This is a genomic window from Phenylobacterium sp. NIBR 498073 (genome assembly GCF_027286305.1).
Taxonomy (GTDB): Bacteria; Pseudomonadota; Alphaproteobacteria; order Caulobacterales; family Caulobacteraceae; genus Phenylobacterium.
In genome coordinates, this window is record NZ_CP114599.1 from 3099026 (window position 1) to 3190000 (window position 90975).

General features: G+C 68.5%; 92 protein-coding genes, 1 tRNA gene, 2 rRNA genes, 1 pseudogene and 1 riboswitch (2 of these 97 only partly in view). Of the genes and pseudogenes, 43 read left to right on the forward strand and 53 right to left on the reverse strand.

From position 1 onward, the window contains the following. Positions 1-177 carry the 3' portion of a siderophore-interacting protein gene (locus tag O4N75_RS15530; protein WP_269626382.1) on the forward strand. 732 nt of this gene lie to the left of the window's left edge, so the window shows 177 of its 909 coding nt (coding positions 733-909); the start codon falls outside the window, past its left edge; the stop codon is at positions 175-177. A 29-nt stretch (positions 178-206) separates the two neighbouring features. Here the strand turns inward: O4N75_RS15530 and O4N75_RS15535 are convergent, their stop codons facing one another. Then, positions 207-1244, reverse strand: coding sequence for a low specificity L-threonine aldolase (locus O4N75_RS15535; protein ID WP_269626383.1), 1038 nt, complete (start codon positions 1242-1244; stop codon positions 207-209). 54 nt (positions 1245-1298) lie between these two features. Next, positions 1299-1407, reverse strand: a riboswitch (SAM-I-IV-variant riboswitch). Positions 1408-1662: 255 nt separating this feature from the next. Here O4N75_RS15535 and O4N75_RS15540 point away from each other — a divergent pair. Beyond that, complete coding sequence (locus O4N75_RS15540; RefSeq protein WP_269626384.1) at positions 1663-2454, forward strand: PEPxxWA-CTERM sorting domain-containing protein; 792 nt, start codon at positions 1663-1665, stop codon at positions 2452-2454. A 21-nt stretch (positions 2455-2475) separates the two neighbouring features. Here O4N75_RS15540 and O4N75_RS15545 read toward each other — a convergent pair whose 3' ends face one another. From O4N75_RS15545 to O4N75_RS15575, 7 genes are all read right to left on the reverse strand, one after another. Beyond that, positions 2476-2673 (reverse strand): hypothetical protein, encoded by a 198-nt coding sequence (locus O4N75_RS15545; protein ID WP_269626385.1) that lies wholly within the window; start codon positions 2671-2673, stop codon positions 2476-2478. A gap of 90 nt (positions 2674-2763) precedes the next feature. Continuing rightward, complete coding sequence (locus O4N75_RS15550; RefSeq protein ID WP_269626386.1) at positions 2764-4038, reverse strand: O-acetylhomoserine aminocarboxypropyltransferase; 1275 nt, start codon at positions 4036-4038, stop codon at positions 2764-2766. A gap of 100 nt (positions 4039-4138) precedes the next feature. After that, the gene (locus tag O4N75_RS15555; RefSeq protein ID WP_269626387.1) at positions 4139-4516 is read right to left on the reverse strand and encodes a Rieske (2Fe-2S) protein; all 378 of its coding nucleotides are present in this window, start codon (positions 4514-4516) and stop codon (positions 4139-4141) included. Next, complete coding sequence (fahA, locus tag O4N75_RS15560) at positions 4513-5808, reverse strand: fumarylacetoacetase (RefSeq protein ID WP_269626388.1); 1296 nt, start codon at positions 5806-5808, stop codon at positions 4513-4515. Before fahA ends, O4N75_RS15555 begins: the two co-directional genes overlap by 4 nt. Then, positions 5805-7100 carry a homogentisate 1,2-dioxygenase gene (gene hmgA / locus O4N75_RS15565; RefSeq protein WP_269626389.1) on the reverse strand — a complete coding sequence of 432 codons (1296 nt, stop codon included), beginning with the start codon at positions 7098-7100 and terminating at the stop codon, positions 5805-5807. The genes fahA and hmgA overlap by 4 nt, the downstream gene beginning before the upstream one ends. A 146-nt stretch (positions 7101-7246) precedes the next feature. Further along, positions 7247-8317, reverse strand: coding sequence for a 4-hydroxyphenylpyruvate dioxygenase (gene hppD / locus O4N75_RS15570; protein WP_269626390.1), 1071 nt, complete (start codon positions 8315-8317; stop codon positions 7247-7249). 1 nt (position 8318) lies between these two features. Next, on the reverse strand, positions 8319-9518 hold the full coding sequence (locus O4N75_RS15575; RefSeq protein WP_269626391.1) for an amino acid aminotransferase: 1200 nt from the start codon (positions 9516-9518) through the stop codon (positions 8319-8321). A gap of 115 nt (positions 9519-9633) precedes the next feature. Here O4N75_RS15575 and O4N75_RS15580 point away from each other — a divergent pair, with 115 nt between their 5' ends. The 7 genes and pseudogenes from O4N75_RS15580 to O4N75_RS15610 all read left to right on the forward strand — a co-directional run bounded on the left by O4N75_RS15580 (position 9634) and on the right by O4N75_RS15610 (position 13313). Beyond that, positions 9634-10104: an Lrp/AsnC family transcriptional regulator gene (locus tag O4N75_RS15580; RefSeq protein WP_269626392.1), complete on the forward strand. Its 471-nt coding sequence runs from the start codon at positions 9634-9636 to the stop codon at positions 10102-10104. A gap of 57 nt (positions 10105-10161) precedes the next feature. Further along, the gene (locus tag O4N75_RS15585) at positions 10162-11031 is read left to right on the forward strand and encodes an alpha/beta fold hydrolase (protein WP_269626393.1); all 870 of its coding nucleotides are present in this window, start codon (positions 10162-10164) and stop codon (positions 11029-11031) included. A gap of 77 nt (positions 11032-11108) precedes the next feature. Continuing rightward, a complete protein-coding gene (locus tag O4N75_RS15590) occupies positions 11109-11432 on the forward strand; it encodes a metalloregulator ArsR/SmtB family transcription factor (RefSeq protein ID WP_269626394.1) in 324 nt (107 codons plus the stop codon). Then, positions 11429-11839, forward strand: coding sequence for an SRPBCC domain-containing protein (locus tag O4N75_RS15595; protein WP_269626395.1), 411 nt, complete (start codon positions 11429-11431; stop codon positions 11837-11839). The genes O4N75_RS15590 and O4N75_RS15595 overlap by 4 nt, the downstream gene beginning before the upstream one ends. A 15-nt stretch (positions 11840-11854) precedes the next feature. Beyond that, positions 11855-12064, forward strand: a complete 210-nt coding sequence (locus O4N75_RS15600) for a hypothetical protein (RefSeq protein ID WP_269626396.1) — start codon at positions 11855-11857, stop codon at positions 12062-12064. A 9-nt stretch (positions 12065-12073) separates the two neighbouring features. Continuing rightward, positions 12074-12484, forward strand: a complete 411-nt coding sequence (locus O4N75_RS15605) for a DUF1801 domain-containing protein (protein ID WP_269626397.1) — start codon at positions 12074-12076, stop codon at positions 12482-12484. Between the two features lie 71 nt (positions 12485-12555). Next, positions 12556-13313 (forward strand): annotated as a pseudogene (locus O4N75_RS15610) (IS5 family transposase). Between the two features lie 14 nt (positions 13314-13327). Here the strand turns inward: O4N75_RS15610 and O4N75_RS15615 are convergent. Next, positions 13328-13687 carry a hypothetical protein gene (locus O4N75_RS15615; protein WP_269626398.1) on the reverse strand — a complete coding sequence of 120 codons (360 nt, stop codon included), beginning with the start codon at positions 13685-13687 and terminating at the stop codon, positions 13328-13330. 152 nt (positions 13688-13839) lie between these two features. Between O4N75_RS15615 and O4N75_RS15620 the strand changes: the two genes are divergently transcribed. Next, positions 13840-14862: a methyltransferase gene (locus O4N75_RS15620; RefSeq protein WP_269626399.1), complete on the forward strand. Its 1023-nt coding sequence runs from the start codon at positions 13840-13842 to the stop codon at positions 14860-14862. Positions 14863-14968: 106 nt separating this feature from the next. On the opposite strand, the gene O4N75_RS15625 is transcribed toward O4N75_RS15620, so the two are convergent. After that, on the reverse strand, positions 14969-15424 hold the full coding sequence (locus tag O4N75_RS15625) for a GFA family protein (protein WP_269626400.1): 456 nt from the start codon (positions 15422-15424) through the stop codon (positions 14969-14971). Positions 15425-15556: 132 nt separating this feature from the next. On the opposite strand from O4N75_RS15625, the gene O4N75_RS15630 reads away from it, so the two are divergent. Continuing rightward, positions 15557-16201 carry a heme-binding beta-barrel domain-containing protein gene (locus O4N75_RS15630; protein WP_269626401.1) on the forward strand — a complete coding sequence of 215 codons (645 nt, stop codon included), beginning with the start codon at positions 15557-15559 and terminating at the stop codon, positions 16199-16201. A 96-nt stretch (positions 16202-16297) separates the two neighbouring features. Next, positions 16298-17155: a hypothetical protein gene (locus O4N75_RS15635; RefSeq protein ID WP_269626402.1), complete on the forward strand. Its 858-nt coding sequence runs from the start codon at positions 16298-16300 to the stop codon at positions 17153-17155. Here the strand turns inward: O4N75_RS15635 and O4N75_RS15640 are convergent. The 3 genes from O4N75_RS15640 to O4N75_RS15650 are packed head-to-tail and all read right to left on the reverse strand — an operon-like array spanning position 17152 to position 20733. Then, on the reverse strand, positions 17152-18591 hold the full coding sequence (locus O4N75_RS15640) for a deoxyribodipyrimidine photo-lyase (RefSeq protein WP_269626403.1): 1440 nt from the start codon (positions 18589-18591) through the stop codon (positions 17152-17154). The genes O4N75_RS15635 and O4N75_RS15640 overlap by 4 nt on opposite strands. A gap of 37 nt (positions 18592-18628) precedes the next feature. Further along, positions 18629-19366: a histidine utilization repressor gene (hutC, locus tag O4N75_RS15645; RefSeq protein ID WP_269626404.1), complete on the reverse strand. Its 738-nt coding sequence runs from the start codon at positions 19364-19366 to the stop codon at positions 18629-18631. Beyond that, entirely contained in the window at positions 19363-20733 is a 1371-nt protein-coding gene (locus O4N75_RS15650; RefSeq protein WP_269626405.1) for a formimidoylglutamate deiminase, read from the reverse strand. The genes hutC and O4N75_RS15650 overlap by 4 nt, the downstream gene beginning before the upstream one ends. 65 nt (positions 20734-20798) lie before the next feature. Here O4N75_RS15650 and hutI point away from each other — a divergent pair, with 65 nt between their 5' ends. Genes hutI through O4N75_RS15675 form a run of 5 tightly spaced genes read left to right on the forward strand, consistent with a single transcriptional unit; the run spans position 20799 to position 26562 of the window. Beyond that, positions 20799-22004: an imidazolonepropionase gene (gene hutI / locus O4N75_RS15655; protein WP_269626406.1), complete on the forward strand. Its 1206-nt coding sequence runs from the start codon at positions 20799-20801 to the stop codon at positions 22002-22004. Beyond that, positions 21989-23533, forward strand: coding sequence for a histidine ammonia-lyase (hutH, locus tag O4N75_RS15660; protein ID WP_269626407.1), 1545 nt, complete (start codon positions 21989-21991; stop codon positions 23531-23533). Before hutI ends, hutH begins: the two co-directional genes overlap by 16 nt. Further along, complete coding sequence (gene hutG, locus O4N75_RS15665; protein ID WP_269626408.1) at positions 23530-24342, forward strand: N-formylglutamate deformylase; 813 nt, start codon at positions 23530-23532, stop codon at positions 24340-24342. Before hutH ends, hutG begins: the two co-directional genes overlap by 4 nt. 7 nt (positions 24343-24349) lie before the next feature. Beyond that, the gene (gene hutU, locus O4N75_RS15670; protein WP_269626409.1) at positions 24350-26017 is read left to right on the forward strand and encodes a urocanate hydratase; all 1668 of its coding nucleotides are present in this window, start codon (positions 24350-24352) and stop codon (positions 26015-26017) included. Next, positions 26017-26562, forward strand: a complete 546-nt coding sequence (locus O4N75_RS15675; RefSeq protein ID WP_269626410.1) for a HutD family protein — start codon at positions 26017-26019, stop codon at positions 26560-26562. The genes hutU and O4N75_RS15675 overlap by 1 nt, the downstream gene beginning before the upstream one ends. Here O4N75_RS15675 and O4N75_RS15680 read toward each other — a convergent pair. Together O4N75_RS15680 and O4N75_RS15685 are read right to left on the reverse strand one after the other, a co-directional pair. After that, positions 26559-27002, reverse strand: a complete 444-nt coding sequence (locus O4N75_RS15680; protein WP_269626411.1) for an FKBP-type peptidyl-prolyl cis-trans isomerase — start codon at positions 27000-27002, stop codon at positions 26559-26561. The two genes, O4N75_RS15675 and O4N75_RS15680, sit on opposite strands and share 4 nt — an antisense overlap. Positions 27003-27013: 11 nt before the next feature. After that, positions 27014-28891: a M1 family metallopeptidase gene (locus tag O4N75_RS15685; RefSeq protein WP_269626412.1), complete on the reverse strand. Its 1878-nt coding sequence runs from the start codon at positions 28889-28891 to the stop codon at positions 27014-27016. A gap of 174 nt (positions 28892-29065) precedes the next feature. On the opposite strand from O4N75_RS15685, the gene O4N75_RS15690 reads away from it, so the two are divergent. Continuing rightward, positions 29066-29626, forward strand: a complete 561-nt coding sequence (locus O4N75_RS15690; protein ID WP_269626413.1) for a DUF2239 family protein — start codon at positions 29066-29068, stop codon at positions 29624-29626. 22 nt (positions 29627-29648) lie between these two features. On the opposite strand, the gene O4N75_RS15695 is transcribed toward O4N75_RS15690, so the two are convergent. The 7 genes from O4N75_RS15695 to O4N75_RS15725 form a co-directional block, all read right to left on the reverse strand. Continuing rightward, positions 29649-30017 carry a hypothetical protein gene (locus tag O4N75_RS15695; protein ID WP_269626415.1) on the reverse strand — a complete coding sequence of 123 codons (369 nt, stop codon included), beginning with the start codon at positions 30015-30017 and terminating at the stop codon, positions 29649-29651. A 249-nt stretch (positions 30018-30266) separates the two neighbouring features. Beyond that, positions 30267-31196 (reverse strand): hypothetical protein, encoded by a 930-nt coding sequence (locus O4N75_RS15700; protein WP_269626416.1) that lies wholly within the window; start codon positions 31194-31196, stop codon positions 30267-30269. Between the two features lie 329 nt (positions 31197-31525). After that, a complete protein-coding gene (locus O4N75_RS15705) occupies positions 31526-34252 on the reverse strand; it encodes a hypothetical protein (RefSeq protein WP_269626417.1) in 2727 nt (908 codons plus the stop codon). Beyond that, positions 34252-34665: a hypothetical protein gene (locus tag O4N75_RS15710; protein WP_269626418.1), complete on the reverse strand. Its 414-nt coding sequence runs from the start codon at positions 34663-34665 to the stop codon at positions 34252-34254. Before O4N75_RS15710 ends, O4N75_RS15705 begins: the two co-directional genes overlap by 1 nt. 12 nt (positions 34666-34677) lie before the next feature. Continuing rightward, a complete protein-coding gene (locus O4N75_RS15715; RefSeq protein WP_269626419.1) occupies positions 34678-35322 on the reverse strand; it encodes a hypothetical protein in 645 nt (214 codons plus the stop codon). Beyond that, a complete protein-coding gene (locus O4N75_RS15720) occupies positions 35322-35561 on the reverse strand; it encodes a hypothetical protein (RefSeq protein ID WP_269626420.1) in 240 nt (79 codons plus the stop codon). The genes O4N75_RS15715 and O4N75_RS15720 overlap by 1 nt, the downstream gene beginning before the upstream one ends. Positions 35562-35564: 3 nt before the next feature. After that, on the reverse strand, positions 35565-37013 hold the full coding sequence (locus tag O4N75_RS15725) for a hypothetical protein (RefSeq protein WP_269626421.1): 1449 nt from the start codon (positions 37011-37013) through the stop codon (positions 35565-35567). A 118-nt stretch (positions 37014-37131) separates the two neighbouring features. Here O4N75_RS15725 and O4N75_RS15730 point away from each other — a divergent pair, with 118 nt between their 5' ends. Both O4N75_RS15730 and O4N75_RS15735 read left to right on the forward strand, forming a co-directional pair. Further along, positions 37132-37404, forward strand: a complete 273-nt coding sequence (locus O4N75_RS15730; protein ID WP_269626422.1) for a S24/S26 family peptidase — start codon at positions 37132-37134, stop codon at positions 37402-37404. Between the two features lie 16 nt (positions 37405-37420). Further along, positions 37421-37876, forward strand: a complete 456-nt coding sequence (locus O4N75_RS15735) for a hypothetical protein (RefSeq protein ID WP_269626423.1) — start codon at positions 37421-37423, stop codon at positions 37874-37876. Here O4N75_RS15735 and O4N75_RS15740 read toward each other — a convergent pair. Continuing rightward, the gene (locus O4N75_RS15740) at positions 37873-38061 is read right to left on the reverse strand and encodes a hypothetical protein (protein ID WP_269626424.1); all 189 of its coding nucleotides are present in this window, start codon (positions 38059-38061) and stop codon (positions 37873-37875) included. The two genes, O4N75_RS15735 and O4N75_RS15740, sit on opposite strands and share 4 nt — an antisense overlap. A gap of 109 nt (positions 38062-38170) precedes the next feature. On the opposite strand from O4N75_RS15740, the gene O4N75_RS15745 reads away from it, so the two are divergent. From O4N75_RS15745 to O4N75_RS15755, 3 genes are all read left to right on the forward strand, one after another. Then, entirely contained in the window at positions 38171-38608 is a 438-nt protein-coding gene (locus tag O4N75_RS15745) for a MarR family transcriptional regulator (RefSeq protein ID WP_269626425.1), read from the forward strand. After that, positions 38605-40032 carry an MFS transporter gene (locus tag O4N75_RS15750; protein ID WP_269626426.1) on the forward strand — a complete coding sequence of 476 codons (1428 nt, stop codon included), beginning with the start codon at positions 38605-38607 and terminating at the stop codon, positions 40030-40032. Before O4N75_RS15745 ends, O4N75_RS15750 begins: the two co-directional genes overlap by 4 nt. 62 nt (positions 40033-40094) lie before the next feature. After that, entirely contained in the window at positions 40095-40520 is a 426-nt protein-coding gene (locus O4N75_RS15755) for an OsmC family protein (protein WP_269626427.1), read from the forward strand. On the opposite strand, the gene O4N75_RS15760 is transcribed toward O4N75_RS15755, so the two are convergent. Both O4N75_RS15760 and O4N75_RS15765 read right to left on the reverse strand, forming a co-directional pair. Beyond that, positions 40517-41902 carry an HWE histidine kinase domain-containing protein gene (locus tag O4N75_RS15760; protein WP_269626428.1) on the reverse strand — a complete coding sequence of 462 codons (1386 nt, stop codon included), beginning with the start codon at positions 41900-41902 and terminating at the stop codon, positions 40517-40519. The genes O4N75_RS15755 and O4N75_RS15760 overlap by 4 nt on opposite strands. Positions 41903-41969: 67 nt before the next feature. Next, positions 41970-43322, reverse strand: a complete 1353-nt coding sequence (locus O4N75_RS15765) for a dicarboxylate/amino acid:cation symporter (RefSeq protein ID WP_269626429.1) — start codon at positions 43320-43322, stop codon at positions 41970-41972. 369 nt (positions 43323-43691) lie between these two features. Here O4N75_RS15765 and O4N75_RS15770 point away from each other — a divergent pair, with 369 nt between their 5' ends. Further along, on the forward strand, positions 43692-44525 hold the full coding sequence (locus tag O4N75_RS15770; protein WP_267233185.1) for a flagellin: 834 nt from the start codon (positions 43692-43694) through the stop codon (positions 44523-44525). A gap of 73 nt (positions 44526-44598) precedes the next feature. Here the strand turns inward: O4N75_RS15770 and O4N75_RS15775 are convergent, their stop codons facing one another. Next, entirely contained in the window at positions 44599-45606 is a 1008-nt protein-coding gene (locus O4N75_RS15775) for a nitronate monooxygenase family protein (RefSeq protein WP_269626430.1), read from the reverse strand. Positions 45607-45742: 136 nt separating this feature from the next. Between O4N75_RS15775 and O4N75_RS15780 the strand changes: the two genes are divergently transcribed. From O4N75_RS15780 to O4N75_RS15790, 3 genes are all read left to right on the forward strand, one after another. Continuing rightward, positions 45743-47173: a methylmalonyl-CoA mutase family protein gene (locus O4N75_RS15780; RefSeq protein WP_269626431.1), complete on the forward strand. Its 1431-nt coding sequence runs from the start codon at positions 45743-45745 to the stop codon at positions 47171-47173. Further along, the gene (gene scpA, locus O4N75_RS15785; protein WP_269626432.1) at positions 47170-49320 is read left to right on the forward strand and encodes a methylmalonyl-CoA mutase; all 2151 of its coding nucleotides are present in this window, start codon (positions 47170-47172) and stop codon (positions 49318-49320) included. The genes O4N75_RS15780 and scpA overlap by 4 nt, the downstream gene beginning before the upstream one ends. Before the next feature lie 69 nt (positions 49321-49389). Continuing rightward, positions 49390-49713, forward strand: coding sequence for an antibiotic biosynthesis monooxygenase (locus tag O4N75_RS15790; RefSeq protein ID WP_269626433.1), 324 nt, complete (start codon positions 49390-49392; stop codon positions 49711-49713). On the opposite strand, the gene O4N75_RS15795 is transcribed toward O4N75_RS15790, so the two are convergent. The 7 genes from O4N75_RS15795 to O4N75_RS15825 form a co-directional block, all read right to left on the reverse strand. Then, positions 49710-50078 carry a VOC family protein gene (locus O4N75_RS15795; protein WP_269626434.1) on the reverse strand — a complete coding sequence of 123 codons (369 nt, stop codon included), beginning with the start codon at positions 50076-50078 and terminating at the stop codon, positions 49710-49712. The genes O4N75_RS15790 and O4N75_RS15795 overlap by 4 nt on opposite strands. Before the next feature lie 17 nt (positions 50079-50095). After that, the gene (locus tag O4N75_RS15800) at positions 50096-50527 is read right to left on the reverse strand and encodes a DUF4112 domain-containing protein (protein ID WP_269626435.1); all 432 of its coding nucleotides are present in this window, start codon (positions 50525-50527) and stop codon (positions 50096-50098) included. Positions 50528-50566: 39 nt separating this feature from the next. Next, the gene (dgcA, locus tag O4N75_RS15805; RefSeq protein WP_269626436.1) at positions 50567-51550 is read right to left on the reverse strand and encodes an N-acetyl-D-Glu racemase DgcA; all 984 of its coding nucleotides are present in this window, start codon (positions 51548-51550) and stop codon (positions 50567-50569) included. Beyond that, positions 51547-54087: a polar localization protein TipN gene (locus O4N75_RS15810; RefSeq protein WP_269626437.1), complete on the reverse strand. Its 2541-nt coding sequence runs from the start codon at positions 54085-54087 to the stop codon at positions 51547-51549. The genes dgcA and O4N75_RS15810 overlap by 4 nt, the downstream gene beginning before the upstream one ends. Positions 54088-54225: 138 nt before the next feature. Beyond that, the gene (locus O4N75_RS15815; RefSeq protein WP_269626438.1) at positions 54226-54477 is read right to left on the reverse strand and encodes a hypothetical protein; all 252 of its coding nucleotides are present in this window, start codon (positions 54475-54477) and stop codon (positions 54226-54228) included. A 107-nt stretch (positions 54478-54584) separates the two neighbouring features. Beyond that, positions 54585-55112: a methylated-DNA--[protein]-cysteine S-methyltransferase gene (locus O4N75_RS15820; RefSeq protein ID WP_269626439.1), complete on the reverse strand. Its 528-nt coding sequence runs from the start codon at positions 55110-55112 to the stop codon at positions 54585-54587. After that, positions 55096-56592, reverse strand: a complete 1497-nt coding sequence (locus tag O4N75_RS15825) for an AlkA N-terminal domain-containing protein (protein ID WP_269626440.1) — start codon at positions 56590-56592, stop codon at positions 55096-55098. The genes O4N75_RS15820 and O4N75_RS15825 overlap by 17 nt, the downstream gene beginning before the upstream one ends. A 251-nt stretch (positions 56593-56843) precedes the next feature. On the opposite strand from O4N75_RS15825, the gene cysD reads away from it, so the two are divergent. From cysD to O4N75_RS15840, 3 genes are read left to right on the forward strand one after another with little or no spacing between them, the layout of a single operon-like run. Next, positions 56844-57773, forward strand: a complete 930-nt coding sequence (gene cysD, locus O4N75_RS15830) for a sulfate adenylyltransferase subunit CysD (protein WP_269629382.1) — start codon at positions 56844-56846, stop codon at positions 57771-57773. After that, on the forward strand, positions 57773-59677 hold the full coding sequence (cysN, locus tag O4N75_RS15835; protein WP_269626441.1) for a sulfate adenylyltransferase subunit CysN: 1905 nt from the start codon (positions 57773-57775) through the stop codon (positions 59675-59677). Before cysD ends, cysN begins: the two co-directional genes overlap by 1 nt. A gap of 59 nt (positions 59678-59736) precedes the next feature. Then, positions 59737-61296, forward strand: coding sequence for a DUF389 domain-containing protein (locus tag O4N75_RS15840; protein WP_269626442.1), 1560 nt, complete (start codon positions 59737-59739; stop codon positions 61294-61296). 8 nt (positions 61297-61304) lie between these two features. Here the strand turns inward: O4N75_RS15840 and gdhA are convergent, their stop codons facing one another. Next, positions 61305-62648: an NADP-specific glutamate dehydrogenase gene (gene gdhA, locus O4N75_RS15845; protein ID WP_269626443.1), complete on the reverse strand. Its 1344-nt coding sequence runs from the start codon at positions 62646-62648 to the stop codon at positions 61305-61307. Between the two features lie 179 nt (positions 62649-62827). Between gdhA and O4N75_RS15850 the strand changes: the two genes are divergently transcribed. Continuing rightward, positions 62828-63250, forward strand: a complete 423-nt coding sequence (locus O4N75_RS15850; protein WP_269626444.1) for a CBS domain-containing protein — start codon at positions 62828-62830, stop codon at positions 63248-63250. A gap of 39 nt (positions 63251-63289) precedes the next feature. Here O4N75_RS15850 and O4N75_RS15855 read toward each other — a convergent pair whose 3' ends face one another. The 4 genes from O4N75_RS15855 to O4N75_RS15870 form a co-directional block, all read right to left on the reverse strand. Further along, on the reverse strand, positions 63290-63928 hold the full coding sequence (locus tag O4N75_RS15855; protein ID WP_269626446.1) for a carboxymuconolactone decarboxylase family protein: 639 nt from the start codon (positions 63926-63928) through the stop codon (positions 63290-63292). 5 nt (positions 63929-63933) lie between these two features. Next, entirely contained in the window at positions 63934-64464 is a 531-nt protein-coding gene (locus O4N75_RS15860) for a VOC family protein (protein WP_269626448.1), read from the reverse strand. 14 nt (positions 64465-64478) lie between these two features. Further along, complete coding sequence (locus tag O4N75_RS15865) at positions 64479-65498, reverse strand: NAD(P)-dependent alcohol dehydrogenase (RefSeq protein ID WP_269626449.1); 1020 nt, start codon at positions 65496-65498, stop codon at positions 64479-64481. A gap of 142 nt (positions 65499-65640) precedes the next feature. Further along, positions 65641-66801: an MFS transporter gene (locus tag O4N75_RS15870; protein ID WP_269626450.1), complete on the reverse strand. Its 1161-nt coding sequence runs from the start codon at positions 66799-66801 to the stop codon at positions 65641-65643. Between the two features lie 111 nt (positions 66802-66912). On the opposite strand from O4N75_RS15870, the gene O4N75_RS15875 reads away from it, so the two are divergent. Continuing rightward, the gene (locus tag O4N75_RS15875) at positions 66913-67536 is read left to right on the forward strand and encodes an exopolysaccharide biosynthesis protein (RefSeq protein ID WP_267233165.1); all 624 of its coding nucleotides are present in this window, start codon (positions 66913-66915) and stop codon (positions 67534-67536) included. Here O4N75_RS15875 and O4N75_RS15880 read toward each other — a convergent pair whose 3' ends face one another. Beyond that, positions 67537-68544, reverse strand: a complete 1008-nt coding sequence (locus O4N75_RS15880) for a DUF1176 domain-containing protein (protein WP_269626451.1) — start codon at positions 68542-68544, stop codon at positions 67537-67539. A 76-nt stretch (positions 68545-68620) separates the two neighbouring features. Here O4N75_RS15880 and O4N75_RS15885 point away from each other — a divergent pair, with 76 nt between their 5' ends. Genes O4N75_RS15885 through O4N75_RS15895 form a run of 3 tightly spaced genes read left to right on the forward strand, consistent with a single transcriptional unit; the run spans position 68621 to position 71724 of the window. Beyond that, positions 68621-69892 (forward strand): aminotransferase class III-fold pyridoxal phosphate-dependent enzyme, encoded by a 1272-nt coding sequence (locus tag O4N75_RS15885; RefSeq protein ID WP_269626452.1) that lies wholly within the window; start codon positions 68621-68623, stop codon positions 69890-69892. 22 nt (positions 69893-69914) lie between these two features. Next, on the forward strand, positions 69915-71339 hold the full coding sequence (locus O4N75_RS15890) for an amidase (protein ID WP_269626453.1): 1425 nt from the start codon (positions 69915-69917) through the stop codon (positions 71337-71339). Between the two features lie 52 nt (positions 71340-71391). Further along, complete coding sequence (locus O4N75_RS15895; protein ID WP_183777139.1) at positions 71392-71724, forward strand: hypothetical protein; 333 nt, start codon at positions 71392-71394, stop codon at positions 71722-71724. A gap of 143 nt (positions 71725-71867) precedes the next feature. On the opposite strand, the gene O4N75_RS15900 is transcribed toward O4N75_RS15895, so the two are convergent. The 5 genes from O4N75_RS15900 to rlmJ form a co-directional block, all read right to left on the reverse strand. Next, positions 71868-72539, reverse strand: coding sequence for a cytochrome b/b6 domain-containing protein (locus O4N75_RS15900; protein WP_269626454.1), 672 nt, complete (start codon positions 72537-72539; stop codon positions 71868-71870). Between the two features lies 1 nt (position 72540). After that, a complete protein-coding gene (locus O4N75_RS15905) occupies positions 72541-73005 on the reverse strand; it encodes a cytochrome c (protein WP_269626455.1) in 465 nt (154 codons plus the stop codon). A 99-nt stretch (positions 73006-73104) separates the two neighbouring features. Next, a complete protein-coding gene (locus tag O4N75_RS15910) occupies positions 73105-73668 on the reverse strand; it encodes a sugar transferase (protein ID WP_269626456.1) in 564 nt (187 codons plus the stop codon). A 196-nt stretch (positions 73669-73864) separates the two neighbouring features. Next, entirely contained in the window at positions 73865-74278 is a 414-nt protein-coding gene (locus O4N75_RS15915) for a hypothetical protein (RefSeq protein WP_269626457.1), read from the reverse strand. Positions 74279-74358: 80 nt separating this feature from the next. Then, positions 74359-75180, reverse strand: coding sequence for a 23S rRNA (adenine(2030)-N(6))-methyltransferase RlmJ (gene rlmJ / locus O4N75_RS15920; protein ID WP_269626458.1), 822 nt, complete (start codon positions 75178-75180; stop codon positions 74359-74361). Positions 75181-75275: 95 nt separating this feature from the next. Between rlmJ and O4N75_RS15925 the strand changes: the two genes are divergently transcribed. The 4 genes from O4N75_RS15925 (at position 75276) to O4N75_RS15940 (ending at position 78699) form a co-directional block, all read left to right on the forward strand. Further along, positions 75276-76295 (forward strand): DNA topoisomerase IB, encoded by a 1020-nt coding sequence (locus tag O4N75_RS15925; RefSeq protein WP_269626459.1) that lies wholly within the window; start codon positions 75276-75278, stop codon positions 76293-76295. Positions 76296-76366: 71 nt separating this feature from the next. Continuing rightward, positions 76367-77584, forward strand: a complete 1218-nt coding sequence (locus O4N75_RS15930; RefSeq protein ID WP_269626460.1) for an LLM class flavin-dependent oxidoreductase — start codon at positions 76367-76369, stop codon at positions 77582-77584. 1 nt (position 77585) lies between these two features. After that, on the forward strand, positions 77586-78398 hold the full coding sequence (locus O4N75_RS15935) for an arylamine N-acetyltransferase (RefSeq protein ID WP_269626461.1): 813 nt from the start codon (positions 77586-77588) through the stop codon (positions 78396-78398). 91 nt (positions 78399-78489) lie between these two features. Continuing rightward, positions 78490-78699: a hypothetical protein gene (locus tag O4N75_RS15940; RefSeq protein WP_269626462.1), complete on the forward strand. Its 210-nt coding sequence runs from the start codon at positions 78490-78492 to the stop codon at positions 78697-78699. Here O4N75_RS15940 and O4N75_RS15945 read toward each other — a convergent pair. Together O4N75_RS15945 and O4N75_RS15950 are read right to left on the reverse strand one after the other, a co-directional pair. After that, positions 78696-79676 (reverse strand): aldo/keto reductase, encoded by a 981-nt coding sequence (locus O4N75_RS15945; protein ID WP_269626463.1) that lies wholly within the window; start codon positions 79674-79676, stop codon positions 78696-78698. The genes O4N75_RS15940 and O4N75_RS15945 overlap by 4 nt on opposite strands. 66 nt (positions 79677-79742) lie before the next feature. Then, positions 79743-80012, reverse strand: coding sequence for a hypothetical protein (locus O4N75_RS15950; RefSeq protein ID WP_269626464.1), 270 nt, complete (start codon positions 80010-80012; stop codon positions 79743-79745). 324 nt (positions 80013-80336) lie between these two features. On the opposite strand from O4N75_RS15950, the gene O4N75_RS15955 reads away from it, so the two are divergent. Next, positions 80337-80612, forward strand: coding sequence for a hypothetical protein (locus tag O4N75_RS15955; protein ID WP_267233152.1), 276 nt, complete (start codon positions 80337-80339; stop codon positions 80610-80612). A gap of 57 nt (positions 80613-80669) precedes the next feature. Here O4N75_RS15955 and O4N75_RS15960 read toward each other — a convergent pair whose 3' ends face one another. Next, positions 80670-80879 (reverse strand): YbdD/YjiX family protein, encoded by a 210-nt coding sequence (locus O4N75_RS15960; protein WP_269626465.1) that lies wholly within the window; start codon positions 80877-80879, stop codon positions 80670-80672. 5 nt (positions 80880-80884) lie between these two features. Continuing rightward, complete coding sequence (locus O4N75_RS15965; RefSeq protein ID WP_269626466.1) at positions 80885-82942, reverse strand: carbon starvation CstA family protein; 2058 nt, start codon at positions 82940-82942, stop codon at positions 80885-80887. A 91-nt stretch (positions 82943-83033) separates the two neighbouring features. On the opposite strand from O4N75_RS15965, the gene O4N75_RS15970 reads away from it, so the two are divergent. Further along, complete coding sequence (locus tag O4N75_RS15970) at positions 83034-83504, forward strand: hypothetical protein (RefSeq protein WP_269626467.1); 471 nt, start codon at positions 83034-83036, stop codon at positions 83502-83504. Here the strand turns inward: O4N75_RS15970 and O4N75_RS15975 are convergent. Next, positions 83501-84307 (reverse strand): acyl-CoA thioesterase domain-containing protein, encoded by an 807-nt coding sequence (locus tag O4N75_RS15975; RefSeq protein WP_269626468.1) that lies wholly within the window; start codon positions 84305-84307, stop codon positions 83501-83503. The genes O4N75_RS15970 and O4N75_RS15975 overlap by 4 nt on opposite strands. A gap of 47 nt (positions 84308-84354) precedes the next feature. Next, positions 84355-84825 (reverse strand): hypothetical protein, encoded by a 471-nt coding sequence (locus tag O4N75_RS15980; protein ID WP_267233148.1) that lies wholly within the window; start codon positions 84823-84825, stop codon positions 84355-84357. A 186-nt stretch (positions 84826-85011) separates the two neighbouring features. On the opposite strand from O4N75_RS15980, the gene O4N75_RS15985 reads away from it, so the two are divergent. Together O4N75_RS15985 and O4N75_RS15990 are read left to right on the forward strand one after the other, a co-directional pair. Next, a complete protein-coding gene (locus O4N75_RS15985; RefSeq protein WP_269626469.1) occupies positions 85012-88635 on the forward strand; it encodes a hypothetical protein in 3624 nt (1207 codons plus the stop codon). 257 nt (positions 88636-88892) lie between these two features. Continuing rightward, positions 88893-89354 carry a hypothetical protein gene (locus O4N75_RS15990; RefSeq protein ID WP_269626470.1) on the forward strand — a complete coding sequence of 154 codons (462 nt, stop codon included), beginning with the start codon at positions 88893-88895 and terminating at the stop codon, positions 89352-89354. 264 nt (positions 89355-89618) lie between these two features. Here O4N75_RS15990 and O4N75_RS15995 read toward each other — a convergent pair. From O4N75_RS15995 to O4N75_RS16005, 3 genes are all read right to left on the reverse strand, one after another. Then, positions 89619-89695: transfer RNA gene (locus O4N75_RS15995), tRNA-Met, on the reverse strand. A gap of 50 nt (positions 89696-89745) precedes the next feature. Continuing rightward, positions 89746-89860: ribosomal RNA gene (gene rrf / locus O4N75_RS16000) — 5S ribosomal RNA — on the reverse strand. A 69-nt stretch (positions 89861-89929) separates the two neighbouring features. Beyond that, a 23S ribosomal RNA gene (locus O4N75_RS16005) occupies positions 89930-90975 on the reverse strand; it runs 1741 nt beyond the window's last position.

Genomic DNA, 90975 nt, shown 5'->3' on the forward strand with positions numbered 1-90975 from the left:
GACGAAGCGATCCTCTGGGACGTCGCCGCCCCCAGCGACGCCGGCTTCTATGGCTGGGTCGCCGGCGAAGCCGCCGCTGTGCTCGCCATCCGCCGCCTGCTGATCGCCGAGCGCAAGGTCGACAAGGCAGCGCTGAACCTGATGGGCTACTGGCGCGAGGGCCGGGTGCTGGACTGACGGCTATTCGGCCAGGGTCTCGATGACGCTCAGAGGCGGCCGAACACTGTCTCCATGTCCGCGGCCAGGGCGTCGAGGCGGGCGGGGTCGGCGTCCCAGGAGAACATGAACCGGGCCCCGCCGCCGATGAAGGTGTAGAAGCGCCAGCCCCTGGCGCGCAGGGCTTCCAGGCGATCTTCCGGCGCAGCCACGAAGACGGCGTTGGCCTGGACCGGGAACATCAGCGACGCGCCGGGCAGGCCCTCGATGCGCTCGGCCAGCCGTCGCGCGCAGGTGTTGGCGTGGGCGGCGTTGGCGAGCCAGGCGCCGTTCTCCAGCATGCCCGTCCAGGGGGCCGCCAGGAACCGCATCTTCGAGGCCAGTTGCCCGGCCTGCTTGCAGCGATAGTCGAAATCCTCGGCCAGGGCGCGGTCGAAGAACAGGATCGCCTCGCCCACCGCCATGCCGTTCTTGGTGCCGCCGAAGCAGAGCACGTCGACCCCGGCCTTCCAGGTGATGTCGGCCGGATCGCAGCCCAGGTGCGCGCAGGCGTTGGCGAAGCGGGCGCCGTCCATGTGCAGCCGCAGGCCGAGCTCGCGGCAAACCGCGGATATCGCCCGGACCTCGGCCTCCGAATAGACCTGACCGGTCTCGGTCGGCTGGGTGATCGTGACCACGCGCGGCTTGGGATAGTGGATGTCGCTGCGCTTGCCGGCGATCTCGCGGATGGCGGCGGGGGTCAGCTTGCCGTCCGGGCTAGGCGCGACCAGCAGCTTGGAGCCGTTGGAGAAGAACTCCGGCGCGCCGCACTCGTCGGTCTCGACGTGGGCCGACTCCGCACAGATGACGCTGTGATAGGACTGGCAGAGCGCGGCCAGGGCCATGGAGTTGGCGGCCGTGCCGTTGAAGGCGAAGAACACCTCGCAATCGGTGGCGAACAGGGCGCGGAAGGCGTCGGCGGCGGCTTGCGTCCACGGGTCCTCGCCATAGGCCGGCGCATGGCCGCGGTTGGCGGCGTCCATGGCCGCCCAGGCCTGCGGGCAAATGCCGGCATAGTTGTCGCTAGCGAACTGTTGAATGTTGGACATGCGCCCCCTCGGGTCTGCGGCTTTGCGCATCACGAAGATGAATGACGCTGAGGCTTCGTCCCGTTTAGTTGCCGGACCGGCCACATCCCTCCTGGCGGAGGCGCCACCTTGCTCGGGGAGCAGGTTGGCGTTTGAGCGTCAGCTCAAACTCTTGATGCAATTGGGCGCTCGATAGCGAGGATCGATCCGATCGGCAAGCGCCCGCTCCCTAGGGTCACGCAGCGCAACAACTTTTCGGTGCGCGTCACACGCCTTGCGAGTGGCCAGCCACTGATATACCGTCAGCACAAATTAAGGGGTCGCTAACTTTTTGAACACGGCCCGGGCTGGGTGACGTCCCGGCTCAAGAGCGCGCAGCAACGTCAGCAACATGACAAGAACGGCCGCACCGCCCGGCCGACATCCAGGGAGAACCGATATGAAAGCGCCTGTTCGTCAGTTCCTATCGGCCGTCGCCCTTGTGGCCGGTCTGTCGACCGCCGGCATGAGCCATGCGGCGTCCGTCACCATTGCGCCAGGCTCGTCGCCCGGCGGCGGGTATCTGCCGCTCTCAGCGTTCGGGATCGCGGCGCTGACCTTCGGTTCGAGCGACGGCTTCGTCTCCTTCAACACCAACAGCTTTAATTTCGGGGGCCAAAGCTGGTCGACGCTCCAGATCGGAGCTGACGGTTTGGTGGTGCTCGGCGACACGGCGCCGTCCGGATCCTGGAGCGCCGCCAACGTCAGCCTTCCTGGCGGCCCGAACGCGGCGGTCCTCGCGCCGTTTTGGACGGATCTGGATCCGACCGCGGGGGGTGGGATCCGCGCCGGCGTCCTAACCGACGGCGTCAACAGCTGGGTCGTCGTCGACTGGCAGGACGTGCCGCTGGAGAACGGAGGCGGCTTCTCGTCCTTCCAGGTCTGGCTGGGCGCGGGCCAGGACGACGTCACCTTCGCCTACGGCGATCTGGCGAACCCGGCCCTGCTGACGATCGGGGCGCAGGACGCCACCGGCACGGTCGGGACGAACTACGTGTTCAACGGCTCGGGCGTTCGTCCCGTCAATGGTACCCAGCTTCGCGTGACCTCGACAGGCCTGCCGATCTCGACCGCGGTGCCTGAACCGGGCACCTGGGCGATGATGATCGTCGGCTTTGGGCTGGTCGGATCAATGGTCCGCTCGGTGCGTCGGGGCGGCCTTGGCGGCCAGCCCGTCGCCGGACAGGCCTAACCTCTGGCAGCTGGCGCGCGGCTACTTGCGCAGGATGTCCTTACGCTTGCGCTCGTATTCGGACTTGCTGATCATGCCTTGGTCGTCGGCGGCCTTCAGGTCGATCAGTTGCTGACCCGTGGTGGTCGTTTCGACCTCGGTCCTGGCTGTGCTGCCGCAGGCGGCGAGCGGAACGGCCGCCAGGCTGAGGACGGCGGCGGCGACAAGCATGCGGGTCATGAACTGGTGCGTTCTCAGAGCGCCCCCGCCCCAACTTGGACCAATTGAAAGGGCGCGCACGCGCTTTGCGTCGCGCGCGCCCAGTTTCGGTCAAAGCGCAGTGAAGGCCTGGTCGAGATCGGCGATCAGGTCGGCGACGTTCTCGATGCCGACCGACAGGCGGATGACGTCGGGACCGGCGCCGGCGGCGATCTGGTCCTTCTCATCCAGCTGGCGGTGGGTGGTCGAGGCCGGGTGGATGATCAGGCTGCGGGTGTCGCCGAGATTGGCCAGATGCGAGAAGAGGTTCACCGCCCCGACCAGCTTGACCCCGGCCTGGTAGCCGCCCTTGAGCCCGAACGAGAACACCGAGCCGGCGCCGTTCGGCGTGTAGCGCTTGGCCAGCGCGTTGTACGGATTGCCGTCGAGGCCAGCATAGGAAACCCACGCGACCTTGTCGTTGGCCTCTAGCCACTTGGCGACCGCCAGCGCGTTGTCAGCGTGGCGCTGCATGCGCAACGGCAGGGTCTCGATGCCGGTCAGGATCATGAAGGCGTTGAACGGCGAGATCGACGGGCCAAGGTCGCGCAGGCCGAGCGCGCGGCAGGCGACGATGAAGGCGGCCGGGCCGAAGGCTTCGGTGAAGACCTTGCCGTGGTAGCTGGGATTGGGCTGCGACAGGTAGCCGAACTTGCCCGAGGCGGCCCAGTCGAAGCGGCCGGAGTCGATGATCGCCCCGCCCATCGAGTTGCCGTGCCCGCCGAGGAACTTAGTCAGCGAGTGGACGATGATGTCAGCGCCGTGCTCGAACGGCCGGCAGAGGTAGGGGGTCGCCAGGGTGTTGTCGACGACCAGCGGCACGCCGGCGTCATGAGCGACCTTGGCGATGGCGGCGATGTCGGTGATCACCCCGCCCGGATTGGCGATCGACTCGACGAAGACCGCGCGGGTCTTGTCGTTGATGGCGGCGGCGTAGTCGGCCGGGTTGTCGCTGTCGATGAAGGTGGTTTCCCAGCCCATGCGCTTGAAGGACTGGCCGAGCTGGTTGATCGAGCCACCGTACAGCTTGCGCGAGGCGACGATGTTGCAGCCCGGCTCCATCAGCGAATGAAAGGCCAGGAACTGCGCGGCGTGGCCGCTGCCGACCGCCAGGGCCGCGACGCCGCCTTCGAGATCGGCCAGACGCGCTTCCAGCACGCCGGTCGTCGGGTTGCCCAGGCGGGTGTAGATGTTGCCCGGCGCTTCGAGGTTGAAAAGGTTGGCCGCATGGTCGGCGTCGTCGAAGACGAAGGCCGTGGTCTGGTAGATCGGGGTGATCCGGGCCTTGGTCGTGGGATCGGGCGCGGCGCCGGCGTGGATGGCGCGGGTCTCGAAGTTCTGGGTCATGGGCGTCCTCTACGTCTCGTTGCATAGGACCTAGCCCGGCGCATGCGGCGCGGTCCAGCCTGGGAGAGTACGGAAAGGCCCTAGATTTGCTGCGCCCAGCCTAGGCCGTGCGGATCCAGCCGTCGGCAAGCACCACCGGCCAGGGCCTTAGCGCCGAGCCGGCGCAAGGGCCGCCGACGCAGGCGCCGCTGTCGATGTCGAACAGGGCGCCGTGCCAGGAGCAGGCGATCAGGTCGCCCGTGGGCGTCAGATAGTCGTCGAGCTTCTGGGCCAGCGGCAGGCCGGCGTGAGGGCAGCGGTCGACATAGCCCCTCACCTCTCCGCCGCGGCGGACCACGAAGCCGTGGAAGAAGCCCTCGCCGATCTGCAGCACGAAGTTGCGCGCCGCGCCGTCGGCGATCAGCTCCAGCGGGCCGAGCTTCACGCCCGCGGGCGTGAAGAACAGCCGTGCCGGAAGCTGGGGCGTCTCCTCGCTCACCCGACCACGGTTCCGGTGCAGGGACCAAAGCCGATGGCGACATAGCCGTCGGCGCGTGCATGGCCGGCGATCGAGAGCTCGTCGCCGTCCTGCAGGAAGGTGCGGGTCTCGCCGCTGGGCAGGGTGATCGGCTGGGCGCCGCCGCGGGTCAGCTCCAGCAGGCTGCCGAGGCCGCTGTCGTCGGACGTCGAGATGGTGCCGGTGCCGAAGAGGTCGCCCGGATTGAGGTCGCAGCCGCCGACGGTGTGATGGGTCACCATCTGGGCGGCGGTCCAGTAGAGGTGCCGCGCGGCGCTGGCCGAAAGGCGGACCGGGGCGAGGCCCTGATCGCGCATCTGGGCGGTGGCCAGGAAGACCTCCAGGTCGAGGGCGTAGGCCCCAGAGGCCTGATCGGCCTCATCGGCCAGATAGGCCATCGGCGCCGGGTCGCCTTCAGGCCGCGCCGGTTGAGCGATGCGGAACGGCGCCAGGGCCTCGCTGGTGACGATCCACGGCGAGATCGTGGTCATGAAGTTCTTGGCCAGGAACGGACCGAGCGGCTGGTACTCCCAGGCCTGCAGGTCGCGCGCCGACCAGTCGTTGAGCAGGCAGAGGCCTGCGATGTGGGCCGAGGCCTCGCCGATCGCGATCGGCTGACCGAGGTCATTGCCCTGGCCGATCCAGACGCCGAGCTCCAGCTCCAGGTCGAGGCGCGCAGACGGGCCGAAGGTCGGCGCCTCGGCGTCGGGAGCCTTCTTCTGGCCGCTGGGCCGCCGGACCGGCGCGCCGGAGACGCGGATCGAGGAGGCGCGACCGTGATAGCCGATCGGCACGTGCTTGTAGTTCGGCAGCAGCGGATTGTCGGGCCGGAACTGGCGGCCGACGTTCAGGGCGTGATGGATGCCGGCGTAGAAGTCGGTGTAGTCGCCGATGGTCGCCGGCAGGTGCAGGGTGCAGGACCCAGCCGGATAGAGCCAAGTCTCCACCTCGGAGCGGTCGGGCGCGCCCTTGGCCAGCAGCTCCGACAGCCGCCGACGCAGGGCCCGGCGGGCCGAAGCCGTCAGGCCCAGCAGCGGGTTCAGCGTCGCGCCGGCGCCCGCTTCGGCCGCGGCCTTGGCCTCGCCGCTCAGCAGCGCCGAGCGGGCGGCCAGCGACAGGTCGAGAATCATGTCGCCGATGGCGACCCCGCCGCGCGGCGCGCCGCCGTTCGGCGAAAACACGCCCAGCGGCAGGTTCTGGATCGGGAAGTCGGCGTGGCCTTCGGCGCTCGACACCCAGCTGGTACGCGCCGGGTCGTGGGTCTCGTCGATCATTTGCTGGGAACTTGCGCCTTGGAGAAGCCGGTCCAGCAGTCGTCGTAGTCGAGCTGGTGCAGCGGGGTTTCGGTTGCGAACCGGGTCGGACGGATCACCCAGCGGCTTTCGAACATGAAGGCCATGGTGTTCTCGATCTTGTGCGGGGCGAGGTTGGAGGCGACCGCCTTCTCGTAGCTCTCGCGATCGGGGCCATGGCCGCTCATGCAGTTGTGCAGCGAGGCGCCGCCTGGCGCGAAGCCGCCAGCCTTGGCGTCATAGGCCCCATGGATCAGGCCCATGAATTCGCTCATCACGTTGCGGTGGAACCACGGCGGGCGGAACGTATGCTCGGCCACCATCCAGCGCGGCGGGAAGATCACGAAGTCGCAGTTGGCCGTGCCGGGCACGTCCGACGGCGAGGTCAGGACCGTGAAGATCGACGGATCGGGGTGGTCGTAGCTGACCGTGTTGATGGTGTTGAAGCGGTCGAGGTCGTACTTGCAGGGCGCGAGCGTGCCGTGCCAGGCGACGACGTCGAGCGGGCTGTGATCCAGCGTCGTGCTCCACAGCGCGCCCTGGAATTTCTGAACGACTTCCGTGGGTTCTTCGCGATCTTCAAACCAGGCGACGGGTGTCTGGAAGTCGCGGGCGTTGGCCAGGCCGTTGGCGCCGATGGGACCGAGTTCGGGCAGGCGGAACGGCGCGCCGTAGTTCTCGCAGACATAGCCGCGGGCGGTGGGGCCGGTCAGCTCGACGCGGAAGCGCACGCCGCGCGGGATAAGCGCGATCTCGCCGGGCTTCAGCTCCAGGCGGCCGAGTTCGGTGGCGATCAGCAGCTCGCCGTCCTGCGGCACGATCAGCAGCTCGCCGTCGGCGTCATAGAACACCCGTCCTTGCATCGAGCGGTTGGCGACGTAGAGGTGGATGGCGATGCCGGCGAAGGTCCCGACGTCGCCGTTGCCGGCGTAGGTGACGAGGCCGTCGACGAAGTCGGTCGGCTCGGCCGGGATCGGCAGCGGGTCCCAGCGCAGGCGATTGGGGTTGGCCGCGACCTCGTCGAACGGCCCCGAGCGCAGCAGCTTGCCGCCGTCGTAGGGCAGATAAGGCGCGTGGCTGGCGGTGGGACGCAGGCGATAGAGCCAGGAGCGCTTGTTCTCGTGCCGCGGCGCGGTGAAAGCGCTGCCCGACAGTTGCTCGGCGAAGAGACCGAACGGCGTCTGCTGCGGCGAGTTCTGGCCGACCGGCAACGCGCCGGCGACGGCCTGCGTCTCGAAGCTTCCCCCGAAGCCGGACATGTAGTTCAGCGGCATGGTTTTCTCCACGGCCGGTTTCCCCCTCCGTCGCGCTACGCGCGCCACCTCCCCCAGAGGGGGAGGATCTGAAGACCAAGATGCTCCCCCTCTGGGGGAGCTGTCAGCCACCAGCTGACTGAGGGGGCTTACGCCCCCACGTCTACCTAGGCCGCGTCAACCTTGATGACGCCGCGGCGGATCTGGTCGAGTTCGATGGACTCGAACAGGGCCTGGAAATTGCCGTTGCCGAAGCCTTCGTTGCCCTTGCGCTGGATGATCTCGAAGAAGATCGGGCCGAACAGGTTCTCGGTGAAGATCTGCAGCAGGATGCCTTCGTCGCCGACATTGCCGTCGATGAGGATGCGGTTCTTGCGCAGGCGCTCGAGGTCCTCACCGTGGCCGGGGACGCGCTTGTCGACCAGCTCGTAGTAGGTCTCGATGGTGTCCTGCAGCTTCACGCCGCGGGCGCGCAGGGCCTCGACCGTCTCGAAGATGTTGTCGGTCGTGAAGGCCAGGTGCTGGATGCCCTCGCCGTTGTACTCGCGGATGAACTCTTCGATCTGGGACTTGTCGTCCTGGCTCTCGTTCAGCGGGATGCGGATGGCTTTGTCGGGCGCGATCATCGCCTGGCTGAACAGGCCGGTGGCCTGCCCCTTGATGTCGAAGTACTTCTGCTCTTCGAAGCCGAAGATCTGGTTGTAGAAGGTCGACCAGGTGCGCATCTGGCCGCGCTTGACGTTGTGGGTAAGGTGGTCGAGCAGATCGAGGCCGACGGCGTTCTTGGCCTCGGCTTCCGCCGCTCCCGGGATCTGCTCCCAGGCGTCGTAGATCGTGCCCTTGTCGCCGAAGCGATCGACCAGATAGAGCAGCGAGCCGCCGATCCCTTCCAGCACGTAGGCGTCCGAGAGCGCCGATCTCGAGGCGTCAGCCGGCTTGGCGCCGCGCGAGAGCGCCAGCTCATAGGCGGCCTTGGCGTCGGCGACGCGGAACGCCATGCCGTTGGCCGACGGACCGTGGGCGCCGCGGAAGTCGGCGGCCTGGCCGGCCGGCTCCTGGTTGACCAGCAGGTTGGTGCGGCCCTGCTTGTAGCGGACGATCGCTTTGGTCGGGTGCTTCGAATAGGCCGTGAAGCCAAGCTGCTCGATCAGGGCGGCCATCTTGGCCGGATCGGGACTGGTGAACTCGACGAACTCGAAGCCGTCGAGGCCGATGGGGTTTTCCGGGGTCACGGTCATATCAGGCGGCTCCCTTGAGGCAGGCGTCCAGCGCCTGCACGAATGGCTGGACGGTGTCGGCCTTCAGGCCGGCGATGTTGATGCGGCCGGAACCGGCCATGTAGACGGCGTGGTCGCGACGCATGGCCTCGACCTGGGCCGGGCTCAGCGGCAGCAGGGCGAACAAGCCGTGCTGGTCGCGCAGCGGCTCCAGGCGCGGATCGGCCTCGGCCAGCGCCGCGCGCACCTGGTTCAAACGCGTGCGCATGGCGTCCAGTTCGGCCCGCCATTGGGCCGTCAGGGCAGCGTCTTCCAGGATCACGCGGACGGCCGCGGCGCCGTGGTCCGGCGGCATCGACCAGGCGCAACGGGCCAGTTGCAGGATGTTCGAGCGGACCACGTCCTCATGGCCGCGGGCGCGGACGAACAGCGCGCCGGTGCGCTCGCGGTAGAGGCCGAAATTCTTGTCGCAGGAATAGGCGACAATGGCGCTCTCGCTGCCCTCCATGACCAGCCGCATGCCGGCGGCGTCCTCGTCGAGGCCCGCGCCCAGCCCCTGATAGGCCAGGTCGATCAGCGGGACGGCGCCGCGCGCGTTCATCAGGGCGGCGACCTCCGCCCACTGGGCCAGCGACAGGTCCGCGCCGGTCGGGTTGTGGCAGGCGCCGTGCAGCAGCACGACATCGCCGGCCTCGACCTTGGCCAGGGCGGCCATCATCTCGTCAAAGCACAGCCGCTGGGTCGCGGGATCGAAATAGCGGAAGGTCTCCACGACCATGCCCGCTTGGCGGAAGATCGGGGCGTGGATCGGCCAGGACGGCGTGCCCATCCAGATCGTAGCACCGGGCGTGCCGGCGTTGGCCAGCTCCGCCGCCAGGCGCAGGGCGCCGGTGCCGCCGGGCGTCTGGACCGCAAAGAGCTCCTCCCCCGCTGCGCCGCCGCCGAACACCACCGGGGCGATGGCTTCCAGGAAGCCGAAGTCGCCTTCAGGGCCGAGATAGGCCTTCGTGGGCTGGGTTTCGAGCAGCGCCCGTTCGGCGGCCTTCACGGCGCCGAACACCGGCGTATCGCCAGCCGCGTCGCGATAGACCCCGACGCCAAGGTTGAGCTTCTGGGCCCGCGGGTCGTTCTTATAGAGGGCGATCAGAGACAGCAGCGGATCGGGCGCCTGGGCCTTCAGCCCAGCGAACAGCGAGCGCGCGGGGGCGATCACGTCGGTCATTGCAGCGTCCTCCTTCGTCGAAGAAGAAAGTTACGCGCAGTCCGCGATGAACGGCTTTCAATCTCGCGCCGTTTTGGAGATCATCTGACCTAGTGTTTCATCGACGAGCCAATTCATGAAAGATACGCATCAACTGGACGAGATTGACCGGAAGTTGCTTCGAGCCCTGCAAGCCGACGCCTCGCAGAGTCATGCGGTGCTGGCCGAACAGGTGGGCGCCTCGCCGGCCTCGTGCTGGCGGCGGATCAAGGCGCTGGAGGCGGCCGGCGTGCTGCGCGAGGCGGTGCGGCTGGTCGACGCCGAGCGGGTCGGGCGCGGCGTCAACGTCATGTGCCAACTGCGGATGAAGTCGCACGCCACCGCCCAGCGCCAGGAGTTCGAGGCCTTCCTGCGCACCCGGCCGGAGATTATGGAGTGCCATTCGATGTCCGGAGAGTGGGACTATCTGATGCGCGTAGTGGTGGCCGACGTGGCCGGCTACGAGCGGTTCCTGATGGGCGTGGTGCTGAACCACCCGAACGTGGCGACCGCCGCCTCTCACTTCGCGCTGAGCCAGGTGAAGTACACCACCGCCATGCCCGTCTGAGGCGGTGACAACTGCGCGTCGATCCGCCTAGTCTCACCCGCCCAGGGGGAGCTGCGGATGAAGAGCCTGCTGCTGACGATCGCGCTGCTGGCGCCGGCCTCGACCGGCGCGGCGCAGACACCGCCGCCACAAGCCGTGGTCGCCGATCCCACGCCCGACAAGGATTTCCCGGCGTATCTGCAGCAGACCCGGTATCGTACCGCCGGGGTCGACGTGCCTGCCCGCTGGTTCACCGCGGCCGGCAAGGGGCCGCATCCAAGCGTCCTGCTGCTGCACGGATTTCCGGGGACGGAGCTGAACCTAGACCTGGCGCGGTCGATCCAGCGCGCAGGCTGGAACGTCATGGCGATCCACTATCGCGGGGCCTGGGGCGCGCCCGGCCAGTTCAGTTTCGGCAATACAATCGAGGACGCCCGCGCCGCGCTGACCTGGCTGCGCCACCCGTCCAACGCCGACAAGGTCGACGCAAGCCGCCTGATCGTGCTGGGCCATAGCATGGGCGGCTTCGACACCGTGATGCTGGGCGACGAGCCGGTGGCGGGCTTTATCGTCATCTCGGCCGCCGATCTCGGCGGCATGGCTGCGACCCTGGACACGCCGACCGGCATGGCCGAGGCGATCATGGCGCTGACCGACGACGCGCGTTTCACCAACGCCGCCCCGACAGCCCTGGCTGACGAAGTGCTCGCCAACGCCCAGGCCTGGGACTGGCGGACCAACGCCGCCGAGATGGCTGGGCGGCCAGCGCTGATCATTAGCTCGGACGACGGGAACGAGCCGGCCGACCAGGCCGTCGCCGACGCCATCGAGGCGGCCGGCGGCCCCAAGCCTGCGCGCGTCCGCTTTCCGACGGACCACAGCTACAACGACCATCGCATCGCCTTGCAGGCGGCGGTGGTCGGCTGGCTGCAAGCGACCTTTCGATAAAACGGATCGCCGCCCCTTGACCAATCCATAACCGTATAGATATGGATTAATTCATAGCCAATGAGTTATTGATTGGAATGCCACAAGCCCAGGACCTGATCTTTCGCACCCTCGCCGATCCGACCCGCCGGGCGATCTTCGAACGGCTGTGTCGTGACGGCGAACAGACGGTCGGCGCCCTGACAGCGCAGGCCGGCGTTTCGCAGCCGGCGGTCTCCAAGCACCTGGCGGCGCTGAAGCTGGCCGGGCTGGTGCGTGACCGGCCCGAGGGCCGCCAGACCCACTACCGCGCCCAGATCGGGGCTCTGGCCCCACTGGTTGATTGGACCCGAGAGATGAACCGCTTCTGGGAAAGCCGGTTTGATGAACTCGAAGATCTGCTCAGGAGGATGGACCAGTGAGCGCCACCGCGACCCAAACCCGTACCGTCGTCGTCGAACGGGAGATCCCCTTCGCCCCCGAGAAGATTTGGCGGGCCCTGACCCAGCCGCACCTGATCGCCGAGTGGCTGATGAAGAACGATTTCCAGCCGGTGGTGGGCCACGGCTTCAGCCTAAGCGCCGAATGGGGCGCGGTGAATTGCGAGGTCCTGGCGGTCGAGCCGCCAACGTCGCTGACCTACACCTGGGCCGGCATGGGGCTCGAGAGCGTCGTCACCTGGACGCTGACGCCGACCTCGACCGGCACGCGACTGCGCATGGAGCAGGCCGGCTTCGGACCGGAAAATGAAATGGCGTTCCGCGGCGCGAGCGCCGGTTGGCCGCGCTACTTCGGAGCGCTGGAAGACGTTCTGGCCCGGCTCGACTGACCAAAGGAGGCGCGAATGGACTGGAACAAGTGGATCCGCACCGTTCACCGCTGGGTGTCCGTCGCCTTCACGGCGGCGGTCATCCTCAACGTCGTCGCCATGGTTCAGGGGTCGTCTGCAACCTGGATCGGCTTCCTGGCGCTGGCTCCGCTGGCGCTGCTGCTGCCGACTGGGCTCTACCTCTTCCTGCTGCCCTATGTCGCTAAACGGCGCGGACGAGCCTGAGCTGACGCCATGACCTCGCCTAAGCTGTTGGCTGGCGGAAACCCGCAGATCGCCAAGGGCGACGGCGATGGGCCGGTCCAGGCCTATATCGCCGCCATGCCCGGATGGAAGAGCCAGCTCGGCCGGAAGCTGGACGCGTTGGTGATGGCGACCGTGCCGACCGCGCGGAAGGGCGTGCGGTGGAACTCGCCGTTCTATGGATCGGAGGCCGGCGGCTGGTTCGTCTCGTTCCATGTGCTGACCAAGTACGTGAAGGTCACGTTCTTCGACGGCCTCTCGCTGGTTCCGATCCCGCCGGGCGGCACGCCCAAGAGCGGCCAGGGGCGTTGGATCGACATCTATGAAGGCGATGAACTGGACGAGGCGCAGATGACGGACTGGATCCGGCAGGCGGCGGCCCTGTCCGGCTGGGCGCCCTAGGGTCTGTACTCAATAGGGTCTAGCGCGGCGTTGGCGTTGCTGATTCAAGGATTCCGGAAGGAGCCTTGGATATGGCGAAGCAGGTTCAGTGGCTTAGCGACGAAGAATGGGCTCGGATCGAGCCGTTGCTTCCGCGAGGTCGTAAGGGCGCCCATCGGGTGGATGATCGCCGGGTGATCTCGGGCATTGTCCATATGCTGAAGAGCGGAGCTCGCTGGCGCGATTGCCCACCGGAGTTCGGGCCCTACACGACCGTCTACAACCGTTTCAACCGCTGGAGCCGCCAGGGGCTCTGGCTGCAGATGTTTGAGGCGCTGACGGGCCACACCGGCATCTATGGCGCGGCGATCGACGCTACCCACGTCAGGGCGCACCGGTCGGCGGCGGGCGCAAAAGGGGGGCCTTCCTCCAAGCCATAGGCCGCTCGCGTGGGGGCCGCACCACCAAGATCCATGGCCTGGTCGACGAGCGCGGCCGGCCCAGGGTGCTGCTGCTCAGCGCCGGAAACATCAACGACATCAGCATGGCTCACGCCCTGATCCAGGCCACAGGCCCCTTCCAGAAGCTCCTGGCTGACAAAGGCTACGACGCCGACCATCTGCGCAGGCGGCTCGCCGAGCGCGGGGCCGAGGCGGTGATCCCTTCCACCACCTCTCGCCGAACTCCAATCCCCTACGACGCCAACGCCTATAAGGACCGAAACCGCGTCGAGCGCATGTGGTGCAGGCTAAAAGACTTCCGACGCATCGCTACCCGCTACGACAAGCTCGCAAGGAACTACCTCTCGGCCGTCCTGCTCGCCGCAACCTACGCATACTGGCTCAATTGAGTCCGGACCCTAGGTCAGGAACCGGGGATGCTCGGCGCGCGCCATCCGCCCGGCGACGGGGCCGGCGCCTTGCGCGGCTCCCATGGATCGGTGACCCGGCCCCAGGCCTCGCGCCGCAGGATCGGCGAATTGCGGATCATGCTGTCGGGCGGCGTGATCCCGCGGCCGTGGCCATCGGTCGTGCCCCACTTGCGCGGGTCGGTAGAGGTCGTCCGCGCGCCGCCTTCGCCGTCCGGACGCCGCTCGGTGACGTGCCCGTCCGGCTCCTTACAGCGCCAGCCCCCATCGAGGGTCCGCGAGCACTCCGAGGAGCCGGCGGCGGCCGATCCGGCCAGGACCAGCGTGGTGAGAGCTCCGATCAGATATGAACGCATGACGCACTCCCAACTGCGCCGAGCTTAGCCCCCTCGCTTGAGCGGGGTCACCCCGAAATCGCGCATCAGCGAACACGCTCGACGAACGACGTTTGACAAAGGCGGCGACCAGGCGGACCGTTCCGGCGGGGCGGAGCCGTCAGGAGGCTGGCATGGACGATGCGCGCGCGGTGACCCCCGAAGGGATCATGCAACTTGGCTGGGGCTTCTGGGGCTCCAAGGCGCTGCTGAGCGCCGTCGAATTGGGCGTGTTCACGCAGCTGGGCGGCGGTCCCAAATCGCTGGAGGAATTGACCAGGAGCCTGAAGCTGCACCCGCGCTCTGCGCGAGATTTCTTCGACACGCTGGTGGCGCTCGGCGTGTTGAACCGGGATGCGGCCGGCGCCTACGCCAATACGGCGGAGACCGCGCTGTACCTGGATCGGGCCAAGCCCAGCTATGTCGGCGGCATCCTGGAAATGGCCAACAAGCGGCTCTACCGGTTCTGGGACGGGCTGACCGAGGCGCTGCAGACCGGCCTGCCGCAGAACGAGGCCAAGAACGGCGGCGAAGACCTGTTCTCGGTCATCTATTCCGACCCGGAGATCCTGGAGAGCTTCCTGCGCGGGATGACCGGGGTCAGCCTGCCGGCGGCGCACGCGATGGCGGCGCTGTTTCCGTGGAACGAGGTCAAGTCGTTCGTCGATGTCGGCTGCGCCCAAGGCGGTGCGACGGTGGCGATCGCCCAGGCGCATCCGCACCTGACGGGCACCGGTTTCGACCTTCCGGTCGTGCAGCCCGTGTTCGACGCATATGTGAAGGAAAACGGCCTGCAGGACCGCGTGAGCTTCGCCGCCGGGGACTTCTTCGCCGATCCCATGCCTACGGCCGACGTGATCATCATGGGCCACATCCTGCACGACTGGGACCTGGCCCAGAAGCGCGGGTTGCTGGCCAAGGCCTACGCCGCCTTGCCGGCCGGGGGGCGGCTGATCGTCTACGACGCGATCATCGACGACGCGCGACGGCAGAACGCCTTCGGCCTGCTGATGAGCTTGAACATGCTGATCGAGACCCATGGCGGCTTCGACTACACCGGCGCCGACTGCATCGGCTGGATGAGAGAGGCCGGATTCCGCGACGCCAAGGTGCAGCCGCTGGTCGGCCCGGACTCGATGGTGATCGGAACGAAGTAGGCCGTGAGGGCATTTTCCGCCGAAGTGGATACCGCTTCGGCGAAGAAAATGCCCTAAATTCAAAAATTCATGAGCAATTTCTGATCCACTCAGATCGGAAATTGCTCTAGCCCGCGCGGCCGGCGGCAAACGCCGCCATCATCGGCGCGTAGGCCTCGGGCGGCGGGAAACCCTCGAAGCTCTCAACCGCCGGGGTGACCGCCCAGGGCAGTTTCTCGGCGGTCATGGTCTCCATGAACGGCTCAAGGCCGCTGGGGTCATCCAGCAAGGTCGTGCGGACGTTGACGACATGCGGCGCGTCGTCGGGCCGCGTGAACATCCAGCTCTTGCAGTGTGGACAGAAGAAGTGCCGCGTCGCGCCGTGCAAGCCGCCAAGAACCGGCTCGCCCTGCGTCACCTCGAACCCGGCGCTGCGTGTCAGGACGCTCAGCGAGAAGGCGCTGGCGGTCATCTTCTGACAGCCGGTGCAGTGACAGGCCATGGTGATCAGCGGCGGGGCGGATATCTTGAACCGCACCTGGCCGCAGCGGCAGCCGCCTTCGCGCATGAACTCGCCCACCATCGCCGTCCGCCCCAGCCTATCGATCCCCGTCTTATGCCAGCTCTCAGGGATCGCTCCAATGCAGCTGCGCTTGACCGACGCAGACAGGGCTTGGCATTGGCGGGCCAGCAACTCAGACGCTAGGAGGCGCCCGTGAACCCGTTCCCCGACGACATCTTCACCGAGCCGGAGGACGTGGACCCGGACGGCCTGGCGAACCTGGGCCCTCTGCGGCGACTGGCTGGAACCTGGGAGGGCCGCAAGGGGCTCGACGTGAATCCCAAGGCCGATGGTCCCGAGCAGCGCGAATACGTCGAGCGGATCGTCATGCGGCCGATCGATCCGCAGGCCAACGGACCGCAGCTGTTCTACGGTCTGCGCTATCACGTCCGCATCATCGCCGCGGGCGAAGAGACGACGTTCCACGACCAAGTCGGCTACTGGCTTTACGAGCCCGCGACCGGCCTGATCCTGCAGTCGCTGGCGATCCCGCGCGGCCAGACCGCGCTGGCGGGCGGCGCGGCCACCAAGACCGGCATCGTCGTCAAGGCGACCCGCGGCGACACCCAACACGGCATCAGCTCGACGGCGTTCCTGGAGCATGCGTTCCGGACGGACAGCTATCAGCTGGAGATCACCTTCCACGACGATGGGAGCTGGAGCTACGTCTCCGACACCATGCTGGCGGTGCGCGGCCAGGAGGGTCTGTTCCAGCATCGCGACCGCAACACGCTGACCAGGGTCGCCGAGCCAATGGAAAATCCGCTGATGCGGCGCGAGAGCGGCCTGGATCTCTGATCCGTCGATTGGGCGAGCCAACGGCGGCTTTGGGCGAAGCCGACGGGCCGGCGGCAGGCGCATGGGGCAGGTGTCGGGCGTTCGAAGGAGCCCGACATGCGCCGCCTGCTGACCGCTCTCGCCGTACTGTGCCTGACCGGCTTGTGGCTAACCGGCGCGGCCGCCCACGCCCAGACGCCGGCCAGCGACAAGTACGCGCCGCCGCACCTGCTCAAGTACTGGCGCAGCCATGGTCCCGGATCGACCTTGGGGACCAGCAGCTCGGAAACCGCGCCCGGCGTCTATCCGGCCACACCCGCGATGTTTGTGCACGGCGTCTATGGCGGCAAGCTGCCGGCGCCCCAGGCTGATCTGCTGCGCCGGCGGCTGGACGTCGTCTTCAAGGCGTTGATGAGCCAACCATCGCTGGCCGACATCCATGGGGCCAGCCTCAGCGTCGCGATCAACATCAGCCGCGCGCCCACCGAGGAGGAAGGCGTGCTGCCGGTCACCGCCAACCTGACCTTCAACGCCAAGCGCATCCTCAAGGACGATCCCAAGACCATCGAGAAGAACGGCCGATACGTGACGCCCTGGCTGGAGGGCGCCGTGCTGGAGGTCGCACTCAATCCCTACGACTTCATGGCCCGACGCAACGTCGTGGTAGCGGGGCCTCCGCACGGCCGCGTGCAGCCGCTGAGCGCGGGCACGACCATGGCGCTGCTCGTCACCGATCGGACGCCGCCAGCCGAGTTTGACCCGAGAGCCCTGGCCCGCGAACTGGCCCACGACTCGTCCTGGCTCGGGGGGGCCGGCCAACGGCCGCTTCTGGTCCGCGTCTCAGGCGCGCGCCACGAGAACCTGGCTGTATGGGATGCGAAGGCCCCGGCCACCGATCCGCTCGCCCGCCTGATCGCGGCCGTCTACATGACCGATTGGGAGCAGGTGCAGCGCGACGTCGCGGCGGTGCGCTAGGCGCGCGTCAGGGCATAGGCCGCAAGGGCTCGCTCGCGCGCGCTTGCGTGATCGACGATCGGCGCCGGATAGGTCACGCCGAGCCGCACGCCGGCGTCGGCCAATTCCAGCGGCCGGGCTGTCCAGGGTGCGTGCAGCAGCTTATCCGGCAGAGCCGCAAGTTCCGGAATCCAGCGACGGACATAGGCGCCGTTGGGATCAAACTTCTGTCCCTGGGTCACCGGATTGAAGACCCGGAAGTACGGCGCGGCGTCGGCCCCGGACCCAGCCACCCACTGCCAACTGGCCGCGTTGTTGGCGAGGTCGGCGTCGACCAGGGTGTCCCAGAACCAGTCTTGCCCCTCACGCCAGTCGATCAGCAGATCCTTGATCAGGAACGAGGCGACGATCATCCGCACTCGGTTGTGCATCCAGCCAGTAGCCCAAAGCTGGCGCATGCCGGCGTCGACAATCGGGTAGCCGGTCAGGCCGCGGCGCCAGGCCTCCAGTCCCTTGGAATCCTGGATCCACGGAAAGGCCGCGAACTCCGGCCGCAACGGTTGTTCCGGCAGGGCCGGAGCGTGAAAGAGCAGGTGGTGAGAGAACTCGCGCCAGGCGATCTCGGATAGAAAGACCTCGACCCCAGATGGCGTCAGATCGCCGGTCTCGGCAAACGCTGCGGCGGTCAGGGCGCGCCAAACCTGGCGCGGGCCGATCTCGCCGAAGTGCAGATGCGGCGACAAGCGCGAAGTCCCTTCCCGTCCAGGCAGGTTGCGAGCCTCGCCATAGGCCAGGCTGATGCGGCCGGCGAAGGCGGCGAGCCGTTCCTGCGCGCCGGATTCGCCCGGCGTCCAAGTCTCGCGCAGGCCGCCCGCCCAGTCGGGGCGCGACGGCGTAAGGTCCCAGTCGCCGAGCGCCTCGCCGGCAGGCCAGACCTGCGGCGCCGCGATATGCCGAGGAGCCTCGCTCGGCGCCGGAAGGGCGAGGCCGGAGCGCAGCGCCCGCCAGAACGGCGTGAACACGCGATAGGGCTCGCCCTTGCCGTTCACCACCTCCCACGGCTCGCACAGCAGGCCGGCGTTGAAGCTGCGCGCAGTGATCCCGCGTCCCTTGAGGGCGACCTTGAGGCGCTCGTCGCGCGAGACGGCCCAGGGCTCATAGCGGCGGTTCCAAACCACCGTCCGGGCGCCGACTTCGCCCGCGACGCGATCAAGCTCGCGTTCGGCCGGGCCACGTCGCAGAATCAGGTGAGAGCCACGCTTCGCCAGATCGGCGGCCAGCGCCTGCAGCGAGTGGTGCAACCACCACCGCGAAGCCCCGCCGGACCGCCAACGACCGGCGTCCTCATCATCAAGGATGTACAGCGGCACGATCGGGCCGCCATGCGCAAGCGCCGCGGCAAGGGCGGGATTGTCGCTCAGGCGCAGGTCGCTGCGGAACCAAAGGAGGGTCGTCACGAGCTCGATTTCGCCCGCGCTGGCTCCCTTTGCAAGCCTAGCTGCGCGAGGGCCCGAAGCGGGCGACGAGATCGTAGCCCTCCCCAGGAAACAGCTGCCGCACCCGCGTCACCCCGACCCCGGCCCGCCACGTGCGGCGCTCGACCGCCAGGCAGGCCGTCCGCGGCGGCACGGCCAGAAGCCGCGCGGCCTCGGCGTCGACCGCCAGGGCGGAGATGCGGTTCTCGGCCTCGGTCCACGGAATATGCTCTAGAAGCCAGGCCCCGGGCGAAATCTCCGCAAAGTCTACCCGGGCCGCTTCGGGCGCCGCGCGCAGGCTGATCAGTCGATCCTCAAGCGAAAACGGCCGGGCGTCAGCGAAGTGAACCCCTCGCAAGACGAGCAGCGTGCGTCCGCCCGCCAACTCGGCTTCGTCGGGACCGTCGGCGGCGCGCTGGACGCAGGTGATCAGCTCGAAGCGATAGACTTGGCCGCGCCCTTCGATCTCGGCGCGCAGGTCCGGGATATCGAGCACGGCGGAGTGCACGCGCGGCCGGGCGACGAAGGATCCGGCTCGCCGGCGGCGCTCTATCAATCCAGCCTCGGCCAGGGCCGAAATCGCCTTGCTCACCGTCATGCGCGAACAGCCGTACTGTTCTGTGAGCTCGTGCTCGAAGGGTATCCGGTCGCCGGGGCCCAATTCACCCGAGAGAATCTTGGCCTCGATGTCGGTACGGATCCGCTGATGCAGGGCGGCCGGGGCTTCAGCCTCGGCGACGGGAGCGGGCTTGTTCACGCGAGCACATACTCCAGGGCCTGACGATAGCGCGCGGCGATCTCCGCACGCCGATGATGTCGGCCATTAGTGACCAGCTTCGCGCCGGCCCGCCAGACGCCGTCGACCATATCCCGGCGGCCGGCGAAGACGAGGCTGTCGAAGATCGCATCGCCCGCGCGGGCGATCAGCGCCGGATGAGCCGGGTCGAGACTGACAAAATCGGCAGGCGCCCCCTCCGCGAGCACGGCGGCGGGGAGCCCCAGCGCCTGCGCGCCACCTGCGGCGGCGGCTCGATGGAGGTCGGCGCCCGAGGAACGTCCGGCCTCGCGGGCGAGCACGTTGCGCGTCCGCCGCGCCAGCCGCTGGCCGTACTCCAGAAGCCGCAGTTCTTCGGCCGCGTCGATCATGACATTGGAGTCGGACCCGATCCCGAAGCGCCCGCCGGCGTCCGCATACTCGACGGCCGGAAAGAGACCATCGCCGAGGTTGGCTTCGGTGATGGGACAGAGACCGGCGACAGCTCGGCTGCGCGCCAGCGCCTCGGTCTCCGCCGGCGTCATGTGCGTAGCGTGAACCAGGCACCAATTGGCGCCTACCGGGGCGTTTGCGAGCAGCCACTCGACCGGCCGCGCCCCCGACCAAGCCAAGCAGTCGTCGATCTCCTTGATCTGCTCGGCGATGTGGATGTGCATCGGCAGGTCGCCGGCCAAACCGACCAGCGCCGCAAGTTCCTCTGGCGTCACGGCGCGCAGGCTATGCGGCGCCAGACCGACCACCGCACCGGGCAACGGCGCGACCGCGGCGCGGCTCTCGTCCAGCAAGCGAGCGAAGCTGTCCAGATCGTTGATGAACCGGGCCTGCCCGGCAGTCGGCGGCGCCCCGCCAAATCCTGCGTGCGCATAGAACACCGGCAACAGCGTCAGTCCGATCCCCGTATCGGCCGCGGCCGCGGCGATCGCGACCGCCATCTCGGCGGGGTTGGTGAACCGCTCCCCGCCCTGATCGTGGTGGAGGTAGTGAAATTCTCCGACCCGCGTAAAGCCGCTCTCCAGCATCTCGACATAGGCCTGCGCCGCGATAGCCTGCAGGTCGCCGGGCCGCAGGCGCTCAGTGAACCGATACATGACCTCGCGCCAGGTCCAGAAACTGTCCGCCGAGGGGCCGCGCGCCTCCGCCAGGCCCGCCATGCCGCGCTGAAACGCGTGACTATGCAGGTTCGGCAGACCTGGCAGGGCCGAACCATACGCATCCTCGCCCGCGGCCCGCGCGACGTCCGCCTCGACGCGGGCGATCACCCCGTCGCTCACGGTCAAGCGGACATTCCGCGCCCAACCGGCCTCAAGCAACGCGCTTTCGAACCAGATCGTTTGAGAGTGATCAGCCACTGGACAAGCCTCCTCGCCTGGACATATGTCTATACATATTGGCGACGATGGGGAAGGAGGCGAACATGCGATGCGACCGGCTCTGGACCAACGCCCGGCTGGCGACTTTGGCGCCCGAGCATCCGGGAATCGGTGAGATCGAAGGCGGCGTCATCGCCGCGCAAGACGGCCGTATCCTGTTCGCTGGCGCAGCCGCACAGGCCCCCGCTTTCGCTCCGGACGAAACCGTCGACTGCGAAGGCCGCTGGATCACGCCAGGGCTGATCGATCCGCACACGCACCTCGTCTTCGGCGGCGACCGCGCGCAGGAATTCGAAATGCGGCTTGCCGGCGCCTCGTACGAGGAGATTGCGCGGGCCGGCGGCGGGATCGTGTCGACCATGCGTGCGACCCGCGCGGCCGACGAAGACGCCCTGGTGGCGGCCGCGTTGCCGCGGCTCGACGCGCTGATCGCCGAAGGCGCGACCACAGTCGAGATCAAGTCCGGCTACGGCCTCTCGCTGGAACACGAAATCAAGTGCCTGCGGGCGGCCCGGCGCCTGGCCACGAAACGCCCGGCGCGCATCGTCACCACCTTCCTCGGCGCGCACGCCCTGCCCCCCGAATGGGCCGGCGATTCTGACGGCTACATCGACGAGGTCTGCGGGCGCATGCTCCCCGCCATCGCAGCGGAAGGGCTGGCCGATGCGGTGGACGCGTTCTGTGAAGGCATTGGATTTACGCCCGCCCAGACCCGCCGCGTCTTTGAAGCAGCGCAGGCGCATGGCCTGCCGGTGAAGCTGCACGCCGAGCAACTTTCCAACCAGCATGGGACCGCTCTGGCGGCGAGCTTCCGCGCCCTGTCGGCCGATCATCTGGAGCATCTCGACATGGACGGCGTCGCCGCCATGGCCCGCGCCGGCGTCGTAGCGACGCTGCTCCCTGGCGCATTCTACTTCGTCCGCGAGACGCGCTTGCCGCCGATCGACGCCCTCCGCGACGCCGGCGTGCCGATCGCCCTGGCGACGGACTGCAATCCTGGCACCTCGCCGCTGACCTCGCTGCTGCTGACCATGAACATGGCGGCTACGCTGTTTCGCCTCACGGTCGATGAGTGCCTGGCGGGCGTGACCCGCGAAGCCGCCCGCGCCCTGGGGTTGGCCGGCGAAACCGGAACACTGGAGGCCGGCAAGGCCTGCGATCTCGCCATCTGGGACATCGAGCGCCCAGCCGAACTTGTCTATCGCATGGGGTTCAACCCGCTCCATGCGCGCGTGTGGAGCGGAAAATGAACTGTGTTGTGCTGCGCCCCGGCGACGTGAGCCTGGCCGAATGGCGCGCGATCTATCGCGGCGCGGAGGTGCGGCTGGATCCGACCTCAGGCGCGGCGATCGAGCAAAGCGCCGCCGCAGTCGAGCGCATCCTTGCAAAGGGCGAGCCCGTCTACGGAATCAATACCGGGTTCGGAAAACTCGCCAGCGTCCGGATCGAAGCTGCCGACCTCGAGACCCTACAGCGCAACATCGTGCTGTCGCACGCCGCCGGCGTCGGCGCCCCCTCCCCCGTCGCGGTCATCCGGCTGATGCTCGCCCTAAAGCTCGCAAGCCTCGCCCAAGGCGCCTCGGGCGTTCGTCCGGCCACCACGGCGTTGCTGGAAGCGATGTTGGCGAAGGGGCTGACGCCGGTCGTGCCGGCGCAAGGATCTGTCGGCGCGTCCGGCGACCTGGCGCCGCTGGCCCACATGGCTGCCACCATGATCGGGGTCGGGGATATCTTCGTGGCTGGCGTACGCCGCCCCGCGAATGAGGCGCTGGCCGAAGCTGGTCTCGCTCCGCTCGTCCTCGGCCCGAAGGAAGGCCTCGCGCTGCTGAACGGAACTCAGTTTTCGACGGCCAACGCGCTCGCCGGGCTCTTCGAAGCCGAACGGCTGTTCCAGACCGGGCTCGTGACCGGCGCGCTTTCGACCGAGGCCGCCAAGGGATCGGACACGCCGTTCGACCACCGTATCCACGCCTTGCGCCGCCACGACGGCCAGATTCAGACCGCCCAGGCCTTAAGAGCTCTCATGAAAGGATCGGCGATCCGCGCGTCCCATCTGAAGGATGACGAGCGGGTGCAGGATCCCTACTGCCTACGCTGCCAACCCCAGGTCATGGGGGCCGCGCTGGACGTCCTCCGTCAGGCGGCCGCTACCCTGGCGACGGAAGCCAACGGCGTCTCGGACAACCCGCTGATCTTCGCCGATACGGACGAGGCCCTGTCGGGTGGCAACTTCCACGCCGAGCCGGTGGCCTTCGCCGCCGACATGATCGCTCTGGCGATCTGCGAGATAGGCTCGCTCGCCGAGCGACGCATCGCCATGCTCGTCGATCCTGCCCTGTCCGGCCTTCCCGCGTTCCTCACGCCGAAGCCCGGTCTGAACTCAGGTTTCATGATCCCGCAGGTCACCGCGGCGGCGTTGGTGTCGGAGAACAAGCAGAAGGCCTATCCGGCCAGCGTCGACTCCATCCCGACCTCCGCCAACCAGGAGGATCACGTTTCGATGGCCGCGCATGGGGCCCGGCGGTTGCTGGAGATGGCGGAAAACGTCGTCGGTGTATTGGGGATCGAGCTGCTTGCTGGAGCGCAGGGCTGCGATTTCCACGCCCCCCTAGCGTCGAGCATGCCGCTGGAAGCGGTCCGCGCGGGCCTGCGCGCCCAGGTGCCACATCTCGACGACGACCGCCATTTCCATCCTGACATGCAAGCGGCCAACGAACTCGTGTGCTCGGGCGGCGTCATCGCCGCTGTGGGCGCTGTCGGTCTGCCCGGAGTCGATTGATGGACTGGCTGGAGATACGGCGCGGAGAAGCGCCCCTGATCGTGAGCTTTCCCCACACTGGCACAGACATTCCGGCCGACATCGAGGCGCAGCTGAAATCGCCGTGGCTGGCGCGCAAGGACGCCGACTGGTGGATCCATCGCCTCTACGGCTTCGCCGCGGACCTCGGCGCCACCACCGTCCGCACGACGATCAGCCGCAGCGTCATCGACGTAAATCGCGACCCGTCGGGCGCCTCGCTCTACCCCGGCCAAGCGACGACGGAGCTGTGTCCGACGACCACATTCGACGGCGAACCGCTCTACCCGGGCGCGACGCCTGACGAGGCTGAAATCGCGCGTCGGCGATCAGCCTACTTCGAGCCGTACCACGCGGCTCTGGCGGCGGAGATCGCCAGGCTGCGAAAGCAGCATGCCAAAGTGGTCCTCTACGAGGCCCACTCCATCCGCTCGCGAATTCCACGACTGTTCGACGGTGAGCTGCCGAACTTCAACCTCGGCACCAATTCGGGCGCGAGTTGTTCGCCCGAACTCACGGCGGGCGTCGAGGCGGCGTGCGATGCGAGCACCTTCAGCCGCGTCACCAATGGTCGCTTCAAGGGCGGCTGGACCACCCGCCACTACGGTCGACCAAACGACGGCGTCCACGCCATCCAGATGGAGCTCGCCTGCCGCGGCTACATGGACGATCCGGCCGATCCGCCGACGCCCGGCGCCTGGCCGACGCCCTACTTCGACGCCCAAGCTGCGCCCATGCGCGCGGTGCTTACGAACGTGCTGAAGGCGTCTGTCGCCTTCGCCCAAGCCTGAGAGTTACATGACCCGTATCGACAAGACCCGCGTGATCCGCCCGGCGACGGGGACCGAGCTCTCCGCCAAAAGCTGGCTGACCGAAGCGCCGCTGCGGATGCTGATGAACAACCTGCACCCCGACGTCGCCGAACGCCCCGAGGAGCTGGTGGTCTACGGCGGCATCGGACGGGCCGCACGTGACTGGGAAAGCTACGACAAAATCGTCGAGACCCTCCGCCGCCTCGAGGACGACCAGACACTGCTGGTTCAGAGCGGCAAGCCGGTCGGTGTCTTCCGCACCCACGCTGACGCGCCCCGCGTTCTGATCGCCAACTCAAATCTGGTCCCGCGTTGGGCGACCTGGGACCATTTCAACGAACTCGATCGCAAGGGCCTGGCCATGTACGGCCAGATGACTGCCGGTTCCTGGATCTATATCGGCGCCCAGGGCATCGTGCAGGGAACCTACGAGACCTTCGTGGAGATGGGCCGCCAGCATTATGACGGCGACCTGTCGGGCCGCTGGCTGCTGACCGCAGGGCTGGGGGGAATGGGCGGGGCCCAACCGCTCGCCGCGGTGATGGCGGGAGCATCATGCCTGGCCATCGAATGCCAACCGTCCAGCATCGAAATGCGGCTTCGCACCGGCTATCTCGACCGCTCGACCGACAATATGGACGAGGCCCTGGCCTGGATCGAGCAGTCCTGCCGCGAGAAGACGCCGATCTCAGTCGGCCTGCTCGGCAACGCCGCCGAGTTGCTGCCTGAGCTCTTCAAGCGCGGCGTTCGTCCCGACCTTCTAACCGACCAGACCTCGGCTCACGACCCGGTCAACGGCTACCTGCCTAGGGGCTGGAGCCTTGAGCGCTGGTACGCCATGCGCGACCAGGATCCCAAGCAGGTGGAAGAAGCCGCTCGGGCCTCGATGGCCGAACACGTCCAGGCAATGCTCGACTTTCAGGCCGCCGGTGTTCCCACCGTCGACTACGGCAACAACATTCGGCAGATGGCCAAGGAGGAAGGCGTCGCCAATGCGTTCGACTTCCCGGGCTTCGTGCCGGCCTACATACGCCCGCTGTTCTGCCGAGGCATCGGCCCGTTCCGCTGGGCCGCGCTGTCGGGGGACCCTGAGGACATCTACAAGACCGACGCCAAGGTGAAGGAACTGATCCCGGACAATGCACACCTGCACAACTGGCTCGACATGGCTGGTCAGAAGATCAAGTTCCAAGGTCTGCCCGCCCGGATCTGCTGGGTCGGGCTCGGCGATCGCCACCGCCTGGGTCTCGCCTTCAATGAAATGGTCGCAAAGGGCGAACTGAAAGCCCCCGTCGTGATCGGACGCGATCATCTGGATTCCGGCTCGGTCGCCTCCCCCAATCGGGAGACCGAGGCGATGCGCGATGGCTCCGATGCCGTCTCCGATTGGCCGCTGCTCAACGCCCTGCTGAACACCGCGTCGGGCGCGACTTGGGTTTCGCTGCATCACGGCGGCGGCGTCGGGATGGGCTTCTCCCAGCACTCCGGCATGGTCATCGCCTGCGACGGCACCGACGCCGCCGCCAAGCGGATCGAACGGGTGCTTTGGAACGACCCCGCCACCGGTGTGATGCGGCACGCGGACGCCGGCTACGACATCGCGCTCGATGTCGCTCGCAGCAAGGGGCTCGATCTGCCGGGCATCCTGGGCTGATGCACATCCTGCGCGCTGCGGATCGCAAGCCGACTGCGTGGAAAAACGGCGGCGGCCTCACCTGGGAGGTCGCCGCCTGGCCCCCAGGTGCGTCCCTCGACGATTTTGAGTGGCGCGCCAGCATAGCCGAAGTCTCATCCAGCGGTCCGTTTTCGGTCTTTTCGGGCATCGACCGAGTGCTCACCGTCCTCGCCGGACCGGGCCTGGAACTGAACTTCGAAGGGCGGGCGCCAATCAGGCTGGACGCCGCATCCGCACCTTTCGCCTTCGCCGGCGACGCATGCTGCGACGCCGTCCTGATCGGCGGCGCCGTGCGAGACTTCAACATGATGGCGCGCCGGGGACAGTGGTCCGTCCAGGTTCAAAGACGCCAAGGTCCGATGACGCTGCATACGCACACGGACCTCACGCTCATTCTCGCCTGCTCGCCGATCAGGATTGACGCGGTCGACCTAGATCCGGACGACGTCGTCCTCGTCGAGGGGAGCGCCGAAGCCGGCCTCGCCGAAGGCTCGGTCCTGGTGGCGGAGCTGACCCGCGCCTAATCAACGACCTCGACGAGCTCGATCCGGAACTCCAGCGGCGTATTCGGAGGAATGATCTCCTTGCCGGCCGGTCCGTAAGCGTACTCGGGCGGAATGTAGATCACCCATTCGTCGCCCGGCCGCATCAGCGGCAAGACGGTCACCCAGCCCGGGATCAGCTTGCCGAGCGGGAACGTCACCGCACCATCTGGATCGTTCTTCGATGAATCGAAGACACGGCCGTCCAGAAACTTGCCCTCGTAGCGCACCTTGATTGTCGATGAGCGCTTCGGATGGACCCCGGTCTCGGGGCCGGACTTCAGGACCTTGTACTGGATGCCCGGAATGGTCTTGACGCCCGGCGCTTGGGCGTTGCGCGCAAAGAACTCTGCGTTTGCATCCTGAGCCGCCGCGGGGCCTGCCAATGCCAGGGCGAGGAGAACGCCCGCCAACTTCTTCATCCGCCGCTCCATCAGCCGCCGGTCACGAGACGTTCGAGATTCAAGGCTACCGTCGGATGATACGTCGGTTTCGCCTTTTCGAAGATACGGGCAGCGATCGGACGCCCCCAGTCGCCTTGCTTCATAAGCCCCGCGTACAGCGGCCGAAGAAACAGGCCGCGCCCGACCGTCGTCAGGAATTCCTCGAGCGCCGGCAAGGCCGGCTCGTATCGGTTGGCGATCGCCAGTTCCAGCCAGGCCGATCGAAGATAGCTGTTCAACGAGTTCGAGAGCTTGAACGTCCCATCCAGATCATCGAGTTGGGCCTTTGAGAGCTGCCGCGGCAGGCTGTTCAGGAACCGCAGCCACTCCTGGGTGGTCCAGGCGGAGGCGGTTAGCTGCGAAGCGGGCGCGCCCCGGTTGAACGCGGCGACCTGCGCGTCGACGCGCGCGAGCGCCTCAGACTTCACGTGCACCGCATTGTCGGGAAGGCCGGCGGCATAGGCCCAGCGGTCGAGCTGCAGCTTCGCCTCCAGCGCCTTGTCGCCCTTGATCAGGTTGGCGCGAAGATCGCTCAGGAAGCCGGCCGTCGTCTGGGGCTGAAACGCGTGCCGGTCAAAGTATGACGTGAGATAGGCGTCCCACCGTTCGCGCCCCACGGTCTTCTCGATCGTCCGCAGGAAGGTCGCGCCCTTGAAGTAGGCCAATTGGCCTCCGACGTCGCCGTAGAGCTTGGTGGCCTCGGCGGTCGGCCCGCCGGCCTCGGCGATGTCCGCCTGCATGCCGTCCCAATCGAGATCGGCCTCCATCTCCGCCCGCGGCGCGCCGTACTGCGCCTCCATGATGCGGTTCTCGAAATAGGTCGTGAAACCCTCATTCAGCCAGCCGTCGGGCCAGGTCGCGTTCGTGACCAGATTGCCGGACCAGCTATGCGCCAGTTCATGCGCGACAAGGCCGACATTGGCCCGGTCCCCGGTGATGAAGGTGGGCGTCAGGAAGGTGAGCATCGGGTTCTCCATCCCGCCGAACGGAAATGACGGCGGCAGCACGAGAACGTCATAGCGGCCCCAGCGATAGGGACCGTAGAGCCCCTCGGCTGTCGTCACCATTTGCTCGGTGTCCACCAACTCGGCCGCCGCGCGATCCATCATCGACGGCTCTGTGTAGACCCCGGTGCGGGGACCAAGCTCACGGAAGGTCAAATCGCCCACGGCCAGCGCGATCAGGTACGGCGGCACCGAATTGTCCATTCGGAAGCGGAAGGCATGCTTACCCTCGCCCGCCGGCTCTCCATTCGGCGTCAGCCGCTCTCCACTCATCACAGCGATCAAATCGCTCGGCACGACGATGCGGGCCGTCCAGGTCTGGCGGATTCCCGGGCTGTCCTGCGTTGGGATCCAGCTGCGGTTATTGATGTCCTGCCCTTGGCTGAACAGGTACGGCTTTGCCTTCCCTGCGGTTAGCGACGGCGGAAGCCACTGCAAGGCCCGCGCGCCGGGGCTCGAGGCGTAGTGAACGACGATGCGCTTGGCCCCGTTCAGCCGCACGGTCAGCGGCGCCCCAAGGTCTGCGTCGGCGGAGCCGAGCTTCCACGGCAAGTCTCGCCCGCCGCCGTCCGTCACCTTGGTAATCGTCAATCCCAGTGCATCGAGCACGATGTCCTGCGCCCCGGGAGCGGCCAGCACATCCATGGCCGCCTGACCGCTCACGGTCTTCGTCGCGAAGTCGGCCGCCAGGTCCAGGTCGATGTGCGTCACCCGCGCAATGAGCGGCCGGGCATAGGACCGAACGTCTTTGGCGTCGGGCGTCGACAGCACAGGCGCCACGGAGGGCGCGGCGAAAGCGCTCGTCCCAACGCCGACCGCCGACAATGCCGACGCCAACAGAATAGCTCGCAGGAAAATGCGCATGCTGAAACGCCCCCAGGACAGCTTCCAGCCCGTCGATGGGCCGAGTCATCGCCATCCTAGTGGCTGGACAGGGCAAATCTTGCCTTTGTGACGGACCTTCACGCATCAGCCACGCTTGCCGCCGCATCGGATCAATTTTATGCCCGGATGATATTTCGCGGAGAGACGCCATCTATGGCCGATATGCACACTGCCTTTTCTGGCCACAGAAAAATCGCCAACGGCCCGTTAGCCGTCGTCGCGCCGGCAGTGAAGGCCGCGATCGACGCCGGTGAATCCCATGTACTTGTCTTCGACGACAAGTCCGGCCGGCAGGTGGACCTCGATCTTCGGGGAACCATGGAAGACGTGATCGCCCGCCTGGTCACGCCGACGGGCGAGCCGCCACGGGCTCCCGGAAGGGGACGGCCGAAGCTCGGCGTCACGGCCCGCGAAGTCACCCTGTTGCCATCGCATTGGGAGTGGCTAGCAGCTCAACCAGGAGGAGCTTCAGCGGCCCTACGCCGACTGGTCGACCAGGCGCGCAGGTCCGGCGGCGATGACCAGCGCCAAGCCCAGGAGGCGGCGCACCGCATCATGTTCGCCCTGGCCGGCGACTTTTCCGACTTTGAGGAGGCCACGCGGGCCTTCTACGCCGGAGACTGGGACCAGTTTCTGGCCCTCAGCGAGAACTGGCCCATTGATCCTCGCGACTACGTGCGTGTCCTCGCAGAGCGCGCCTTTTCGACCCGATAGCGCCGGTGGATCGGCCGAGCGTTCACTTCAGTCCGCCGGCACGCAGACCAAGACCGGCCGCAAACGCCGCTAGGCCAGCCGCGAACCAAGGTCCGCTCCGCGCCAGCCAGGTCCAGAACGCCGCCACGCCCTCAACACGGTCGCGCTGCGCCTCTAGCATGTCGATCCGTCCAAGGGCGCCGCGGAGCTCCACGCGTAGCGCATCCACCAGTTTGCCGGCTTCCTGAGCCTCAAGTCGCGCCAGCCGCTCTCGAACGTCGTCGACCTTGGCGGTGAGCCCCTCCAACCGCTTGGTCTGGGCTGCAACGTTGTCGCCGATCTGCTGCAGCGTCAGAATCTGCGCCTGATGCAGCGTTTCCACGAAGCCGCCGCCATTGCTCGCTTCGTTCACGATTGCCACCACCGCCGCCTTCCGCCGCCGACCCCGCCGATGCCCCCGCCCCGCGAGGAAGGAAGGGAGACAGGGGGTAGGAAGTCACCGGCCTCGTGCGCCGCCCCCTTCCACTCCGGCGCCGCCAGCGTCCTGCTGATCTTCTGGAGGTGATCGGCGCGGGTCAGGCCGTCCGCCAGCGGGGTATTCAGATACTTATCGGTACGTGACCATGCCGCTTTGAGGTTCGGACCAAGCTTAAAGACCATGTCAGGTGCCTCCAGCGGACGGCTTCGGGCCCAGGGACGCCACCGAACTTGCGATGCTGGCGATCTGTCCCAGCATGTCGAGAAGGCTGGGGCTCTCGGTCGTCTTGGTGTTCGACGTACCCGTCGAGGTCGAATTCTGCCCTTGGAAGAGCTGCAGCGGCAGCCCGGAGAACATGTCGATTTGGGTGCCGAGTTGGGTGGTCGGCGCATTACGGATCGCCTGATCCACGCCCCGCAACTGCGCGCCAAGCGACGACTGAGCGGCCACGTTGGCCCGTAGTGAATTGTCTCGATCAAGCGCCAGTTGCCCGCGCATGTGGCGATCCTGGATTGCGTTCTGGGCGTTTGCGAGCGACGCCTGCTGGCGACGCTCCGCATCCTGGCTCGCCAGGCCCGCGCTGGTCGTGAACATGTCCTTGAGCAGATTGGCGCTGACCGAGCTGCGCCCCTGATTCAGCTGCCGCTCGGTCATGCTGCGCGTCAGCGCAGAACCCGAACCGTTGAACGCGCTGCTTCCCGCTAGTTCAAGGTCCTGCGTCGCACGGGTGGCGTCAGCGCTCGCGTCATAGTCCGCCAAAGCCGCATCGACAACCTGGCTACGATATGGATTCTGATATGCGCCTAGGTTGTCGAGCAGACTGGCGGCCCCGACAGTCGGGGTCGGCTGCGACAAGAGGTTGGCGAACCACTCATCCCCCCCCACCGGCTGGCCTCCCCCGCCGACGCCGGCCCCCAACCGCGCAGCACCGGCACTCGCTTGCCGTTCAAGCTCCGATAGCGGCGCCACCAGTGAGTAAGGATCCATCCCGCCCAGGCGTTGGATTCCGGTATTCAGGCTTTGCGCCGTATGAGCGACCCACTCTGGATTGGTCGGCGTGGTCGACGACGTACTGCTCGTACTCGTCTGGCTGGTCGATTTTCTCTTACCCATTCAAAGCGTCCTTTTGAGCTCGCGCCCCGCAGGGCGGTAGCCGTATCGGCGCAGCACCCGGATCCACCCCGGCCGCCCGTCGATCGTGATGTGTGAACAGCCCTGGCCCCGCGCCCACGCCTCAAGCCCCGGCCGTAGACCGAGGATGTCAGTCAAGCTTCCGCCCGCCAGCCAGATGTGCAGGCAGCGATCGCTCCCTTGTGCGACGAGTTCAGTAACGAGCGCCGAGTGTTCTGCGAGCCAAAGCTGTGCACGGCCCGAGGCGAGTTCGTCGATCAGTTCGTCAACGGTTGCATCGACCAACGCTGGCCGAAGCCAATCCAAGTAGGTCAACGGTCGCCGGCCGCAGCCAGATCGACAGCGATTTGCCCGAACCGCGCGAAGGCCGGGATCGACGCGCCCTCGAACTTTAGCTTGAACAGCCGCCCGCTGGCCCGGACATCGACCTTGTCCTGGCCGGCAGCCACCGGGTACGGCCCCTTGGTCGTCTCGTCGCCCTGCGGCTTGAACCTGCTCGTGATCGAGACATTGATCGGCCCGATCTGGCTTTTCACGTCCGGCCAGAGCCCCAGCACCAGCGCGGTCTGCTCCTCGTTGAGATACTGGTCGGCGGTCTCGATCGACCAGGTCAGGGCCTGGCCGTCCGCGGACTGCCCGCGCTCGTGCCAGTAGACGTTGCCACTGGCGGTCACGCCGATCGGGTCTTGCGATGGCCCAGCGTCGACCATGGCGGTGCGCGCCATCCGGCCGCGGTGCCAGCCCTGTCCGACCAGAGAAAGCGCCACGTAGCGGCTGTTCTCGGTCCCGTCGCGCTCGTCCGGATAGTCCCAGCGCACTTCGGAAAAGCGCGAGTTCGATGCGGCGGTGATCTTGTCGGCCTGGCCGGGGGTGAGGTTGCCGAACAGGTCGTCGCGGATCGCGCAGGCGATCGGCTCAACGCCGCCGCCGAGCACATACCGATAGAACTGGCCGTCGACGCCCAGCCAGTAGGCCGCCTGGCCCACCACCACGGCGGCGTTCGGCCCGATCAGACCGCAGTTGGTCGCCACCCGGTCGAAGCGCCAGGGCGTCGCCAGCGCGCCGATGAACATGCCGAGGAACAGACTATGGTTGGTCCAGACGAGAAGGTTGGAACCGGCCACCCGGCCGGCGACGATCCGACCGCCGCCGGGCAACACATATTCTCGCGCCGTCGTGCCCGCAGCGGTATGCCACTCAGTGTTCTTGCGCACCGACGAGTGACGGATGCACAGGGGGTCGAAGGCGTTCGACGCCTCCTGATTGCAGCCGAGCGCGAACACCATGTCCTGCGGCGCCACCAGCATGTGGGTGACCTTAGCCGGCGCGTTGGTCAGCGGCGCAGCCTTGTCGGCGCTGACATTGGCCCAATCGTAGATCGTCCCGCCACGCGGATTGGCCAGCAGGTTCTGCCCCCAGGCGGCCAGCGCCCAGGTGCGCGGGAAGTAGTCGGCCGTCGAAGGCTCTGAATAGCCCCCGACGCTGTAAGCGCCGGTGCCGTAGCCCGCCCCGCCGGTGCCGTCGATCGCGCCGGCCGCAAACGCCGCTTGCGGACCGAAGGTCATGCCGACCCCGCCACTCGCCGGCACTGCCACGGCCACCGCCGCGCCACCGCCGGTGGCCGTGCTCGTGGCCCCAGAGGTGAAGTTGAACCGATAGCTGTTGGCGTCGATCCGGGTGGCGACGAAGGTCCCGTTCGGGGTGATGCCGCCGACCGCCGAAGCCCCGGACACCGTGACGCTGGTTCCGGTGCTGATGTTGTGGCCGGTCTCGGTGACGGTCACAGTCGGCGAGCCGTTGATCACGCTGAATGGATTGCTCCCCAGCGTCTTAGAGAGCTGCGCGTTCGAGCCGGCGGTGATCGTGAAGGTGTTGGCGTCGGTCACGGTGACGGTGTAGGCGCCGCTCGGTATCAGCCGCCCAACTCCGATTCCGCCGCTGACCACCACGCTGTTGCCCGTCGTCAGGCCGTGCGCGGTCTTCACGACCGTCATCAGCGCCGAACCGTTGGTCACGGTGACCCCAGCGTCGATCAGCGCAAAGCCCGGCTTGGCCAGGGTCGGCGTGATGTCGTACAGCGCGCCGCCAAGCCAGACCTGCAGCGCCGAATGCGTGCCGAAGGCGATGTTCAGCGTCGGCAGACTGTCGGTCCACTGGAACACCGTGCGGCAGACGCCAGTGAGCAGGCTCGCCGTCAGGCTCTCCCAGCCGCCGATCACCTGCGGGAAGTCCCGGTCGAACCGCACGTTGTTGCTGTCGGCCCAGCGGCCGGCCGCCGAATAGGTGGTGTCGTCGCCGTTGAGGCCCGGCGGGATTTTCAGGGGAACGCGCATCAGCGCCGGCCGGTACAAGTTCGCGACGATCAAGCTAAAGCCGCCGAGACCCGAGTAGCGTTGTAGAACCCCGCTGCCGCCACCCGCTCCGAAACCGGCAGCGGTCGGCACGCCGTTGCCGCCTGTTGGTGTTCCTCCACTGGATGGAATGACGTTGCCGAACAGGTCAGAAAAGCCGCCCGGGCCACCGCCAAAGCCGGCGCCCGACGAGCTGCCGCCAAACTCCCCGGCCTCGCCTGCCCCGCCGCCGTATCGGTTGATCTGAAACCCCGTCGCCGAGCTGCGCGCTGCATTCCCGGAGGTGGTTCCGGCCCGCCCGCCTTGCGCCGTGCCGATCAGTCGGCCGTCGATTGAAACTGTCGCGTCCGCACCGCTGATCCCGGCAACATCCGACCCGGGTGAACCAACAGACGTTCCGCCCACGCCGCCGGTCCACGAAAGAACTGCACGGGCCGGTATCTGAAGGCGCGAATATCCGGCGGCGCCCCCGCCCCCGCCCCCGCTCGAGGCTCCGGAAACGCTCGCGCCGCCCCCGCCAGCCCCGTACGCGAAAATGTCGGCGATAACGTCCTCCGGGACCACGAGTGATCCCGAAAGCGATGTGATCACCTGCCGAACCAGAAACATCGGCGCGCCCGAGGACGCGAGCGGCGAGCGGCCCAGCGTCATTTGTCCAAGCGGCGCTCCGCCGAGCGAGGCGGCCATCAGTAGAAGCCGCCCTCGCAGCGCACCACGACGCCGTTAGCGATGGCCTGACCGTTGGCGACCGCTAGGCCGACGCCGGCCTCGAGTTCCATCGGCGCGGCCAGCGAGAGGCCGAAATCGGTCCTCGGGTTCGCCACAGTGGCGCTCGGTGTGACCGTCGCCATCAGCACGCTGTCGATGAGGGTCAGCGTCGATCCGACCTTCTTGTACAGCTGGATGTTGTTGGCCGAGGCGACCGCGGCGCGTGGGATCGCATATAGCCGGGTCAACCGGGCGCCGTTGACGTTGTCGCTGGCAAGCAGGAGATCGACGGTCGACGTCGGGTTGTGGAACGCGGTTTCGGCCGCCGTCAGCACCGCGGTGCGCGAAAACGGCGTCTGCGGCAGGACCGCTTTGTTCTGCGTGATAGCCATAAGGTGCCTCGGTTAGAAGATGAGCGCCATGACGAGGGCGAAGCCCTGCTGCTCGTCCACGCTGGCCGGATAGTCGGCGATGTCGGCGGTGACGATCGACTGCCAGGAGGCTGCGGCGCCATCCGAGCGGATGTACTGGCCCGCGGTTCCGGGCCCCTGCCCAGGCAGATTGACCTGGTTGAACGCCAGGCTGTCGGCGTAGGCCTTCGTCGCCGCGTCCGTGCCACTGATCGGAGTTCCGACGCCGGTGATGCGCGCGCCGAGATAGTCCGTGAACTGCACACGCCGCACGTTGGCGCCGTCGCTGACCACCCATCCGACCTCGCCGGGCTTCACGGTCGCGTTCGTCGCGCCGCCGGTCGTGATCGAGACGTCGCCGCTCGCGCCATTGCGCACCGTGTAGAGCTTCTCGACGGCCGGAATGGTGATCGCCCCGCCCGAGCCGCTGGTGACGTCCAGGAAGGCGCTGCGTGCCTCGTCGTCCGCCCCGTTGGCGGTCGTCAGGGTCTTCGGACCGCTGAGCGCGAACGCGACCCGCTTGGCGATGGCGTCCTCAAGCAGTTGGTCGTCGGTGTTGAGGACCAGGCCCCAGGTGTTGAGGTTGTCGCCCGGCGCCTGGAAGTTCAGGCGCAGGCGGCTCGAATAGGTCGAAGGCATCAGATCGGCGCTCCAGTATCCTGCCTGATCCAGGCAGCGCCGTTCGAGACGGCCAGAATGTCGAGGTCGGTGACCCGCACGACGCCGTTGGGCCAACTGGCGGCCGGCGGCAGGTCGGCTTGCGCGCAGGGGAAAACCTGGCTGGGATGGGTCGGCTGCTGCAGCTCGCGGATCGCGTCCGCGACGGCTTGGAAGAACGGGCGCGGGTCGGTCTTGAGGTCGACGGGAGCGATCAGCATGCGTTAGCTCCAGATTTCCGGGGTGTCGCCCACCGGGGTCCAGGTCTCGGACTTGCTGGCCTTCGGGTTCCAGGTCTCAGGGGTGCCCGGAACCGGCTGCCAGCCCTGACCGCCCGAATAGCGCAGCGTCGCGGCTTGACCGTTCAGGCTGTAGGCCGCTGGGGCGCCCCGCAGGATGTGGACCCAACCCCAGCCGATCTGGCGGCCTGAGAGGCTGAAGGACGCTCCCGAAGCCGCCAGCTGGCGCGTCCAGCGCAGACCGGCGGCCAGGCGCGACCACACGAACGGTTCAGGCGCCGCGCGCAGCTTGCGGCCAATCCGCAGGCCCGCCGGCTGCCGCGTGAGCGTGAGCGCGCCCGTGGCGGCCGAGATCGTGCGGCCCGCCACCGTGCGGATCAGCCCCGCCGCGATCCCCGTCATCGTGAAGGCCTGGGCGCTGACACGCAGTTTGAGGCCCCGGGCGACACGGGCCGAGAACCCTGCCAGGCCATAGCCGCGAACGTCCGCCCGGACCCGATAGCCTTTGCGGATCGCGGCATTGATCCCGGCAAGCGTGAAGCTGCGCACAGCGATCGGCAGCTTTCGGGTGACACGGGTCGCCGCCGCCTTGCCCGACAGGATTATGGCGCCGGTGGCCGCGGTGAGCGTCTGGCCGCCCGCAGAGCCCAGGTCCAGGGCAATGAACGCCGACGAGGCCAGCAAGGCGACGTACTCGCCTTCCGGGCTGGTGTTGATGTTAAGGGCGATCTTGCGCGATCCGGCCGCGTATGAGCGCAGCCCTGCGAACGACGCGGCCTGTCCGCGGTCATTGTTGGCCGAGTAGTTTCGCGCGACCGCGGAGGCTGCATCGCCGCTATCGGCCAGCACCGACGTCACCACCCGCGACGATGTGGTCACATTGTTGAAATACCAGCTCCCGATCAGCAGGTGCGGGTTCGCCGAGACGGTCGGCGTGATGCTCAAGGCCTCAAACGGCGTAGCGGTGGACAGCTCGGCAGAAAAGCTCGCCTGCCGCGCGACGTGCGCCGCCTCGAAATCCGCCAACTTCAGGATCAGCAGCCGGTTCTGCGCATACCCGACTTCGAATGTGTTTTGGTTCGAACGCCCCTGCCACGCCACGGTGCGGCTGACGCCGCCAGTAGCCTCCGAATAGACCCGCTGCTTGTTCAGCGGCACGAGGTTCTTTTGGCCGGCGGTGATATCGGCGTGCCCGGCCATGGCGGGTTCGGTATTGGTCTCGGCCGTCCCGTCCCAGACGAACTTCCCATAGGCCGACGTCGTGGTGGCGTAGTTGTCGGTCATCGAGTGGGCGAGGACGAGATAGTCGCCGACCGCCGGACTGAACGAGGTCGAGAGCACGTCGGCCCAGGTCGTCGTACCGCCTGCGGTGACCGCCTGGCGGGCGACGCTCTCGGCGTAGACGTCGCCCGCCCCCATCCGCAGCACCGTCAACCGGCGATTGCGGCAGACGATGCTGTTGCCGTTGGTCTCGGCCTTGACCTCAAGAGCGAGGGCGAGCGCCGCGCCGGTCCCGGTGACCTTGAAGAACCCCGCGTAGGCCCCCCATTCTATGCGCGGCTTGGCCGACGATGGCGCACTGATCTATTTCGAGGATCAGCGCAGCTCCCCCAGCCCGGACATGCTGGGCCAGGTGGTGGTGGTCGAGACCGACACCGACGAGGTGCTGGTCAAACGCCTGTTGCGCGGCTCAGGGCCAGGACTCTACGATCTTGAGAGCGTCGCTGGGCCCACCCGCCGCGACGCCCGGCTGCGCTGGGCCGCGCACATCACCGCAATCATCCCACCCTACCAGGCGCGCCGGATCATCCTCAGCGAAGGTTGAGCGCGGTCGCCGCGCCTTGAACCGTCAGGTATCGGTTGCCGAAGAAGTGTATATATTATACATTCCTCGAATGAACGAGCTTGACCGGCTGATCGTCGCCGAAGCCGCCGCCGAGGCGGCGCGGACAACGCTCGCGCAGCGCGAACTGAGCCGCTGCCGAGGCGTCTCCTGGTCCGGAATGGCGCCGGAGCCTCGGGCCCCGGCCCCAGCCGCCGCGCTGCACGCGCGCGCCCGGGCGCGGCTCGCCGCCCGCGAGGCCTGGCGGGCCGGCGCCGAGGGCGGCTTCATCACCGGCCTCTCCGACTGTCAGGCGGCGGCGCGCGAGGCTTTCGCGACTGCCGAACGCGCCCGCGCCGGCGCCTCGCGCGGCGAACCCGCCGACTGGCGGCTGAAGGTGCTCGACGAACTGGCCGCGCAGGCCCGCGCGCTCGCGGCCGGCGTCCGCCAGGCCCGGCGCGCGCTGACGCCCTAGCAGCGCGCGCCGTTCTGCGCGCGCCCCGGCCGCCAGGACCGCGCCGCCCGGCGTTCCCGGATCTCGTCATGCAGCATGTCGGCCAACTCCAGCACCTGCTCCTGCGACATTCGCCGCGTCGCGCCGCGCACCTCCGCGGCGAGGCGGAACATCAGGTCGGACGGTAAGCCTCGCTCGGCGCCCATCGTCGTTGCCTCACATTAGCCCAGCCACTCTTCCAATTCGCGAACCTGGAGACGCGTTCCCGTTAATCGTGCATTTGACTTAGATAGTTCGCAAACCTAACTACATGTCATGCCGAATTCGCCAGAGACGCTCGCCCTCGCCGACAGCCTTCGCGCACCGCTCCTGCGGGCGGCGCGGCGGCTGCGCCAGGAGGCCCAGCGCGCAGGCAGCTCTGCGCTCGACGCGCTGATCCTCGGCTACATCCGCCGGCGCCCCGGTGTCGGCGTCAGCGAGCTGGCCCAGGCCGAGCAGATCTCGCGCCCCAGCATGAGCGGCCACATCAAGCGGCTGGAGGCCGCGGGCTGGATCCAGCGCTTCGGCGACCAAGAGGACGGGCGTCGCTCAGGCCTGCAGATCACGCCAGCGGGCGAAGCCCAGCTCGACGCGGTCCGCCAGCGCCGCAACGACTGGCTCGCCGACCGTCTGGCGCGGCTGACGCCCGAGGCCCGCGCCGCCCTCGCCGCAGCCGGCCCGCCGCTGCTGCAACTGCTGGAGCAGGACCAGTGAGCCCGGTGGACCAGCCGCTTGGAGACAAGGGCTCCACCGCCACGACCCGCGGCTGGGTGATCCCGGCGATCATCGGGTCGGCCATGCTCATGCAGACGATGAACGCGACGGTGATCGCCAACGCGCTGCCGACCATGGCCGTGGCGCTGGGCGAGCCGCCGCTGCGCCTGAACCTCGCCATCACCATGTTCCTGCTGGCCTCGGCGGTTTTCCTGCCGATCAGCGGCTGGGTCGCCGACAAGTTCGGCGCCAAGCGGATCTTCATGGTCTCGATGGTGCTTTTCGCGCTCGCCTCGGCGGCCTGCGGTTTCGCCCAGGACCTGACCCAGCTGGTCATCGCCCGCATCTTCCAGGGCGTCGGCGGGGCCATGATGGCCCCCGTCGGCCGGCTCGTCCTGCTGCGCACTACGCCCAAGGAGGAGTTGGTCGGCGCGATGTCGGTGATGACCATGCCGGCCCTGCTCGGCCCGGTCATCGGGCCGATCGTCGGCGGCGCGATCGTCACCTTCGCCGACTGGCGCTGGATCTTCTTCCTGAGCATCCCCGTCGCCGTGGTCGGGCTGCTGCTGGTCATGCGCTACGTGCCCAACGTCAAGGAGCAGGAGGTCTCGCCCATCGACTGGAAGGGCACGCTGCTCACCGGCCTTGGGCTGGCCGGCCTGATCTTCGGCTTCGAGAACCTCGGCCGCGGCCTGCTGCCCGACGTCCTGGTTGCGGCGATGTTCTTCGGCGGTCTGGCGGCGCTGGTCGTCTACTGGCGCCACGCGCGGGGCAATCCGCACGCCATCCTCGATCTCTCCGTGTTCCGGCTGCAGACCTTCCGCGCCTCGGTGATCGGCGGCGCCTTCATGCGCATCGCCATGGGCGCCACCCCGTTCATGCTCGCCATGCTGCTCCAGGTCGGCTTCGGCCTATCGGCGATCCAAGCGGGCCTGATGACCTTCATCTCAGCCGCGGGGGCCCTGGTGATGAAGACGACGGCCCCGCCGATCCTGCGCCGCTTCGGCTTCCGCTCGGTGCTGGTCGTCAACGCCCTGATCGTCGCCGTCAGCTTCGTGGCCTATGGCCTCTTCACCCCGACCACGCCGCACTGGCTGATCCTGTTGATCCTTGGCATCGGCGGCTTCTTCCGCTCGCTGCACTTCACCAGCCTCAACGGCCTGGCCTTCGCTGACATCGGCCAGGACCGCATGAGCCGCGCTTCGACCACGTCCTCAATGGTGCAACAGCTTGTGCAGTCGGTCGGTATTGGGCTGGCCGCGGCGCTGATGCACTTCTTCATGGTCGCACGCGGCGAAGACCAGTTGACCGCCGCGGCGATCTCGCCCGCTTTCGTAGTCACCGGCCTGATCACCCTGATCTCGCTGGTCTTCTTCATCCCGCTGCCCCGCGACGCCGGCGACGAGATGAACGGCCGCAAGTGATCCAATCGGCGCGTGCGGCGTTTATCGCTCGTTCAGGGGCGATCCCATCTCAGGAGGCGAGCATGATCCGCAAGGCGCGCGCGGTTTGGCGCGGAACCGGCCGTGACGGCGACGGCGATCTGACCACCGATTCCGGGGCGCTGTCGGCCACGCCCTACAGCTTCAAGACCCGGTTCGAGGACACGCCCGGAACCAACCCGGAGGAGCTGATCGCCGCAGCCCACGCCGGCTGCTTCACCATGCAACTCGCCTTCCTGATCCAGCGCGCCGGCTTGGCCGCCGAGGAGCTCTCCACGGAAGCGGCGGTGTCGCTGGTCTCGGATGGCGAAGGCTTCAGGATCGACCGCTCTGCGCTCACCCTGCAGGCCAAGGTGCCGGGGATCAACCAGGTCAAGTTCGATGAGCTGGCCCGGATGGCCGAGAAGAACTGTCCGGTCTCCAGGCTGCTCAACGCCGAGATCACGCTGCAGGCGACGCTGATCTCCTAGCGTCGCGCCAGCAGGGCGCTCATCCGGCACTCCGCCCCCTCGGGCGGAAAGTCCAGTTCGACGGTCCCGCCATAGGCCTGCAGCGCGCTGAGCGTCAGCCGCGTGCCGAATCCGGTGCGCTTCGGCGGGATCACCCGCGGCCCTCCGCGCTCGCGCCAGTGCAGCTGCAGGCGCTCGCCGTCCACGCGCCAGACGATCGAGACCCGCCCTGCCCCGGACAATGCGCCGTACTTGGCCGCATTGGTCGCCAGCTCGTTCAGCACCATCACCAGGTTGACGGCCATCTCGGGACCCAGCGGCGCCGGCGCCTCGGGCCCGTCGATGGCGAACCCCTCGGCCGCGAACGGCGCCAGCGCGGCCTCGATCACGTCGCGCAGGTCGGCCGCCTCCCAGACGTTGCGGGTCAGCAGGTCGTGGCCGCGAGCCAGCGACTGCAGGCGGCTGTCGAACGCCGCCCGGAACGCCGCGGGGTCGTCCGGCGCGCCGCGCATGGTCTGCGAGGCGATCGCCTGCACCGCGGCCAGATTGTTCTTCACGCGATGGTTCAGCTCGGCGAGCAGCAGATCCTGCCGCTGCCGCGCCGCCACCTGGGCGGTGATGTCCTGCGAGGTGCCGATCACCCGGACCGGACGTCCCAGGCCGTCGAACGATACGCGCGCCGCGCCGCGGACCCAGACCGCAGACCCGCCCTCGCCGCCGGCCGTCGTGCGGTGCTCGACCACATAATGCCCGTCGTTCTCACCGGCCATCGCCGCATCGTAAGCGGTGCGGGTGGCCGGGAAGTCCTCAACATGGACCGCGGCCGCATAGGTCGCGTAGTTGATGTCGCCTTCTGCCGGCAGGCCGAACATTCGCCGAGTTCGCCCGTCCCAATCCACCCGGTCGGTGGCGACATCGTACTCCCAGAACCCGAGTTCGGTCGCGTTCAGCGCCAGCGTCAACCGCTCGCCCTGACGCTCGGCCTCGGTCTGCGCGAGGTGCTGCTGCGTGATGTCGATGATGATGAACGCCACCTGCCCAGCGGCCTCCGCCAGCGGCGTGAAGGTTCCGAGGAACCAGCCCTGGCGACCGCTCGGAAAGCGGAACGAATACTCGATCGTCTCGGCCGTCCCGCCCAGCAGCACCCGATGCAGGACCTCGAGCCGCCCGCCGATCTGGTCGCTCGCCACGCCCAGGTCGCGCCCAGTTCGACCGTTGAGGGCGCCTGGCGCACAGCCATAGAATTCGCACGCCCCCCGATTGGCCATGACGAAGCGATAATCGTCCGCCAGGGGCTCGACGACCCCGGCCAACATCGAGGGCGCGTCAAGCATCGCCTGGAGCAGCGCTTCGCCGCCGGCGCCGGCGTTTCGCCAGTCGCCCTTCCGCCCCTCGTCGCCCATTCGCCCTCCGCCCGTAACAGTTCGATCCTAGGGCGGGTTTTTCCGCCTGGACAGACGGCGATAGGCCTCAGGCGGCGCGCTGCGTCGTTTGGTCCGGCTCAGTCGGCAGGTCGCCCGATGCGGCGTTGTAGACTTCCATGTTCAGCATGCCCTGCTGCTTGGCGACCAGCGTCGGCACCAGCGCCTGGCCCGCGACGTTGGTCGCGGTGCGGCCCATATCGAGGATCGGATCAATCGCCAGCAGCAGCCCCACGCCTTCCAGCGGCAGGCCCAGGGTCGAGAGCGTCAGGGTGAGCATCACCACCGCTCCGGTCAGCCCGGCCGTCGCCGCCGACCCGATCACCGAGACGAAGACGATCAGGAAGTAGTCGCTCACCGCCAGCGGCACATTGTAGAACTGCGCCACGAAGATCGCCGCCACGGCCGGATAGATCGCCGCGCAGCCGTCCATCTTGGTCGTCGCGCCCAGGGGCACGGCGAAGGCGGCGTAGGACCGCGGCACGCCCAGCGCGCTTTCGGCCACCGTCTGTGTCACCGGCAGGGTTCCTATCGACGAACGCGAGACGAAGCCGAGCTGGATCGCCGGCCAGGCCCCGGCGAAGAATTTCAGCGGATTCAATCCATTGGCAAGCAGCAGGGTGGGGTAGACGACGAACAGCACCAGACCCAGGCCCGCATATACGGCCAGGGCGAAGGCGCCCAGCTGCGCCAGCGCGTCCCATCCGTAGTGCGCCACGGCGTTGCCGAACAGGCCGATGGTGCCGATCGGAGTGAGGCGGATCACCCACCATAGGATCTTGCGCACGATGGCCAGCGCCGAGGCGTTGAACGCCAGGAACGGCTCGGCCGCCGCGCCCGACTTCAGCGCCGCGATGCCGGTGACGAGGGAGATAACCACGATCTGCAGCACGTTGAACGACAGCGTCGTCTTGGCGCCGTCGTCCGCCAGGGTCGTGGACGCCGCCAAGCCCAGCATGTTCGAGGGCACGAGGCCGGTGAGGAAATCGAGCCAGGAGCCGCTGGTCTGCGAGACCCCCGCAGCCGCCGCCGCGACGGTGGTGTTGAGCCCCGGCTTGAGCGCCAGGCCCAGGACGATGCCGATGCTGACGGCGATCAGGGCGGTCGCCGCGAACCAGAACAGCGTGCGCCAGACGAGCGCTGCGGCGTTCTGCAACTCGCGCAGGTTCGCGATGCTGGCGACGATGGCGGTGAACACCAACGGCGGCACCAGCACGCGTAGGAGCTGGATGAAGGTCGCTCCCGCCAGCCGCAAGGCCTCCGACAGGCCATGCCCCGCCTGCCCGGCCTCAGAACCCAGTTGGCGCGCCAGCAGCCCCAACCCCAGGCCCAGCGCCATGCCGGCCAGGACCTGAAAGCCGAATGAGGCGAAGATGCCGCCGCGTTTGCGCGCCTGCGCCATGGAAAGCTCCTACTGAAAGTCGCGCGGAGCATGGTCGGGGCTCGGACGCCGCGCCAGCGGTTTGAGCTTTTTGTGTCCTTAGAAAACCTGCAAGCGGTCGGATCGGCCCTGTCGCCGGCGCCGACCGGCAGAACCTGCCCACCCAGGGGCGCAGTTTTTGCCGTGCCTGGACGGCAGAATTTACCGTGTTTGACCTTGCCCAGCGCCTGGAAAGCCGCGCCCGCGACGACGATCTGCGAAAAACCTCAAGCGGATCAACGATGATTGGTTAACGGCCAAAACTGGCCCGACCCTTGCTCAGGAGTCCCGCAGGCAAAACGCCTCCGGCAGTCAAAATGACGTCGGTCTCCGAGAAAAGGAACCAAGTGTATGTCGATGAATTCGGTCAACACGAACAAAGGCGCGATGATCGCGCTGCAAAACCTGAACGCCACGAACAAAGACCTCGGCATCGTTCAGAACCGGATCAACACCGGCCAGAAGATCTCCACCGCCAAGGACAACGGCGCCATCTGGGCCATCGCCCAGAACCAACGCGCTGAATCGGCCTCCCTCAATTCGGTCATCTCGTCGCTGCAACGCGGCCAGTCTGTGGCTGACGTCGCCATGTCGGCCGGCACCGCCATCTCGGACATCCTCGTCCAGATGAAGGAAAAGGTCCTGGCGGCGACTGAAGCGGGCCTGTCGACCGCCTCCAAGGCGGCGCTCAGCGACGAATACAAGTCGCTGCGCGACCAGATCGACACGATCGCCAACAACGCCACCTTCGACGGCGTCAACCTGATCTCGACGACTTCGGTCAATAGCGCGAGCATCAAGGCGATCGCCAACGCCGACGCCACCGCGACCATCGACATCGACCACGTCGTCCTGTCGAAGTCGAACGCCAAGATCGCCGCCACCCTGGCCACCCTGACCAACGGCGTGACCTCGGCGGACGTGAAGGAAGTGGAAGACGCCATCCAGGACGTCTCCTCGGCCCTCTCGAAGCTCGGCACCGGCGCCAAGGCGCTCGATACCCACATGACCAACGTCATGAAGCTCCAGGACACCCTGGACGCCGGGGTCGGTAACCTGGTCGACGCCGACCTGGCGAAGGAAAGCGCGAAGCTGCAAGCGCTGCAGACCAAGCAACAGCTTGGCGTGCAGGCCCTCAGCATCGCCAACCAGTCGTCGAGCAGCCTGCTCGGACTGTTCCGATAAGACCAACGAACGCTTCGCGTTCAACGGCGGCGGCGGGAAGGGAAACCTTCCCGCCGCTTTCGTTTTGAAGCCCCTACTCGGCCGCCATAGCCAGAGCGCTGCCGCGGGTCAGCGAGGTCTTCGCCGCCAGCGCGGCCTTGGCGGCCTCGTATTCGGCGGCCAGCCGATCGATCATTTCTCCGGCGCTCGGAATCTCCTTGATCGCGCCGATCCCCTGACCGCAGCCCCAGATGTCCTTCCAGGCCTTGGCCTTCTGGTTGCCGCCCGAACCGAAGCTCATCTTCGACGGATCCGATTCCGGCAGGTTGTCCGGGTCCAGGCCCGCGGCCTCGATCGACGGACGCAGGTAGTTGCCGTGCACGCCGGTGAACAGGTTCGAATAGACGATGTCGTCGCCGCTGCTGGCGACGATCATGTCCTTATAGCCCTGCACCGCATTGGCTTCCTTCGTCGCGATGAAGGCCGAGCCGATATAGGCGAGGTCCGCGCCCATAGCCTGGGCGCCCAGGATCGCAGCGCCGTTGGCGATCGAACCCGACAGCGCGATCGGACCATCGAACCACTCGCGCAGTTCCTGGATCAGCGCGAACGGCGACAGGTGACCGGCGTGACCGCCGGCGCCGGCGGCGACCGGGATCAGGCCGTCGGCCCCCTTCTCCACCGCCTTGCGGGCGAAGCGGTCGTTGATCACGTCATGCAGCACCACGCCGCCGTACGAGTGGATCGCCTTGTTCACATCTTCGCGCGCGCCGAGCGAGGTGATGGTCACCGGCACCTTGTACTTCACGGCCATCTCGACGTCGTGCTCGAGCCGGTCGTTGGTCTTGTGAACGATCTGGTTCATCGCGAACGGCGCCGAGGGACGGTCCGGATTCTTGCGGTCCCAGTCGGCCAGTTCCTCAGTGATCTGGGCCAGCCATTCGTCGAGCTGGCTCGCCGGACGCGCATTGAGCGCCGGGAACGAACCGACGATCCCCGCCTTGCACTGGGCGATCACGAGTTCCGGGCCGGAGATGATGAACAGCGGCGAGCCGATCACCGGAATGCGCAGGCGCTCTGCGAGAATGGGGGGCAAGGCCATTGGGTCGTCCTTATGAGATGTGTCGATCTAATTTTTACAGCGTACACACAAAAATTCATGCCACGCAAGCGTCCCCGCACCGCCTGACCCCGCGTGAACTTGACGCGTCGCTTGGTCAGGTCGCAATGACAGGGTGATGACCGACACTTCGATCGCTTCCGGCGCCTTCCCGCCCGCCACCGCCGCCGACTGGCGCGCCCTGGTGGAAAAGACCCTGAAGGACGCCCCCTTCGAGAGCCTTCAGCGCACCACGCTCGAGGGGCTGCCCATCGCTCCGCTTTACGAAGCCGGGCGTGAGGGGCCGAAGTTCGCGCCGCGGCCGCATGACGCCGAACGCCCGTGGGACCTGAGGGCCGCCGTCGCCCATCCCGATCCGGCGCGTGCCCGCGCCGACCTGCTGACCGACCTGGAGGGCGGCGCAGCGTCCGGCCTCGTCTGCATCGACCCGACCGGCGCGGGCGGCGTGGCTGTCGGCTCGGCCGCCGACCTGGCGCGGGTGCTCGACGGGGTGATGCTGGAGCTGGCTCCGGTGGCGCTGGATGCGGGCTTCCTCGGCCCGAAGGCGGCCGACTGGCTCGCCGCGGCCGCCAAGGGCTCGCCCAACGCCCTGCTCTCGTTCCACTTGGATCCGCTCGGCGCCTTCGCCCAGGCCGGCGAGAGCCCGGGCCCCATCGAGAGCCACCTGGTCTCGGCCGCCACGGTCGGCGCCCGTCTGGCCGAATCCTACCCCAAGGCCGGGCTGTTCCTGGCCTCGGGGCGAGTGATCCACGAGGCCGGCGGCGGCGAGGCCGGCGAACTGGCCTTCATGCTCGCCTCGGCGCTCGCCTACGCCAAGGCGCTGGTGCGCGCCGGCCTGACCATGGATCAGGCGTTCTCCGGGATCCATCTGGGCCTGTCCGCCGACGCCGACTACTTCGCCTCTCTCGCCAAGCTCCGCGCCGCCCGCGTGCTGTGGGCCCAGCTCACCAAGGCCTGTGGCGCGACCGCCCCGGCCCGGATCGAGGCCCGGTCTTCACAGCGCATGCTGGCCGCCCAGGATCCCTGGACCAACATGCTGCGCCTGACTTCGGCCGGGTTCGGCGCCGCCGTCGGGGGCGCCGACGCGGTGGTGCTGGGCGCCTTTACCGATGCGATCGGGCTGCCCACGGCCTTCGCCCGCCGCCAGAGCCGCAACACCCAGCTGGTGCTGATGGAGGAGGCCCACCTCGGCCGGGTCGCCGACCCCGCCGCCGGCTCGGGCTACATCGAGGCGCTCACCGATGAGATGGCCCGCGCCGCCTGGGCCCAGTTCCAGGCGATCGAGGCGGAGGGCGGCGTCGTAGCGGCCCTGGCCTCGGGTCACGTCGCCGCCCACGTCGCCGCCACCTGCGCGGCGCGCAAGGCCGCCGGCCCGCCGAAGATCGTCGGCGTCACCGCCTTCCCGCCGACCGAGGACGCGCCGGTCGAGGTCGAGCGTCCCAGTCCTGTTTCGACCGAGGCTCCATCGCCGCGCCTGCCGGGTCCCGACGGCCGCTGCCCGCCGCTCGCCCCCATCCGTATCGCCGCGCCGCACGAGGCCGCCCGATGAGCCAGTTCCCCGACTTCGCCAACCTGCCCTTCGACGCCGAGGGCGTCGCGTCGCCGCCAGCAACGGGCGCCGCCTGGGAGACGCCGGAAGGCATCGCCGTTCGCCCGTCCTACGGCCCGGCCGACATCGCCGGCCTCGCCACCGGCTATCCGGGCCTCGCGCCGTTCGTGCGCGGTCCCTACCCGACCATGTACCTCACCAACCCCTGGACGGTCCGTCAGTATGCGGGCTTCTCCACGGCTGAGGACTCCAACGCTTTCTATCGCCGCAACCTGGCCGCCGGGCAGATGGGCCTGTCGGTCGCCTTCGACCTGGCCACTCACCGCGGCTACGACAGCGATCACCCGCGGGTGAAGGGCGACGTCGGCATGGCCGGCGTCGCCATCGACTCCATCCTCGACATGCGCACGCTGTTCGACGGAATCCCGCTCGACAAGATGAGTGTCTCGATGACCATGAACGGCGCGGTGCTGCCGATCCTGGCGCTCTACATCGTGGCGGCCGAGGAACAGGGCGTGCCGCACGCCAAGCTGTCGGGCACGATCCAGAACGACATCCTCAAGGAGTTCCTGGTCCGGAACACCTACATCTATCCGCCCGCGCCCTCGATGCGGATAATTTCCGACATCTTTTCATACACTTCGCGCGAAATGCCGAAGTTCAACTCGATCTCGATCAGCGGCTATCACATCCAGGAAGCCGGTGCGACGCTGGACCTGGAACTGGCCTACACCCTGGCCGACGGCGTCGAGTACGTGCGCGCCGGCGTCGCCGCCGGCATGGGCGTCGACCAGTTTGCGCCGCGGCTGTCGTTCTTCTGGAACGCGGGGATGAACGCCTTCATGGAAATCGCCAAGCAGCGGGCCGGCCGCCTGCTCTGGGCCAAGCTGATGAAGGACGAGTTCGACCCCAAGGACTCCCGCTCGCTATCCCTGCGCGCCCACACCCAGACCAGCGGCTGGAGCCTGGCGGCGCACGATGTCTACAACAACGTGCCCCGCACCCTGGTCGAGGCGATCGCCGCCACCGGCGGCCAGACCCAGAGCCTGCACACCAACTCGCTGGACGAGGCGCTGGCCCTGCCGACCGACTTCTCGGCCCGGATCGCGCGCAACACCCAGCTGTTCCTGCAACTCGAGAGCGGCCAGACCCGCGTCGTCGATCCCTGGGGCGGCTCCTACTATGTCGAACGGCTGACCGCCGACCTCGCCGCTCGCGCCCTCGAGCACATCGCTGAGGTCGAGGCCCTGGGCGGCATGGCCAAGGCCATCGAGGACGGCCTGCCCAAGCGCCGCATCGAGGAGGCCAGCGCCCGCACCCAGGCCCGCATCGACGCCGGCCGCCAGAGCGTCGTCGGCGTCAACCGCTACAAGCCCGACGTCGCCGACGAGATCCCGGTGCTCAAGGTCGACAACACCGCCGTGCGCGAGCGCCAGCTGGAAAAGCTGCAGCGCCTGCGCGCCGAGCGCGATCCCGCCGCCGTCGAGGCCGCCCTCACCGCCCTGACCGAAGGCGCGGCCGGGAACGGCAACCTGCTGGAACTGTCGGTCAACGCCGCCCGCGCCAAGGCGACGGTGGGCGAGATCAGCCTGGCTCTGGAAAAGGTCTTCGGTCGCCATGCCGCCGAGGCCTCCGCCGTCACCGGCGTCTATCTGCGCGAATCCGGCGCCACGCCCCAGGCCCAGCGCGCCAAGGCCATGACTGAGGCCTTCCGCCAGGCCGACGGGCGCAAGCCGCGGGTGATGATCGCCAAGATGGGCCAGGACGGCCACGACCGCGGCCAGAAGGTGATCGCCTCCGGCTTCGCCGACCTCGGCTTCGACGTCGACATCGGCAACCTGTTCCAGACCCCAGCCGAAGCCGCCGCCCAGGCCGTCGCCGAGAACGTCCACGTGGTCGGCGCCAGTTCGCTGGCCGCGGGCCACCTGACCCTGGTGCCGGAACTGAAGGACGAACTCGCCAAGCTGGGGCGTGCGGACATCCTGGTCGTGGTCGGCGGGGTGATTCCGCCCGAGGACTTCCAGGCCCTGCGCGACGCCGGCGTGGCCGCGATCTTCACCCCCGGCACGGTGGTGCCCGAGGCGGCGATCGAGGTGCTCGACCGGCTCAACGAACAGATGGGCTACGCCCAGCTCGAAAAGGCCTGAACCGCCCGCGAGGCTGGAACGCCGGCCCCGTCCGGGGCAGACTGGCGCGCGCCCAATCAGGAGTACGCCATGTTCATCGCCATGAACCGCTTTCAGGTCCTGCGCGGACAGGAGAGCGCCTTCGAAGCCGTGTGGCTGTCGCGCGAGACGCACCTGGAGCAGGTTCCGGGCTTCCTAGGCTTCAGTCTGCTGCGCGGTCCTGAGCACGACGATCACACGCTCTACGCCTCGCATTCGCGCTGGGCGTCCAAGGGCGCCTTCGAGGCCTGGACCAAGTCCGAGGCCTTCCGCCTCGCGCACAAGGGCGCCGGGGACAACAAGCCGCTCTATGCCGGCCATCCGCAGTTCGAAGGCTTCGAAGTCCTGCAGAGCGTCGCCCCGGCCTCGGCCTAACCCGACCCGAGCATCACCAGATTGCCCTCGCTGTCGCGCAGCAGGGCGTAGCGCTCCTTCGGCGACCAGGGCGCGTCGATCGGATCCTGGTCGAACACGACATTGCGGCCGCTCAGTTCCCGAAAGGCGGCGTCGACGTCGGCGACGACCAGGATCAGGCTCGGCTGCTCGCCGGGCGCCTCGTTGGCGCGTTTCTCGAACAGGATCTTGGTCGGGGAGCCCGGCACTTCGAACTCGATCCAGCGCCAGCCGCTGCCGTAGTGCTGGTCCGCCGCCAGGGTCAGGCCCATCACGTCACGATAGAAGGCGACCGCCCGATCCTGGTCGCTCACCGGCAGTCCAGCGAACTTCACGTGCTTGAACATCGCCGTGTCTCCGCGTTCTAGACGATCCTGGGCGCGACCTTCACCGCCTTCGCACGCCGTCCGGGCTTGCCGTACCAGGTCGGCGGAAGCTCCGCCGGGCCGTGCCGCGCCTCGATGTCCTTTTGCAGCGCGCCTGCGGCCATCAGATGGCCGGGAAACAGGGTATCCACCGCCCAGCCGACCACCGGCGGCACCGAGGCGGCCGAATCCAGCAGCAGGTAGGCCGCCATCCGCGCCAGGGTCGGCAACGAGGCGCCGGCCACCACGCCCTGATAGAGCAGCAACCCGCCTGCCCCGAGGCTGTAGGCGGTGCCGGCCACCGGCACCCAGGCCAGGACGCCGTCCAGCCCAATCCCGACCGGCCCGACCCCGACCAGTCGGTCGGAGAGGCGCTTGATCCGCTCGGCGGCCCGCCAGGCCCCGTGTGCGCGTTCCTTGTCGTCAGCCATCACGTTTCCACGTCATCGCCAGGATATAGGAACTAAAGCCTAGCCCCAAAGCTGCGGCGTAGGCGGAAAAATCAGCGAGCCGTCGAACACCAGCCCCGGATCGCGATCGCGGGCGAGCAGCAGCGGCCCGTCAAGGTCGGCCACCTCCGCCCCCTGAGCGATGATCATCGCCGGCGCCATGGCCAGCGAGGTCGCCACCATGCAGCCGGCCATCAGCTCCAGGCCCAGGGCCCGCGCCTGGTCCACTACCGCCAGCGCCTCGGTCAGGCCGCCGGCCTTGTCGAGCTTGACGTTGACCGCGCCGTAGCGCCGCGCGCAGGCCGCGAGCTCGCGGCACGTATGCAGGCTTTCGTCGGCGCACAGCGTCACCGGACTGATCCAGCCCTCCAGCGCCTCATCGGCGTCGGCGTGCAGCGGCTGCTCGATCATCTTGACGTCGAGCCGCGCGAACTCAGGGGTCAGACGAACCAGGTCGTCGAAGCTCAGGCCTTCGTTGCCGTCGACGATCAGGCGGGTCTTCGGCGCGGCGGCGCGCACCGCGGCCACGCGATCCAGGTCGTCCGGGCCGCCGATCTTCAACTTCAGGAACGGGCGGCGGGCCATGGGCCTGGCGGCCTGCGCCATCGCTTCGGGGGTGTCGAGGCTGATCGTGTAGCAGGTCTTGACCGGATCCAGGCGCGTCCGTCCTGCAGTCCGCCAGGCCGGCACGCCGCTCAGCTTGGCCTCCAGGTCCCACAGCGCGCAGTCCAGCGCGTTGCGCGCCGCGCCCGGCGGCAGGGCCTTCTGCAGCGCCTGACGGGTCAGGCCCGCCTCCAGGGCCGGGCGCAGGGCCTCCATCCGGGCCAGCTCGCCCTCGACGCTCTCGCCGTAACGACCATAGGGCACGGCCTCGCCGCGCCCGATCGCCCCGCCCTCGGCGATCTCGGCGACGATGACGTGGGCCTCGGTCTTGGCGCCCCGCGCGATCACGAAGGCGGCGGCCAGCGGCCAACGCTCGTCTCGGAGCGTCAGGCGCCGGCTCAAGCCAGGTCGCCGGCCGCCGCGTCGAACAGCAGGTAGGTGCGGCCGGCCTCCGAGCTCAGCAGCTTCTCCACGACCCGCCCTTCGGCGTCGCGCTCGGCCGCGTCCTCCAGCAGTTCGTTGTAGCGGGCCAGATAGGTCATCACCTGACGCTTCAGCGGCTCGTCGGTGAACAGCTTGCGGGTCAACCTACGCGTAGCGGCCGGCGCCAGCTTGCGGACCACCGTCCGTGCGCCGTCCACGTCGCGGACCTGCAACGCCACGGCCAGCTCGTGAATACGGCTGCGCGGCAGCAGCGCAGTCGGGTCGATGCCCATCGCCCCGATCTCGTCGGCGAGGATCTCTTCCAGCGGCCGGGACGCGGCCTCAGCCTCAGCCTCACCCTCCTCGTCGTGCTCCTCGAGGGACGACAGCAGGTCCTTCCACGTCCAGCCTTCGCTGGCGGGTTCCTCGTGACGCCCGCCGGCCTGTTCGAACACATGCGAGAACTCGGCGTCGGTCGCCGTCGGCGTCAGGCGCAGACGCGGCCGGCCGCGCTCGCCGGCTTCGTCCGTGGGCGCCAGCTCGGTCAATTCCAACTCGTCGGCCTCGGCCGGTCCAGGCGCCGGCTCGACCACGGGCTGGGGCGCGGGTTCGGCCGGCGCAACTGCCTTGGCGGCCAAGCGCTCGCGCAGCGACACGCGCTCGGGGCGCAACGGCGCGGGCGCCGCCGGCGGCGCGCCCGCAGAGGTCGCCACCGACCCCATCAGCCGCACGGCCTCGCTAAGCATGTCGTAATTGCGCCGCACGCGCTCCTGGAACGCCTCGTCGATCGCCTGGGTCTCGTCGGCGGTGCGCCGCGCGTGATCCATCAGCTCGTCGATGCTCTCGGCCACGGCCATCCGGACCTCTTCGGCGCGGTCGCGGGCGGCGGCCGGCAGCTTGGTCGCCCGCTCCTCGATCTCGCCCAGCATGCCGGTCAGTTCGTCCAGCGTCGCCCGGGCGGCGCGCGCGCCTTCGTCCAGCTTGCTGATCGTCGCTGCGCCGGCCTGCTCGACCATCTTCGCCGACTGTTCGATCAGGGCCCGCGCTTCCTCGAGCCGCGCCTCGAACACCTTGTTGGCTTGCTGGCCGGCGGTGAAGGCCGCCTCCGACAATTGGTCGACCTGGTCGCGCGCGGTCTCGGCATGGCGCGCGGCCACCTGGCGCGTGTCCTCGGCCGCCTGGGTCATGGCGGTGATCGCCGCGCGGGTCTGCTCCTCCAGGCGCGCGCGCTCGGCGGCGGCGGCGGCGGCCACGGCCTCCACCGAGTGCAGAGTCGACTGCCCGAATTCGTCGCGTTCGGCCTTGGCCGACTCCGCCAACTCGCGGAACTGCGCCGTGGCCTCGGCCATCAGCTGGCGCAGCGCCTCGCCCCCCTTCACGGCGCGGTCGCCCATTTCGGCGGCCGACAGACGCGCCTGGCCGATGAACTCCGACAGCTGGGCGGTTTGGGACTCGGTCTGGGCGGCGAAGTTCTCATGGTCGGCGCGCAGCGCATGGGCGGCGGTGACCAGGCCGGCGCGCTGTTCAGTCAGCCCCTTCTCGACCGCACCGATCTGCTCGGTCACGCCGAGGCCGGCGGTCTCCAGGCGGGCGATGTGGCGGGTCAAGTCCTCGGCCGCGGCGCGCGCGACGTCGCTGGTCTCGCCGGCGGCGGCGGCCAGGTCGGCGGCTCGCGCGGCGAGCGAGGCCTCGGCCTCGCGCAGTTGCGCCTCGGCCAGGTCGGACGCCTCGCCGACCATCTTGGCCTGGCGGGTGATGGCGTCGGCCACCGCGGCGGCCTGGGAATCGAGCGTCTGAGCCAGGCCGCCCAGTTCGCTGCGCTCGCGGCCCAGGCTTTCGGACAGCCCCTGGGCGGTGCGCGCGGCGTTGGCGGCGGCGGCGGCGAGCTCCTCGCTTTCGCCGGCCAGCGCCTGGCGCAGCACGATGATCGTGTCGCGTGCTTCCTGCGCGGCGGCGCCGGCGCGGGCGATCTCCTCGCGCATGGCGTGGACCAGGTCGACGGTCTGGGCGCCGGCGGCCATCGCCGGAGTCACCATCTCGTCAGCCAGGGCCTTGGTGCGCCGGGCCTCGGCGCCCAGGAGCTGGCCTTGGCGCACCATGTAGGCCAGCGCCCAGACCAGGGCCGCCGGGCCGATGGCCAGCGCCGCGAACACGGCGACCGCGAACGGCTCGAAATCGAACGGGGCGACGGAGCGGCGATACCCCCAGGCGAAGGCGATCGGTGCGCAGGCCCAAAGCACCGAGACCACCAGGGCGGCCATGTAGATGGTCCAGCCGGACGACGGCGCTACGGCCGTAGTCGGGGTCACGGGAATGCGCGGGGTCAGCCGCGAGGCGCCGCTCGCGGGCGTCGAGGTCTTGGTCTCGACGGCGAGGTCGCCCGACGGCGGCGGGGCGAAGGCGAAGGCCCGATCGGCCGCCTCGGCCTCGGCCAAGTCGACGGGCGCCGGCGTTGGCGCGCCTTCTCCGTCAAGCGATTGCAGATCGACCGGTTGTTGCCGCTTTTTGATCTTCATGGCCCGTCGTAAGCGGCCTTCCACCCCTGCCGGCGGGCGCGCAAACACACGCGCGCCTCATCATTGCGCCCAGGATCGAAGGATTACCGGCGAACGCCCCGGAGGCAAAGCACTGATCGGCGGCGAGAGCTGCGGCCGTTAGGTCCGCAGCAGCTTGGCGCGGGTCTCGGGACAGATTTCGCGGACCATGGTCGGTCCCTTGCCAGACTTGGCGATCACGCGCGGCGTGGGATTCACGGGCGTCTTGCGGCTGATCGTGCGCGCGACCGTACGCTCCGCCGGAACGGGCTTTTCGACCTTCTGGGCGTCCAGCGTCACGCCGAAATGCGAATAGGCCGCGGCGGACGACGACACCACCACGGCAGCTACGATCTCGGTAAAGGTCTGCATCGGAACTCTCCCGTCCGTCCGACACGATTCCAGCGAGCGTCGTTATACGATGACCGCTGCGATCGGGCGATGTGTCGCAACATGAAATTTCAGTCATGAAGCGTCGATCACTTGTCGACGAAAGCCGCTCCCTCGTGGCTGAGCAGCCAATGCTTGCGATCAAGACCGCCGCCGTAGCCGGTGAGCTTGCCGTTCGACCCGATCACCCGGTGACAGGGCACGACGATCGAGACCGGATTGGAGCCATTGGCCAAGCCCACGGCGCGGATCGCCTTCGGCCGGCCGATCCGCTCGGCCAGACCCTTGTAGGTCAAGGTTTCGCCGGCCGGTATGGTGCAGAGCGCAGTCCAGACCTGGCGCTGGAACGCCGTCCCGCCCGTGCGCCAGGCGATACGGCCCAGGGCGGTCAAATCGCCGGCGAAATAGGCGTCCAGCTCGGCGCGCGCCGCAGCCGGCGCCGCTCCGCCGACCAGATCGGCGGGAGGGTTCTGGCGGCGTAGCAGGGTGGTCAGCCGCGTCTCGTGCGTCGTCCAGTCAAAGGCCCGCAGATGGCCGCCCGCGTCGGTCACCAGCAGGCCTTCGCCGAGCGGCGTCGTCATCCGGTCTAGGGTCAGGACTTCAGGCGGCCTTGGCATGCTTGCTCTCTGAGGGGTTCTTCGGGTCCGCCGCCCAGAGGTGCGATGCCGCATAGGCGCGCCAGGGCCGCCAGCGCTCGGCCCGCGCCAGCAGTTCGGCAGCGGTCGGGCGCACGCCGTCCGGCCCCTCCAGCGCCCGCATCAGGCCGATGTCGGCGCTGGGGAAGGCGTCGGGCTCACGCAGCGCCCGCATGGCGATGTACTGCGCCGTCCATTCCCCAATCCCCGGCAAGGCGCGCAGCGCGGCGACCGCCTCGTCCAGGCTGCGGCGCATGCCGAACAGTTCCGGATCGGCCGCCGCCGCGGCCGCCAGCCCGACCAGCGCGCGGCCGCGGGCCCTGGGCATGGCCAGGGTCTCGACGTCGGCCTGCGCCAGGGCGGCCGGTTCGGGGAAGAAATGAGTCAGGCCGAGCGCGTTCGCGGCCTCGTCCTCCAGCGGCGCGCCATGGGCGGCGGTGATCTTGCCGGCCAGCATCCGCGCCGCCTGGACGGTGATCTGCTGGCCCAGCACTGCGCGCACCGCCAACTCGAAGCCGTCCCAGGCGCCGGGCGCGCGCAGGCCCGGCCGCGCGGCCACCAGCGGCGCCAGATCGGGGTCCTCGGAGAGGTGCGCCTGGATCACCGCCGGATCGGCGGCGAGATCGAACACGCGCCGCACCCGGGCGATGACCGCCGGCCAGGCTTCCACCTTCGGAAACCGCAGCGTCGCCTTGAGATAATCGCCCTCGCCGGGGTCGATCATCACCACGCCGCGCGCCGCCCCGACGCGCAGGCTGCGGGCATAGCGCCCTTCGCGCACCGCCTCGACGCCGGGGATCGCCCGGGCGCTGAGGAACGCCAGCATGGCTGGCCAGTCATAGGGCGCGCGATAGGGCAGCCGGATAGTCGCCGCCCCGCCTTCGCCGGCCGCCACCTCCGCGCCGCCCACACGGCGCAGCTTGGCCGGCGGGCGGTCGAACAGCTGCTGGAAGGTCTCGTTGAAGCGCCGCACGCTGCCGAAGCCGGCGGCCAGCGCCACCTCGGCCATCGGCATGCGGGTCTCGTGCAGCAACTGCTTGGCCAGCAGCACCCGCCGGGTCTGGGCGACCGCCACCGGCGAGGCGCCGACATGCTGCTGGAACAATCGCCGCAGCTGGCGCTCGCCAACGCCCAGCCGTTCGGCCAGGCTGTCGACGTCGCCGTTGTCCAAGGCCCCAGCTTCGATCAGGCCCAGCGCCCGCGACACTGTATTCGAGGTGCCGCGCCACGACCCCAGGTCGGGCGAAGTCTCGGGCCGGCACCGCAGGCAGGGCCGGAACCCGGCCTCCTGCGCGGCCGCGGCCGAGCGATAGAACCGCATGTTCTCGCGTTTGGGCGTGCGGGCCGGACAGATCGGCCGGCAATAGATCCCGGTGCTCGTCACGCCGCTGAAGATGCGCCCGTCGAAGCGGGCGTCTCGCATCTGGAAGGCGCGGTAGCAGGCGTCGTCATCCATATCCATGCGGCGATGATCGGCCTATGAGCGGCGCATGTCTCGCGGTTTTCGGACATGACCGGCCTGGCTTCAGCGGTTTTCGGACGGCTCCATTTTCCTCGGCGGCCTGTCAGTAAATCTCTATCGTCATCGGTCCCCGGGTCCCTTAAGCCGTCGCTCAGGGCCAATCCGCGCGGCGCGTCAGCAGCGACGGGCGGACTTTTTCGTTGTTAGAATTCAGGGTGAGGCCCGAGGTTCACGTGCAAGGTACAGCCCTGATGCAGGCCAAGGCGCCCGCCATCGCTCCCGAAACGCTCACCCATCTTCAGCGCCTGGAGGCCGAGAGCATCCACATCATGCGCGAGGTGGCGGCCGAGGCCGAGCGCCCGGTGATGCTCTATTCGATCGGCAAGGACTCCGCCGTGATGCTGCATCTGGCGGCCAAGGCGTTCTATCCGTCCAAGCCGCCCTTCCCGCTGCTGCACGTCGATACGACCTGGAAATTCCGGGCGATGTACGAGATGCGCGAGCGCATGGCCAAGGAGCTCGGCTTCGAGCTGCTGGTCCACAAGAACCCCGAGGCCGTCGAGCGGAACATCAACCCGTTCGACCACGGCAGCGCGCTGCACACCGACATCTGGAAGACCGAGGGCCTGAAGCAGGCGCTCGACAAGTACGGCTTCGACGCGGCCTTCGGCGGCGCGCGCCGCGACGAGGAAAAGAGCCGCGCCAAGGAGCGCATCTTCTCGTTCCGGTCGGCCCAGCACCGTTGGGATCCCAAGAACCAGCGCCCCGAACTTTGGCGGCTGTACAACACCCGCAAGAACCCCGGCGAGAGCATCCGGGTGTTCCCGATCTCCAACTGGACCGAGTTGGACATCTGGCAATACATCCACCTAGAGAACATCCCGATCGTCCCGCTGTACTTCTCGGAAGTGCGGCCGGTGGTCGAGCGCGACGGCACGCTGATCATGGTCGACGACGAGCGGATGCCGCTGCGCCCGGGCGAGGTTCCGATGCAGAAGTCGGTGCGGTTCCGCACCCTGGGCTGCTACCCGCTGACCGGCGCGGTCGAGTCCACCGCCGCCACGCTGCCTGAAATCATTCAGGAAATGCTGCTCACCACGACCTCGGAGCGCCAGGGCCGGATGATCGACCACGACCAGGCCGCTTCGATGGAGAAGAAGAAGCAAGAGGGCTACTTCTGATGGCCCACCAGTCCGCACTCATCGCCGAGGACATCGAGGCGTACCTGTCCGCGCACGAGCGCAAGAGCCTGCTGCGGTTCCTGACCTGCGGGTCGGTGGACGACGGCAAGTCGACCCTGATCGGCCGCCTGCTCTATGACTCGAAGATGATCTTCGAGGACCAGCTGGCCGCGCTCGAAGCAGACTCCAAGAAGGTCGGCACCCAGGGCGGCGACATCGACTTCGCCCTGCTGGTCGACGGTCTGGCCGCCGAGCGCGAGCAAGGCATCACCATTGACGTCGCCTACCGCTTCTTCTCGACCGACAAGCGCAAGTTCATCGTCGCCGACACGCCCGGCCACGAGCAATACACGCGCAACATGGTCACCGGCGCCTCGACTGCCGACGCCGCGGTCATCCTGATCGACGCGCGCAAGGGCGTGCTGACCCAGACCCGCCGGCACTCGTATCTGGTCTCACTGCTGGGCATCCGGCACGTGGTCCTGGCCGTCAACAAGATGGATCTGGTGGGCTGGGATCGGCAGGTTTACGACGCGATCCTGCAGGAATATGCCGAGTTCGCCACCCAGATCGGCATCAAGGACTACACCGCAATCCCCATGTCCGCCTTGAAAGGCGACAACATCACCAGCCGCAGCGAGGCTGCGCCCTGGTACGAGGGACCGGCCCTGATGCCGCTGCTGGAGACCCTCCCCGTCGAGGACGATCTGCGCGAGCAGCCGTTCCGCATGCCGGTCCAGTGGGTGAACCGTCCGAACCTGGATTTCCGTGGTTTTTCAGGGCTGATCTCGACCGGAACGGTGCGTCCGGGCGACAAGATCAAGGCCCTGCCCTCGGGCCGCGAAAGCACTATCGAACGTATCGTCACGTTTCGCGGCGACCTTGACGAAGCGGTGGCCGGACAGTCGGTCACCCTGACCCTGAAGGACGAGATCGACATCTCGCGCGGGGACGTCATCTCCGAGGCCGGATCGCCGCCGCCTGTGGCCGACCAGTTCGAGGCGACCATCGTCTGGATGGACGACGAGGCGATGCTGCCGGGCCGGCCCTACCTGCTCAAGGTCGGGACCCGCGTGGTCTCGGCCCAGGTCACCGAGCCGAAGTACAAGGTCAATGTGAACACCCTCGAGCACCTGGCCGCCAAGCGGCTGGAGCTCAACGAGATCGGGGTCTGTAACCTCTCGCTCGACGCAGCCATCGCGTTCGACGCCTATGCCGAGAACCACGACCTCGGCGGCTTCATCCTGATCGACCGGATCAGCAACCGGACCGTCGGGGCCGGCATGCTGCACTTCGCCCTGCGTCGCAGCCAGAACATCCACTGGCAGGCGCTGGACGTCGACAAGGCCAGCCGCGCCGCCCTCAAGGGACAGCGCGGCCGGGTGGTCTGGCTGACCGGCCTGTCGGGCTCGGGCAAGTCGACGATCGCCAACCTGGTCGAGAAGCGGCTGCACGCCGACGGGCGTCACACCTACCTGCTCGACGGCGACAATGTCCGCCACGGCCTCAACAAGGACCTTGGCTTCACCGACGAGGACCGCGTCGAGAACATCCGCCGGGTGGCCGAGGTCGCCAAGCTGATGGTCGACGCCGGCCTCATCGTGCTGGTCTCGTTCATCTCCCCGTTCCGCGCCGAGCGCCGCCTGGCGCGCGAGCTGCAGGCCGAAGGCGATTTCGTCGAGGTGTTCGTCGACACGCCGCTGGCGGTCGCCGAGCAGCGCGACGTCAAGGGCCTCTACAAGAAGGCCCGGGCCGGCGAGCTCAAGAACTTCACCGGCATCGACAGCCCCTACGAGGCGCCGGAAAACGCCGAGATCGTCATCGACACCACCGCGATGTCGGCCACGGAGGCAGCCGAGCAGATCGTCGCCTGGCTGGAAGGCGAGCTCGACTACTCGATCTGAAGGTCCCTGGCCCGCTCCGCGCCGCGCGTTATGGTGCGGTGCGAGTCAGGAGGAACGGCATGGCGGCGTCCAAGTCCGGGATCGGCCAGACGGTCGATGCCATCCGTGAGGCGATCGCCCCGCCCGCACGGCTCCTCACCGACAGTGAACGCAGCGTCGCGGCCGCTGAGATCTATGAGGCCGGCCGCCTGACCCCGGCCTACAGCTTCATGCTGTTCAGCGCCTGCGGCATCGCCGCGCTGGGCCTGCTGCAGTCTTCGGTGGCGGTGATCATCGGGGCGATGCTGATTTCGCCGCTGATGGGACCGATCATGGCGATGGGCATGGCGCTCGCCCGGCTCGACACTCGCGCGTTCCGCGCGGCCGCCGCCACCCTGGCCATCGGCGCAGCGCTGTCGATCGCCGCCTCGATCCTGATCGTCTGGATCTCACCGCTGAAGGACGCGACGCCGGAGATCCTCTCGCGCACGCGCCCCACCCTGCTCGACCTGATCGTCGCCCTGCTGTCCGGCTTCGTCGGGGCCTACCTGACCGTCAACCGCAAAGGCGGCGCGATCGCCGGGGTCGCGATCGCCACGGCCCTGATGCCGCCGCTGGCGGTGGTGGGCTACGGCCTGGCCACCGCCAACTGGCAGATCGCCGGCGGAGCGATGCTGCTGTTCCTGACCAACGTCGTTTCGATCCTCGGGGCGGTCTACGGCGTCGCCCGCCGCTACGGCTTCCGGCCGCAGGCGCGCGAGGGGCGGGCCTGGGAGACCTGGGCGCTGCTGGCGGTGATGGTCGCGCTCTGCGTGCCGCTGGCGGTGTCGTTACGCAGCATCGTCATCGAAGCCCGCGAGACCACCCGCGTCCGCGGCGTCGTGACAGAGGCGTTCGCCGGCGCCTCGCCGCACATCACGGAGCTGGTGGTCGAGACCGGACGCGGCGGCGCCAGCGAGGTGCAGGCGGTGGTCGTCACCCGCAAGTACGTTCCGGGCGCGCAGGAAGCGGTCGCGCGCCAGCTCAAGGCCGGCGCCCATGTCGAGATCGAGCAGATCGTCACCGCCACCGGCGTGCCGCCGGCGATCAGCAGCGGCGGCGCCCTGGCCAATCGCGTCTCGCCGACCATCGCCCCTGCCGGTCCGGAGCAGAAGCTGCGCGCCATGCTGGGCGGCGTCGGCCGCGTGGAGTCAATGCGGCGCGAGGGCGAGGCGCTGGAGGTCAGCGTGGTGCTGAACGGATCAGTCGACCTCGCCGAGTATCGCGCCGCCGAGCAGGCCGCCCAGCGCTTTCTGCCGCAGACGCCGGTGCGGATCGTCCCGCCGCTGGCGCCGCTGCCGGCGGTGCGCTTCGCCTATGGTACGAGCGCGCTCGGCGCCGACGGCCGGCAAGCCGCCGAGACCATCGCCTGGGCGCTGAACCGATGGGGTCTGAAGTCGGCCAAGGTCGAGGGCCTGGCGACGCCCGGTTCGCGCGGACCTCGCGCCGCGGACTTGCGCGTGGCCCTGGCGCGGGGCGAGGCCGTGGCGAGCGTGCTTCGCGAGCGCGGGATCACGACCAGCGTCGGCGCCAGCGTGCCGGACGCCGTCGAGGGCGATCCGGCCGCGTATCTGGCCGCGCGGGTGACCGCCGCCCCCTAGATCGCGCTCTAGATCACCCCCTGAGCGGCCATGGCGTCGGCGACCTTCACGAAGCCCGAGATGTTGGCGCCATCGACATAGCTGACCGAACCGTCCGCCCGCTCGCCATAGCGCAGGCAGGAGGCGTGGATGCCGCGCATGATCTCCAGCAGCCGGCGATCGACCTCCTCGCGCGGCCAGGAGAGCCGCATGGCGTTCTGGCTCATCTCCAGGCCCGAGGTCGCCACGCCGCCGGCGTTGGCCGCCTTGCCCGGTCCGAACAGCACGCCGGCCTCTTCGAAGGCCTTCACCGCCTCGATGGTCGAAGGCATGTTCGCGCCTTCGGCCACGCAGAAGACGCCGTTGGCGATCAGGACCTCGGCGTCCTCGCGGCCAAGTTCGTTCTGGGTGGCGCAGGGCAACGCCACATCGCAGGGTACGCCCCAGGGACGGATCCCCGCCTCGAACCGCAGGCCCAGCTTGGCCGCGTATTCCGACACCCGGCCGAAGTAGTGGTTCTTCACCTCCATCAGCTCAGCGAGCTTTTCGGGCGTGAAGCCTTCCTCGTCGATCACCGTGCCGCTGGAGTCGGAGACCGTGATCACCCGCGCGCCCATCTGCATCGCCTTCTCGACGGCGTACTGCGCGACGTTGCCGGAGCCGGAGACGCAGACGCGCTGGCCCTCCATCGAACGCCCGGCGTGGTTCAGCATCTCCTCGGCGAAGTAGACCGTGCCGTAGCCGGTCGCCTCCGGGCGGATCAGCGAGCCGCCGAAGCTCAGGCCCTTGCCGGTGAACACCGCGTCGGCGCGATTGGTGAGCTTCTTCATCATGCCGGCCATGTAGCCGACCTCACGGCCCCCGACGCCGATGTCGCCGGCCGGCACGTCGGTGTCGGCCCCGATGTGGCGGAAGAGCTCGGAGATGAAAGCCTGGCAGAAGCGCATCGTCTCCCCCGGGCTGCGGCCCTTGGGATTGAAGTTCGAGCCGCCCTTGCCGCCGCCCATCGGCAACGTGGTCAGGGCGTTTTTGAAGGTCTGCTCGAAGGCCAGGAACTTCAGCACCGACAGGTTCACCGTCGGATGGAAGCGGATGCCGCCTTTGAAAGGACCGATCGCCGAGCTGTGCTGGATGCGGTAGCCGCGGTTGACATGGACCTCGCCCTTGTCGTCCACCCACGGCACCCGGAAGATGATGACGCGCTCGGGTTCGACCAGCCGATGGATCAGGCCCTGTTCGGCATAGGCCGGATTGCGCTCGATGAAGGGCCAGAGGCTGGTCATGACCTCGGTCACCGCCTGAAGGAACTCGGGCTGTCCTTCGTTGTCGGCCGCGACGGTATTGAGGCAGTCCTCCAGGCTCTTGAACTTCATCGGGTCCTCGCGGCAGTAAATTAAAGAATGCTGCGGTCTAGGGCCTCGACCGGGCCAGCACAATCAGGAGTGTGGGCGCCGCCACCCTTGGTGAGTAACGCCTTCGCGAGCTTCCCCAAGGGGAACGGACAGCGCCGACCGGGGGTTCATGCACCTCCATCCACGGAAGGAGAGCTGTCTTGAAAGTCAGCGAAGTCATGACCGCCCAGGTCGTCACGGCCAAGCCGAAGACCTCCGTCAAGGAAATCGCCCGCATGATGTCGGAGATCGACAGCGGCGTGATCCCGATCGCCGAGGACGGCAAGGTGCTGGGCCTGGTGACCGACCGCGACATCGTGGTGCGTGTGGTCGCCGACGGCGGCGCGCTGGACGCGCCGGTCTCCGACATCATGACCGACGACGTGCAGTCCTGCCACGCCGACGACAACCTGGCCGACGCGACCGCCAAGATGGGCGCGCATCAGGTGCGCCGCCTGCTGGTCTATGCCGACGGCCGCCTCACCGGCATTCTGTCGCTGGGCGACGTGGCTCTGGACTATGGGGCCAAAGCCGTCGGCCGGACCCTCGAAGAGATCTCGGCTGAACCGGCCAATCAGCAGTAGGCAGGGCCCCGGCATTCGCCGGGATGACCGGTGATGGCGCTAAGGCCGCCGGCCGATGTCGAGGAAGTCGGCGCCGCTAAAGTCCTCGGGCGCGGCGACCTCGACGATGGGATCGTCACGGTCGTCCCACTCGGTGCGCAGGGCCCGGCTCATCACCGCGTGCATGTCGTACATACAGGTGATGTAGGTCAGCTCGAGGATCTCGTGGTCGCTGAGGAACGCCTTCAGCGCGGCGAACACCGGCTCCGGCGTGCGGCCGGCCTGCAGCGACAGGCAGTCGGCATAGGCCAGGATCGCCCGCTCCTCAGCCGTGTAGCAGTCGGCGACCTGCCAGTGCGGTATGGCGGCGATCCGCTCCTCCGACACCTTGAGGCCGCGCAGCGACTTGCAGTGCTGCGAGAACACGAACTGGCTGGCCTTGGTGAAGCCGACCCGGGTCTGGGCCAACTCGCGCAGCACCGGATCGAGCTTGCGGTCGGGGCTGCGATAGAGCGCGAAGCCGCGGTTGCAGTGCTCCAGCACGTCCGGGACGTTGGCGAACACCGTCCACCAGTCGCCGGGGGTGCCCGTGCTGGTGCCAGGTTCGGCCACCGGATCGCGGTCGCCGAACAGCAGGTCGTAGCTGCGCAGGACCTTGGGGTCGGCCTCGGCGCGGGGGATCTGGCGCAGGCGCGGCATGGCCCCTAAGCCTCCGCCCGCACGGCGCGGGCCGGCGTGTGCCTGACGTCGCCGGGACCAAAGGCCCGGGTGGTGGCGGCGAGTTCCAGCATGATGCCGTTGGGATCGGTGAAGTAGACCGAGCGGAAGAACACCCCTTCGTGGTTCTCGGCGCTGACGCCCATCGGGCTGTCGTCGTGATTGACCACCATGTTCGGCAGCACCTTCACCCCCGCGTCGACCAGGCGCTGGCGGTACTCGTCGAGCTTCTCCTCGGGCACGTTGAAGGCCACGTGGTTCATCGAGCCGATCGCCGATCTGGGTTCCTCGGGGAACCGCTTGACCGAGGCGATCCCCGGCGCGGCGGGCGGGGCGTCGGGCCACCAGAAGAAGGCGACGGAGTCCCCGCCGCCGCAGTCGAAGAAGAAGTGCTGGCCGCCGTCCGGCAGGGCCACGGTCTTGTAGAGCGGCATGCCGAGGACGCCGGCGTAGAAGGCGACCGTCTCTTCCATGTCGCGGCAGACCAGGGCGAGGTGATTGATGCCCGTCGTACGCATCGACTGCCTCCTTGTCAGAATTGCAGGACGATCTTTCCGAAATGCTCCCCGCCCTGCATGGCGGCGAACGCCTTGGCGACGTCCGTCCAGGGGAAAACCTTGTCCACCACCGGCTCGATCCGGTGCAGCTCGATCGCCCGGCACATGGCCTCGAACATCTCGCGCGAGCCGACCGACAGGCCCTGAAGGCGGGCGCTGTTGGTGATGAGGACGCCGGGATTGACCCCCTCGCCGGCCCCGGCGACCACGCCGATGATGGCGATGTGGCCGCCGATGCGGACGGCCTTGAGGCTCTGCTGGATGGTGCCGGCGCCGCCGACCTCCATGATGAAGTCGGCCCCGACGCCGCCGGTCGCCTGGCGCACGGCGCCGGCCCAGTCAGGCGTCGCGCGATAGTTGACCAGATGGTCGGCGCCCAGCGCCTTGGCGCGGGCCAGCTTGTCGTCCGAGGACGAGGTGATCACGGTGCGGTAGCCGGCCGCCTTGGCGAACTGCAGCCCGAAGATCGAGACCCCGCCGGTGCCCTGCAGCACCACGGTGTCGCCGGGTTCGAGGCGCGCATCCTCGAACAGGCCGCGCCAGGCGGTCAGGGCCGCGCACGGCAGGGTCGCCACCTGCTGGTCGGTCAGGAAGTCGGGGACCCTGGAGACGCCCTCCTGGCTGAAGACGCCCAGTTCGCGGCCCGCGCCCGGGATCGGGAAGCCGAGCGACGAGCTGAGCTTCTCCAGCGTCGGACGCCCCGAGGTCCAATGCTGGAAGAACAGGGTCGCGACCCGGTCGCCGACCGCCACGCGGGTGACGCCGGGGCCGACCGCCTCGACCACGCCGCAGCCGTCCGAGAACGGGGTGATAGTCCCGCCGGCCGTGGCCGAGCCGCGGCTGTACATGCCGTTCACCATCAGCATGTCGCGATAGTTCAGCGAGACCGCCTTCATGCGGACCAGCACTTGCCCATGACCCGGCGTCGGATCGGGCGCCTCGACCAGCTTCAGGGCGTCGAATCCCCACGGCGCGGCGACTTCCAGAGCCCGCATGCGTCACTCCCCAATCATCATTGCAGGGATTAGCCGCCCGTTGGCGGCGGGCCGCAAGACTGTCGTGGGGTAAGGGCTCTAAACTCAAAGAATCGACCCTGTTCATCCTGGTCGGCTTGATTCAGGCCAACCGGGACAGGGTCTAGGGGTCGAGCCGGCGAACTCCGTAGAGGCGCAGCGCGCCGACAAGGCCGAGCGCCGACATCACGGCCATGGCCAGGTAGCCCTTGGCCCCGGCCACGTCGAACAGCCAACCCGAGCCGATGGTCGCCGCCCCCATCAGCAGCCCGCCGGACAGCGCCGAGTTGATGGTCTGGGCCGCCGAGGCGTTGGCCGGGGTCGAGAGCTTCTCGACCAGCTGCAGCGAGGCCAGGAAGGTCGCCGCATAGGTGAAGGTGTGCAGCGCCTGTATCGGCAGCAGCAGCCAGAGCGGCGGGGCGAAGGCCAGCGCCGTCCAGCGGACCAGCGCGGCGGCCCCGCCGATGACCAGCAGATTGCGCGGACCGATGCGCCGGCGCCACGGCTCCATGAACCACATGAAGCCGACCTCGACCGCCACGGCCAGGCCCCACAGCAGGCCCGTCCAGCTCTCCGGCATGCCCTGCTGTTTCCAGGAGAGCGTCGAGAACGAGTAGTAGAAGGCGTGGGCCGACTGGATCAGCCCGACCGACACCACCGCCAGCATGAAGTTGCGGTCGCGCAGCAGCTCGCCGAGACCGACGAGGCGCTCGGAGAGGCGGCTGGCCGCCCCGCCCTCGCGCACCGGGTCGGGCGGCAGCAGGCCGCGCGCCGCGCCGGCCGCCAGCATGGCCGCCGCGGTGATCCAGACCAGCACCAGCTCGGGCGAGTAGCGGGCCAGCAGCGTCCCGACCGTGACGTTGGCGATGATGAAGGCCACCGAGCCGATGCCGCGCGGCCAGCCGTAGTTGAACCCATCGCGCCCGGCCCGCCGGAAGACGATGACGTCGGTCAGCGGGATCATGGTCGAGAGGATGGTGTTGGCCAGGAACCAGACCCCGAACCACCAGGCGAAGCCGAACGGCGCGGCCAGCAGCCCGTAGGCCAGCGCAACGGCCAGCCCCATCAGGATCAGCGGCGTGCGGCGCAGGGAAAAGCTGTCGGCCCACATGGCGATGGCCGGCGCGGTGACCGCCCGCGCCAGCATCGGGGCCGAGAGGATCAGGCCGATCTCCGCACCCGAGAGGCCGCGCGCGGCGAACCAGACCGGGATGTAGGGCGAGCTCGCCCCGGTCCCCACGAACAGGGCCGCGTAGAACAGGCCAAGGCGGATCGGCTGCGACATCTGAGGCCACCGATTATGCGAGTCGCCGCCAACAATCCCGTCACTTCCGACGCCGCAAGCGCGGCTTTTCCTTCCGCTACGGCGCCGAGCCGTGCTAGCGCGAAGCTTGAAATGTCCGAACACCGTAAAGCCGCGAGCGTATCCGAACTCCTCGACCTGATCGCGGAGCGTCCGGGGCGCGAGGTGTCGGTCGGCGACCTGCTCGACACCTTCGGCGACCGCGCCTTCGGCGCGCTGATGTTCGTGTTCGCCGCCCCGCTGGTGCTGCCGATGCCGCCGGGCGTCTCGGCGCTGCTCGGCGCGCCGCTGATCTTCATCACCTTCCAGTGGATGATGGGACGCAAGACCCTCTGGCTGCCCAAGGTGATGCTGTCGCGGACCATGAGCATGGCCGACTTCCGCGCCCTGACAGTGAAGCTGAAGCCGCACCTGGGGCGGCTGGAGCGGCGGCTGCGGCCGCGGCTGACCTTCATGTACAACCCGCTGGGCGACCGGCTGGTGGGGGCGCTGTGCTTCCTGCTGTCGCTGATCGTGTTCCTGCCGATCCCGTTCGGGAACATGCTGCCGTCGTTCGCGATCGCCGCCTTCGCCATCGGCGGGGCCGAGCGCGACGGGCTGGCCGCGCTGATCGGCTGGGTCGCCGCGATCCTGTCGGTGGTCGTGCTGGTCGTGCTGTCGAAGGCGATCGTGGCGGCGATCCTGGCGTTCTTCGCCACCCTATTCGGGATGTTCTGACTACTTCGCGCGGGTGCGGTAGCTGACCGGCCAGTCGTCCGGCGGCACGCCGCGGCACTCGCCCATCAGGTCCTGGGCGGTGGCGACGAAGCCCTTGCCGTCCCAGACCCAGGTGTTGGTCGCCCCGCAGTCGCCCAGGCCCCTGCCCTTCTCGAAGTTGTAGAGCGTCTGGGTCGCCGCGTCGTAGCTGACATTCATCAGTTCGGTGGTCGCCTCGGAGGTGTCGGCGTAGCGGATCGGCAGCGGACGGGCCGCGCCCTTCTCGTCGACGACGAAGAAGCTGTAGATCATGTTGTAGGCCCCGCGCGTGCAGAGCGGCGCCCAGAGCGTGAGGCCAGGCGACAGCCGGCCCGAGACCGGCTCAATCTCCAGGGTGGCGATGTCGTCGTCGCAGTCCTTCATCATCGCCGCCACCGAGCGGGGGAGCTTGGCGGCCAGCCCCGCCTGCGACATGGCCGGCGCGGCCTGGACCAGCGGCGGCGCAGGCGGCGGGGGAACCGCCGAAGCCGGCGAGGCGCCCTTGGCTATGAGGGCGGTGACCGTGCCCGCCCGCTTCTGTTTGTCGTCCATCCAGCGCAGGGCGGCCGAACTGCCGGCCAGGGAAACGGCGCCCAGCGGCTTGCCGCCGGCCGTAACCTGCAGCGCCTTGCCGTTGGCGGCCGCCGCGATCAGCGCCTTGGCCTGGCCGGCTGTCAGCTCGGCGGACGCGCGCTCGCCGTCCTCGTCCCGCGCCGTGACGCTGGCCAGGGCGCGGCCGTCGATCGCCAGGCTCCAGGGCCCGGCCTTGCCGTCCATGACGATCCGGGCCGCCGGTTCGTCCGCCGCCCCGGCCCCGCGCGCGACCTTCAGATAGCCCGACATTTCGTAGGCCTCGCCGGCGAAGCCGAAGGCGGCGCACTGGCGGGTGTTGTCGCAGGTGACCCACCAATCCTTGAAGGTCTCGTTGGCCAGGGCCGGCGAGGCCAGCAGCGTCGCCGCGCCCGTCAGGGCCAAAACCTTCGCCGTCATCGCCTGCTCCCCGGTTGCCGATATGCGAGCGCAGCGTAAGGTCTCACCACGGCCTTCGTCGACGGAGAACTCCACCATGACGCGCAGCCTGGACAAAGCCCTGCGGGAACGCGCTGCGGCGGTGATCCCCGGCGGGATGTACGGCCACCAGGCGGTGGGGCTGCTGCCCGACGACTATCCGCAGTTCTTCTCGAAGGCGGACGGCGCGCACATCTGGGACGCCGACGGCAAGCGCTACCTCGACCTGATGTGCGCCTATGGGCCCAACCTCTTCGGATACGGCCATCCCGAGATCGACGCGGCCTATGTGCGCCAGCTCGGGATCGGCGACACCCTGACCGGGCCGACCGAGCTGATGGTGCGGCTGGCCGAGGAGATGACCCTGCTGGTCAGCCACGCCGACTGGGCGATGTTCTGCAAGAACGGCACCGACGCCACGACCATGGCGCTGATGACCGCGCGGGCGCACACCCGGCGCAAGACCATCGTGCGGGCCAAGGGCGCCTATCACGGGGCCGCCCCCTGGTGTACGCCGAGGCCCGCGGGCACGACCGACACCGACCGCGCGCACCAGATCTTCTGCGACTACAACGACGTGGCCAGCCTGGAGGCGGCGGTGGCGCAGGCGGGCGAGGACCTGGCTGCGATCTTCGCCGCCCCGTTCAAGCACGACGCCTTCATCGACCAGGCCGCGCCGGACGGCGCCTACGCCCGCCGCTGCCGCGAGCTGGCCGACCAGACCGGGGCGCTGCTGATCGTCGACGACGTGCGCGCGGGCCTGCGGATGGCGCGCGACTGTTCGTGGTCGGTGGTGGGAGTGGAGCCGGACCTCTCGACCTGGGGCAAGTGCATCGCCAACGGCCACCCGATTTCGGCGCTACTGGGCTCGGAGAAGGCGCGCAAGGCGGCGGCCGCGATCTATGTCACCGGCTCGTTCTGGTTCCAGGCCGCGCCGATGGCCGCGGCGCTGGAGACCCTGCGGCTGGTGCGCACCACCGACTATCTGGAGCGGCTGACCGCGATGGGCGAGCGGCTGTCAGCGGGCCTGACCGAGCGGGCGGCGGCGGCGGGCTTCGGCCTGCGTTGCAGCGGGCCGGGGCAGATGCCGCTCTACCTGTTCGACGAGGATCCCGACCTGCGGAAGGGCTTCTTCTTCGTTTCGCAAATGCTGGAGCGCGGGATCTACCTGCACCCCTGGCACAACATGTTCCTGTGCGCGGCGATGACCGAGGCCGACATCGACGGGGTGCTGAACGCCGCAGAGGACTCGCTGGCGGCGCTCAAGCGCGAGGCCGGCGGCCTGGCCCCGGTGGAGAAGCTGGCCTTCCTGGCCGGCGGTCAAAGATAAGAAAATTCAAAAGGGTAGGAAGATGGACGATTTCTCCGAGCACGACGGCCTGTCGCTGGCCGCCCTGGTGGCCAAGGGCGAGGTGACGCCGCTGGAGCTGGTTGACGCGGCCATCGAGCGGATCGAGCGGCACAACCCGGCGCTGAACGCCGTGGTCCACAAGGCCTATGACGAGGCGCGCAAGGTTGCGCAGGGCCCCCTGCCCGACGGGCCGTTCAAAGGCGTGCCGTTCCTGATCAAGGACCTGGGCGTGCCGGTGGCCGGCTGGCCGCGGACCTATGGCAGCCGCTTCGCCGCCGGCTATGTGGACAAGGAGGACTGCGGCCTGACCCGGCGCTATCGCGAGGCCGGCGTCGTGCTGCTGGGCAAGACCAACACGCCCGAATACGGCATCACCGGCGTCACCGAGGGCGGCTATCTGGGCGCCTGCCGCAATCCCTGGAACCCGGACCACGTCTCGGGCGGGTCGTCCGGCGGCGCGGCCTCCGCGGTGGCGAGCGGCATGGTGCCGCTGGCCCACGCCAGCGACGGGCTCGGTTCGATCCGCATCCCGGCCGCCTGCTGCGGGCTGGTCGGCCTGAAGGTGACCCGCGATCGCAACCCGAACCTGCCGGACGGCGACAACTACGCCATGGGCTTTTCCGTCGACCATGTGGTGACGCGGACGGTGCGCGACAGCGCCGCCATGTTGGACGCCACCGGCCGCCCCGAGCCGGGCGCGCCGTTCGAAGCGCCGCACAAGGAGCGGCCCTACATGGAGGAGATCGAGCGCAGTCCCGGCCGCTTGCGCATCGCCTGGTCGTCGGAGACCCCGTCCGGCCGGCCGATCGATCCGCAGATCCAGGCGGCGCTGGAACGCACCGCGGCGCTGCTGAAGGGCCTGGGCCACGAGGTGGTCGAGAAGGGCCTGGGGATCGACTACCGCGCGCTCTACACCGCCCGCGGGCCGGTTTCGGGCGCCAACTTCGCGGCCAACATCGCCCGGCTGGCGGCCATGCTGGGGCGCGAGCCGCAGGAGCACGAGCTGGAGCCGCTGACCTGGGCGGCGCTGAAGAGCGGGCGCAAGGTGACCGGCGAGCAGGCGTTCCGCGGCTGGCAGGACCTGCGCGACCTGAACCGCAAGACGCTGATGTTCTTCGAGGACTACGACGTCTATCTCTGCCCGGTGCTGGGCACGCCGGTGCCGCCGGTCGGGCTGATCGACCCCGTGGCGGTCGACCCGCAGGAGCTGAACAAGCGCCAGAGCAAGGCCTTCCCCTACACCCCGCCGTTCAACTTCTCGGGCCAGCCGTCGCTGTCGCTGCCGCTGGAGATGGACGAGAACGGCCTGCCGATCGGGATGATGTTCACCGCCCGCTTCGCCGACGAGGCGACGCTGCTGCGGCTGGCCGCGCAACTTGAGAAGGAAGCGCCCTGGAAGGCCCGCCGCCCGGCGCTCTGGGGGTAGCAAGCCACGCGCCTCCCGCGGTAGCTTGGGGCCAGGATTCTAGGAGTATTCCATGAGCGACCGGATCGAACGGCCCTGGGCCCTGATGCGCCACCATGCGGGCTGGGCCGATGTCTTCCACATCGAGAACGAGACGGCCGACTCGATCACCGGCTTCTATCCCGACCGCGAGACGGTCGGCCCGCCGGTGAACTACAGCGTGCGTGCGGTGCTGGCCCGCTTCCCGACCATGGAAGCGGCCCGCGCGGCGCGCGAAGGCGCGGTGCTGGAATGGCGCAAGCACGACGCCGGCGTGCGCGAAGCCGAAGACAAGCTGCGCGCGGCCGAAAAGGCGCGTGAAGACGCCTGGCTGAACTGCCTGCGCGGCGCAGCCGACGGGAAGTAGGATCTGCGGGATGCTCCCCCGCTGGGGGAGCTGTCAGCCGTATGGCTGACTGAGGGGGACTTTGAAGCTCGCAAGAGCAGTCCCCCTCCGTCTCGGCGCTATGCGCCGATCCACCTCCCCCAGCGGGGGAGGAATTAAGCCCGTCAGAACCGCAGGCCCTTGGCGATCGCCCAGGCGACGCCCACCGCCAGCACCACGCCGAGCAGCAGCCGCCAGAGGGCCGCCGGGCGCAGGGCCTCGCCCTGGAACGGGCGCTTGCCGGTGACCATGGCGCCGATCAGGTTCTGGCGCTTCCACACCCAGTAGAACCCGATGGCGGCGATGTGCAGGGCGACCAGCGCCTGCAGAACGCGGAACACGGTCTCGTGCAGTTCGGCGGCCGCGCGGCTGGCCTCGAAACTGACCAGGTGCGACAGCGGGCCGGACTCCAGGCCGTCGAGGTCGCTGGCGAACAGGCCGAGACCGACCTGGACCAGCATCACCGCCAGCATGGCCAGCACGCTCCAGGCGCCGAGCGGGTTGTGGCCGGCCCCGTCGCTGGGGCTGCGGTCGCCGAGCGTGCGGGTGTAGGCGAGCGTCGCGGCGGGCCCGCGCAGGAAGTGCGCGAACCGGGCGGTCGAACCGCCGGCTACGCCCCACCACAGCCGGAAGACCAGCAGGCCGACGATCGCGTAGCCGGACCAGCGGTGCAGCTGCATGTTCTCGCCGGCCGAAAACCAGGAGACCAGCAACAGCACGACCAGGGACCAGTGGACGACCCGCGTCGGGACGTCCCAGAGCGGGCGCGGCGGGCCCGCTGCAGCGTCTGACGACATGCTATTTCTCGACGCGGTAGACGTCGTGGCAGGCCTTGCAGGTTCCGCCGGTGGCGCGGAACTGCGCCTTGATCGCCTCCACATCCCCGCCGGCAGCCACGGTCTGCAGCTTGCCCGCCTGGGTCTGGAAGTTGGCGGCGGCGGCGGCGAACTTGGCGTTGTCGGTCCAGATGTTGGGCTTGGCCTCGGTCTTGAAGCCGGCCTCCGGCCCCGAGCCCTTGGGGAACCACTTGGGCACCTGGGCCGCCTGGGCGTTCACCACCGCAGCGTTGGCGGCGATCAGCTTGGCGTCCGGCGAGCCCTTCTTGAGTTCGTCGCTGATCGCCTTGAAGGCGCCGCCGATTTTCTTGTAGCCGGCCTGGCGCGTAGCGATCGCGGTCTCGGCGGCGGTGGCGGCGATCGCGCCGGTGGCGCCGAGCGCCAGGACGAGCGCGACGACGAGGGGCTTGGCGGGTCGGAAGGGCATCGTCGAAACCTCTGCTGATGAACTGGGGCCAGAGTGGGCGCCCGGCCAGCGGGCGTCAATCAACGATGACCAGCGCTGATTGCGCGCGTGTTGCAGCCGTCAGTGACGCACGCCGCGCCCGGAAATCGCCGCGACGAGCGTGATGACGATGATCCGCACGTCGAAGATCAGGCCCTGGCGGGACAGATAGTCGGCATCGAGCCTGGCCTTGTCGGTGTTGGGCAGGTCGTCGCGGCCGTTGATCTGGGCCCAGCCGGTGACGCCCGGCCGCAGGGCCTCGACGCCGGCGGCGGTGCGCAGCGCCACCAGGTCGTCCTGGTTGAACAGGGCCGGCCGCGGGCCGACCAAGCTCATATCGCCGACCAGCACGCTCCACAGCTGCGGCAGTTCATCGAGGCTGGAGCGGCGCAGGAAGCGGCCCAGCGGCGTGATCCAGGCGTCGGGATCTGTGAGCAGGTGGGTCGCCACGTTCGGCGCGCCGGTCTTCATGGTGCGGAATTTCGGCATCTTGAAGAGGCGATTGTAGCGGCCGACCCGAGTGGACCAGTGCAGGGCCGGGCCGGGGCTGTCGGCGCGCACGGCCAGCGCGATCACCGCCATCACCGGGGCGAGCACGATCAGGCCGGCCAGGGCCGCCAGGATGTCGAAGGCCCGCTTGGCCACGCGCGCGTTCCCCTCGCCGTCTGCAACGGGTCAGGGATAGCCCGCTGCGGGCGCCCGCGCCAAGCGTCAGGCGACGCGTGTCTCGCCCCTGTCCCGGTTGGCTTGAATCAAGCCAACCGGGATGAGCAGAGTCGATTCTTTGATTTTAGAGCCCTTCTTATCCACTCACGATGATCCGTCGTGAGTGGAAAGGGCTCTAGGCGTCGGGCGACGGTTCGTCGGCGGGACGGGCCTTGGGGCGGAGCTTGGCGGTCGGCTCGGGCGGCGGCTCGTTCGCCGGGTCAAGCGTGGCGGCGGCGACGTCGGCGACGGTCTGCAGCGCCTGATCGACCATCGCCTCGGCGATCGCCGCGGCTTCGGCGACTTCGGCCGCCAGCTCGGGCGGCGCGGCGTCGGGCGCAGGCAGGACCGCTCCGCCGGCGGGCGAGGCCCCGAGCAGCGCCTCAAGATTGGTGCGATCAGTGAAGCGGGTCATCCACCAGTAGGCGAGACCGGCCGAGGCCGCCCCCGCGAACAGGAACCAGAGCGGCGAGGCCGCGCCGACCGGGATGTACAGGGCCTTCTGGGGATCGAGGGACACAGGCCCCTCTGCGAACACGGTGCGAGCCATGGGATACGCCTCCAAACAGCCAGGGTTTGTGCGATGCAGCAAACCCTAACCCGACTTCTCGCAGGCGCAAAATGAAGGTTTCAGGTCGTCCAGACCTGGGCCTTGCCGTTGTCGCCCAGCCGGCCGACGGTCCAATCGCAGACCTCGGCCAAGGTCGCCGCGAAGCCCTCCGGCGCGTTGGCCAGCACCAGGGCGCAGCCGTTCATCTTCATCGGATCGGTCAGCGGCCGCATGCGCGCCTCGGCGACCAGCAGCGGACCGTCATAGACGTCCTCGGCCTCGCGCAGGAAAGCGTCGAAGGTCTCCAGGTCCTTGAGCGGCATCCAGACCATCACCACCGCGGCAGGGTTCCTGGCGGTCAAGGCGCCGAGAGCGGCGGCGCAGCGTTCGTAGTCGTCGCTCTTTTCGAACGGGGGGTCGATGAGCACCAGAACGGCGCCCTGCCGCGGCATGCGGGCGGCGACCTCGACATAACCGTCGGCGCAGGCGGTCCTGGCCGCCGGCCAGCTGGCCAGGGTGTCGGAGAGGGCCGAATGCTCCTGGGGCCGCAGCTCGCAGCCCAGATAGGAGTCGCCCTTGCGCAGCGCGCCGGCGACCAGCAGCGGCGAACCCGGATAGAGGTTGGCCTCGGCCCCGCCGTTCAGCCGCACCACCGCCTGGCGCAGCGCCTGCAGGGCCGGCGGCAGGTCGGGCGCCTGCATCAGCTGGGCGACCCCGGCCCTCGCCTCGCCCGAGCGCTGTGCCTCCTCGCCGGTGAGGTCGTAGAGCCCGCGGCCGGCGTGGGTGTCGAACACCGCCAGCGGCTCCGGCGCGGCCTGGAGCCTGGCCACCAGGTCGAGCAGGGCGGCGTGCTTCACCAGATCGGCGAAGTTTCCGGCGTGGAAGGCGTGGCGATAGTTCAAGGCGACGTCCTTGCGAGGGAACCGGGCCGAGGGGGCCCCTGTTGTGAGCGACGGTGCTTCCTGCCACGTCCGGCCTGCATTGCCAAAGGCGCGCCATGCCCCGCGACACAGGTCCGCCGCCGGCCGGCGACCTTACCTATGTGAACGATCACGATCCGGGCCTATCGCGGACGATGGGTCCCGCGGGTTTCGCGTACCGCGACTCCCAGGGAGCGCCGGTGCGCGACAAGGCGACACTGAACCGGATCGCCGCGCTGGTGCTGCCTCCGGCCTGGACGAACGTCTGGATCTGCGCCTCGCCGCGCGGCCATATCCAGGCGACCGGCCGCGATGCGCGGGGCCGCAAGCAGTACCGCTACCACGATCTCTGGAGCCAAGCGCAGGCGGGCGAGAAGTTCGAGCGTCTGATCGCCTTCGGCCGCGCCCTGCCCAAGTTGCGCGCCCAGGTCGATCGCGACCTGCGCCGCCGGGGCCTGCCGCGCGAGAAGGTGCTGGCGGCGGTGGTGGCGCTGATGGAACTGACCCTGATCCGGGTCGGAAACAGCGAGTACGCCAAGACCAACAAGAGCTTCGGCCTGACCACCCTGCGCGACCGTCACGCCGAAATCACCGGCGGCGGGGCGGTGTTCGAGTTTCGCGGCAAGAGCGGCAAGGTCCATCGCACCGGCTTCCGCGACCGGCGCTTGGCGCGGATCGTCAAGGCCTGCCAGGACGTGCCCGGCCAGCGATTGTTCCAGTACGTCGACGACGCCGGCGCGCGGCGGGCGGTGGAGTCCAGCGACGTCAACGCCTACATCCGCGCGATCGTCGGCGAGGGCTTTTCGGCCAAGGACATCCGCACCTGGGCCGGTACGCTCTACACCGCCCGGGGCCTCGTCGAGCAGCCCCCCGCCAAGGACGCCGCCGAGGCCAGGCGCCGGGTCGCGACGGCGGTGAAGGCAGCCGCCACCCTACTCGGCAACACCGCCGCGGTGTGCCGCAGCTCCTACATCCATCCGCTGGTGTTGGAGGCCTACGAGCGAGGCGCCTTGCCGCTGAAGAAGGGCGCTTCGCCACGGGCCTTCGAGCTTGCGGTGCTGCGCTTTCTCGAAGCGGCGCAGGAGGCCGCGCGGTGACGGGGCGTCATACTGGCGCTGCCTGCAAATAGGGAGTTAGCCTCCGCTCAAACGGCCAAGGGAGGGCCATCATGCTCGGAAACAAGCTCCGCTTCGGGGCCTTCATCGCGCCGTTCCATCCGCTCGACGAGAACCCGACCCTGGCCATCCAGCGGGACCTGGAGCTGGTGCAGTGGATGGACCACCTGGGCTACGAAGAGGCCTGGATCGGCGAGCATCACTCGGCCGCCTACGAGCTGATCGCCAGCCCCGAAGTGTTCATCGCCGCGGCCGCCGAGCGCACCAAGCACATCCGGCTGGGCACCGGGGTCTCGTCCCTGCCCTATCACCACCCGATGATGCTGGCCGACCGCATCAACCAGCTCGACCACATGACCCGCGGCCGGGTGATGTTCGGAGTCGGCCCCGGGGCGCTGGTCTCGGACGCCTTCATGATGGGCATCCCGGTCGCCAAGCAGCGCGACCGCATGGACGAGGCGCTGGACGTGCTGGTCCCGTTGCTGCGCGGCGAGGAGGTCACCCACGAGAGCGATTGGTTCAGCCTGGTCAACGCCCGCCTGCAGATGACGCCCTATTCGCGGCCGTCGGTGGAGATCGCGGTCGCCAGCCAGGTCTCGCCGACCGGGGCGCGAGCCGCGGGCAAGCACGGCGCGGGGCTGCTGTCGCTGGGGGCGACCACCTCGGCCGGCTTCAATTCGCTGGCCGCCAACTGGGGCATCGCCGAGGACATCGCCAAGGAGAACGGCCAGACCATGGACCGCAGCCGCTGGCGGCTGGTCGGCCAGATGCATATCGCCGAGACCAAGGACAAGGCGATCGAGCAGGTCCGCTTCGGGCTGGAGAAGTGGATCTATTATTTCAAGGAGATCGCCAACCTGCCGATGGTGCCCGACGACTTCAAGGGCGACCCGGTGGAAGCCTATCTGGCGCTGGGCCAGGCGGTGGTGGGCACGCCCGACGATGCGATCGAGCGGCTGCAGCAGCTGGTCGACGAGAGCGGCGGCTTCGGGTGCTTCCTGCTGATGGCGCACAACTGGGCGCGCTGGGAGGACACCAAGCGCTCCTACGAGCTGATCGCGCGCTATGTCGTGCCGCACTTCCAGCAGCTGAACGTCAACCGGCAGGCCTCGATGGACTGGGTGCGCAGCAACAAGACCGAGTTCACCTCGCAGACCCGCGCGGCGGTGGGCGCCCGAATCGTCTCGCATATGATGGAAAAGGGCGCCGACAAGATCCGGCCCGAGATCGTGGCGATGATCCAGGGCGCCGCGCCGCCGGCCAAGGAGTAGCATGGACCTGCAGGCCTATCTCGACCGCATCGGGTTCGTCGGCGTCCCGCGCGTGGACGCCGCGACGCTGAAGGCGATGCAGCGCCTGCACCTGCGCGCGATCCCCTACGAGAACTTCGACGTCCAGCTGGGCCGGACGATGACGCTCGATCCGCAGGCGGCCTTCGACAAGATGGTCCGCCAGCGGCGCGGCGGCTGGTGCTACGAGATGAACGGCTTGCTCGGCGCGATGCTGCGCGAGGTCGGCTTCGAGGTGACCGAGATGGCCGGGGCCGTGCTGCGCGGCGAGCGCGGGCCGGCCTCGCACGCCAACCATCTGGTGCTGCGCGTCGACCTGGACCGGCCCTACATCGCCGACGTCGGGTTCGGCGACGCGCTGCTGGAGGCCATGCCGCTGGAGTTCGGGCCGCACCACTGCGCCGGCTTCGACTTCTCGTTCGAGGCGCTCGACGACGGCTGGCTGCGGTTCCACAACCACCCGCACGGCGGCGCGGCCTACTACGACTTCCGCAACGAGCCGGCCGACCGCGAGGAACTGGCCGCCATGTGCCGTTGGCTGAGCACTGCGCCGGACTCGGTGTTCACCCAGACCGCCTTCGCCTTCCGCCATGAGCCCGGCGGGGTCGCCGTGCTGCGGGGCCGCACGTTCAACTTCATCCGCCCCGGCGAGAAGACCATGCAGATCATTGATTCAGCGGATGAATTTTCAAGCATCCTGCGTGCTCGCTTCGAACTTGACGTTCCGCAGGCGCGCGACCTGTGGCCCGCCGTCTGCGCCCGTCACGAGGAGCTGTTCGGGGCGCTGACGGCCTAACGGTTCCCTACCGGGACGGTCATAAAAGCGTGCCTGGACATCCTATGGATGCGCGGTCAAATCCGCCCAGGGGGAATCCAGGAGAGACGCGATGACCGACCTTTCCCTGCCGCCCTCCGTCACCGTCAGCCCCACCATCGTCGGCGTATCCGTGCTGACGGACGATGGGGTGACGGTCCAGGTCAGCCTGCCCCGGCCGCGCGGACTGCACGACCTGCCGATCGAAGAGGTCGCCGACCGCGCCCGGCGGATGGCGCAGGACGCCCTGCGGGCGGCGGCGACCAGCCTCGGCGCGAACTAGCCCTCGGTGTCCACCGACGCCTGCATCGCCGGCGCATAGCGCGGGCCGGTCACGGTCTGCGGGTTCACCAATTCCTCGACCTTGGCCATCACGTCGGCCGACAACGAGACCGCGGCGGCGGCGGCGTTCTCGCGCATGTGGTCCGGATTGGTAGTGCCCGGGATCGGCACCAGGGTCTCGTCCTTGGCCAGCAGCCAGGCCAGGCACAGCTGGGCCGGGGTGCAGCCGGCCTCGCGCGCCAGGGCGGCGAACCCCTCGAACATCTTGAGGTTGGCGGCGAAGGCCTCGCCCTGGAAGCGGGGCATCGCCTTGCGGAAGTCGCCATCCTCCAGCGCCGCGGCGTCAGGCACCCCGCCGGCCAGGAAACCGCGGCCGACCGGGCTGAACGCCACGAAGGTCACGCCCAGTTCGCGGCAGGCCTCGAGCACCGCGATCTCGGGATTACGGGTCCAGGGCGAGTACTCGGTCTGCAGGGCGGTGATCGGATGGACGGCATGGGCGCGACGCAGGGTCGGGGCCGAGACCTCCGACAGGCCGATGGCGCGGATCTTCCCCTCCTTGACCAGGTCGGCCAGGGCGCCGACGCTGTCCTCGATGGGCACGCGCTTGTCCCAACGGTGCAGGTAATAGAGGTCGATGACGTCGGTCTGCAGCCGGCGCAGGCTGCCCTCGCAGGTGGCCTTCAGGACGTCCGGATGACCGTTGAGCTCGCGCTGATCGCCGTTGGTCAGGCCGCACTTCGAGGCCAGAACATAGTCGCTGCGCCGGTCCTTCAGCACCTCGCCGACCAGCATCTCGTTATGGCCGACGCCGTAGACCGCAGCGGTGTCGAGGAAGGTGTAGCCGGCGTCGAGGGCGCCTTTCAGCACCCGCTCGGCCTGCTCGCGCGGCGGCGGCGAGCCGTAGGCGTGCGAGAGGCTCATGCAGCCCAGCCCGATGGCCGAGACGTCGAATTCGCCCAGTTTGCGCTGGTCCATGCCGTTCTCCCGTTCCCTACTTGTTGGGTGGGAGAAGGCGTCAGACGCGGAGCGCGGTCAACCGCCTTACGGCGTGACGTTCATCTTGATGACGATGCGACCGGGATTGGCGAGGGCGAAGGCCTCGGGAACCTCGACCTGGGCGGCCAGCTTCACCGCTTCGGCGGCCGGCGCGCCGTCGGCGTCCAGCGCCTTGCAATCGGTGAGGTTTGCGCCGCTGACCTGGCAATCGACCAGCACCGCCTGCTCGGCGGGCGGCGCGACCGGGGCCGCGGCGGGCGCCGGGGCGTAGGTGGTCGAGATCACGGCGGCGGCGGCGAGAACGGACAGGAACATGGGACCTCGGCGTTAACGAAGGTTACTCAATGGTGAAGCCCCGCCGATGGCAAGTGTTTCATTTCGGGGCCGTCGGGGTTGTCCACCGCAATCGGCGTGCCCGAACCGCGCCTCGCGCTCCCCCTGCCGCAATCCCGGGCGCCGGCGCCCACCGCGATTGCATCGCACAACTGCGCTACTGCACCGCAGCAAATCCGCTTGAAACCTTGTCCTTCAAAGGGCAGGAACATGGCTAGGCGAAACGGTCACGCGAGAATTTGAACCGTCGCCAAAGGAAACGTCGGGAGGTGGTTGGTCCCAACCCCTTTCCGGGAACTCGTGATTATGATCCGTACTCTTGCTCTGACCGCCGTGGCCGTGTTCGCCATCACCGCTCCCGCTCAAGCCGCTTCGATCAGCGTTCCGCTGGCCGGCAAGAGCCAAGCCCAAGTCGAAGCCGATGTGGCCAAGGCCGCGCGCAACGTCTGCTTCCGCGCCACCCGCAACGAAACCCTGGCGCTCGACGCCTATTCGCGCTGCGTGAAGGCGACCGTGAAGGTCAGCCTGGACACCTACGCCACGGCTCAGGCCCCGACCAATTCGGCCCTGGCCGCGCGCTAAGCGCCCTCTCCAAGTTCTGTGTAGCAAAGGCCGGCGGAGACGCCGGCCTTTCGCTTTTCAGCAGCAGCGAAAGCCGCCGCGAGCCCCGGCGCCGTAGCGGGCGTCCTGACGGTCGCGGAAAAACTCCGCCCGGCTCATCGGGGCCTGATCGGGATGGGTGCGGGCCATGTGCTCGACATAGGTCTCGTAGTTCGGCACCCCGACCATCAGGCGCGCGCCGTCGCAGACGCACTGGGCGAAACGGGCGAAGGGGTTGGGCGAGGCCATGCCCCCTACTCCGCCGGAATGGCGTCGGGATTGATCTCCCGCGCCGTCCAGCCGTCGGCCCGATAGGCCTTCAGGCAGGCGCCGATCCCGAACCAGATCATGCTCAGCACCACCGCGATGAAGACCGCGCAGAGCGCCGCGTCGATGCGGTCGTTCCAGACGATCTTGGTCATGTCGGCCATGCTCTTGGCCGGGGCCAGCACCTGGCCGGCGGCCAGCGCGTCGCCGTACTTCCGCGCATGCGAAAGGAAACCGACGGCCGGGTCGGGCGACAGCAGCTTCTGGAAGCCGGCCGTCAGGGTGCAGATGCACAGCCACACCGCCGGGATGATGGTCACGAACGCGTAGCGGTGCCGCTTCATCTTGAAGATCACCACCGTCGCCATGATCAGCGCGATCGCGGCCAGCATCTGGTTGGAGATGCCGAACAGCGGCCAGAGGGTGTTCACCCCGCCGAGCGGGTCAGTGACGCCTTGGTGCAGAAAGAAGCCCCAGGCCGCGACGCAGAGACCAGTGGCCGTCAGGTTCGCCGTCCATGACGAGGTGTCCTTGAACTTCGGGATGAAGGTCCCGAGCAGGTCCTGCAGCATGAAGCGGCCAGCCCGGGTGCCGGCGTCCACGGCGGTGAGGATGAACAGCGCCTCGAACAGGATGGCGAAGTGGTACCAGAAGGCCATCATCGCCTTGCCGCCCAGCACGTGGGAGAAGATGTGCGCCATGCCGACGGCGAGCGTCGGGGCGCCGCCGGCGCGCGAGATGATGGTGGTCTCGCCAAAGTCCTTGGCGGTCTGCTCGATGAGTTCGGCGCTGATCGGATGGCCCATGGCGCCGACCGCGGCTGATGCGCTCTCGGCGGTGGTTCCCACCACCGCGGCCGGGCTGTTCATCGTGAAGTAGACGCCGGGGTCGAGGATCGAGGCGGCGATGATCGCCATGATCGCCACGAAGCTTTCCATCAGCATGCCGCCGTAGCCGATGAAGCGGGCGTTGACCTCGTTGTCGATCAGCTTGGGCGTGGTGCCCGAGGAGATCAGGGCATGGAAGCCGGAGACCGCGCCGCAGGCGATAGTGATGAACAGGAACGGGAACAGCGTGCCCGACCAGACCGGGCCGCCGCCGGCGGCGAACTGGGTGACGGCCGGCATCTGCAGCTCGGGCCGCATGATGACGATGCCGATGGCCAGGGCCAGGATCGCGCCGATCTTGAGGAAGGTCGACAGGTAGTCGCGCGGCGCCAGCAGCAGCCAGACCGGCAGCACCGCGGCGACCGCGCCGTAGCCGATCAGGATCCACGACAGCTGAATGCCGGTCAGGGTGAACATCCCCGCCAGCTGCGGCGAGGCCGCGACCCACTGACCGCCGACGATGGCCAGGATCAGCATCACAAAGCCGAAGATCGACACCTCGGCGATGCGGCCGGGCCGAATGAAACGCATGTAGACGCCCATGGCGATGGCGATCGGCACGGTGGCGGCGACGGTGAACGTGCCCCAGGGGCTCGATGTCAGGGCCTTGACCACGATCAGGGCCAGCACCGCCAGGATGATGACCATGATCATGAAGGCGCCGAACAGCGCGATGACGCCGGGGATCGGCCCCAGCTCCTCGCGGATCAGTTCACCGAGCGACTTGCCGTCGCGGCGCATGGAGATGACCAGCACCAGGAAGTCCTGGACCGCCCCGGCCAGCACCACCCCGGTCAGGATCCAGAGCACGCCCGGCAGATAGCCCATCTGGGCGGCGAGCACGGGCCCGACCAGCGGTCCAGCCCCGGCGATGGCCGCGAAATGGTGGCCGAACAGCACGTACTTGTCGGTCGGGACGTAATCGAGGCCGTCGTTGCGGGTGACCGCCGGCGTCGCCCGCGCCGGGTCCAGGCGCATGACCCGCTGGGCGATGTAGAGGCTGTAATAGCGGTAGGCGACCAGGTAGACGCAGATCGCCGCGGTGAGGATCCAGAGCGCGTTGACGCTCTCGCCACGGGAGGTGGCCAGAACGCCCAGCGCGCCGGCGCCTATGGCGGCCAGCAAGGCCCAGGGCCCGTGTTTGCGCACCACTTCCATTCCGCCGTCTCCTCCCCTGCCGCGCCCGCACTCGGCGCCCGCCTAGCTACAACCGATTGAGCCATCGCGTGAACCTCTCTAGGAGGCGCATATGACAATGCCGCAGATCGCCGGGCCGCTGGCGGCCGCGCTGGACGTCGTCGCCGAGGGCTGCGCGGACCTGGCCGATCCCTGGTGGGTGTTCGGCAGCGCCGGCATGGCGCTGGTCGGCGTCCCAGGCCTGACGCCGCCCGACGTCGACCTGATCGTCAGCGAACGCGACGCGCGCCGGCTGCTGGACCGCTGGAACACCGCGCCGCACGCGGCGGCGGCCTCGCCGCTGTTCCGGTCCGCCATCTTCGCCAAGGCGCAGGTCGCCGCCCTGCCGATCGAGATCATGGCCGGCTTCGAAGCGTATTCCGACGGCGCCTGGGCGCCGGTGCTCCCGGCCACGCGTCAGGCGCTCGATTGGCAGGGCCGGCGCCTGTTTACGCCGAGCGCGGCCGAACAGGCCGCGATCTGCCGCCGCTTCGGCCGGCCCAAGGATCTGGCGCGGATCGCCCTGCTTGAGGCCCTGATCTAGTCGCGCACCCGCACGATCAGCGACTGGCTGGCGGTGGCCATCAGTTCGCCGTCCTGGGCGAACAGATACATCGCGCCATGGCCGAAGCCGCCATGCACGCCGGTGATGCGGATGTCGCACAGCACCCACTCGGTCGCCACGATGCGCCGATAGCGGATGGTGTTGTCGAGGCTGTTGCCGCCGGCGCTGAGGCCGAGCGCATTGCCGACCGCGCCAGGAATGAAGTCGGCCATGATCGCCAGCATGCCAGCGTCGATCGCCACGCCCTCGCGCGGCCGGATCCACAACAGCAGGCGTCCGTCCTCGCCGCCATCGCTGACCTCGGTGCCGCCGTAGCTTCCCTTGGCGACGCGCACTTCGATGCGGCTATGCAGGTCATCACCGCCGCCGCGCCAGTGATCGGCCGGCTCGCAGTCATCCGGCGGCGCCACCTCCGGCATGGTGAGCCACTGGCGCGAGATGTCGCTGGGCCGCGAGCCGAGGGCGGCGTTGACGGTCAGGATCTCCTTGTCGCCGACATGGCTGATGACGCGGGCCTGGCTGTTGTACTTGCCCGCGGCCGGCACCCAGACGTCCAGGTCTACGATGCTGGGCGGACGCGCGTAGGACAGGTACTGCGCCGTGGCCCAGATCACCGGCCGCTCGCAGGTCCGCTCCAGGGCGGTGATCGCCGAGGCCATGCCGACGCCGCCGAACATGAAGAGATTGTCCCGCGAGCCGACACAGACCGCCGGGGTCAGCGGTAGGTACCAGCGATGCGGATTGTGGGTGGCTTGCAGGTCGAAGAATTGGGGCGCGCTCATGGCGCACTCCATGAGAGCACCGGGGCGTCAGCGCAAGCCCGTTGCGATCACCGCGACGCCGCGGCCGCCTCGGCCTCGTTGCGCAAGCGCCGGTCCGCCTCCTGCATGAGCGATTCCGTCGACTGGTTGCGCGCTTCGCGGGCGCGGATCTCGTCGACCAGCCGTTGGTCGGCGTTCTGACCGTGCAGCGCATAGAGGAAGGCGCCGAACCCACCGACCGCAGCGGCGGTCAACACCAGGGCGGCGATGGCTGCGATGCCTGTCCAGGCCTTGGACTGCTGTCCGGGAGGGGCCGGCTTCAGATAGGCCGCGCCGATGAACACGACGCCGGCCAGGAAGGTCGCGCAGCCGCCGGTGTGGATCATCGCCCGTTGGCCGACCAGGTCGACATTGGCCACCACGCTGGGCGCCAGGCCGATCAGGCGGTTGCCCTCGGTCAGCTGGGAGACCTCGATCGTACCGGCGAAAACGACCTGGGCCAGGCCCAGGATGGCGAGAATCCATCCGGCGATGATCATGAAACGCTCCCACGCAGCAGTCCGCCCGCGAATCCCGCAAGCCATGAAAGTCTACGCTGTGAGCAACAGATTGCGGCGAGGAAAGGACGCCGCAGGGCGAGGGCGCCCACATTGAGCGCCGCCAGGTTGTGAGACCCAGGAGCCGCTGCCTAAGCTTGAGCGACGATTCGAACGCGCCAGACGACGATGGGCATCTCGCAGCTTTCCCCCTCCCAGATCGGCGCGCTTCCCGTCTCCACCTTCGAGGCCTTGACGACCGACGAGCTCAAAAGCCTGAGCGCGACCCAGGTCGGCGCCATTCCCGCCGCAGGACTCTCAGCGCTGAACGGCGAACAGGTCGCCTCGCTGTCGGCGGCGCAGATCAAGGGGGTCACGGCCGCGCAGCTCAAGGGGCTGGCTGCGGCCGACATGGCGGAGTTCACCCCCGCCCAGCTGCTGGCGTTTTCCAGCGCCCAGCTCAACGCCCTGTCGAGCGCCAATTTCGCCGCGCTTTCGCAGGATCAGGTCGACGTCCTCTCTCGCGCGCAGGTGCAGTCCTTGTCGCCGACGATGCTGGCGGCCCTGGGCGTCTCCGACATCAACGAGTTCAATGCGGCGCAGATCGGCGCCCTGACCAGCAGCCAGCTGCGCGCCCTGTCGGAGCTGCATATCGCGGGTCTGTCGACGTCGCGGCTGGACGGGCTGAGCGGCCAGCAGATGAGCGCCCTGACCGCCCGGCAGTTGGCGGCGCTGACCGCCGAGCAGTTCGCCAGCCTCGACGGCGTCCAGGCGCTGGGCATATCTCCCGTCCAGATCAAGCTGCTCTCTGCCGCCGACTTCGCCAAGGTCACCACCGAGCAGGTCCATAGCTTCAGTGCGGCCCAGATCGGCGCAATCAACGCCGGTGGCCTGTCGACGCTGACCCCCGACGAGATCGCAGGACTGTCGGCCGCGCAGATCAAGGGCCTGACCCCGGCCCAGATCAAGGCGATGTCAGTCGAGCAACTGACTGTCTTCACGGCCGAGCAATTCGCGGCGTTCTCGGCGCCGCAGATCGGGGCGTTTTCGCCCGCGGCGCTAAACGCCTTGCCGCCCGACCGGGTCGCCGGACTGTCAGGCGCGCAGATCAGGGGGCTGACCGGGCCGCAGATTGCGGGCCTGGACGCAGCGCACCTGGCGGCGCTGAGGCCGGAGCAGATCGGGGCGCTGAGCTGGACGCAGACCGGCGTCATCAGCCCGACGCAGCTCGCCGCGTTCACCACCGGCCAGATCGGCGGCCTGACCGCCGCGCAGGTCAGCGGCCTGACCGGCACCCACCTGGCGGCGCTGTCGCCGAACCAGGTCGGGGCGTTGACGCCGGCCCAGCTGTCGGGACTGACCGCCCGCCAGATAGCACAGCTGCCGCGCGCCACCTTTGACAGTTTCAGTTCGGCCCAGGTGCTGGCCCTCAGCCCCGCACAGCTCGGGGCGCTGAGCGCCGACAACATCACCTCCCTGACCCTGGACGAGGCGGCCGGCCTGAGCACGTCCCAGGTCCGCGGCCTGACCAGGGGCCAGCTGACGGCCGTGGACGAAACCTTCATCGCGGCCTGGAGCAGCGACCAGCGGCTGAGCCTGACCGGCGGCCAGCTCAGCGCGCTGTCGCCGGCCAAGCTGGCGCTGTTCAGCGGGGCCGAGTTCGCCGCCCTATCCAAGCCCCAGCTCCAGGGCCTTACGCCCGCCCAGGTGGCCTCATTGCCGGCCGCCGCCTTCATCGCCCTGACCAGTCCCCAGGTTCTGGCGTTCAGCCCCGGCCAGCTCGCCGCGCTGAGCCTGCCGAATACCGCCTCGCTGACGCCGGCCGAGATCGCCGGCTTCACGCCCCAGCAGATCGCCGCCCTCACCCCGGCGCAGATCGGCGCCCTGGGCGAGGAGCACACGGCCGCCCTCTCGCCGAGCCAGGCCCGGACGCTGTCAGCCGCCCAGATCGCGGCGCTCAGCCCCGCCAAACTCGGCGCGATTCCAGCCGTCAGCCTGGCCGCGCTGTCGGCCTCGCAGGTCCGCTCGATCTCCGCATCGAACTTTGCCGGGCTGGACGCCGCCGTGCTCGCCAAGTTCACGGGCGCGCAGATCGGGGCGTTGAGCACGGGCCAGCTCGGCGCGCTGTCACAGGCGCAGGTGAGCTCGCTGTCGGAGACCCAGCTTGACGGAATGACCGCCGGCCAGCTCGGCGCGCTCTCGACCGAAGGTCTGGCCGCGCTCACCGCATCGCAGATCGCCTCGCTGAACGTCACTCAGGTCAAGGGCTTGACCACCGGCCAGCTCTCGGCCCTGGCCCCGGCAGACTTCGCCGAACTGCAGCCGGCCCATCTGCTCGCCCTCAGCGGCGCGCAGCTCGGGGCGCTCAGTGTCGAGAACTTCCTTTCCCTGCCTCCCCATGTGCTGAGCGCGCTGAACGCCACGCAATTGCGCGGCCTGAGCGCCGCGCAGATCGCCGCCCTGCCGCCATCAAGCTTCGCGGCGCTCGGCCCGGTCCAACGGCTAGCGCTCACCCCGTCGCAGATCGGCGCCCTGAGCCTGGCCTCGACCGCCGAGCTTGCGGCGGCCGAGGTCGGCGGTCTGTCGGCAGCCCAGATCGGGGGCCTGCGCAACGAACAGCTCGCGACGCTGAGCGCCCACCTGCCCGCCTTCACCCCGGCCCAGATCGCCGGCCTGACCGCCGCCCAGCTAAGCAGCCTGACGCCTGAGCAGATCGCCGGGTTCTCGGCCACGCAGGTCGGCGGCCTGACCGCCCAGCAGATCGGCGGCATGTCGGCGCAAGCCTATTCAGCCCTGACCCAGGAGCAGGTCGCGGCGCTGAAGGCCACGCAGTTGTCTGGGCTCGGCGCGACCCGCATGGGCGACCTGAGCGCCGAGGACTTCGACGAATTCAGCGCCGACCAGATCGTGTCCTTCAGCGCCGGGCAGCTGGCGGGCCTCAGCCTGCGCAACATCACCTCGCTGACCGACGATGAGCTCGCACGGCTGAGCCGCCAACAGGTGGCGGGCCTGACGCCGGCGCAGGTCGCCGCCTTCGCCCCGGCCCAGTTCGACGTCTTCGCGCTGGGCCAGGTGCAGGTGATGACCCCCGCCCAGATCGGAGCGCTCGATCCGGACCTGCTCTCGGCCATCGCGCCCGAGAGCCTGCGCAAGCTGGGGGCGCTGCAGATCAGCGGCCTGACGGCCGGCCAGCTGTCGTCATTGACGGGCGATGACCTGCGCAAGTTCGCCGCCATGCAGGTCGGCCGCTTCTCGACCGCCCAACTCAACGCGCTCAGCCCGGCGCAGGTCGCGGCGTTCGACCCCGAGCAGGTCGCCGGCCTCGCCGCCGCCCAGATCTCGGGACTTTCGCCCGCCAACCTGCGGGCCCTGACGTCCGCCCAGCTCGGCGCGCTGTCGAACGCTCAGCTGGCGGGCCTGTCGGGCGAGCAGATCGGCGTCCTGACCCTCGATCAGTTCCAGGCGCTGAGTGCGAGCCAGGTCGGCGGCCTCAGCGCCGCGCAGATCGGCGGCCTGCCGCTCGCCAAGGTCGCGCAGCTGACGGCGCAGGACCTGGGGGAGTTCGGGGCGGCGCAGTTCCGCGCGCTGGCGCCGGCCCAGATCGCCGCCCTTCCCCCGGCGGTGATCGGCGCGCTGACGCCGCAGCAGGGCGCAATGTTCGAGATCGGCCAGGTCGCCGCGCTGACCGGGGCCCAGCTCGCCGAGTTGCCGGCGGCGGCGATCGGGGCGATGAGCCCCTGGGTGCGCGAGGCCTTCACCGCAAGCCAGATCGCGGCGTTGAGTCAGGCCCAGCGCGACGCGCTGCTGGGCTGACCGCTCCCTCTCTACGGCCGGCCAGCGCTTCTGGCGCTCCGAGATGATGCGGGCGCCAAGTCCGCCTCGCAGACAGCGTCGGGCCGCGGCGGTCCCATATCGCGCCGGCCGAGAATGTTACCCACAGGGGGCGGGGGCCCAGCCCGGCTCGGGATTCAACCTGATGGCGCCGCGCGGCCACCTGCGGTCGAATGTCCGCGGGGATAACTAACGCCGCAAGCCCAATGCCGGCCGCAGCCGTCGCGGAGACGTGCCGAATGACCAGACTATCGCACCTCAGCCTGCCCCTCCTTGTGTCCGCCGCGCTCATCAGCGCCTGCACGCCGCAGCCCACGCCCAACAGCTACAGGCGCACGGAGACAATGCGGCCGCAGTCGGTGGAACTGGGTACGCTGCAGAGCATCCGCCCAGTGAACATCCGACCGGGAGAGACGCGCCTGGGCATGGGCACGGGCGCCATTCTCGGCGGAATCGCCGGCAGCCAGATCGGCGGCGGCACGGCGGCGAACGTCGCCGGCGGAGTGGCCGGCGCGGTGGCTGGCGGGGCTCTGGGGAGCGCGCTGCAAGGTTCGCAGAGCACCGCCGGCCTGGAGCTGACCGTCGAGCTGGACTCCGGCCGCACGATCGCCATCGTCCAACCCGGCGGGCCGAACGATTTCCGGATCGGCGATCGCGTCCGGGTCATCGGCAACGGCGAGAATACGCGGGTCACCCGTTAGGCTTGGCGGCGACATCCCGGCCGAACGATCCAAGCCGCCGCGCTGTGCGCTGGCGCCAGGCGCGGGCTCGCCTTCGGTATGACGACGCGAAACCTCGATGCGCCGCACCCAGAACGCGATCGCGAGTTTTCTGCAGCACCTTGGTGGCGTGGAGCGTGGTCGGGCGGTGAAGCTATCGATGCCGGACTGGCCAGATATGGGGGCGTGAGTTGGGTCTCGGACACGAAGAAGCCCCCGAGCGAGAGCTTGGGGGCTTGAAAAGCTTGGGTGCGGGGACAGGATTTGAACCTGTGACCTTCAGGTTATGAGCCTGACGAGCTACCGGGCTGCTCCACCCCGCGTCAGGGTGTGATTGTGTATTGAAGGGTTTTGGACTGCATCCGTTTGGTAGACCTGGCGGCGACCTACTCTCCCGCGCCTTAAGACGAAGTACCATTGGCCCAGAGAGGCTTAACGACCGAGTTCGGGATGGGATCGGGTGGGGACCTCTCGGTATAACCACCAGGTCAACGAAACGGATGCGTTGAAAAGAGAAGACATCACACAAAGCGCGTTAGTCATGAGTTTGACTAAGAACGATCAAGCCTATCGAGCGATTAGTACCAGTAAGCTGCATGCGTCGCCGCACTTCCACACCTGGCCTATCAACGTGGTGGTCTACCACGGCTCTCGGCGAAGCCTTGTTTTGAGGTTAGTTTCCCGCTTAGATGCTTTCAGCGGTTATCTATTCCACACTTAGCTACCCTGCTGCACAGCTGGCGCCATGACAGGTCCACCAGAGGTGTGTCCATCCCGGTCCTCTCGTACTAGGGACAGATCCTCTCAAGCTTCGTACACCCACGGCAGATAGGGACCAAACTGTCTCACGACGTTCTGAACCCAGCTCACGTACCACTTTAATCGGCGAACAGCCGAACCCTTGGGACCTGCTCCAGCCCCAGGATGTGATGAGCCGACATCGAGGTGCCAAACTTTGCCGTCGCTGTGGACGCTTGGGCAAAATCAGCCTGTTATCCCTAGAGTACCTTTTATTCGTTGAGCGATGGCCCTTCCACGCAGAACCACCGGATCACTATGGCCGACTTTCGTCTCTGCTCGACTTGTCAGTCTCGCAGTCAGGCGGGCTTATGCCATTGCACTCGTCGAGCGATTTCCGACCGCTCTGAGCCCACCATCGCGCGCCTCCGTTACACTTTGGGAGGCGACCGCCCCAGTCAAACTGCCCGCCACGCCATGTCCCGGACCCGGATAACGGGCCGCGGTTAGACGTCAGCGACAACAAGGGTGGTATTTCAAGGATGGCTCCACCGGAACTGGCGCCCCGGTTTCATAGCCTCCCACCTATCCTACACATGTTGCCGCTAACGCCAAGGCGAAGCTGCAGTAAAGGTTCATAGGGTCTTTCCGTCTGACCGCGGGAACCCCGCATCTTCACGGGGAATTCAATTTCGCTGAGCCTATGCTGGAGACAGTGGGGAAGTCGTTACGCCATTCGTGCAGGTCGGAACTTACCCGACAAGGAATTTCGCTACCTTAGGACCGTTATAGTTACGGCCGCCGTTTACCGGGGCTTCAATTCGGAGCTTGCACCCCTCCTTTTAACCTTCCGGCACCGGGCAGG

What these genes read in the sequence shown, in the direction of transcription:
- O4N75_RS15690 (WP_269626413.1), top strand. Translation starts at nt 29,066, where the DNA reads ATGGCCGATATGCACACTGCCTTTTCTGGCCACAGAAAAATCGCCAAC.
- O4N75_RS15625 (WP_269626400.1), bottom strand. Translation starts at nt 15,424, where the DNA reads ATGGTGGGCGAGTTCATGCGCGAAGGCGGCTGCCGCTGCGGCCAGGTG.
- scpA (WP_269626432.1), top strand. Translation starts at nt 47,170, where the DNA reads ATGAGCCAGTTCCCCGACTTCGCCAACCTGCCCTTCGACGCCGAGGGC.
- O4N75_RS15975 (WP_269626468.1), bottom strand. Translation starts at nt 84,307, where the DNA reads ATGAGCGCGCCCCAATTCTTCGACCTGCAAGCCACCCACAATCCGCAT.
- O4N75_RS15705 (WP_269626417.1), bottom strand. Translation starts at nt 34,252, where the DNA reads ATGGCCGCCTCGCTCGGCGGAGCGCCGCTTGGACAAATGACGCTGGGC.
- O4N75_RS15865 (WP_269626449.1), bottom strand. Translation starts at nt 65,498, where the DNA reads ATGCGGGCTCTGGAAGTCGCCGCGCCGTGGGGATTCGACGCCCTGAAG.
- O4N75_RS15535 (WP_269626383.1), bottom strand. Translation starts at nt 1,244, where the DNA reads ATGTCCAACATTCAACAGTTCGCTAGCGACAACTATGCCGGCATTTGC.
- O4N75_RS15885 (WP_269626452.1), top strand. Translation starts at nt 68,621, where the DNA reads ATGACGCGCAGCCTGGACAAAGCCCTGCGGGAACGCGCTGCGGCGGTG.
- O4N75_RS15600 (WP_269626396.1), top strand. Translation starts at nt 11,855, where the DNA reads ATGGACTGGAACAAGTGGATCCGCACCGTTCACCGCTGGGTGTCCGTC.
- O4N75_RS15840 (WP_269626442.1), top strand. Translation starts at nt 59,737, where the DNA reads ATGGCGGCGTCCAAGTCCGGGATCGGCCAGACGGTCGATGCCATCCGT.
- O4N75_RS15730 (WP_269626422.1), top strand. Translation starts at nt 37,132, where the DNA reads ATGCGCGGCTTGGCCGACGATGGCGCACTGATCTATTTCGAGGATCAG.
- O4N75_RS15760 (WP_269626428.1), bottom strand. Translation starts at nt 41,902, where the DNA reads ATGGGCGACGAGGGGCGGAAGGGCGACTGGCGAAACGCCGGCGCCGGC.
- O4N75_RS15925 (WP_269626459.1), top strand. Translation starts at nt 75,276, where the DNA reads ATGCCCCGCGACACAGGTCCGCCGCCGGCCGGCGACCTTACCTATGTG.
- O4N75_RS15985 (WP_269626469.1), top strand. Translation starts at nt 85,012, where the DNA reads ATGGGCATCTCGCAGCTTTCCCCCTCCCAGATCGGCGCGCTTCCCGTC.
- O4N75_RS15855 (WP_269626446.1), bottom strand. Translation starts at nt 63,928, where the DNA reads ATGCCGCGCCTGCGCCAGATCCCCCGCGCCGAGGCCGACCCCAAGGTC.
- O4N75_RS15880 (WP_269626451.1), bottom strand. Translation starts at nt 68,544, where the DNA reads ATGACGGCGAAGGTTTTGGCCCTGACGGGCGCGGCGACGCTGCTGGCC.
- O4N75_RS15915 (WP_269626457.1), bottom strand. Translation starts at nt 74,278, where the DNA reads ATGGCTCGCACCGTGTTCGCAGAGGGGCCTGTGTCCCTCGATCCCCAG.
- O4N75_RS15580 (WP_269626392.1), top strand. Translation starts at nt 9,634, where the DNA reads ATGAAAGATACGCATCAACTGGACGAGATTGACCGGAAGTTGCTTCGA.
- fahA (WP_269626388.1), bottom strand. Translation starts at nt 5,808, where the DNA reads ATGATCGACGAGACCCACGACCCGGCGCGTACCAGCTGGGTGTCGAGC.
- O4N75_RS15720 (WP_269626420.1), bottom strand. Translation starts at nt 35,561, where the DNA reads ATGCTGATCGCTCCCGTCGACCTCAAGACCGACCCGCGCCCGTTCTTC.
- O4N75_RS15745 (WP_269626425.1), top strand. Translation starts at nt 38,171, where the DNA reads ATGCCGAATTCGCCAGAGACGCTCGCCCTCGCCGACAGCCTTCGCGCA.
- O4N75_RS15815 (WP_269626438.1), bottom strand. Translation starts at nt 54,477, where the DNA reads ATGCAGACCTTTACCGAGATCGTAGCTGCCGTGGTGGTGTCGTCGTCC.
- O4N75_RS15635 (WP_269626402.1), top strand. Translation starts at nt 16,298, where the DNA reads ATGCGCCGCCTGCTGACCGCTCTCGCCGTACTGTGCCTGACCGGCTTG.
- O4N75_RS15945 (WP_269626463.1), bottom strand. Translation starts at nt 79,676, where the DNA reads ATGGACCAGCGCAAACTGGGCGAATTCGACGTCTCGGCCATCGGGCTG.
- hutI (WP_269626406.1), top strand. Translation starts at nt 20,799, where the DNA reads ATGCGATGCGACCGGCTCTGGACCAACGCCCGGCTGGCGACTTTGGCG.
- O4N75_RS15590 (WP_269626394.1), top strand. Translation starts at nt 11,109, where the DNA reads ATGCCACAAGCCCAGGACCTGATCTTTCGCACCCTCGCCGATCCGACC.
- O4N75_RS15680 (WP_269626411.1), bottom strand. Translation starts at nt 27,002, where the DNA reads ATGAAGAAGTTGGCGGGCGTTCTCCTCGCCCTGGCATTGGCAGGCCCC.
- O4N75_RS15930 (WP_269626460.1), top strand. Translation starts at nt 76,367, where the DNA reads ATGCTCGGAAACAAGCTCCGCTTCGGGGCCTTCATCGCGCCGTTCCAT.
- O4N75_RS15740 (WP_269626424.1), bottom strand. Translation starts at nt 38,061, where the DNA reads ATGGGCGCCGAGCGAGGCTTACCGTCCGACCTGATGTTCCGCCTCGCC.
- O4N75_RS15950 (WP_269626464.1), bottom strand. Translation starts at nt 80,012, where the DNA reads ATGTTCCTGTCCGTTCTCGCCGCCGCCGCCGTGATCTCGACCACCTAC.
- O4N75_RS15900 (WP_269626454.1), bottom strand. Translation starts at nt 72,539, where the DNA reads ATGTCGTCAGACGCTGCAGCGGGCCCGCCGCGCCCGCTCTGGGACGTC.
- O4N75_RS15895 (WP_183777139.1), top strand. Translation starts at nt 71,392, where the DNA reads ATGAGCGACCGGATCGAACGGCCCTGGGCCCTGATGCGCCACCATGCG.
- O4N75_RS15905 (WP_269626455.1), bottom strand. Translation starts at nt 73,005, where the DNA reads ATGCCCTTCCGACCCGCCAAGCCCCTCGTCGTCGCGCTCGTCCTGGCG.
- O4N75_RS15765 (WP_269626429.1), bottom strand. Translation starts at nt 43,322, where the DNA reads ATGGCGCAGGCGCGCAAACGCGGCGGCATCTTCGCCTCATTCGGCTTT.
- O4N75_RS15965 (WP_269626466.1), bottom strand. Translation starts at nt 82,942, where the DNA reads ATGGAAGTGGTGCGCAAACACGGGCCCTGGGCCTTGCTGGCCGCCATA.
- O4N75_RS15870 (WP_269626450.1), bottom strand. Translation starts at nt 66,801, where the DNA reads ATGTCGCAGCCGATCCGCCTTGGCCTGTTCTACGCGGCCCTGTTCGTG.
- O4N75_RS15620 (WP_269626399.1), top strand. Translation starts at nt 13,840, where the DNA reads ATGGACGATGCGCGCGCGGTGACCCCCGAAGGGATCATGCAACTTGGC.
- O4N75_RS15585 (WP_269626393.1), top strand. Translation starts at nt 10,162, where the DNA reads ATGAAGAGCCTGCTGCTGACGATCGCGCTGCTGGCGCCGGCCTCGACC.
- O4N75_RS15820 (WP_269626439.1), bottom strand. Translation starts at nt 55,112, where the DNA reads ATGCCAAGGCCGCCTGAAGTCCTGACCCTAGACCGGATGACGACGCCG.
- hutU (WP_269626409.1), top strand. Translation starts at nt 24,350, where the DNA reads ATGACCCGTATCGACAAGACCCGCGTGATCCGCCCGGCGACGGGGACC.
- O4N75_RS15575 (WP_269626391.1), bottom strand. Translation starts at nt 9,518, where the DNA reads ATGACCGACGTGATCGCCCCCGCGCGCTCGCTGTTCGCTGGGCTGAAG.
- O4N75_RS15715 (WP_269626419.1), bottom strand. Translation starts at nt 35,322, where the DNA reads ATGCCTTCGACCTATTCGAGCCGCCTGCGCCTGAACTTCCAGGCGCCG.
- O4N75_RS15775 (WP_269626430.1), bottom strand. Translation starts at nt 45,606, where the DNA reads ATGGCCTTGCCCCCCATTCTCGCAGAGCGCCTGCGCATTCCGGTGATC.
- O4N75_RS15605 (WP_269626397.1), top strand. Translation starts at nt 12,074, where the DNA reads ATGACCTCGCCTAAGCTGTTGGCTGGCGGAAACCCGCAGATCGCCAAG.
- O4N75_RS15875 (WP_267233165.1), top strand. Translation starts at nt 66,913, where the DNA reads ATGTCCGAACACCGTAAAGCCGCGAGCGTATCCGAACTCCTCGACCTG.
- O4N75_RS15790 (WP_269626433.1), top strand. Translation starts at nt 49,390, where the DNA reads ATGTTCATCGCCATGAACCGCTTTCAGGTCCTGCGCGGACAGGAGAGC.
- O4N75_RS15860 (WP_269626448.1), bottom strand. Translation starts at nt 64,464, where the DNA reads ATGCGTACGACGGGCATCAATCACCTCGCCCTGGTCTGCCGCGACATG.
- O4N75_RS15545 (WP_269626385.1), bottom strand. Translation starts at nt 2,673, where the DNA reads ATGACCCGCATGCTTGTCGCCGCCGCCGTCCTCAGCCTGGCGGCCGTT.
- O4N75_RS15710 (WP_269626418.1), bottom strand. Translation starts at nt 34,665, where the DNA reads ATGGCTATCACGCAGAACAAAGCGGTCCTGCCGCAGACGCCGTTTTCG.
- cysN (WP_269626441.1), top strand. Translation starts at nt 57,773, where the DNA reads ATGGCCCACCAGTCCGCACTCATCGCCGAGGACATCGAGGCGTACCTG.
- cysD (WP_269629382.1), top strand. Translation starts at nt 56,844, where the DNA reads ATGCAGGCCAAGGCGCCCGCCATCGCTCCCGAAACGCTCACCCATCTT.
- O4N75_RS15980 (WP_267233148.1), bottom strand. Translation starts at nt 84,825, where the DNA reads ATGATCATCGCCGGATGGATTCTCGCCATCCTGGGCCTGGCCCAGGTC.
- O4N75_RS15955 (WP_267233152.1), top strand. Translation starts at nt 80,337, where the DNA reads ATGATCCGTACTCTTGCTCTGACCGCCGTGGCCGTGTTCGCCATCACC.
- O4N75_RS15770 (WP_267233185.1), top strand. Translation starts at nt 43,692, where the DNA reads ATGTCGATGAATTCGGTCAACACGAACAAAGGCGCGATGATCGCGCTG.
- O4N75_RS15825 (WP_269626440.1), bottom strand. Translation starts at nt 56,592, where the DNA reads ATGGATATGGATGACGACGCCTGCTACCGCGCCTTCCAGATGCGAGAC.
- O4N75_RS15960 (WP_269626465.1), bottom strand. Translation starts at nt 80,879, where the DNA reads ATGGCCTCGCCCAACCCCTTCGCCCGTTTCGCCCAGTGCGTCTGCGAC.
- O4N75_RS15935 (WP_269626461.1), top strand. Translation starts at nt 77,586, where the DNA reads ATGGACCTGCAGGCCTATCTCGACCGCATCGGGTTCGTCGGCGTCCCG.
- O4N75_RS15685 (WP_269626412.1), bottom strand. Translation starts at nt 28,891, where the DNA reads ATGCGCATTTTCCTGCGAGCTATTCTGTTGGCGTCGGCATTGTCGGCG.
- O4N75_RS15700 (WP_269626416.1), bottom strand. Translation starts at nt 31,196, where the DNA reads ATGGGTAAGAGAAAATCGACCAGCCAGACGAGTACGAGCAGTACGTCG.
- O4N75_RS15990 (WP_269626470.1), top strand. Translation starts at nt 88,893, where the DNA reads ATGACCAGACTATCGCACCTCAGCCTGCCCCTCCTTGTGTCCGCCGCG.
- O4N75_RS15540 (WP_269626384.1), top strand. Translation starts at nt 1,663, where the DNA reads ATGAAAGCGCCTGTTCGTCAGTTCCTATCGGCCGTCGCCCTTGTGGCC.
- O4N75_RS15810 (WP_269626437.1), bottom strand. Translation starts at nt 54,087, where the DNA reads ATGAAGATCAAAAAGCGGCAACAACCGGTCGATCTGCAATCGCTTGAC.
- O4N75_RS15550 (WP_269626386.1), bottom strand. Translation starts at nt 4,038, where the DNA reads ATGACCCAGAACTTCGAGACCCGCGCCATCCACGCCGGCGCCGCGCCC.
- hmgA (WP_269626389.1), bottom strand. Translation starts at nt 7,100, where the DNA reads ATGCCGCTGAACTACATGTCCGGCTTCGGGGGAAGCTTCGAGACGCAG.
- gdhA (WP_269626443.1), bottom strand. Translation starts at nt 62,648, where the DNA reads ATGAAGTTCAAGAGCCTGGAGGACTGCCTCAATACCGTCGCGGCCGAC.
- O4N75_RS15795 (WP_269626434.1), bottom strand. Translation starts at nt 50,078, where the DNA reads ATGTTCAAGCACGTGAAGTTCGCTGGACTGCCGGTGAGCGACCAGGAT.
- hppD (WP_269626390.1), bottom strand. Translation starts at nt 8,317, where the DNA reads ATGACCGTGACCCCGGAAAACCCCATCGGCCTCGACGGCTTCGAGTTC.
- O4N75_RS15800 (WP_269626435.1), bottom strand. Translation starts at nt 50,527, where the DNA reads ATGGCTGACGACAAGGAACGCGCACACGGGGCCTGGCGGGCCGCCGAG.
- O4N75_RS15615 (WP_269626398.1), bottom strand. Translation starts at nt 13,687, where the DNA reads ATGCGTTCATATCTGATCGGAGCTCTCACCACGCTGGTCCTGGCCGGA.
- O4N75_RS15940 (WP_269626462.1), top strand. Translation starts at nt 78,490, where the DNA reads ATGACCGACCTTTCCCTGCCGCCCTCCGTCACCGTCAGCCCCACCATC.
- O4N75_RS15780 (WP_269626431.1), top strand. Translation starts at nt 45,743, where the DNA reads ATGACCGACACTTCGATCGCTTCCGGCGCCTTCCCGCCCGCCACCGCC.
- O4N75_RS15970 (WP_269626467.1), top strand. Translation starts at nt 83,034, where the DNA reads ATGACAATGCCGCAGATCGCCGGGCCGCTGGCGGCCGCGCTGGACGTC.
- O4N75_RS15675 (WP_269626410.1), top strand. Translation starts at nt 26,017, where the DNA reads ATGCACATCCTGCGCGCTGCGGATCGCAAGCCGACTGCGTGGAAAAAC.
- O4N75_RS15890 (WP_269626453.1), top strand. Translation starts at nt 69,915, where the DNA reads ATGGACGATTTCTCCGAGCACGACGGCCTGTCGCTGGCCGCCCTGGTG.
- O4N75_RS15755 (WP_269626427.1), top strand. Translation starts at nt 40,095, where the DNA reads ATGATCCGCAAGGCGCGCGCGGTTTGGCGCGGAACCGGCCGTGACGGC.